Origin of the sequence: Marinomonas polaris DSM 16579, assembly GCF_900129155.1 — a bacterium.
Classification (GTDB): Bacteria; Pseudomonadota; Gammaproteobacteria; order Pseudomonadales; family Marinomonadaceae; genus Marinomonas; species Marinomonas polaris.
Genome location: NZ_FQVF01000002.1, coordinates 230,687 through 346,029, shown reverse-complemented (window position 1 = coordinate 346,029; position 115,343 = coordinate 230,687). Strand labels below are relative to the sequence as shown.

The following is a 115,343-nucleotide window of genomic DNA, read 5'->3' as shown; positions in this document are numbered from 1 at the left end:
GAAATGACCTATGATGAACTGGCTTCTAATATCGCTTTTGTGCCACAGGATCCTATCGTATTTACAGGAACTTTAGCTGATAATATTCGCATTGGTAAGCCAGATGCTTCAGATAAAGAAATCGAAGATATTGCGAGAAAATCTACACTCAGCTCTATAATTGATCGTTCACCTGATGGCATACATCAATCAATTGGCCAGCAAGGTAGCGCGTTATCAGGAGGTGAACGCCAACGTGTAGCATTGGCTCGCGCCCTAATCAAAAACGCTCCCATCTTAATATTAGACGAAGCAACAGCTGCGCTAGATGAGGCAACAGAACAGGAAATTATTAACGTAATTCATGATCTATCTGCGACCATCATTTTTGTAACTCATAGAGACCCATCTATTTGGCAACCCACACAGTCTATTTATTTAAATAGTTAATGCCATTTATTCCATGAAAAAGCACTAATACTTTTTAAAAAACGCCTCTTTCAAGTGAAGAATACTTCTCATGATATTACGCTTATCAGCTTTGTTTGTGATGCTATGTATAGCATCACTTATGATTGGAGCCCAGCAATTGATACGACTAAACTAATGATTTGAGTTTCATTGACCACACTTCCATGAAGCTAGTACCAGCAGTAAAATGATATTTACTATTGCTTTTTGCTTTGCTACAAGCCTCATCTTCATTACCATCATTAACCGTATTGAATTCAAAAACACCTTACTCATCCCTGTATTAAGCCTAATGTATGGCAGCATATTGAGCTCAATAGCTGAGTTTTATGCCTATAAAAATAATATCCTCCAAAGCATGCAAGGATGGTTATTAGGTGACCGCACCAAACTCACTAAACTCAAAGTTATCAGTCCCTAGAGCATTATTTTTTAGTGTTTTACTGCATAAAAGCAGCGAAAGATTAAAAAATAAATACAAATGATTATCAATAGTATAAAAAACCCATTCTCATCTATATAATAACGCGTTCTTTTTGGTCTACAGGATTTTAGACATGGTTCGCTTTATGACACACTTCAAACAGGTTTTAGCTCTTCTTTTTTTAAGTCTTATCTTAGCAAGTTGCGATCAATCACCTCCAGCCTTACCAGACAAATCACAATTAAAAATAGATCAGGTAGAAAAAAGCTCATCGGGTTGGCCAAGAACAATCATGACCCCTGAAGGTTCACTCACCCTCAATAAAAAACCAACCAGAATTGTGTCCACCAGCGTCACCTTGACGGGTACTTTACTCGCCATCAAGGCACCACTTGTTGGTTCTGGCGCCACCATGGCGAATACCAGCGTTGCATCTGAACAAGGGTTCATGCGCCAGTGGGCAGATATCGCAGAAACTCGAGGTATCATCCCCCTATATCAGACCGAACCCAATGCCGAAGCGATAATCAAAGCCAACCCAGATCTGATCATCATTTCTGCAACAGGTGGCGATTCTGCCATCAAGCTTTATGAGCAACTTAAAGATATCGCACCCACATTGGTCATTGCGTATGACGACAAAAGCTGGATGCAACTTGCGAATATTTTTGGTGACCTTCTAGGTTTAGAAGAACAAGCGCAAACCATGATCCAACGCTTCAAACAAGAAGTTGAACGCACCAAATCAACCATCAATTTACCGCCTCAACCGACTACGGCCATGGTCTACTACCAAGACGACACAGGTGCCAACATTTGGACCTCAGAATCTGCACAAGGTCGATTATTACAAGAGCTTGGTTTTACTCTTGCCGACGTACCTGAGAGCGTAAAAGGCAATATCAGTATGGGCATTCGCCATGACATTATTATTGCTACTGGAGAGCGATTTCCTGATGCGGTAACAGGTAATACCACACTGTTATTTTCTGCCAGCACAGACAGAGAAAAAGCTTTTATGAATAACACTTATTTACATGAAACAAGATCCGTACAAAACAAACAGGTATTCGCTGTTGGCGATGATACCTTTCGCTTGGACTATTACAGCACCACCAACTTATTAAAACGATTACAAATACTGTTTGGACGTGAAAAGTCATGACCAATAACACAATGTCTACGTCAAAGAGCAAGCGATATGCTTGGTTATTCGCATTGCTGCTATTTTTATTCATTATTATGATCGCCAGTTTATGCATTGGGGCTAAGCCGATTTCCATGGACATTCTGTGGAATATCTTCATGGGCAAAGAACATGGACTTACCAAAACCATTGTTATTGAAGGTCGTTTACCACGCACTTTAAATGGGCTTTTTGTCGGTATGGCGCTTGGAACGTCTGGCGCACTGATTCAGGCGATAACCCGAAATCCTTTGGCGGATCCCGGCATTCTTGGCGTTAACTTAGGCGCCAGTTTAGCCATAGCAATTGCCATCGTCTTTTTAGGCGCAACTCAGCTGACCCAATTTTTTGGCTACGCGGCTCTGGGCGCTTTTTTAGCCAGTTTATTAGTATATTTCGTTGGCAGCATTGGCGGCGGTAAAACCGACCCTCTGAAACTTACGCTAGCAGGGGTTGCCCTTGGCGCCGTATTTGGCGGTATTAGCTCTGGCCTTACTCTTTTTAATCCAAGTGCATTTGATCAGATGCGTTTTTGGGCAGTTGGTAGTCTAGATATTCGCTCGTTATCTGTCCCATTATTTATCGCCCCTATTGTCATCGGTGGCTGTTTATTAGCCATATCGATTACCCCAGCTCTTAATGCATTTGGATTAGGCGATTCTTTGGCCTCAGCACTGGGCAGCAAACCCGCTCGAATTCAGTTGTTAGGGCTAATAGCAGTTACATTGCTCTGTGGCGCTGCCACTGCGGCGGCTGGACCCATTGGTTTTGTCAGTCTTATGATGCCGCATATTGCTCGCTGGATGGTGGGCCCAGATCAACGTTGGATCATCCCCTTTTGCTTTATCCTAACGCCTATATTGCTATTAATTGCTGACATCATCGGGCGTGTATTAATTGTTGGGGAGTTACGGGTTTCTATTGTGACCGCGTTTATCGGCGCACCTATTCTGATTTATTTAGTGCGCAAAAAAGGAGCTTCTGGACTATGAAGATCTATCGTACCTACACACTGACAATAACCAATGTTATCAGCCACTACCCAAAGCAAATCATTTGTTCTTTTACTCTTGCGTTGATCATTGCCACACTTTTTTTTGGCCAACACATTGCCGAAAATACTCAAGATATTTGGCAACTTATCACAGGCCAAGCAGACCCATATCAATCCATTGTTGTGTGGCAATGGCGAGCATCTAGATTGTTTGCCGCCTTAGTAATCGGTGCGGCGCTAGGAATCAGCGGTGCCGTATTCCAATCATTGGTTCGTAACCCTTTGGGTAGCCCTGACATCACTGGCTTTAATGTGGGCGCCTTTACCGGGGTTTTGCTGTCTATTGCTTTGTTTGGCAATCTCTACTGGTTCAGTGTATTGGGCGCAATTCTGGGCGGTCTTTTTTCTGCCTTGCTCGTTTATATTTTTGCCTATAGAGATGGCCATTCCGGTTTTCGATTAATCATTGTAGGCATCGCGATTAGTGCCACCCTTTCTGCGTTTAACCAATGGCTGATACTCAGCGTTTCATTGGAAACAGCAATGACAGCAGCGCTATGGAGTGCAGGCACACTCAATGGTATGACCTGGGCGCGCATATTGCCAGCAGCGGTACTCATTACGGTCTTTATCCTTTGTGCTTTTTTGCTTAATACTCGTATGAAATTACTCGAAATGGGCGACGATACCGCGGCGGCGCTGGGCGTTTCAGTGAATAAAACCCGTCTCGCCCTAATGTTTGTTGGCGTTGCTCTAACCGCTGTAGCCACCGCCATCACAGGCCCAATAGCCTTCATTGCTCTGGCCGCGCCTCAGATAGCAAAACGTCTTGAAAACAGCGCGAGCACCTCATTAGGATCATCCGCTCTAGTCGGCGGCTTGTTATTACTTAGCGCAGATTTTATCGCGCAACATGGCTGGGAAGGCTCGACATTACCGGTAGGACTCATCACCGTGAGCTTGGGTGGTATTTATCTAGTGTTTTTAATTATTCGTGAGGGAAGAAAATGACAGCAACAGTCACAGAAATTCAGCAGAACAAATCAAACGATACAGACTATCAAGCTTTGCCAGAACTTTCTTTGTCGACCCAATCTGTTACCCTCGGTTACGATCAAACAATCATCGCCAACAATCTCTCGGTTGATATTCCTGAAGGTAAGTTCAGTATTATTGTTGGCCCAAATGGCTGTGGAAAATCCACTTTACTAAGAGCACTGAGTAGATTGCTGCCACCAACATCTGGCCAAGTACGACTAAATGGCCAAGACATTCATAGCTTACCAACCCGTGAGGTAGCAAAAATACTGGGGCTCTTACCACAAAGCGCAATTGCTCCAGATGGTATAAAAGTTGTTGATCTAGTGGCTCGCGGACGTTTTCCCCATCAAAAATGGTTTCAACCTTGGCGCGAACAAGACCAGATAGCCGTAGAGTCTGCAATGAAAGCAACGGGCATCATGGAGTTCGCTCAGCATCATGTTGATCAACTTTCTGGAGGGCAAAAACAACGTGTATGGGTAGCAATGGCATTGGCTCAAGAAACGCCATTACTGTTATTAGATGAGCCAACAACGTACTTAGATATCGCTCATCAAATTGAGCTGATGGATTTATTTCAAGACTTAAACCGCCTACAAGGTCATACCATGGTGGCGGTTCTGCATGACCTTAATCACGCTTGCCGATACGCTGACAATCTTATTGCTATGAAAGCAGGAAAAATCATTGCCTCTGGCGCCCCCAAAGACATAGTCACTGAAGCACTTATTGAAGACGTATTTGGCTTACCCTGTATGATTCTGGAAGATCCTGTTTCGGGTACACCATTAATCATTCCCAAAGGCCGACAAGTATAGTTGAACAGCAAGCTATAAATAAAAAAATGGCGATGTCCTGAGACATCGCCATTTTTTAGACTGCACAAGTAAAAGAGCGATTATGCCGTAGCATCTTTTGCTTGAAGAGTTTCTTTTTTAGCAACGTCATCATCAGGAAAGAGCGTCGTATCAATCAAGCTGACACTTCTTAACGAACGCACTCCTGCGCTTAATAATACAGTTGCTGCTGCACAACCAAAGCCAAGCGCGACCAAGCCCATGACTGGCGATAGCATTTTTACAATCACACCAATGCCTAATGCACCAGCAGAATCGCCTACCACATCTTGCGCTGTCCAGAAGCTACCAATTCGCCCTAACATATGATCGGGAGTATGACCTTGTACAATGGTGTATTGCAGCAAACCACCAATCGACCCTAGATAACCAAACACCGCCAAGGCAAGCAGCATTAACACTAAATGTCCCATAAACCCCAACGCAGAGACACACAAAAAGGAGAAAAACGCCGTGAACAGCATAACCATACCTGGCCTCTTCGCATGACGAACCCAACCGCTAGTAAGTGCTCCTAAGGTCGATCCTACAGGCACCGCGGCGTACATGAGCCCCACCTCAAACGCCCCGCCACCAAACGCGGTTGCCGCTAAAGCAGGAAATAAAATACGAATTGATTTGGTGACTGCTTCTAGCGTACCCAAGGCAACAACGGCACGAATAACTTTATGCGTAAATACAAAGCTAAATCCGTCCATTAAAGAGCGAATCGGATACTTTTTAGGTCCACCTTCTTGCGGCTTCATATTCGGCAAAGTAACCAAGGTAATTAACGTACAAAGCGTACCTATCGCAGCCAAGGTATAGTTCCATGTCACCCCAAATGACACAATTACCACACCGGCAATGGCGGGTGAAATGACGGAACCAATTCGCACAATCAACATGCTCAATGCACCCGCTGTTGGCAAGTTTTCTCGCCCTACTAAATGAGGAATAGACGCCAATAATGCCGTCATTCCAATGGCACTGAAAAAGCCATCCCAGAGAGAGATAGTATACACAGCCCAAAGGCTTGGCTCAGACAAATACGCATTGGCAGCGAGCAGAATAAAGCCCACACCACAAATAATGCGCGAAAATAGAATCAGCCATTTGCGATCCATTCTGTCAGCTAAAACACCACCCAGCATTAGACCGACAAACATCCCCATTCCATCTAACGCTACGGCAAAACCAACCTGTAAACTTGATCCCGTTAACTCATATATTTGTACCGGCACGGCAACATTTAGCATTCCAATACCTAACACTGACATTAATCGAGCAATAAAAATTGCACGAAAATTCCTGTTGGTTTTTAGTAAGCTAAAATCCAACATAATCTTTGATTTAGACATAACAACTCAGTTAATCCGCCATGTCAGCAGGAATCAAAAACAACAATCCCTTTATCAAGCCAGAGCGCCACGAGAGCCAATCATGGCCACCACAGAAGACCTCATATCGCACACAACCCCCTTTTCCTTTAATGGCTTGGCGAGTCTGCTCATTGTAAACACACATATCTTCTTCGCCCGTTCCAACACTTTGATAAACCTTTAAGTGCGAAACACTTACTCGGTCATTCAATATTTGCTCTGCAAGACTATCGGCTGGAATAGGTTTAGACGCGATAACATTATCAGGATCAACCATTCGGTCTTTGTCAGGCCACCAAAAAGACCCTGATAAGCTAATCACCTTCGAAAAGACATCTGAAAAAGTAATACCTGCGTACAAAGCAGAAAGCCCACCTAAACTCTGGCCTGCGACAAGAAAATCAGTAGCAGAGCAATCGTCTTTAGCAAGTATTGACGTTACTATTGGCAAAAGCTCATCTAACAAAGATTGCCAAAAAGGGTGATGACAACTCAGCTCTTTCCAGCGAGTTAGCCCATCAATTGAAGGCACCAAAAGATAATGAGCAGGTGCTATTTTAGAGGTATCTGTTAAATACTGGAGAACCGATAGCGTGCCACTTGGCGCTCCCCATTTTTGTCCATCAAGCAATATAACCAATGGTGCGTCACTCGTTGCAGTCGAGAAAAGCCAAGCTGTTCGCTGGTTACCCAGTTCTTTTGAAGACCAATCGATAGAATTAACACGACTCGCTGAAATAGCATTCAATTCTCCACGATCCCATTCTTGCCAACCCAATTCAGTTGCGGCTTTAGGAAGGTGAAGTGGTGAACTTATCCCCCAACCAGAGCTCAGTACAGGCAATGGATTTAAAGGATCAGGAATTTGGTTACCAGCAACAGACATCCACCAAGCGCGTTGAGCTTCTCTTGAGCTATCGCCCGCTTGTAGCACAAGATCTGGCAACTGGTTCTCTTCTATTGGAATGAAGGAGTAACTGCCTCTCCATTTAGAATCCACAGTTAACTGACCAAACCACACATCCGTACCACTTATTCGATGCAGGCAGACTGGTTCCCAACTGTGATGATCGGTGATTGAGTTCACATCCAACAATACGCTCGCTATTGAAGATTTCTCATCCGTTCCATGTGGATCCTGCCAAATAAATAGAACAACACTCGTTTGAGGGTTTTTAACTTTAATAAAAGGCGCTCCAATCGCGTGAACATCTTTCCACCACTTACTACTACCAATCTGACTTTTAGGTAAAAGAAAACTACACAACAGTTGTGGTAAACCCGTACTTTCGATCAATTCTATTTCCTCTACAAAAACATTCATGAATTAAGTATTTATAAGCCTTGTAAGACACATATGATAATGATTATCATATGTGTTAATTGAATCAATATCTACTTAAAGACATCATTTGCATTAGGAACTCTGATAATGACGCACAGAACTCAACGCCTTTCCCTCTGGGCTAGCCTACTTTCACTATGCATTTTAATGACAGCTTGTGATGATGCATCCAATAAAGACGTTAGCACTCAAAGTACCACGCAGCTAAAAATTGATGAGGTAAGTAAAGATGTATCAGGATGGCCAAGAACGCTTATGACGAGTCATGGCCCTGTCACCCTCACCAAGCAACCGACACGAATCGTCTCCACTAGTGTCACCATGACTGGAACATTGTTAGCCATTGATGCTCCCATTATTGGCTCAGGTGCAACAATTCCTAATACCAACATCTCTGATGACCAAGGTTTTTTCACTCAATGGAGTGAATGTGCCTCGAAGAAAGGCTTAAAGGTGCTTTATCAGACAGAACACAATGCGGAGGCGGTTATTCGAGAAAATCCTGATCTTATACTCATCTCCGCAACAGGTGGTGATTCAGCCCTTAAGCTCTACGATCAATTAAAAGACATCGCACCGACAGCAGTCATTAACTACGGAGATAAAAGCTGGATGCAACTTGCCAAGGTATTGGGCAACTTCATTGGTTTAGAAGAAAATGCAAACATACTGATCGATACGTTTAATCAGCAAATAGATCAGTTCAAAGAAGTGGCAACACTCCCACCTCAACCAACAACCGCACTGGTTTACTATCGAGACGGTACAGGGGGCAACATCTGGACATCCGAATCGGCTCAGGGTCAACTTTTAACCCAGTTAGGATTCACCTTGTCACCTATTCCAGATTCGATGCGCGGCGATTTAAGCATGGGAAAACGCAATGACATAGTCATCGCTAGTGGTGAGCGTTTCCCCGATGCGTTAACCGGAAACACATTGCTCTTGTTTGCTACAGAACCGCCTCAAGAAGCAATGGTAAAAAACAATGCTTACCTTGCTGAAACTCCAGCCATCCTTAATAACTCCATCTACGCAGTAGGAAATGATACTTTCAGGCTCGATTATTTTAGCTCAAGTAACATGATTCAGCGTTTAACAAACTTATTTAAAAAAGACAAACATGCACTGACTTCCAACCCTTAAACACTAATTGAAGACACTCGCCTATTCTAAGGTGAATTTAGACAAATCTATTTCACTTTAGAATGGGCGCCTTTTAATAAAGGTGCCATTATTAAAGTCAACACTATGCAGAAAATACAACCTATTAATCCTTTGTTCCATCATCAAGATGTAGGCTCTCATGAGTGGTGGCAGGATATTAAGCAAGCAGGGACACCTTTAATCGTAAAGGTCGATGAGAATAAAAGCCTTGTCTCCTTTATTTGGCGAGACCCAGATGGAAAGCGCTCTGATATCGATACCGTTTATATTGATATCTATTCGAAAACGCCTCATCCCACCCAGCAGCTGACAGGTTTCACCCGACTTAAAGGTAGTGATGTTTGGTTCTGGGAAACAGAACTTGAAAACGACTGGCTTGGTAGCTATTTTTTAATGCCAGCCACACACAATCAACGCCCACCACTACACAAAAATCATCAATATATTCGCCGATGGTGGATCCAATTAATGGGCTTAACTGCGCAGTCTGATCCATTAAACTTATTACCCGCCCATAGTAACGGAAACGGAATAACACTCTCAGCCCTTTGTCTAAGTGAAGATAAAAAAAACACGTTCAAATATTCAAATGTAGAAACACAGGGCATCCTAAAAGAATGCATATGGCAAAGTGAGCGACTCACTAATGAACGCCGCATTTGGCTCTACAGAACAAGTAATAACACTCAAGAATCACTGCCTGTCGTACTGTTATTCGATGGACAATATTGGGCAAATCACCTACCAATTTATGCAGAGCTAGACGGACTAACCTTATCTGGTCAGCTTCCGAAAGCCCAATATGTCTTCATCGATTCGATTAACACTTCTCATAGAAATATTGAGCTTGCTTGTAATACCGATTTCTGGATCGCCATCCAGAAAGAATTACTCCCATGGGTGAATGCTCAATACCCCATTACGGATAAACCTGAAAAAACGACCGTTGCAGGTCAAAGCCTTGGTGGCCTTTGCGCTATTTTTGGGGCTTTTCACTGGCCTGAATACTTTGCTACAGCCATCAGTCAATCGGGTTCATTTTGGTGGCCTGATGTCGACTCTCAACCAGGAGAAGGTAGGTTAATTCAAGAGATTTCAAATGCAGATTTAACCACAACCCCTCTAAATATTGTGATGGAGGCCGGATGCTATGAGAAAGACATGCTAGAGGTCAGCCAAATAATGGCAAAAGCACTCAAAAGCAATGGACATCATGTTCGCTATCGAGAATTTAGGGGGGGTCATGACTGGCTATGCTGGCGCCAAGGTCTCATTCACAGCCTATTACAGGCGCTTAATAGCTAATTATTAACAACTATATACCGCGTCATAAGGACCAAACACCTATGGACAATAACCAATACCTCAACCCATTCGACAATGAAAAACTGTCATTCCTTGTGCTTCTAAACCAACAGGGGCAGTACAGCTTATGGCCAGAATTCGCCTCACTCCCAAAAGGATGGGAAGTAGTGCTAGGTCCTGTACCTAGAAGTGAATGCGTAACGTACGTTGAACAGCATTGGAAAGCGATTAATCCATTTGATAATACAGTGACAGAAAGCCGATAAGGAACCCTATTATGCGATCTAAAAGACTCCCTCTTACCAATACACAACAAGGGATATGGCTGGCTGATCAGGTATCAGAAGATAAACACCTTTACACTATTTCGCACTGCTTAGAAATGAAAGGAAATATTCAAAGTGGATATTTAGAACAAGCCATCCGTTTAGCACTTGGTGAAGCCGATACAGTTCTCGCTCATTACGGAGATGGAAAACAAACACTTCTTGACCCGAAAGAAGCCAATAAAATTCACATAGAAAAAATCAACCTCACACGAAACAACGCAGGTCGCGAACAAGCGCTGGCAATCATGCAAGCAGACACAGAACAAGACCTTCCACTCACCAATGACGGCCAAAAGCCGCTACAGAAACAGATATTAATTTCCATCACAGAGAATGGTCATAGTGTCTGGCTTTGGTATCAGCGCTACCATCATATTATGTTAGACGGATTCAGCTTCACCGTTCTCACCAAACGAGTGGCCGAGATTTACAATCACTTGTTAAAAAAACAACCTATTTCCAATTCACCTTTTACTTCAGTCGCTCAGGTAATAGATGAAGAAAGTACATATCAGGAATCCGAAAGATATCAGAACGATAAAATATTCTGGACTGACTATTGCATTGACATGCCATCCCCTGCCAGCCTTTCAAATACACCCACTATAAACGACCTAGGTAAATCAAGCTTAATACGCCATATCACGCCAATAACACCTAATCAGCTAGAAAAGCTGAACGTACTGGCTGACTCAATTAAAAGCAGCAACGCTGAGCTATTAATGAGCCTTATAACCAGCTACCTATTCCGAGTAACAGGTCAAACTAGCCAAGTCATTGGAATGCCTTTTATGAGGCGCTTAGGCTCTGTATCTGTGTCATCCGTTGCGCCCATGGTCAATGTGCTGCCGATGAAAATAGACTTAGAACCCCACATGCAATGGCATGACATCACACAAGCATTTAAGCGCTCTTTAAAAACGATTCGTCGCCACCAAAACTACAGCGCAGAACAAATTCAGCGAGACATAGGTAAGGTAGGGTCATCTGGGCTTTATAACACGCTCATCAACTACAAACAGTTTGACTACGAACTCAATTTCGCAGGAATTGCAGGCATTACCCATCATTTGGCCACAGGCCCTGTGGATGATTTTGAGTTCAGCATTATTGTCGAAAAAGAAAAAACGTATTTCGAGCTAAGAGCAAATGCTCGTAAATATAATCGTGCTGCTCTAGAGCAGCACGGCCTACGCCTTTTTACCATGCTAACAAATTGGCTGAAAGCTCCCGAAACTCCATTAGCCCAACTATCCATTCTACCTGAAGAGGAACGCAAAGCTCTTATCGAATGGGGAAAAGGGCGCCAATTCGAACCCGAAAACGTATCCAATATTTTAGACGTTTTTTGGCAACAAGTAGTAGACAAACCAGAAGCGACAGCGCTTGTCTGCCGCCACCCAGACGAAGACATTGAAACACGTTTTACGTTTCTCGAACTAGGTCAAGCTATCAACCGCTTAAGTCATTTTTTACTAGCACACCCTAGTCTTCAAAAGACCGAAGGCAAAACTGTCATTGCCTGCGCCATGCCTCGTAGCGCTCAATCTGTTATCGCGATGATGTCTATTCTAAACACAGGAGCAACCTACTTACCGCTGGATTTAGATTACCCAAAAGAACGCATGGAAATGATGTGTGAAGATACAGATCCCGTTTTGCTATTGACCCATTCCAGTGTCTCGCTAGGGTTAAATATGCCTGTAATTAACCTAGACGATGAATCATTTGTCTCGTTACTCGCCACCCATCCAGACACCCACATTACAGAAGCAGATAGACCAACGCCCAGCAAGGACGACATCGCCTATGTAATCTTCACCTCAGGTAGCACAGGTAGACCAAAGGGTGTGATGAACACCCACGCCGCCATGCTGAACCTGCTACTTTCTCACCAAGAATCAATTTACCGTCCAGCCCAGAAAGTGGTTCAAGAACGTCACCCAGGGCGCGCTCTACGAGCGGCGCACACCCATTCATTTTCTTTCGACTCTTCATGGTTGCAGATTTTCTGGCTGATTCAAGGAGAAGAACTCTATGTGTTTGATGAAGAAACACGACGCGACGCCTATGCCATTGTAGAAGAGGTTCATAAGATCAAAATTGATGCCATGGACTTGCCGCCGTCTCTGTTAGCGCAACTACTTAACAATGGTCTGATGGCAGATCAATCAGGCACATCAAACCATCAACCAAGCCTAATATTGATTGGTGGCGAAGCATGCCCAGCAGCACTTTGGCAGCAACTGAGAAGCTACCCAAAACTAAAATCTCATAATCTTTATGGGCCAACAGAATACACAGTAGATACTCTGCGTGCCGACCTAACACAGCATAATATGCCTATCATTGGTCGCCCTATTGCAAACACACAAACTTATATTTTAGATACTCAGTTACAGCTTGCTCCCATCGGCGTCTTAGGTGAACTTTATATATCAGGCGCAGGCTTAGCCCACGGCTATTTGGCTCGAGCGGAACTCAGTGCTAGCCGTTTTATTGCTGACCCTTTTAGCGATCAAGCCGGCACCCGCATGTATCGAACCGGCGACATCGTACGCTGGAATCAAGAAGGCTACGTAGAGTTTATGGGGCGTGGAGACGATCAGGTTAAAATCCGTGGCTACCGAGTTGAAATAGGCGAAGTAGAGAATGCTCTCTCAAAATTAGAGCATGTCGAAAGCGCCATTATCATTGCTGAAGCGCTAAATAACAGCCACAGACTAATTGGCTATTGCGTGATACCAGGCTTATCAACAGAACAACAGCAAGACCACGGACAAATATTATTAGCAGAATTACGCAATAATCTACCTGATTACATGGTGCCATCCAGCCTTTGCGTCATGTCATCTTTTCCGCGTAATGTCAGCGGTAAAGTAGACAAAAAAGCTCTACCTAAAATAGACGTTCAAACTTCACTAGAGGCCAAGGCCTTACCTGAAAATGAAGATGAAATACGGCTCTGTGATTGTTTTTCAAAGGTATTAAAAATAGACAAAATTGGCACGACGGACGATTTTTTTGTTCTCGGTGGCGACAGTATTAGCGCCATTATGCTTTGCACAGAACTACGAAATACAGGCTATACATTGCGTCCGAGCCAAGTTTTCAAACTACGCACTCCCCGACAAATTGCCATCGAAATTACACCTATTTCAGACACATCGTCATCCGATAACATCAAGAAATGGGCGCTCTCACAAGATCAGCTAAGTACACTATCATTACATTATGAACCGATTGGCGACATTGCACCGTTACTGCCATTACAAAAAGGCATGCTATTTGAAACCATGATGGATACGGCTTCCGGTAATTACAACGCATATACGCGCCTAAACTTTACTGGTGAAATGGACCTCTCCACTTTACAGGATGCACTAAATGCCCTGCTAGTCCGCTACCCTCAATTAGCCGGTGCTTTTGATAGCGAACACTTAGCAGAACCTGTATTCATCATTCCCGATACTCAACAACAAACATGGCAATGGCCGCTGAGTACGCATGATATCAGCTTTTATCCTGACGATAAAAAATCAGCTGCATTAGAAGAGCTAGAACAAACATTGTTAAAAACACAACACAAGACAGATACATTCTGCAGTATGATCCACGCCGCTTATGTGGATTTAGGAAAAGATGAAACAACAGGAAAACCTAAATCGGCACTTATCCTAATTGTCCATCATCTTATTATCGATGGTTGGTCTACGCCCCTTTTATTACGCAGCCTACTTGATGCCTACCAGCAACAAACTAACTCTCTTAGCCCTATCCCCAATAGTTACACCGAGGTAATCAAGCAACTATACAATCGTGATCAACAGACGAGTTTAAAAAAATGGCAGGAAGTCATACATCAAGCACAACCTTGCCTGCTATTTGAGCAGCGCCAAGATGAAGTCAACGAATTTAAACTCTCTTTAAATCACACCACAAGCAAACAATTAATGTCTCAACTTAAAGAGCGTGGTGTGACCTTAAATGTCTTCATGCAAGCACTTTGGGCCCAAGCCTTAAACCTATTATCCGGTAAAGAAGATATCATTTTTGGTTCGCCCGTCTCTGGACGAAGCAGCAATATCCTCGGTATTGAAGACCAAGTTGGCTTATTTCTAAATACACTGCCAATTCGCGTGATGATAGACCCTACTTTATCGCTCTGGGAACAGTTGCCGATCATGCAAGAACGTCATATCGAACTCTTAGAACATGACGCAATTGGTCTTGCGGAAATACAAAACATAACGGGGAATCAAACCTTGTTTGATACTTTATTAGTGGTGGAAAACTACCCGGACAGCGGATATCTAGACACCAAATTACAAGGTAAAGACGGCAACCCACTGACGGTCAGCGACATTCATAACCGCGGTTATAGTCACTACCCATTGGCTTTATTAGTATTACCCGGTGAAGAAATTACTTTCCTTATCGAAAACCGTGGTGCATTAACGCATTTTGAAGTGGAAGCCTTAGCACATAGATTGCAGCAAACTATTGAAATCTGTCTTAAAGACCCTCGACGACCACTGTGCCGATACGAAAGTCTTAGCTCTCAGGAAGTTCGCTTCATTACCCGTATTAACGATACGAAGCAATCTGTTCCTGAATTAACCTTACAATCGGCATTAGCAATACAAGCACAAACTACGCCGGAGGCTCTCTGCCTTTCAGATCAACAACATCAGTTGAATTATCAAGAAGCTCGATATCAAGTGCAAGTCCTGGCATCAAAGCTGCGCAATGAAGGTGTTACTGAAGGTCATATTGTTGCCGTCGCCTTACCAAGAAGCTGTCACTTAAGCTTGGCCATTTGGGCCATTATTGAAGTGGGGGCGGCCTATTTACCTTTAGACCTTGGTTATCCTGATGATCGCCTCGCCTACATGCTCGACGATGCCTCACCTGTATTGTTAGTCACCCAGAGCTCTCAAAAAAACCGTTTTCTTAACATAAATACAAACATAAAACGCCTTGCCTTTGATGAGCTATTTGACCAGTCTTACGATAAAAACTCGGCACATCAATACAAAAACACCAAGCCAATAGCGGCCAGCGCGATTACAGGTGAACATCCTGCTTATTTAATTTATACGTCAGGTACCACAGGTCGTCCAAAGGGCGTATTGGTTTCCCATAAAGCAATAATCAACCGTATTTTATGGATGCAGCATGAATACCACCTCACCCCTGACGACGTCGTCTTACAAAAAACGCCCTGCAGTTTCGACGTTTCTGTTTGGGAGTTTTTTTGGGCGCCAATGGTTGGTGCATCTTTAGTCATGGCGGCCCCTGAAGCTCACCGCGATCCAGAACTACTCATGCAAACCATCGACCAATATGCTATCAGCACCTTGCATTTTGTTCCTTCTATGCTCGCTATTTTTACGGCAAGCATGCAAAGCAAGGACGATAATTCGCCTACTTGCAAATCACTTAAACAGGTATTCTGCAGCGGTGAAGCATTGCTAAAAACACAAGCCATTGCTTTCAAAGACTGCTCTAACGCTCAACTGCATAACCTTTATGGGCCAACCGAAGCCGCTGTTGATGTGACTTATAAACCCGCTTTTGAGGATTTGTCTTCACATGGCCAAGGCGTCGCGATTGGAAAACCCGTGTGGAACACAGAACTAAGGGTGCTAGATCAGTACTTACGGCCCGTCCCTATTGGTGCAACAGGAGAGCTTTATTTATGCGGTACTCAGTTAGCTATTGGCTATTTAGATCGCCCAGAACTCAATTGTGTTCGGTTTGTCGCTGACCCTTTTGGACAAGCCGGAGACAGAATGTACCGTACAGGCGATATCGTCCGCTGGTTAGAAAACGGGGATATTGAGTATTTAGGCAGAGCGGACAATCAAATCAAAATCCGTGGCCAACGCATTGAACTAGGAGAAATTGAAACGCTTCTTCTACAACAAAATACAATCGAACAAGCGGTCGTCGTAGCCCGTACATTGAATAATGAAACCGCCAACAAGACGGGACAAGATAATCGCCAGTTAGTGGCCTATCTCACATTAAATGCTTCAACAAACTATGATGAATCAGCAGTTAAACTTGCGCTCTCCGAAGAACTACCAAGTCATATGCTGCCTGTCGCTTATGTCATATTGGACAGCCTACCACTCAGTGCCAATGGCAAACTTGACCGAAATGCACTTCCAGAACCCAACATAGCAAAAAACACGCTCACGTCCAACGTGTCTAGAGCACCATCGATCGGACTAGAAAGTCAGCTGGCACGCCTGTTTACAACGCTTTTAGGAATAGAAAACATCAAAGCTGAAGATGATTTCTTTGCACTAGGAGGTCACTCTTTACTCGCCATGAGGCTAGCTGCGGATATACGTAGAGAAGTGAAACGACCTATTACAGTAGGACAAATAATGGTTACCTCTACGGTTGCCAAACTCGCCCGACTCTTAAGCAAAGACACAGAGCAACATAGCCGCGAAAAGCTGGAAGCCATGATGGATGGCAGCAATGCAATGACTGCCAGTAACGCAAATGGCTTTGACCATTTGATTTACCTTCGTGAAGGGCAAGGTGCGCCACTATTTTGCTTCTATCCTGGATCTGGCTTTGCTTGGCAATATAGTGTGTTATCCCGCTACTTAAAAGGTGAACACCCTATTATTGGCCTGCAATCTCCTAGACCCAACGGCATAATCGCTAGTAGCGCGACGATGGAAGAACTAATCGACCAACAACTTCATATCATTCGTCAAGAACAAGCATACGGCCCCTATTATTTATTGGGCTATTCCCTCGGAGGAACCGTTGCTTATGGCGTCGCGGCCAAACTTAGAGAAATAGGTGAAGACGTTAGATTCCTAGGTCTATTAGACACTTATCCAGCCGAAGTTCATGATTGGAATGCCCCTCAAGGAGAAGAGGCCGCTATGTACGCGGAGCGTGAACAAACACAACTTCTAAGCACTGCAATAACAGATGAAGATCCTAGTGAAATGACACTTTTTGTCAAACAAGAACAAAATCAGATGCTTGAGCAAATTCTTGCCAATTATAAAGATGCAGTTCGCTTACTGAAAAAAGCCACCACTCCGACCTATGATGCAAGAGTGAATATCTTTATTGCACAGAAATCGCTGCCTGATTACATCAATCCAACCATCGATTGGCCACCTTATGCAGATCAAGTGTGTTTTCACACTTTGGCTCATTGCAGCCACGAAGACATTTTATCTCCTGAGCATCTGAAAACATTGGGGCCATTGCTCAATCAGCTTATTCATGACGCAAAACAAGATCCATCATTAAATTTAAAAGATCGTTCTGATACATCATCAGAATTAGCTTAACCATTTCAAAAAGAGAGTGAATGTGAGCGATACCAAGAAAAAATCAATATTTGTGGATTTCAGTTTATTAGCAACCCACAGGAATTTTCGCAATATATTTATTGCCCGTACTATTTCTATACTCGGTTTAGGCATGCTTTCCGTGTCCATTCCTGTACAGGTGTATTCTTTAACCAACGACAGCTTGCATGTAGGCATCGTCATGGCACTAGAAGGAATAGGCCTGTTTATTGGCCTACTTCTAGGTGGTGTTTTAGCCGACATGTATGAACGTAAACGCATAATCCTTTTTGCGCGAACTATTTGTGGGTTAGGTTTTCTCGCTATGGCCATTAATGCATGGTTACCAGAACCCTCTTTATGGGCCATTTATATTCTCTCTATTTGGGACGGCTTCTTTGGTGCATTGGGTGTCACTGCATTAATGGCGTGCATGCCTTTTATTGTTGGCAGAGAAAATCTCATGCAAGCTCGCGCTATCAGCATGGTAAGTGTGCGTTTAGCAACAGTCATTTCACCAGCTATTGGCGGCGTTATTATTGCGGTTTCTGATGTAGCTTGGAACTATATGATCGCGGCTGTGGGCACAGGCATAACACTTTTGGCTCTTCTGTCTTTACCAACAATGCGACCAAAAGAGGTAAAAACTCACAATCCACTAAAATCATTATGGGACGGATTTACATATCTATGCACTAATAAAATTGTTGCCAGCGTGGTAATAATGGGAACCTTAGTCACCTTAACAACAGCGATACGCGTGCTCTTTCCAGCCCTTGCTGATAGCGTCTACGGCGGTGGCGCCTGGACAGTTGGCTTGATGTATTCTGCCGTTCCATTAGGTGCAACGATGGGCGCTATTATTAGTGGCTGGGCAAATCATGTAGCAAAACCAGGCTTGGTAATGATGCTTATCAGCCTTGCTGCTTTTCTCTGTTTAATGGGAATTGGCAGTACAACCTATTTTCCTCTTACCCTTATCCTTCTGGCAGCCTTTGGTTGCCTTGTGTCTATTACCTCATTACTGCAATACAGCTTTGTTCAAGGTCATACCCCTGACCATTATTTAGGTCGCATAAATGGCATATGGACGGCTCAAGATGCTTCTGGTGATTCTGTAGGAACACTTTCTATCGGAGCATTAGGAAAACTACTCTCGTCATTAGGTAGTATCTTTGCTTTTGGTACCGTCGCAATGGGACTTGGATTGATACTATTGGCCAGCTTAAAAACGCTAAGAAGTAGTACACTGAATGATCCAAACCTAATTAAAGAAAGTTAAGCCTATTTTCAACCCATGCTCCTAAGCCTCCCTATGCGGAGGCTTTTTCATACCTATAAAACCCACACATAAAAAAACGTACATGTTTTTAGCATGTACGTCTTTTCAACCAGTTCATAACACTTTAGAAGTTATAAGCTGCACTTACAAAGAAGTTACGACCAAGCTCATAAGTTGTATAACCCGTATCTTCTTCATCTAAACGAACATCTCCAATATTCTTAATACCAGCTCGAAGTGTTAAGTTTTCGGTAACGTCAGCGGTCAAACCTATATCCGTACGGTAATACGAAGGCAGCGTGCTATACACATTGCCTGCACCTGAGTACTGCATACCAGATATATAATTAACAGACAGGTAGGTTGCCAATGTGTCCGTCACTTGGTAATCGAATGACAAACTTGCTTGATGTTCCGGACGTCCAGTTAAAGAGGTTTTTAAACCATCAGAATCTTCAGCTTCCGTATCTAAATAAGTGTAATTTGCTTTCAATAAAAGATCATCTGTTAAAGGAGTTGAAGCACTCAATTCCAAACCTTGTGTCATCGCTGTAGCAACATTAACCCACTTAGCTGAATTAGCTTTGCCGCTACTATCATAACCGACCTCACGCTCTATCAAGTTATCAATATCATTACGGAAGACAGCAGCGGTAACATTTAAACTTCTGGTATGATAATCCACGCCAAATTCATAACTAATACTGGTTTCCGCTTCTAGATCAGGATTACCAGACAAAGTACAAGATCCTCCACAACTTACGGTACGATACTCTTCGCTTAATTTACTAACTTCTGGTGCTTTAAAAGCCTTGGTGACACCACCTTTTATAGTCCATGAATTACTGGCGTTGTATACAAGATAAGCTTTAGGAGAAAAATTATTTCCATAGATATCGTGATTATCTACACGTCCACCTAAAGTAAAAATGAGCTTATCTGTTAAAGCTATTTCATCTTGAGCAAACAAACCATACTGATCTATGTTATATTCACCAGAATCTAAAAGTGTATAGCTATTTTTTAGCTGCTCATTTTGGTAATCCACACCAGCCATAAGTGCATGCATACCAATTACTTTGTTAGCATAACCTTTTGCATAAGTGTTATTTGCTTCTAGGCCAGAGTGGGCTTTAGGCTCGCCATATTGAGAGTTATAGTCGTATATATCACTTTCTTCACGTTTAATATAAGCAGTAGTATTCGCCCAATCCCATCGCCCCTTATGAGTGATAGCCAAATCGGTACGAGTAATTTCTTGCTCGCGCGTAGCACCGCCTGTATTAAAAACTTGGTAAGGACGTTCATCGTGGTTATAACCAAAGTCAACATCGACCTCCTGATTATCCGCAACCTGCCAAGTCAAAGTAGAAACTAAGTTTTGTGCATTTTTCTTTTCACGCAATGGAGAAATGTCACTCTCATTAGCAAACCAAGCTTTTTGTCTTAAATCTTCAACGCTAACGGAAAGAGCTACTTTATCACTGATAGCCCCCATTCCAGACACACCTAAACGATATTGGTCACCACCTTCCCCAGATTCAATTTTGCGCATTTCTGCACTTGCAGTACCAGTCCAGCCAGCATCAGCAAGCGGCCTTTTAGTAATAATATTTACCACGCCACCAATAGCATCCGCACCATAAAGCACAGACATTGGCCCACGAATAATTTCAATTCTTTCTATAGAATTCAACGGTACACTATTGAAATCGGTATCACTGCCTTTATCAAAAGCACTTCCAGCAGAAACACGTTTGCCATTTACTAATAAAACTGTATATCCGCCATCCAAGCCGCGAATCTGAATCGAATCACGACCTGTTTCATCACTAAAATTATTAACACCTACTGTTTCTCTAAGTAAATCGGCCACACTGTTTACTGTAGATTTAGCGATATCATCCTTAGTTACTACTGTTGCAAAGGCAGGAATATCCTCAATCTTTTTAGCTTCCATTGTTGCTGTAACAACTAGCGTATCTAACTGCTCAGCATCTTCAGACAAATTAACTTCATTATCTTCACTTGCAGCAAAACTCATCATTGGGATAGCTGCCAGCATGCTGACTATTAGTTTTTTCTTGGAAAACATAAAGCTCCATCACTCCTCAAGTTATTAAACAATCAAAAAACACCAGTTAATAGTATTGCGAAGTATTATCATTATCAATAAGATTAACAAACTCTTTATCTAATTTATGCAAAAAGGAATAGCATGTCTCTCTTAAAGATAAATCCATCAGTTCAATTCCCAAGCAACCTATCTACCATCGCCCTAGCGGTCATTAGCATTAATGCGGCTTGTGTTTCATCAAATGCATTCGCGGAAGAGGTTAATGCATTACCAGCTTTGGTCGTTACTGGTGAAAAAATAGACAAAGACATTAAAGAAACAACAACAGCCGTTACCATTATTCATGGCAAAGATATTGCTAGTGGCGAAACTAAAGATGTAAAAGAACTAGCAACGCAGGCACCAAACGTCGTCACTTCTGCATTTGGTAATGTCGCGATACGAGGAATGAGTGGTAACGGAGCTGCTTCCGGTGGTTACGCCTTGATCACTGGCGCACGCTCTCGCGTTTCTACCGTAATAGATGGTGGTACCCAAGATTGGTCTGGCTATAATTTCACGCCAAGTGGTGTCTGGGACGCCCAGCAAGTGGAAGTCTTACGTGGCCCACAATCTACAACTCAAGGTACCAGTTCGATCGCAGGCGCAGTTGTAATAAAAACCAATGACCCAACGTTTACCAATGAATCCGCTATACGGACCGGACTCGAACATTACGAAAACGGAAATCTGAAATACAACTTAGGAGCGATGTCATCAGGTGCCTTAATTGACGATGAGCTGGCATATCGCATTACACTCGATGGCACTAAGGGCGAAGGTTGGATGAACTACGCTCAAGAAAACAATGAGCTAGACACTGGCCCCGACGTCAACGATGCAGAAAACTACAATGTACGCGGAAAATTGCTTTGGGAGCCTGCAAGTAATCCTAACTTAACTGCTAAATTAACCGTTGAACATCATAAGTATGAAGGAGAGTACTTAAGCTGGGCAAATGATGAAAAAAATAACTTTTCTGGACCACTGATGACTTTAGGAAGTGGTGGTCGCAATACACGTCTGCAAGATTCAACAACAGACGCAATTGCAATAGACATCGATTACGATCTAGGTGGTGGGATCAGTAACGCTTTATATATCGCCTATAGCAAAAGCAAAGTAAGCTTTGATGAATATCCTGGGACGACACTACTCGACATAACAAAAAATACCACAACGATTGAAAACCGTATCATCTTCAATCAACCTGACGCGACGCTAACAGGTGTCATTGGCTTATTCGTATCAAAAAAAGACACTGATACAGACATCACTTACCGTGGTCAAGATTGGTACACTGCCAACGACACCTCCACCACTACATTGGCATTCTACGGTGAAGGAAGCTATGCATTAACTGAGAAAACAAATTTGATTGGTGGTGCTAGAGTAGAAAGAGAAGAGGCAGACCGCTTTATTGTCAATGATGGCCGTACCGATGTTGATCACGACGATAGCGAAACAAACCTCCTACCAAAAATCGGTTTAACACATGCAATATCAAATACCACAACATTAGGCGCCAACATTCGTAAAGGCTACAGCCCTGGTGGTTCTGCTTATCAATGGGACTCAACACGCGAGTTTTACACTTATGAAAGTGAAGAGGTTATTGCTTACGAAGTGAGCAGTAAAAGTCAATTCAAAAATGGCACCACACTAAATACTTCTTTGTTCTATAACGACTACTCTAATTACCAAGCAATGTATAATGATCGCATCAACAATATTGACGCAGCACACACATACGGTTTAGAAGTGGAAGCCACCGCTTGGGCTACCGATGATCTTCAAGTACGCGGTTCTATTGGTTTGCTACGAAGCGAAATTGACAATTATGAATCCTCAAAAGGAAATGACCTTCCTAGCGCCCCTGAAACAAACTTAAGCCTAGGGTTCACTCAATATATTGGTGAAAACTGGTCCTTTGGAGCAGATGCAACCTATGTTGGCGAGTACTATTCTGACCTAGATAACACAAAAGACTACAAAGCTGGCGATTACGTCCGCACCGATGCTCGCATACAATACGTTAATGGCAGCCTAACTATCGATGGTTATGTTAAAAACCTAACCGACGAAACCATAATTTACGAAATCAATGGGGGAAGATCTGTACGTGCCTCTGTGGGCCAAACTCGCACTATCGGCTTAAGCGCTACCTACCGCATGTAATAATTAGGAATAACGCAAAAAACCAAAAAGGCGAATCAGAAATGATTCGCCTTTTTGGTTCTTCTATAAATAGTCCAATCAATTGTTATTCAATTATAAATTACGCATTTAACGTCGCACCACCATCCGCAACAATATCTTGCATGGTGATATGGTTCGACATATCAGAAGCAAAGAACAAGACCACTTGGGCGATATCGTTAGGTTGGGCAATTTTCCCCAAAGGTATGCCGAGTTTATATTGCTCTGGAAAGCCTTTGATGGTGTTTTGCTCGGCGTCATCACTTGTCCACAACATGCGTTGCATGTGTGTATCAGTAGAACCCGGACAAACCAGATTACAACGGACTCCATAAGGTGCTAGCTCTAGTCCAGCAGTATGACTGAGCGCCGATAACGCGGCTTTTGATGCACAATAAGCCGCCATATTCTGACGCGGTACTTTTGCGGCATTCGAGCTAATGGTTACTATCGCCCCATTTTTCTGACGCTTAAACGTCGGAGTCGTATGCTTAATCATTAAAAACGCACCACCAGCATTGACGTTAAAGCAGTGTTTGAAACCCTCAAAGCTGGTTTCTTCAAGGCTCCCTAAATGTAATATTCCTGCACCATTAACCAGCACATCTAAGCGTGGAAAATCTGACAATACGTTTTGAATCGTCTGTAAAACCGCACTTTCATCGCTAATATCAAGTATCACACAATCAAAATCATAAGACTGATTATCAAATGACAAGTCAAAGCCAATAACCTTTGCGCCAAATTGGGTAAATTGGTTCGCAACTTCTAACCCTATTCCTCTACCAGCACCGGTTACCCAAACTGTTTTCCCTGAAAAATCGAGCGGATTGATCATGCTGCACACTCTCTTTTGCTTTGAATAAGGTGCCACCAGCCATTTAGCGTTGCAGCACTGGCCAATTCCTGAAAAGAAACCTCAATTCCCTGCGCTTTCCATTTGGTAACCAATGACATGATTTGAATCGAATCAAGGCCATAATCCATCAACTCTTCATTGGCATCAAACTCCTGGATATCTTCGTCATCAAGGAAGGCAAAAACTTGCGCTTTTAACTGCTCATAGCGAAAGCCAGTATCCACAATATCGGTTGCAATCAACACCTCTTTTGTTGAAATCACTCGACCAGTTCTTCCACCTGTAAAGGTTAGTGCCTGTCTATGCTCTCCCTCACTAAAATCCGCCAATGCATCGCCTATCATGAAAGGCTGAATATCACGCATAAACGCATCAGCTGCCGTAATCATGCAGCCAATGTGTGCATAAACACCACCAATCAATAACTGGTCGCGTCCCCAGCTCTGCATAAGTTCTTGAAGGTTAGAGCGATGAAATGCGCTATAACGCCACTTCACCAAGACTGTATCGTGCTCATCTGGCGTTAACTCTTCGACAATTTTTTGCAATTCAGGGAAATTGTTTAATCCACTTCCCCACATATCATTCAGCAAGGCTCTATCTTCAGGCTTTTGATCATTGGGTTGCGCCGTATATACAACAGGAATGCCATTCGCTCGGCAGTATGCTTTTATGGCCGCAAGATTTTGTTTAAGGGTTTTAATTAGCTCGGAATCCGCATCATAAAAGCGCAAAAAATAAGCCTGCATATCATGGATTAAAAACACCGCACGCTTTGGCTCCAATACCCAATTTACTTTTTGATTTGGGAACGTATCAGATGTTGGCATAAGGTAAGAAGGTATCGTTGGAATGCTCATATAAAGTCCTTTTTATAGTGTTTTATCTAGTTGAGAAGTAAGTTGTAAGCGTTGACGTATCAACTCGCGCAATGCAACCTTGTTAGGCTTGCCAACAGGAGTAAGGGGAAGAGAGTCAATAAACTCAAAGCGATCAGGCACTTTATAATCCGCCACACCCAGCCCTCTTAAATATTTACGCAAAGTGAGACTTTTCATGCCGTGACTAGCGATTTTCGGCACAATAAAAGCACAGCTCTTTTCTCCCATCATGCTATCTGGCATAGAGACAAGGGCACTGTGCATAATCAGCTCATGCCTCAATAAAAAGTTTTCTATTTCTTCTGCAGCGATCTTTTCACCACCACGATTGATTTGATCTTTATCACGCCCGACAACCGTCAAATACCCTTTATCGTTACGACGCACCAAATCACCTGAATGATAAAAGCCCTCACTATCAAACACCTTGGTGTTATGTTCTGGCGCCTTGTAATAACCACGAATGGTATAAGGTCCACGAGTTGCCAATTCACCAATTTCACCCACAGTCACCTCCTCACCGGCCTCATTAATGACTTTTACTTCATCAAGCGAGCACATTGGTCGACCTTGTGTCGTGACTATTGTGTCAAGGTCATCGTCTAGTCTGGTATAGTTCACTAATCCTTCTGCCATACCAAGAATCTGTTGCAACTGACAACCCAATACATCAGGCACTTGTCTAGCAAGACTCTCACTTAGTTTCGCGCCACCAACCTGCACCAGCTGCAAAGACGATAAAGCGGTTTTATTAGTTGGTGCTGCTTGTAACCACAAAGCCAAAGCGGGAGGAACCAAAGCGGCAACCGTAACTTGATGACGTTCTATTAGCTTAAAACAAGTACTAGCATCAGGACTTGGCGACATGACAACACGTCCTCCAACATGAAAAATACCAAATGCACCAGGAGAACTCATTGGGAAATTATGTGCACAAGGCAGCGCACACAAATACGTTGTAGCAGATGTAAAGTGACAGATTTCAGTACTACGACGCACACTAAAAAAGTAATCGTTGTGGGTTCTTGGGATTAGCTTTGGCGTACCTGTACTGCCACCAGAAAGCTGAAAGAATGCCACCTCATCAGCCTTGCTTGGTGTTGCCGTTAACAATGTACTTGTCGATGAACCAAGTATATTTTCAAGGGTCTCAGCCCATTCTGATTTGCCAACAATCAAAGCGTGCTGTAGCTCTTTTGACAATGCGCTCAACGTATTGAAAAAAGCACCATCATGAAACAAGGCGTGTTCATCACTGGCAATAATAATCTTAGGTTCGATTTGTGTGGCGTAAGCAGTTAACTCCATTTTGTTATGACTAAACAATGCGTTAACAGGAGCAACACCAAGACGCATAAGCGCAAAGAACACCACATAAAACTCGGCAATATTAGGCAGCTGAACTAATGCGGTGTCTCCCTTTCGCAAACCTAATTCCTGTAGATAGATAGCCAATCGCTTAGATTGCAAACACAGGTCTCGATAACTAAACGACTTTTCACCACAAATAACTGCAATGTTCTCGTGTGGCGCGTTATCAATTAAGTCCAACAACGGTCGATCTGTCCAATAGCCTTTTTTGCGGTATTTTTGAGCAAATGATTCTGGCCATGGTGTATAGGCAATACTCATATTACATCTTCCTTTATTCCAAATGCATTTAGCATAGTGCGCATTTTCGCGCTAGTTTCTAACCACTCGCTTTCTGGGTTTGAGTCTGGCACAACACCAGCCCCAGCGAATAAGGTCACCTTGTTCTCCGACACTTCTGCACAACGTATCGCAATAGCCCACTCGCCATTGCCTTCTGCATCACACCAGCCAACTAAGCCACTAAAAAAGCCACGTTGGTGTGGCTCTAGAGCCTCAATATGACGCTGTGCTTGTAAGGTGGGTGTGCCACACATTGCAGGTGTTGGGTGTATTTGCTTTATAAGATCGAATACAGAGGGAGGGTTTACAGTAGGCAGCGTTGCTTCAATATCAGTTGATAAATGCCACATTGTTGGCGTTGAAATCAGGCTAGGCTCTTCCCGTACGTTAAGGCATTCAACAACAGGCAATAAAGAGGCTAGAATCGCGTCAACAACAAGCCGGTGCTCATAGTGGTCTTTCGCAGAATTAAAGAGGCTTTTCGCAGCTTGTCGATCAGCATCGGCATTACCAAAACGTTTAGCCGACCCTGCCAATGGATTGGAAAATATCTTATTACCTTGTTTTCTAATCAGTAATTCAGGACTAGCACCAATCAAAATACTGTTTTCAAGCGGAACACTAAAATGGTAAGCACTTGGATTTTGCGCCATGATATTGGCCAATAAACGAGGAACGTCTACATTTCTGTCTAAGGTTAATTTCAGTATTTTGGATAACACCACCTTTTTTAAAGGACCGCGTTCAAAAATAGACAGCACCTGCTCTATCATGTCTAAAAAATCAACATGGCTTGGAGCAAAACTATGCTCACACACATGATGAACAAAGTCCTTATCTACAAATGATGACAAGGTACGATCTAGAGGCTTTACTATCTCGAACCATTCTGGCACCACCAGTTGTGCAGCTTGATTCATATCGAATGGAATAGCTCCAACCAAAATTGGATTGCTCTTCCCTTGAGCTTTCTCTTTTTTAAAAACAGCTTGAACTTCTTTATGAAAGGTATTAGCAAGAACTGGAATGGTAAGTCGCTGACGAATGCCATTTGCACGTACGAGATTGAAATTGGAATTAAATAAAAACAAATCATCTTGAGATTGATTCAATGCTAAAGAACTAGCATAGTCTTGAATGGTAGCGTCCATAAAAACTCCTGTAATGATAACCATTAGCAACAAATATAAACGTAATGATAATCACTTGCAATTAATTAGAGGAGTGATTGACTTGTAAATTATCCGTAAGCGTACTATTAAGAGTAGGCAGAACCTTAAAAAGTTAATTCATTGTTAGTCCGTACAGAACACACAGAAACAAAAATCATTCTTAATAAAAGAGCCTTTTATGAATCGATCTACAATGCTTCTTCTTATGTTATGGATGTCTTTTTTTACTGAATCAGTCCAAGCAAAAATGACCGTCATTAATGACGTTTTAGGTCGAAAAGTGGAAGTGGATTTACCTGCACAAAAAGTAGTCTTAGGGTTCTACGCCGAAGATTACATGGCCATTGGCACTGAAACCGCCTTTGATAAAGTGGTCGGAATTTCTCGTGACACATGGAAAACCTGGCGCCCCGCAAATTGGAGTCTTTATACAAATTATCGCCCTTCATTAAAGGACATACCTGACGTTGGTGAAGTAGAGGCACAAACTTTTTCTATTGAAAAAGTCATCAGCCTTAAACCTAACGTGATTCTATTAGCCGACTGGCAATATAAAAGCTTAGGCACCGACATTAGCCGTTTAACAAACGCTAATATTCCAATAGTGGTCGTTGACTACAACGCACAGACATTGGACCGTCACATTAAAAGCACGAAGATTATTGGCCAACTTACAGGACAAAATGAACGAGCGAGAAAAATCGCAGACGAATATAAGCTGGCTATAGAAAACACCTTACAACGCATAAAAGAGGCGAACTTAGTAAAACCACGTACTTATGTAGAATACGGCAATAAAGGCCCAGGCAAATTCAGCTTCACATATGGAAAAAACATGTGGGGCGCAGTCGTAACCATGTTGGGAGGCAATAATATTGCTACGCCATTTGTTGAATGGTGGGGCACGATGAGTCCAGAGCAAGTATTAGCATCAAATCCCGAGGTAATTTTCCTTTCAGGCACCGAGTCTGGAGTAAAAGGAGATGCTATGGCTATGGGGCAAGGCATTGACCGAAAACTGGCTGAGTCTCGTTTAAAAGGCTTCACAAAACGTGCCAGCTGGGAGCAAATGCCAGCAATAAAAAACCAGCGAGTTTACGGAATATACCATGGAGCTGCTCGTACTATTTTAGGTGCGCCTATGGTTCGCTTTATAGCAAAGTCTATGTACCCAAATCTATTTGAAGACATCAACCCAGAGCAAGAATACCTAGATTTTTATAAACAATATTTACCTGTCACGCCAACAGGCACCTTTACCGCTCAAGTAGCAAAGTAAAATTTATCGCGAATTTTGCAGGAAATCGAAAACGAAGTCTCTTAAATATGAGTAAAAGATCCTCAACATTTTAACCTAATATAGCCCTATTTTTTACAACACATAGAAATGAATCTTAAATGTACCTTCTGTCTCAATAAAACCCTTGATTAATTCTCCTCTATCCGTAAGATGCCAAAAAACGAAAATCATTCTCAATAGAGAGACTTTTATGAATCGATGTGCTGTGTTTATTTTGATGTTAGGAATGTCCGTTTTTGCTGGATTAGCTCAGGCAAAAATGACTATCATTGATGACGTTTTAGGCCGAAAAGTGGAAGTTGACTTGCCAGCCCAGAGAGTAATTCTAGGGTTCTACGCCGAAGATTACATAGCAATAGGAACAGAAAGCGCATTAGATAATGTGGTAGGTATTTCTCGTGATACATGGGAAGGATGGCGTCCAGCAAGTTGGAACCTTTATACAAACTACCGCCCTTCATTAAAAGAAATTCCTGACGTTGGTGAGGTAGAAGCGCAAACGTTCTCTATTGAAAAAGTCATTAGTCTTAAGCCTAGCGTTATTTTGTTAGCCGATTGGCAATATCAAGGACTTGGTACCGATGTTGAACGCTTAGAGAGCGCAGGAATTCCAATAGTTGTTATCGATTACAACGCTCAAACATTAGAGCGTCATGTTAAAAGTACTCAAATTATTGGGGCATTAACTGGACAAGAAAAACGTGCTCAAGAAATAGCAGATGACTACCAACATACGATAGAATCGACCCTACAACGCATAAAAACCGCAAAATTACCAAAGCCACGCACTTATGTTGAATTTGGCAATAAAGGCCCAAGCCAATACAGCTTCACTTATGGAAAAAACATGTGGGGTGCTGTTATTAACATGTTGGGAGGCGATAACATTGCCACACCATTTGTTGAATGGTGGGGAACAATGAATCCTGAACAAGTGCTAGCCTCACGACCTGACGTTGTTTTCCTTGCAGGAACAGAATCTGGCATGACAGGTAATGCGATAGCAATGGGCCAAGGCGTAGATAGGAAGCTAGCTGAAGCTCGTTTAGCAGGTTATAAAAAACGTACTGGATGGGAACAAATGCCAGCAGTGAAAAATGGCCGAGTATATGGCATATACCAAGGTGCCTCTCGTACTATCTTAGATGCTTCCATGGTTCAATTCATGGCTAAATCTATGTACCCAAGTTTATTTGAAGACATAAACCCAGAACAAGAATATCTAGATTTCTACAAAAAATATTTACCTGTTGTACCGACAGGCACCTTTACCGCCCAAATAACGGAGTAATATTCATCGACCATGATGAATTCATACCTATGCAATCAGCCTTAATTTCTGATGCGGTTTCAAGCCAACGACGTAGCGAAAAGCGTCGTTGGTCAGTTATAAGCATCCTACTGATCATTCTTGTTTTTTCTTTTATTTTAGATGTCGCAACTGGCCCGTCTTTACTCAATGTAAAAGACGTCGCCAATGCCTTACTAAACCTTATTGGTTTCCCTGTAGAAGTCGATCCGACAACACAAGTCATTGTGTCCAGCTTGCGTCTACCTATTGCTATTATGGCCGTCGTTGTTGGTGGTGTATTAGGCGTCGGTGGCGCAGAAATGCAAACCCTACTCAATAACTCCATGGCAAGCCCGTACACTTTGGGGATGGCAGCCGCAGCGGGATTTGGTGCCGCTTTGATGCTGTATTTTGATTCATTGGGATTAAATACTAATATTGCGGTTCCGTTAGGAGCCTTTGTTTGTTGCATGTTGGCGGCGGCATTTTTATTCGCATTGGCAACCATGAGACACATCAGTTCAGGTCAGCTTATATTGGCGGGTATCGCGTTACTGTTCCTTTTTCAGTCTTTGCTGTCTCTCGTACAATTTGTGTCTTCACCAGAACTCAGCCAACAAATCCTATTTTGGCTCTTCGGCAGCTTATCAAAAGCCTCTTGGTCTAATCTTTCAATTATCATAAGTGTTACCGTTGTCTGCATGTTCTTTTTAATACGTGACGCATGGAAACTGACCGCATTACGCTTGGGAGAGGAGCGAGCCAAAAGTCTCGGAGTCAACATTACTCGACTGCGCTTGCGAACCTTGTTAATCGTTGCCGTTATGACCGCAACCGTAACCAGTTTTGTTGGCATTATTGGCTTTGTCGGCATAGTCGCACCCAATATTGCCAAGATTTTGGTTGGAGAAGATCAGCGTTTTTTCTTACCCTTGTCTTTCATCATTGGGGCATTTTTGCTTTCTAGTGCATCAGTGTTATCTAAAGTTATCGTTCCTGGTGCTCTCTTTCCAATAGGCATTGTCACCGCTATTATTGGTGTGCCTTTCTTCTTCTGGCTGATTCTGGGTAAAAGGCGCTAACTTATGCTACAAGTAAACAATCTCAATGTTGTTATAGATGATCTTGTTTTAGCAAAAGACATGTCATTTGCTCTAGAATCTGGCAAGGTCAACGTCATTATTGGGCCAAACGGCACAGGTAAAAGCACGTTATTAAAAACCTTGTTTGGCGATATTCACACCAAATCAGGTGAGATAACTTTTGCAAACGAAACCTTACAACGCAAACAATTATCACGCTGGCGTAAGCAATTTGGCTATATGCCTCAAGACATTCGTCTTGATGTAGAGTTAAGTGTTTTAGAAGTGGTTCTACTTGGTCAATTAAATGCTCTAGGTTTTCGATTAGACGATAGTGTTATTAAAGAAGCTTTATCTGCTCTTGATAAAATTGGTCTCTTGCATCTAGCGAATCGCCCAGTAAATAAGCTCAGTGGCGGCCAATGCCAAATGATTTTATTTGCTCAAGCCTTAATGAGAAAACCCCAAATACTCATGTTAGACGAACCAGTCAGCGCGTTGGATCTGCATTTTCAGCATGTCCTTCTTGATCATCTAGATGCTCAAACAAAGGAACAAGGTTGGATCACCATCATGGTGCTTCACGACTTAAATCTTGCTGCTCAATATGCCGATAATTTACTGGTTCTTAAAGATGGAAAGTTAATTGCCACCGGTCACCCAAACAACATACTCACACCATCGCTAGTAAAAAATGTTTATAACGTTGAGGCTGATATTACAAAAGACGCCGCAGGCATTCCTTTTGTTCGAACCATCCGAAACAATCGCGCAGCTACTTCAATCATCGAGAACAAAGAACCAAAAGAGCAAGCAATAAAAGTCGCAGAAGGTGCTTTCTAAACATCCTAGTCAAAGTGAATCACAACAACCAAACACTTGCTTAACATTATTATTTTATTAAGGCTTAAATCAACCACACCATGCTTTCGAAACATCTGATAAAAGATTGGCAATTACTCTCTCCTGCGGGACGAGTATTGGTGATAAACGGCTTCACTTTCAATCTTGGCTTTTACATGTTGCTGCCTTATCTAGCGGATCACCTACAGCATAACTTGGGTATCAGCGGTTGGTATGTTGGTTTAATTATTGGACTTAGAGTATTAAGCCAGCAAGGCATGTTTTTAGTAGGTGGTACTTTAGGTGACAGATTAGGCTACAAGCGCCTTATTCTATTGGGTTGTGCCGTTCGTATCATTGGGTTCACCTTATTAGGAGTTGGGCAGACTATTCCCATACTAATATTAGGAGCATTTTTTTCTGGTCTTGCTGGCGCACTTTTTACACCGAGCAGCCAAGCTTATTTGGCATCTGAATACCCAGAACAAAAAGCCAGAGATAAAGTTTTCGCCTTACAAAGCCTCACATCAGAAGCAGGAATGCTGCTAGGACCACTAGTAGGTTTGTCTCTACTCTACGTCGATTTTGCTTTAGTTGGTGTCGTTTCTGCAGGGTTATTTACTTTACTACTCATTATTCAGTGGCGTTTTCTACCTGAATTGGAATCACAAAAAAATACGACGCACGCTCATTCGAAATTCTGGAAGCAATGGGGACAAATGCTCAGCAACAAATCCTTTATGCGATTCATATTATGCGCTTCTGTGTATCAATTACTATTCCACCAACTATACATTGCCGTTCCACATGAAATCCGTGTAGTCACTCAGGACGTCAGTATCATTACTTGGGTTTTCGCGACATCTTCTATTATGGGCGTCTTAATGCAAATGCCCGTAAGCCGTTTCGTTGAGTCACACTTGGGAACGGCTCGAGGTATAGGATTAGGCATGGCGATTATGGGATCCAGCTACCTATGGCTCAACCTTAGCCTGCAGTGGCTACCAGCCTTATCTTTCATAATTTGTGCAGTCTTTTTTAGCCTCGGCTCGATGTTAGTGTTTCCACTGTTAGGTGCTTATGTCCCTAAATTTTGCTCTGCTAAGGAATTAGGTAGTCATTATGGTTTGTATTCTTGTGTAGGTGGTCTATACGCTTTTATAGGCAACATCAGCACAGGTTGGCTATTATCTTCGACAAATATAAATCATGGTTGGATTTGGTCAGGGCTAGCAGGCTTTGGAATCCTGTCAGGCGTACTGCTTTTTCTGCAAGTAACTAGTCACATCAAAAACAAAAATATTGCTTTTTCTAGTTGAGACTGCAATTTAAAAAATAAAAATACTTTTCAATTTATATATTCATATATATGTAAATTTTATTTAATAGACTTAATTATAAAATCAACTTATGTTAATTTAAGTAAATATTTAGGACATAATAATCACAGTTCTAACATGGATGACGTTTTTTGCAGGAGCAAACAAATGATTAAAAGTCATAATAATTGCTATGGTTCAAAAGAACCTATTTCTCAACAATCATTTGCAGTACCCCTTTCTACCGCCCAGCGTGGACAATGGATCGCCCAAAAACTAGCGCCTCAAGGTGCCGCCTTTAATATTGCCGAATACCTTGAAATAAAGGGGGCAATAGATGCAGTTCATTTTACTTCCGCTATTAAACAACTCATCAGTGAAGCTGATTGCATACGCAGCCGAATCGTCGAAGAAGACGATAAAATCCTCCAGATCATCTATCAAACAGATGAAGGCTATTTCTCTTTATCGGACGTTAGTTCTGCAGAAAGCCCGCATCAAACAGCAATAAAATGGATGACGGAGGACATGATGCGGCCACTCACCAAACCAGGGGATATTTTGTGGCGTAGTGCTTTGATTAAGCTCGGCGAAAACCATCATTACTGGTACCACCGTTGCCATCACGTTGCACTCGATGGTTTTGGAGGAAACTTGCTCACTCTAAGACTTGCTGAAATATACAGTGCATTACTAAACAATCTAGATGCAGGCCCTAATCCTTTTGGCTCTCTTGCTGCACTTGTCGAAAGTGAACATGCGTACAAATCTTCCAAACGCTATAAAAAAGATCGTCAGTACTGGCTAGAAAACCTTATCAACTTACCCGAAACCACGTCCCTTTCTCAGAGAATAGATCATTCTCAGAATAAAAAGCAGCTACGCAAACCTCTAACATTATCTCAAGAATTGACTAATAAACTCATTGCCATTGGGCAACAAGTAAACGCCAGCCTACCGCAAACTCTAATAGCTTTAGTGGCTGCGTATTTTTATCGTATGACAGGAGCGAATGATTTAGTTTTTGCAATGCCTGTTACTGCAAGAATCCAACGATTACAACGTGGTACACCTGGAATGATGGCAAACGCTGTGCCTATTCGCTTAAGTTTATCTACTGAAATCACATTGGAAAAGTTAATAACACAAGTATCTAAAGTAGTACTTAGAGCACTACGTCATCAGCAATATCGTTATGAAGACCTAAAGCGTGAGCTGGGGTTAATGTCTGCTGGTCAGCAAATTGCCTCGCTAGGAGTTAACATTGAACCTTTTAATTATGACTTAACATTCGGAAATTGCTCGACCTCGCTGCATAACCTAAGTAATGCCTTGATCGACGATCTTACCGTTTTTATCTTCGACAGACACGACAACAATGGTTTAAAAGTAGAGTTTGACGCTAACCCTACACGTTACACAGAACATGAACTAGAAAACCATTTAGCACAGTTTGAACGCCTGATAGACGCAATGGTATTGGCACCTGCCAACCCTATAAGTAAGGCAACATTATTGTCAGAAAGTGAGCGCTACAAAATTCTGCATGTATGGAACGATACGGCATGCTCTATTCCACAACAATCCGTAGTCGAAGCATTTAATGCTAAAGTAATCAGTACTCCAACAGCCATTGCAGTAGCCTCTGGACAAAACACTTTAAACTATTCAGAACTTAATGCACTTTCTAATGCTTGGGCAAATAAGCTGATACAAGAACAAGTTTGCCCAAGCGATTTAGTTGCTATTGCACTAACACGTAATACGGACATGCTAGTCGCTTTGTTGGGTACACTAAAAGCTGGAGCTGCGTATTTACCACTGGATCCTGACTTTCCAGTAGAGCGCCTTCGCAGCATAGTAGAGGATGCCAATCCCAAGTTAATACTCAGCTGCCATGGTGCTATTGGACAGTTACCCAAAGTTGATATGCCGATAATATTAATCGATGACGCACATTCAGATATTTCCTTAGACAAACATGTTTCTCATCCTACTGGCTTAACAATTCAAGGAAGCAATCCGGCCTATGTCCTCTATACTTCAGGCTCTACGGGTCGGCCTAAAGGTGTAGAAATTTCACATAAAGCCTTGATGAATTTCTTATACGCTATGCAAAAAGAGCTCAACCTTACTAGCGAAGATAAATTTCTGGCTGTTACGACCATTTCATTCGATATTTCTATCTTAGAGTTATTCCTGCCTATTACTGTTGGAGCATCTGTTCTGATTGCGGATAGAAAAACCGTTCGCGATCCACAAGCGTTAACAAAGCTAGCGGTCAAAGAAGGCGTAACTTTGCTTCAAGCTACGCCGTCTCTTTGGCAGGCATTATTACCGACATACAGCAATGAACTAAAAGGCATTCGGCCTTTGGTAGGAGGCGAAGCGTTATCAGGTCAACTGGCTCAAATCATGTCAAACTTGGGGCATCCTGTTGTAAACCTATATGGGCCAACAGAGACAACGATCTGGTCGAGTATTATGCCACTGGTTAAGCCAACAGACCTCCGCCACCCCCCTATTGGTAGACCTCTGCTAAACACTCAAATGTATGTTTTAGACCACGCAATGGAGCCTGTTCCGGTAGGCGTAACAGGAGACCTATATATTGCCGGTGATGGTTTAGCACTGGGTTATTACAATCGCCCTGAATTAACAAATGAGCGGTTTATCTCTAATCCATATGGCAAAAAAGGCAGCCGCCTATATATCACGGGAGATAAAGCACGCTGGCGCCAAGATGGGGTATTAGAATACCAAGGTCGAGACGATCATCAGATTAAAATTCGCGGCTTCCGTATCGAAATTGGTGACATTGAATCTGCATTATTAGCTTGTCGCGAAGTCATTCAAGCCATAGTCGTAGCTCAAACGTCGCCGAACGAAGATAAGCAACTGGTTGCCTATGTAATACCAATAGACAGCAACCTAGATACCAATGAACTTCGTCGTCAGCTAATCAATGTACTGCCTGATTACATGGTTCCAGCACACTTTATGCTGTTAAATGAAATGCCATTAACACCAAATGGAAAAGTAGACCGAAAAGCCTTACCTCTACCAACTTGGCACGCATCTAATAGTTATGAACCACCAAGAAATCAACTAGAAGAAATGCTCACTAGCCTTTGGGCTGAGACATTAGGTCTTACTCTAGTTGGTATCCGAGATAACTTTTTTGAAATTGGTGGCGATTCCATATCTGCAACAAGAATTCTGAATCATATTCAGAAGAACTTATTAATTGAAGTGCCATTAGGTGTCTTATTCAAAGCCTCCACCATTGCCGATCTTTCTGACTACTTAAGTCGAAGTGATGATTGGGATCCTATGATTTGCACGCTACCTATCAAATCTAGCGGTACGGATTCACCATTATTTTGTATTCATCCTGCACTTGGCCTCGCTTGGGGATACGCAGGACTACTACGTCACTTATCTAAATCAACGCCAGTATTTGGCCTCCAAGCAACGGGGCTGCGCCATGCAGCGCGCTTGCCAGAATCTATAGAAGAAATGGCAGAAGAGTATTTATTGCAAATTAAAAACGTGCAACCAAAAGGACCATACCGTCTTCTAGGCTGGTCATTTGGTGGTCTGGTTGCTCATGCTATTGCTGAGAAGCTACAAGCAGAAGATGAAACAGTGTCCTTTTTATGTATGTTAGACAGCTACCCATACAAACTCGATTACCAGCAGCCAAAAAACGAAGCAGATATTGTCAGAGCAGCCCTACTCTTTCTAGGTTATGATCTCAGCACACTGGAAAAGCTGCCTATTAACAAAGAAGAATTAGCGTCGTTGTTATGGCGAGATTATGATGATTCGTCCATGTCTGTGGTTCAAGATATCCAAAAAAGCCAAACAAATATTATGGACAGAGTTCAAACCATAATCGAAAACAACTTAGCACTGGCTGGTCGCTTCAAACCTAGAAAGGTGGATGCAGATTTACTGTTTTTTGTCGCTGAAGATAGTGTGAATGGCTCGATGGGTAATATTCTTGAGCACCAATCCAATGCCTGGGCCTCAAGAATCACAGGTGAAATAGAAACTCATAACATTTCATGTCGGCATCAAGACATGCTTGATTCTGAACCGCTAAATGCCATTGCTCCTATTATAAAAGAACGCCTTGAGCAATCTGCTGAAAAGCATAAAACCAAAGTAAATTAACGGTATCAGTCAAGACTAAAAAAATAACCCCGAGCGTCAAACGCAAGGGGTTATTTTTTATTACCAAAAACTGATCGCTAACTAACGAAAAAACCTAAAGTTGGAACTCACCAGCACGTTCAGGCTGATAGTCTACCTTCATAATAACTACCGACAGCACATCACCATTTGGCTTAGGCCAATCAATTTGATCACCTTCCTTTAGACCAAGTAACGCGCTGCCAACAGGTGCTAAAACTGAAACCGTGTCTTCAGCGCCATTAGCATCTTTTGGATATACTAAGGTTTTTGAAAATTCCTTTTCCGAAGACAAGACTTTAAATGTTACAGTCGAATTCATCGTCACAATATTGTCAGGCATATCTCGTGGCTCAACAATTTCGGCGCGATTAATCTCCTCCTGTAAATCATCTTTGTTGGGGAATTGCGAATAACTTAGTGAATCCAGTATCTTCTCAAGTCTCACAGCATCTAATGATGAAATGGTTATTTGTGGTCTTTGCATCATAATCTACCTATTCTTTATCTTGGTCTAACCTATTGCTTAAAATAGAAAAAAGCCGTAAGTAAACTCATTACCTACGACTTGCTTCAGAAATTTTTCCAGTGTGTAAAAAAGTATAACGGAAGGGGAATTTGCTCTAGCAGGAAACCTTCCTTGTTTTTATAACACTCACTCTTTCCAATTCGAGCGGTGGATTTGCACCACAACGGACCATCATAAGCGAGTTCGCACACAAAGTCAGCAAACAAAAAAAGAGCCTGTGCACATTAATCTCTGAAGTGACCCCCAATAGTTGGACAACCAACATTGGGGGTTCTTTTTATTAAGCTAACTATCAATCAATAACGTAGTTGCTCTAACCCACAGAATGGATCAATAGCAGCATTAGAATTAAAGCTTAACCGTCCTAACAAGCCTTCCACGACCGCCTTCTGAACCTCCAATAAAGGACTATAGGCATTAATGTATACTGGCACTTTAGGTGCGTCGTACAAAAGATAAGGATGACCAAAAGATACCATTACCGTCGGAATATCGACCCAAGGACGATACATGGCATTACCAAAACCATCGTGTAATGCCATCCAATCAATGTAAATGTGCGACTTTACCAACATAGATTCATCAGCGTTAAGATAGAGCAACAAATCATACTCTTTCACATTTAATGCCATACCTGTTTGAAACTCTGTCACTTCAAAGCCTTCATTTTTCAGCATGGTAGCCACACTCAATGGCGCAGGAATAGGACTAAAAACATGTCGAATACCAGTAGAAATAACCAACACGCGCTGATGACGTTCTAAACTGATTGGTAAAATATTATCGCGATTTTTTACCAAATGCACCGTGCGACGATTCAGCTCGGGGATTCGGTCCGCGTAATCTGATGCCAACATATCCTTAAATTTACTGGAACTAATCTCCTCTTGCTTTTCATGCAAGCCCAAAGCGGCTTTCATCGCTAAGATCCGCATAACAGATTGCTCTAAGCGTGTTTCAGATACTCTACCTTCACGCACGGCTTTAAGCATATAAGCGTAATCTTCAACCGGGTCCTTGCAAAACAACAGCATGTCACAACCGTTTTCAATGATCTCAGCAACCACGTTTTCACGTTTCGTCCAGCTACTCAAACCCGCCATCACAGTAGCATCTGAGACAATTAAGCCATTAAAGCCCAGCTCTCCACGCAAGAGTTGTTCATTGAGCAACTTACTAACACTTGCCGGACGCCACCACTCTGCCGGGTTGTCATTATGAGTCTTTACATATTCAGGTAAAGCGATGTGAGCCGACATTATCGACATCACGTTGCTATCGATAGCACTACGGTAAAGTCGTCCATAACGCTCCTCCCATTCGGACATAGTTAATGGATTTACTGTGGTGACTAGATGCTGATCTCGGTCGTCGAACCCCTCCCCCGGCCAATGCTTTGCCGTTGCTGCAATACCGTTTTTTTGGAAAGTAGTAATATTCGAGCGACTCATACTTTCGATAACATCAACATCGCTACCGTATGATCGTGTACCTACGACAGCACTACGAAACTTAGCGTTGATATCAACAACCGGAGTAAATGACCAGTTAATGCCAAGCAATTTAGCTTCTTGAGCAATCACTTGGGTACAATATTCCACCGCACTCTCATCTTTCAACCCAGCAAGACCAAGCTGGTTTGGTACTTGAGCACCGAAAGGAAAGCTCATGCCACCGCCTTCAAGGTCACCACTCACCAAAAGCGGAATGACAGAATGACTGCGCAGCTGATTCATCATCTTTACTTCGGTATCAAGATCTTGCCCGACAAACTTAGTCACCGCACCAGGCTGAATCGTATCAATAAGAGACAACTCTTCTGCGGAATTTGCTCTAACAATAAGATTAAACAGTTGCCCTACTTTTTGCTCTAACGTTAGCTCTGAATAGGTTTTATTCACCCAAGTAAGCTCGGTGTCACCCAGAAAAAACGGTGCATTACGGAATGATTCATTCATAATAAAACCTCAGTATTCTTTAATTTGCTCGGTTCGCTTCACGAGTCGCACGTAATTCAGATTGCATTGTGTCTTCTAACTCTCGCGTGATCGGATAAAAGTAAGCAATAACAACAATGCAGCCTGCGCCAAAAGCAGGAATCAGACTCATGAAAAGTAAAATCATCTGAGCAGACTCCGCAGTTTGCTCAACACCTGCTTGATAACCAGCAAAACTCAACCCAATACCGACTAAGGCGCCACTTAACCCCATACCAAATTTATGGGAGAAGGTCGCAGAACTGGTAGACAAACCAACCACACGGCGACCAGACTTCCACTCAACATAATCAGCAGTGTCAGCAACGAGCCCCCATAAAGAAGAAGCAGCAATCCCTTTCGACAACTGATTAAAAAAGATAATGGCGTAAATCACATAAACATCAGATGGATCAACCCAGTACAAATTACTAATCAAACACATACTCAACAGCGCACCCGCAATAACCAAGTTCCGCTTTGAATAACGCTTAACTAACTGAGACATCAGAGCAGAGCCTACAATCATGCCCAAACTAGCCACCGTAAAAAACATACCCGCTTTACTGGCATCGCCCACAATATAAGTAAAGTAATACATACCCACAGCAAACGGCATAATAGTAAAGGTAAACAGTGGAATGCCCATTAAAATAGTTACCCACCAAGCACGGTTTTTGATCACCACGGCAAAATCATCCTTCAAAGAAGAATGTTGTTTGATCATTGGAACACGCTCTTTAACACGAGAAAAACACAGCCAGAACATTACAATCATGACGGCACTTAGCAATATCATGGTGTACTGAAAGCCCTGCTGTTTATTACCGTCACCAAAAAATTCAACCAGAGGTAACGTACTCGCATTAACCAGCAAAGCACCGGTAAACGCCAATACCATGCGAAATGAAGCCATCTGGCCGCGCTCAACTGGGCTATCCGATATGGTTGCTGGTAAAGAGGAATATGGGATATTGATGGCTGTATAGAGTGTCATCAGTAGAATATAGGTCACAAATGCCCAAATGATCTTGCCGGATTCATCCATATCAGGCGTCGTAAAAGTGAGCACAGCGACAATAGCCAGAGGAATAGGTACATAGAGTAAATAAGGACGGAATTTACCAAATCGAGTTTGGGTTCTGTCACCTATCATGCCCATTATTGGATCGGATATGGCATCCCACATTCGCGTGACAAAAAATAATGTCCCGACAAGAGCCGCAGAAATCCCGAACACATCGGTATAAAAAAACATCAAATAGGTGCCAACCGCAGTAAACACCACATTACTGGCTAAGTCACCAAAGCCATAACTAACCTTATCGAAAAACGATAACTTCTTCATAATGAAACCTTATTTGTATTTATTGTTTTGCTTCATTATGGGAATTAATATCAAGTGTGCTATCCGATTTTTGACCTGCTCAGTAGCCGTTTTTTGACCTTGATAAAGTCACCTTTTACTAAAGATACAAAAATTGCCTATCCAACCACGGCATAATTCGTTGTTTCAAAAGTACTACGTCTACTCCTGCATAGGCTTGCCCCACACTCACTAAACTTACCGACTCCCGCTTAAGACGAAACTCCGTTGGCGTACAGTCATATTCTCGGCGAAACGCCATATTAAAGGCTTTTACAGAAGGAAAACCATGATCAAAAGCGATATCTGATACGGCTTTTTTAGGTTTCTGTGCCAAATCTGACAAGCTTTTTTCTAATCGATAAAGAGTCAAATAGCGTAGAAAAGTCTCGCCTACTTTGGCTTTAAAATACCGGCTTAAATAGGCTTCCGACAAACCTCGCTCCTCAGCTAACAAGGACAAAGAGAGATGCTCTTGGTAACGCAATGTAATCTGACGTAACAGGTCATTCATCAATAAAGTAGATTCAAGAGAGTCCGCTCTAATTGCATTAGTCGAAGGAAAGTAGCGAGCAAACAGCAAGCCAAGTTGGGCAAGTAAACTTGTTTGCGCCTGTTGCCAATGACCCGCCTTGTAGTAGTGCTCCCACCACAAATGCGCCATCAGCCGCTTAATCGTTGGCAGCATATTTTTCTGAACCAAACTCCATGCTTTCATTGGGCAAGTATCCAGAGCCACTCCAGCAAAGTTATGCTGTAGACAAAGCACTAAATTATCATCCTCGGTAGATTGAGTGGCGTGAGGCAATTCTTTATTAATAAATAAAACATCGCCTTCCTGCAAAAGCAGTATTTCATCCATTACCTGAACACGAATACGGCCTTTCACCACCCATAAGCATTCATGTGCATCGTGATGATGCAAATCACATTGAGTCACAGAATGAGCAAATATGCGGCTTTCTTCTTCTAATATTTCCGCTCTGTTCGATAAATACATAACAAACTAACATCCTTAATCATCCAACTAAAATCAACCACGAGCCGTTTCAACATTGATTTGAGTGAGCAGGAATCATAAAGAAGTAAGCGTATAAAGTCACAGACAAAAAAAAGCCCCGCATTCGCGAGGCTCTTTAAAATTCATTATAACCAGTAATTAAACAGAGGTATTTTTCACTGAGAACATTCCGTAAGCCGCTACAACCAAGAAGCAAACGGCAGGCACAACATATGAAAAAATCGCGCCGTACTCATCGATAGTCGCGCCTTAGTTCAATGGCACCCGTCCAACGCGAATCTGTAAATCATTGGGGACGTTGCTTGTCTATTGAAGTCTTCAAGAAACTAGAGATACAATGGCTCATGATGCCACTGAGTATTTTAGAGAATATACATCACGGAACCACACCAACAGGTTAGTTTTTGATCTGACCCCAAATTCATTATCGCAGCGAGGAAAAATATTGGGTAGGCGATTTACCCAGTGCTTTTTTGAACATAGTGATGAAGGCATTTACAGAATCATACCCCAGATTTCCCGCGACACTTTGCACCGATTTCCCCTCTGCCAACTGACTCAGTGCGATCATCAGATGCAGCTGCTGACGCCAGCGCCCGAAGCTCAATCCGGTAGCATTTTCCACCAGTCTAGCGAGCGATCGTTCACTGGTAGCAAGTCTGGCCGCCCACTGACGTAAAGTGGTACGGTCACTAGGGTCTGCAAAAAGTGCATCGGCAATGTGTCTAATTTTGGGGTGGTCTGATATGGGTAGATGCAGCTCTTTGAGCGGCGCATCAGAAAGCTGTTCGAGAAGCACTGCAACAAGACGGGCTGTTTTACCCTCTGAAGGGTAAGCGGGATCCTGCTCAGCAAGATGCAGAACCAACTCTCGTACAAGAGGCGTTATGGCAAGGGTGCAGCATGTGTCGGGCATCACTGCCGCACTAGGCTCAATAAACAAAAAGCAGGTGCTGGCGTTTTGGGTTATTCGGCAGCTGTGAGGGGTGCCGCTTGGGATCCAGACCGCGTGCTGAGGAGGCACAAGCCACAGTGCGTCTTGTACTTCACAGCTCACCGCACCGTGCAAAGACAAGATCAACTGCCCCTTGCGGTGGTGATGCGGTCTAACACCGGAATGCTTCAGGTCAGGTTCGATCTGTAAGGCAACGGCTGCCTGCATGAACTCATCGGAATCGAAGTCTTCCGGTGAGGAAACCGTCTTTTTAAAATCTGGCATAATTTAGATATCACCTGTCATATTGTCTATATTATACGCTCTTCTGATACTTTATAGTTCTTTTTTTTCTAAAGTAAAGAAGGTTAGAGAATATGTTAGACACTAAAAACAAGTGGAATACCATTGCACTTGTGGCGGGAATTCTTTTTATTGCGGTTAACCTGCGGCTTCCTTTTACCAGTATAGCGCCCGTTCTGCCGCTTATCCAAAGTGATTTCGGCTTAAGCTCCTCGGCCGTAGGTCTGCTTACTTCATTACCATTGCTGGCATTTGCTGCATTCTCACCACTGAGTGCACCTGTTGCCCGAAAGTTCGGACTAGAACGTACACTTTTTGCTGCATTGACAATCATTTCTTTAGGCATCTTGCTGCGTTCTACAGGAAGTGTGTGGGCCTTATATCTAGGTACAATACTAATAGGCACAGGGATCGCCTTGGGTAACGTACTGCTGCCTGGTCTAGTTAAACGCGACCTCTCAGCCAACGTTGCCTCCATGACAGGGGCGTATTCCATTACGATGGGGGCAGCGGGTGCGATAGGGTCTGCCATCATGATTCCTTTAACACAGGTTTGGGGCTGGAACATTGCGCTGACTTTATTAATTGCAGCCCCGCTGTTTGCGCTTATTGTGTGGTTGCCGCAGCTTAAAAAGCATGAGCCAGTGAGCCTGTCCAATCCGAAAAAATCAGCGACAGTAGCAGTCTGGAAATCGTCTCTAGCATGGCAGGTCACACTGTTTATGGGTTTCAATGCGATGCCTTTTTATGTCGCCGTAGGCTGGTTGCCGACTATTCTGATCGATCAAGGTATATCCGCCACTGAAGCAGGCTCCGTGCATGGGACACTTCAACTGGCCACAGCCATTCCGGGGTTAATACTGGCAGCCACGCTGCGCCGCCTAAAAGATCAGAAACTGGCGGCCGTAACAACCAGCCTGTTGGTTGCCTTATCGTTTATCGGGCTTATTTATGCGCCAGAGTTTGCCATCTTGTGGGCTGCGCTTCTGGGCTTTGGCTCTGGTGCCTGCATGATGCTAGGTTTGACTTTCGTTGTACTGCGTACGCAGAATGCTGGCGACGCGGCCGCTCTGTCAGGAATGGCACAGTGTGTAGGGTATCTCATGGCGGCAGCAGGCCCCTTATTGCTAGGTCAAGTGCACGACTGGACGGGCGGCTGGACTGCACCGCTGTTAATGACGGCAGCTATCGCTGTTGCTGGTGCGTGCACTGGCATGATGGCTGGGCGAAACGTCCATCTTGAACCGGCTCCATCGATGCGTTAAACCCATATTTATCAGATACGGGAGATAACTCTCTCCCGTATTAGCGAAATTACGGTTACACGGATAAATATGACACCGTCATCTTAGTACAGAAAAAGTGGTGTTTGCTCTTGTCGATCAGATGGACGAATTATCGTCACTGATAAGCTCGGTTGCCCAATCGGCAAATGCCCGTACGGCTGGCGATAGAAAACGTTGATGCGGATAGAGCAAATTAACCGGTACGGACGCAGGTTGCCAGTCCGCCAACACTTCAACGAGTCGGCCTTCTTCTAGGTGTTCAGATACCACCTTCTCAGCAAGCTGCACCAGCCCTAACCCTTCAAGACACATTTTTATGTAGAGCCCCGTCTCATTGGCGGCCACTGCCCCACTAACCGGGATTGACATTTTTTCAGAGCCGCTAACAAAGCTCATTTCATTCGCTCGCTTAGCATGCCCTGAAAAATAATGAACGGCTCGGTGGTCAGATAAATCTTCTGGCGTCTGTGGAATCCCTTTCTCTTCGAGATAGGCCGGAGAAGCGCATGTCACCCAGCGAAATCGACCAAGCGGTCGTGCAACGAGCGTAGAGTCATTAAGCTCACCAGTTCGAATGACACAATCTACGCCTTCCTGAACAAGATCTACCTGTCGGTCATTAACCCCTATCATCAGATAGATATCCGGATAGCGTCTGTAAAAGTCTTGCAGATTTGGCATGATGACAAAATGGGCAATACCGCCAGGCATATCAACTCGTAAACGCCCCTGAGGCCGTTTAACGGAATCGGTCAGGCTAGACTCTGTATGCTCAATTAATTTAAGTATTTCCAAACACTGAGCCAAATACTGCGCGCCCTCTGTGGTCAAGCTGACGCGCCGTGTTGTTCTGTTCAGCAGGCGCACCTGCAAATATTTTTCAAGACTTTTAACCGTACTACTCACCGTCGAGGCTGGTAAGGACAAGGTTTCCGCTGCATAGATAAAACTCCCAGCTTCCGCCACACGAACAAAAATCTGCATTGCTTGAATACGATCCATATGCTTTTTCCAAGAGCCACAATCGATGGCGTAATTGTTCGTAATTATTGAATAATAAAAACAGTTTAACTGTCTTTTTCCGAATAGTCACTTTGCGTACCCTTGCTTCACGAAATTTCAAAAAGGTGAATTAAAGATGACCGATTACGTAAGAAATATTGTTAATAATCAGACTACAACTCCCCCTAAAACCTTGATTCGTGGGGCAACGATTCTGAGCATGGATGAGAAGGTAGGTAATATTGAGTGTGGTGATATTCTTATTACTGGATCTACCATTACCGCTGTGGGACAGAATCTAGATGCAGAGGGCGCCCATGTCATTGATGCTACCAACATGATTGCCATGCCGGGAATGGTGGATTCTCATCGTCACTCATGGGAAGGCCAATTACGCCGCATCAACCCTAATGCCACCTGTTTGGAAGACTATAGTAACGCCACGCACTTCTCTTTCGCAAAATACTATCGTCCAGCGGATAATTATATCGGCAACTTGCTGACGGCTCTGGGCTGCATTGACGCAGGTATCACCACCGTCATTGATAATTCCCATAACAGCCGCACCGCTGAACATTCAGATGCCGCCGTTGAGGCCCTACTTGATTCGGGCATTCGCGCCATACATGCCTCGGGTGCGCCCGTTGCTGGTGAATGGGATAAAGCGCACTGGCCAGGTAACTGGCAACGCTTGCAGGAAAAATACTTTACGAATAACCCTGACAGCCTTGTTTCTCTTGGCGTCATGGCTCAGTTGGAGCCAGAGTTATGGGCCGAAGCTCGTCGATTAGGGTTACCTATTGTGACTGAGTTCTTTGGCTCTTTGATGGCGGATGAACTTGAACCACTGCATCAGCAAGGTCTTCTTGGTCCAGATAATATTTTCAATCACTGCACGTCACTGCCTGATGAAGGATGGAAAATCCTGCGTGAAGCGGGTGTTCGAGTAAACGTCTGCCCACGCTCTGATTCACACTATGGCATCGAAGACGGTATGTTCGCTATGCCAGCTGCGCAGCGTCATGGCATTAGCCCAGGACTAAGTGTCGATAATGAAACCTCTTACAGTACTGACATGTTTATGGAAATGCGTGTGGCATTTTATCTACAACGAGTCATGGGCATGCATCAGCAGAAGCACTGTGGTTCTGATCATGATCATATGCAGACAACGCTTCCAGCCGCTCAGCTTCTTAAATCCGCCACCGTTGATGGTGCCGCTTGTGCCGGTTTGCAGGACAAAATTGGCAGTTTGACGCCGGGGAAACAAGCAGACCTGATCTTGATTAACGCCAATGACATCAACCTTTACCCGTCCGGTAATGCTTTTGGCACCGTGGTGCATGCAACGGAACGTAGCAACATTGATACCGTGATGATCGCTGGGCGCATCGTCAAACAGAAGGGTCAAGTTTTAGGTGTCGACAGTGAGCGTCTTCGTGCTGCCATTGATGAATCCCTAGAGCATCTGTTTGCTGCGTCTGGCTATCAGCCTGATGTATTTGCTGACGTTTTTCTGCTGTTAGAGCAGGCTAACTAATGGGGAATACCGATGAGCATGATCTATTACTTAATTGCTTTTGCTGCCGGCCTTGGTATTACGTTGCAGACAACCTTGAACAGTCAGTTGGCAAAAGGGTTGGGTGGTGACTCTGTCACTGCTGCACTATTTTCTTTCTCGGCTGGAGCGTTCTGCCTTGGGATTTATTCACTGCTGCGAGGAGGCTTATTCTCCTCGCTTGCCGCCATTCCGTCGCAACCATTGTGGACTTTAGTGGGTGGTGTTATCGGCGCATGTGCATTATTTAGTTATGTCGTGCTGGCCCCAAAAATTGGTTTTTCAGCTTTGCTCGGGTTGGCTATTGTCGGGCAGCTGCTGTCATCACAGGTCATAGATCACTTTGGTTTGATGGGTTCCATCCGACGCCCCGTTTCGGGGCTGAAACTTGGCGGAATGCTGGTCATGTTGATCGGACTCGCCATTATGTTGTTCGGCGACAAGTTATCCGAACGTTTTCTACACGGATAGAAGTGAACGGCTTGTGGGTGTCTGCAAGCATCGGTTCACTATAATGTTGCCTCTGGAGAATTAAAATGTTTTCAATCGTTACAGATGTTAATAATGCATTGGGAGAATGTCCGCTCTGGTGTGAAAAAACACGCAGAGTCTTCTGGACAGATCTTGAGGGTAGCGAGCTGCTCGCCTTTGAAGAACAGAGCGGTATCGTCAAACGCTGGTCTTTGCCTGAACGCGCTGGGTCGTTTGCGCTAACTGGGAAAGCGGATGTTTTGCTGATAGGACTAGCCTCACAGCTCGCGTTTTATGACCTGAATACGGAGGTGTTAACCCCTGTAGCATCATCACCCGGTATGACGGGGACGCGTATCGGTGATGGACGGTGCGACCGCTCTGGCAACTTTGTCTTTAGCTCCATGCTTGACGGTGACTATGTTCAAAAATGCGGACAATTTCATCGACTGAACGCTGCTACTTTGGAAACAGAAACGCTGGCATTACCTGCCGTCGTCATTCCAAACAGTATCTGTTTCAGCCCAGACGGCGGCACCATGTACTACAGCGATTCTATGCAGGGTCAGATTTTCTGCTGTGACTATCCGTCTCTCGATAATCAGCGCATTTTTGTAAAAGTTGAAGGCGGTGGTGCACCAGATGGCTCCTGCATTGATGCGCAAGGTTATCTATGGAACGCCGAATGGGGCGGTAGCCGAGTGGTACGTTATACTGATACCGGAAACGTTGACCGAGTCATCCAGTCTCCCAGTGTTCAAACCACTTGCCCAGTGTTAGCGGGACCAAGTTATGAAACGCTTTATTGTACAAGTGCGAAGGTGGGCCTAGATAAACCGACAGACAGTGATGGCATGCTGATAAAAGCGGAGGAAATGTTCTCTGCAGGACTTCCTGAAGTTAGATTTGCAGGACCACTGAATAACTAGTTCATAAAGCTCTTTTGCAAACGGCTTTTACCTCTGCCTATTTTGCTTAGGTAAACCTAATTTAAAAGCGGATATGGATTTTCCATATCCGCTTTTAGCAATTAGCGTCCTAACTTTTAAATCAATACTTGTATGCTGTCTGATGCGAGTGCTAGAGGCCTTAATCTTATAAGACATTCAACTTTTAAGAGCGCTAACCATTTACTCAGTTGCTTACTAGCCAAGTATTCAAAAAAATGCAGGATGAAGTCACTCTATCGATCCTTGGTATCAAATCAGGGTGTGTATCCATGCAAATCCCTCGCTTTTCCAAGCCGAGCGGTGGTTTTGCACAACAATGGACCATAACAAACGAGTTGAAACACAAAGTCAGCAAACAAAAAAAGCCCCGCATTCGCGAGGCTCTTTAGAATTCATTATAACCAGTAATTAAACAGAGGTATTTTTCACTGAGAACATTCCGTAAGCCGCTACAACCAAGAAGCAAACGGCAGGCACAACATATGAAAAAATCGCGCCGTACTCATCGATAGTCGCGCCTTGGATCAATGGCATCACGGCACCACCCAAGATAGCCATGACCAAACCCGCAGAACCGAATTTAGTATCACTACCAAGACCATCCAACGCAATGCTGTAAATCGTTGGGAACATCAAAGATAAACAAGCGGAAATAGACACAATCGCCCAAACACCTGTTACATCTGGCACCATCACAGCGTATAGGCATAAAGCAGTCCCCAATAGAGCCAAGATACTTAGCAACACAGCAGGACGGAAAAAGCCCATCAACCAAGTCATCACAAAACGTGACACCAAGAAAATAATCAAGCTGTACTGCAAGTAATCAGAAGCACTAGCTTCGGTTCCACCTAGTGTTTCTTGCACATATTGAATAGTAAAAGTCCAAGTACAAGTTTGTGCGGCAACGTTGAAGAACTGTGCAAGTACACCCCAACGGTATTGTTTTCTAGCGAATAATCGGCCCAATGTCGCCATAAAGTCAATCGTCTGAACTTCATCAACATTTACTGTGTTAGCCGATTTAGGCACGCGCATAAAATAGATAAACGCCCAAATGATCATCAACACAAAAGCCATGCCGACATAAGGTGTCATCACGCTGTTTAGTTCATCTGCTCGAATGCTCAGCAGCATTTCTGGCGCCATGCTGGCTCTTTCTTCTGGAGATGCGGTATTTAGATTAGGAAGAATCAATGTCGCTGCAAGAAATACACCGATGTTGGTGCCAACTGGGTTAAAGGCTTGAGCCAAGTTTAAACGGCGTGCTGCACTGCCTTCTGGCCCCATAGTCATAACAAAAGGATTCGCTGAGGTTTCTAAAATAGACAAGCCTGCTGCCAAAATAAACAAGGCAGCTAAAAAGAAACCATACGTCATCGAAACACTGGCAGGATAAAAAGCCAAGGCACCTAAAATAGCCAAGCCTAAACCTGTCAACACCCCCGCTTTATAAGAGTAACGAGCGTTAATAAACGCCGCAGGAATCGCCAAACAGAAATACGCGCCATAATAAGCGAACTGTACTAAAGCGGATTCAAACGTGCTCATGGTAAAAATTTTACTAAACACTTTTACCAATGGATCTGTCATGTTGGCGGCAACGCCCCATGCAGCAAAGCAGGTAATTAACAAGATAAACGCAATTTTCATGTTCGGATAAACGAACGGAGCAGAAAGGGATTTTTCAGGAGCTGTATTTTGATTTTTCATAAAGCAAACAACATCTATTATTTTATAGTTGGATGATAGGACGTGCTTGCTATCCTCAAAGAGACAGACTAAAAGCACCTCGCCACCATCAGACATTGATATAGGCTAACCGCAGTTTGGACATTATTTTGGTTGATTTAAAACCACCAAAAAGTGCCTTTTCTACGACCAACATCAAACACAAGGTGCGAGATCCTACCACCAACTTTCTATAAAAATGCGCTTGTAAAATAAAACTTAGCTCTTTGTAAGCGGATTAATCTTTTCTTACCCATTTCATTAACATAAATGAAATATTCATGACTGGCGGTTCATTTTCAGCGACTTTATTAGGTAACAAAAGCCAAACAAACCTTCAATGTCTCACAACCTTTTCGAAAGCAGTCGCAAGGCATTCGCTGTAACCAATGCGGTCGCGCCAGAATCAGCCAATACCGCCAACCATAACCCAGTTATACCCAGCAAGGTCGTCACCAGAAACACCGCCTTCAAACCTAAAGCAATGGTGATATTCTGACGAATGTTGGCATTGGTCGCACGCGATAAGCGAATCATTTCAGCCAATCCTTGCAAGCGATTATGCGTCAAAGCCGCGTCCGCGGTTTCTAAAGCTACATCGGAGCCACTTCCCATGGCAATGCCAATAGTGGATGCTTTCATTGCTGGCGCATCATTGATGCCATCGCCCACCATGGCTGTCGCTTGCTGTTGATTCAACTCAGTGACAGCCATAACTTTGTCTTCTGGTAATAAATCCGCTCGATAATCTATATTCAACTCGGCTGCAATCGCAGCTGCGGCACGGGCATTATCACCCGTTAACATCACGCCATTAATTCCCAAAGCCGCTAAATCTTTAAGCGCCGCCTTAGCATCATCGCGTAGCCTATCCCGCAAAGCGATCAAGCCCGACAATTCACCTTTTTCGAAAACAACAACGACAGTTTTACCTTCTTGCTCAAGACGAATAACTTCCTGTTGTATAGAGTCATCTAACACTTGCTCTAACTTACTTGGCGAACTAATCTTGATTTTCCTACCTGCAAAATCCCCTTCCACACCAACACCAGCCAAGGTTTTGCGATTATCAGCATGCACTAATGCAATGCCTTGTTGTTCTGTGTAATCAACAATGGCTTTCGCCAATGGATGATGAGACCCCATTTCAACGGACGCTGCAGCAGCCAACAAATCATTAAAGTTAGAACCGTTTAAAGTAACTACATCCGTCACACTTGGTTTACCTTCTGTAAGCGTGCCGGTTTTATCAAAGGCGATGGTTTTTATTCGACCAAGTTGCTCTAACGCTAATCCGCCTTTAATCAAAGCACCACGACGAGTCGCCGCCGCCAAACCAGACGTAATCGCCGCTGGCGTCGAAATAACCAAGGCACAAGGACAACCAATCAACAACAAGGCTAAACCACGATAAATCCACGTATCCCAAGGTTGAGCAAAGGCCAAAGGCGGAATCAAGATCACCAAGACAGAAATCAGCATAATCACAGGCGTATAGATACGGCTGAATTTATCTAAGAAACGTTCAAGCGGTGCTCGGCGCTCCTCCGCTTCTTCAATAAGGTGTAGAATTCGATCAATGGCATTATTACCCGGTTGCGACACTACTTTGAGTCGCACAACTCGATCAGCTAACAAGCTCCCTGCTGGAACTTTTTCATCTCGTAATCGTTCAACAGGTACAGATTCCCCCGTCAACGCGCTTTCATCGAAACTTGCCATCTCGGACAAGAGCTCAGCATCGGCAGGCAAACGTTCACCCGGCGATACTTCAATTTCATCGCCTGGACGTAAATCCGCTATAGCGATTTTTTGACGCACACCATTTTTGATGATTAAGGCTTCTTCTGGTAACAAGGCCATCAAAGCGCTCACGCCTTTGCGCGCACGGTTCGCCGCAAACGATTCCAGGCATTCGCCAATCATAAAGAGCAACAACACCATGGCGGCTTCTGCGGTAGCACCAATAAATAATGCTCCTATCGCTGCAACACTCATCAAAGTTTCAATGGCAAAAGGCGAGCCACTGCGCATCATCCACCATGATTTTTTCATGATAGGCACTAAGCCAACCAAGGTAGTAACTATAAAAGCGGTTTCGCCAAAAATAGGATTAAATTGCCCGATGCCCCAACTCAGCAACATCAGCACCGCCAAAGCCGCAATAGGACCGTATTCGGTTAATTGCTGGAGTGAAAACCATGAAGTCGTGTTTTGATTTGAAATAGTTTGAGCTGAATTAGTGTTATTAGAAGCGCTTTTATCCAAAGAAGCCAAACTAAAACCTAGCCCTTTCACTGCTTCCTGAACCTTGACCGAGACATCAGCATCCGCAGAAACACGTAATTTTTCGGTAGAGAAAACCACATTGGCGCTAACCACACCATCCACGGAAGAAACCGCCTTCTCAATAGAACGCGCACAACTGGCGCAATCCATCCCGCTGACTCGCCAGCTATAATTTTGCTTATCGGTTGCTTGTGCTAAAGAGGTATCGTCATTCGTATCAGCGGACGCACAGCAACTGGCGTCGCCTTCGTCGTCGGAAGAACAGCAAGAATTTTCTTTTTTCCCACTATCTTCGCTTGCGCAGCAAGAGGAAACCTCACTCGATGTCGAGCAACAAGAACTGCTCGTCTCTTGATGTGAGTGTGATGAATGGTCTTTTGCTTGATGACACTGACATGAAGAATGAGATTGGCAATTTTCTTTATGTTGACCTGATGAATGATGCATATGGCTCTCCTGTTTTTAAGCTATAAGGAGAGTGTAGACCTTAGAGCACACTCCAAGGTCAAGCACCAGTTTCATATTATTTAAATAAAAAAGAGCCTTAGCTCTTGATCGAAACACCTTCTACTTCTAATACTGTTTTCGCATCTGTGCGTTCCATGATTTTCACCAAGGCGGATTGAATCACTTCGTCTTCACGTACATCACTTTGGCCCGCAAAACGCTGATCTTGTGGCTCAGCGCCTTCTTCTGCGGTAAAGGTGACAATCACTTCTGTGGCGATGTCTTCAGTATCGCCGAAGTAAGCAATGGAAAGTTGCGGATAACCTTTGAAACCCATTTTAACTTTCTTTGCGATACGTTTTTTAGATTTATCTATGTTCATGCTGCCTGCCTAAAGGGAAAGGTATTGAGTCTCAATGAAAAACTATTGCTGGATTAAACCACAAAGCAGACCGTTCAAGATAAATTAAATCGACATTGTTCGAAGCAAAGCTACTTGATTAAACTCAATGCCCCCTTAAACTCATCCGCCCGACAATCACCAATCAACTCAAACAAACACATTTCAAGACTAGTCACTTCTGCCCCTTTGCGAGCTAACTTGGCAAGCGCCATGTCTTTATTCTCTATAGCTCGTGACGACACACAATCGCTCACCAGTTCAACTTCATAACCCAAATCTAGCAAGCCCAACGCCGTTTGATAAACACAAATATGCGCTTCAATACCGCTCACTAACCAAGTATTCACCTTGGCTTTTTTAACCGCATCAACAAAAGCAGGTTCACCGCAGGCGCTAAACGAATACTTAGCAATTGGCTCAACCATATCCAGAACCTCTCGTAATTCTGGTACGGTTGCGCCCAGCTTTTCTGGATTTTGTTCCAACCAAATAATAGGCAAGCCCAATAGTTTTGCGGCTTTTACTAGCTTAACGAGATTAGCAATAAATGCCTCGCTGTCATGGACAATAGTTGCTAGCTTTCCTTGGACGTCGATCACGACTAAACCCGTTTTGTCTTTTCTTAGCATATCCATCTCCTGTTGTTTTTATTTTTATCTGCTATGTGTTTAAACTAACTTAATCCCTAACGACGTCAGCAAACTCACCGCTTCATAACGACAAAATATCGCGTTCTTAATGGTGTTCTTCTTCACATCAATATCGTAATTGGTTGCGCCGTTAAAATCTGCGCCAGTTAGATTGGTGTTCACAAACAAGCTATTGGTTAAATCGGTTCCAGAAAAACGTGCCCGAGAAAGCGTCGCTTCTCTAAAATCCACATCATGAGCACGGCACTCTTCGAAAACAATTCCCGATAATTTCAAGTCATAAAACGACGAGCCATTAACCATACATTCCTTAAAAAATAGCGGCGCGCCAAGCTCCAAGCCTCGCCAATAAGCTTTTGTCCAATCCACACCCAAGACTTTTGATTCATAAAACTGTACATCTGAGAACTTACTGTTTCTCACATTCACCGCGGTCAACTTGCACTTACGGAACTGACAATCCTTAAAAGTACAGGCATCAAAAAACGCTTCGCTGAAATCACACGATTCAAATACGCAAGACTCAAACACCTTACGGCTCACACTTTCCTGCACCATAGCTAAATCATTAAAGGTTTTTCCATAAAACGCCTCATCATTCGGCAATACATGTTCCATTACATTCTCCCTTCACTAGAAAAACTAAAGTAACAAGAGATGTCAGCGTGCTCAATCTAAAAAACGCTTAACCTCGAATCATGCCATTTAATCTCATCAAAAGTGCGTTAAAAAACTTTTTTGCACATATGTGCAAAATGTCATCGGTTTGTCATAGACGAAGATTATTGTTTAGAAAATTAAATGTTTTTCTAAGGAATAACCTATGACGACCTTGCTCACCGCAGCAGAGCAAAAGAAGCCAAATCTTTGGCGACGCGCAAGGCATTCATTTGCTGTTGCCAGACATGAACCCGCTAATTTGATTGGCCTTGTTCTGGCTATTTTCTTTGCTTATTTGATTCTTGCACCTGTGCTCTCGATTCTTGTAGATTCCTTTATTGTGCAATCCGGTGATGAAGCAAGAACCCATCAGGACGAAGGCAGTTTCACCTTTTACTATATTGTACGAACTCTGTATTCACGCATTTCTGAAATCCTATTATGGCAACCGCTGTACAACACCTTAGCCATTGCCGCTGGCACTATGGTGTTTTCAATGAGTATTGGCGTGGTGCTGGCATGGTTAGTAAATCGCACTAACATGGCGGGACGCGCTTGGTTCGCCACGGCGCTGATTGTGCCTTTTATGTTACCGACGTGGACGTTCGCCCTCGCTTGGACGACAATTTTTAAAAACCGCACCGTTGGTGGACAACCCGGCTGGCTAGAATCCTTAGGCATCACTACATCAAACAGTGTGGCTTACGGTTATGTTCCTATCGTTTTTATCTTGGTTTTGCATTACACGCCCTTGGTAATTTTGATTGTGGGCAATGCGTTACGTCGTCTTGATACACAAATGGAAGACAGCGCTCGTGTGCTCGGTGCGCCATCACGAGTCATCGCCTTCTCTATCGTATTACCCTTGATTCGCCCTGCATTAATGTCAGCGGCTTTATTGATATTTGCCGATTGTATTGGCGAGTTCGCGGTTCCGTATATTTTAGGTTTACCAGTACGATACGACACATTAGCAACCGGACTTTATCGCGCCTTAGACACTCGTCAAAACGGCGTGGCAGCGGTGATCGCTGCGGTTATTATGATCATCGGTGTGATTACTTTGCTGATCGATGTTCGCATGATGAAAGAAGCCCGCCGCTTTGTCACTGTCGGCGGTAAAGGCAACATGGACAGACTACGCAAACTGGGTCGCATGCGTTTGCCTGCTTCTGGATTTGCTGGGGCCTTTGTTTTAATCGGTGTGGTGCTTCCATTACTGACATTGTTTCTATCCACCATCATGATTTTGCCCGGTCGCTTTACGCTGGAAAACTTCACCTTTGATTATTGGATCGGCAGCAATTTAGACACGGTTGCCCTACGCAATGGCATCTTGCTGACACCAGAATTTTGGCAAGCCGCGTGGAACACTATTGTCATTGTCGGTTCGTCTTCGATGATATCTGGCGTCTTAGGGTTGTTAGTCGGTTATGCAGTATTACGTTGCTCATTCAAAGGTGTGGGTTCTTTCTTACGCCAAATTACCTTCTTGCCTTATTTGGTTCCCGGCATTGCCTTTGCGGCGGCGTTTTTATCTTTATTCGCCGTGACTCGCGGCCCAATTCCGGCGCTGTACGGAACACCGCTGATTCTCATCATCGCCCTCGTCGCAGAAAAAATGCCCTTTGCAAGCCGGTCAGGTATTGCAGCTATGACGCAACTGGGCAAAGAACCCGAAGAAGCGGCACGTATTGCTGGAGCCAACTGGTTTAGCCGCATGACTAAAATCATTATCCCAATACAAGCAGGGCCATTGGCAACGGGCATTCTGCTGCCTTTCATTTCCGGCATTAAAGGCGTCAGCCTGTTCATTATCTTGGCGATTCCATCCACCGATGTACTCACCACCTATTCACTGCGTTTACTCGATTACAACTACGACCAAGCCGCCAATGCGGTGGTCTTGATGATTGCGCTTATCGCTTGGCTTGGTACCGTATTGATCCAAAAGATCTCCGGTACGGGTTTGGCTCAAGGTCTGGAGAATTAATATGCCTACTATCACATTAACCAACCTCACAAAATGTTACGACGGCAATACTGAACCTTCCGTCAACAAGGTTTCACTGACGGTAGAAGATGGCGAATTTATGTGTTTGCTTGGCCCATCTGGCTGCGGCAAAACCACCATTTTGCGTATGATTGCCGGTATCGAACATTCCACCAGCGGTGAAATTGCCGTAGACGATTTAGTTGTCGATTCTGTGCATCAGTCCTGCTTTATTCCGCCTGAACAACGTCGTATTGGATTGGTATTTCAGAACTATGCTCTGTGGCCGCACATGACAGTAGAGCGCAATGTGGATTTTGGTTTGCGCTTACAAAAGGTGCCTGCCCATGAACGCAAAGAACGTTGTTTAGATGTGATGAGCAAGTTACGCATTCTTGAATACGCAGACCGTTATCCGTCTCAATTGTCTGGCGGTCAGCAACAACGCGTTGCCTTAGCGCGCATGCTGGCGGTGAATCCGGGGGTTTTGCTATTAGACGAGCCATTATCGAACCTTGATGCGACCCTTCGCCTCGAAATGCGCGCCGAGCTGCGCCGTTTACATCAAACCTTTGGCACAACCATTATTTTTGTCAGCCATGACCAATGGGAAGCCATGACGCTTGCCAATACCATTGCGGTCATGAACAAAGGTCAGCTGCAACAAATCGGCACGCCAGATGAAATTTACGCCGAACCAAGCAATCGCTTTGTGGCTGAATTTATCGGCAACCCGAAAATCAATCTGATCAAGCTAGAAGATTCTAATGCCGAGGCAATAAACATTGCGAAGCACATTCAAGCGAGACGACTCGAAGTCGACAACGCCAAAGTGTGTGCCATTCGTCCGGAAGAAATCATTCTGACCGACAGCGCCAACATTAATACCTTGCCCATGACCATTGAAAACATCATGCCCACTGGCGGCAGCTGGGTGATTGAACTTAGTTTCGGTGAAGACAGATTATTCCACTCCACTCAGTCTCGCCCGAGATGGCGTGAAGGCGATCAGGTAAACGCTTATTTGCCAACGCCATCACTGCACTTTTTTGATCATGATGAAAAGCGTCTTGTTCTGTCAGAAAGTCATCTTGATTACAGCAATTTACTGCCCAGCTCAGCATTACCTAATAAACAAAACGCTAATCAGATACACACGAATCAACCCTACGCTAAACAAGCATAAGCTAATCTTAAAAAGGAAACTGTTATGAACTTCCCGATGAAAAAAAGCCTTCTTGCACTGAGTGTTAGCTTAACAGCCCTCGGTTCTATTTCAGCTTCAGCCGCAGACTCGTTTGATCTTCAAGCATTAATCGCGGCCGCCAAACAAGAAGCACCGTTGACTGTGTACGATTCAACAGGAAAAATCGTTAAGCAAGCCGAGTCCTTTAGCAAAAAATACGGTATTCAGGCTACGGGCATCAAAGCCAAAGCGTCGCAAATTCTAGAAATCGTCAGCCGTGAAGCCAAAGCCGGTAACGTCAAAGCTGACGTAGCTATTCTGGCCGATGCACCTGCGGGCATGGAGCAGCTACTATCAAAAGGCTATGTCACCAGCTGGGTTCCTACGGACCTTGCCGTTAATATTCCAGCGACCTACCAAAACCCGCTTACAGTGGTCTTAGCGCCCAATATTTGGGCTTATAACACAGGCCTTTATGACACCTGCCCAGTAACAAATGTGTGGCAACTTACTAAACCTGAATGGCGTGGCAAAGTCGCCATGCAGGATCCTCTTGGCAAACCATCTTACACTGATTGGTTTAACCAGCTAGCCACACATCATGACAAAGCTATGGCCGATGCATATCAAGCTGAATTTGGCAAGCCACTAAAGACCAAAGAAAACAGTGCCACCGCGGCTTTCATAAAAGCCCTCGCAGAAAATCATCCACTAGTCACTAGTTCTGATACAGAAGCAGCTGATGCAGTGGGCGCACCAGATGTGAAAGACAGTTTTGTCGGCATGGTGAGCGCGGCGAAATTTCGTCAAAACGAAAATGGTATGAAGCTGGGTCTTTGTGCCGATATGGTGCCATTTAGCGGTTGGAGCTATCCAGGTTTAGGCTTTATTACCACGGGAACGAAAAGCCCGAACGCAGCAAAATTGTTCATTCATTACATGATGACAGCCGAAGGCATCGCGCCACAGGGTGTTGACGGTAAAATGTCGACCAACCAAACCGTTAAACTACCTGATAACGAGCCAGCAGGTATCGATAAAGTCCGCGACCAAATTATGGGGTACGATGCTTCTACGGCAAAATCTGACTGGGAAAGCCGTCAAGACTGGCAAGACCTATGGAGCTTAAGCTTTAAAAAGTAAGCTAGAGATAGCTTCATTAATAACTAAAAAAGAGATCAGTTAGGACAATAAAATATCTAGCTGATCTCAATCCAACATTTTAGAAAAGGATCCATCCTTGACACCCAACAACATCAAAAAAAGCGAACTAGAAAAACGCGAAGCCGCCCTGCACTCTATTACTCTAACCGCAGGAGCATTAGCACTAGAAAGCTATCGCGCCAGACAACCCGGCGATTTTACACTGAAGGGCCAGCAAGACTTTTTGACCGAAGCCGACGCACTGGTCGAAGAACACATTCGCCAAGCTATTTATAACCTTTTTCCTGAAGATGGATTACTTGGGGAAGAAACAGGAGGCTCAACATCAAACCCCTCGCTTTGGGTAGTTGACCCGATTGACGGCACCGCCAACTTCGCTCGAGGCATAGATCATTTTTGTATTTCCATCGCCTTTGTGCATAACGGCGATACGTTACTCGGCGCGATTTATAATCCAGCGACGAACGAAATGTACTTAGCTAGAAAAGACCAATACGTCACAAAAAATGGTCAAGCTCTACGTGTTTCTAGCATAAGGGATACTCATAGCTCATCCTTTGAATTAGGATGGTCTACACGTGTTCCCCAAGATATCTACTTGGCAATAGTTTCTTCTCTTCTGGAAAGCGGTACCAATATACGACGTGGTGCCTCTGGTGCATTGGCATTGGCTTGGGTAGCCGAAGGCAGAACCGACGGCTACGCAGAATCGCATATGAATGCATGGGATTGCTTGGCAGGTTTACTTATGGTGCGAGAGGCTGGTGGACGAACTGGTGTCTACCCTAAAACTCACGAGGAGATAGTGCATGGTGGACCGATTCTCGCTGTCGCTCCCGGTGTGGCAGAACAGTTTGCCAATGACACCATGATATCGCTTGCAGCTGAACATAATGACCAAAAAGAGACGAATAACCAACGCGCGACTGAGCTTGAACTTACAGCCTAACACCTTGGCTCATTTGTACTTTATAAAAGACAAGCGCAAAAAAGAGAACGAAAAACCATGACATCTGAAAAAGTAAAAAAGCACTATCCACGCCCACCGATTAGCTTAATCGAAAGCAATATCCCTGGCTGGGGCGTCGACATTTATATTGGCGGTTCCACCGGTGTAGCTGACGCGGAATTGCTTGAAAAACACAACATCAAAGTCGTGCTGAACTGTGCCGTAAACTTAGACATAGACCTTGTGCATTCAGAAGAGCCAAACACACCGGAACATCTGCTAAAGCATGGTTCAGCTCGTGTTCGTTATTATAAAATTGGCCTTATTGACGGCCCTGGTAACCCAGAATCTATGGTCTTGGCGGGTTATCATTTAATGCGTTCAGCACTGGATCAAGAGCTACCCGAGAAAGCCTCTTATAAAGTTCGCGAAAAAGGCAATATCTTAGTGAATTGTCGCGGTGGACGTAGCCGCTCCGTCACCATAGTTGCCTTATTTTTACATCTAGAATACCCAGATCGCTATCCTACGTTGGATGCAGCCATCGCGCACATTCGTAAAACACGAGAGCTTCATCCTGATGAATGGTTCGAAACCCCAAAACCGGCTTTGATTCACTTAGCAGAACGTGCCGCAAGCATGGAAAAATTATTGCGAGACGCTGGCTTTGGTCAGGACATGAAAAAAAAATGACACAGCAACGACCGAAAAACATCGCCAGCGCCGCAGAGGTTGCCAAACTAGCTGGCGTTTCTCGGTCTGCTGTTTCTCGCACTTTTACCCAAGGTGCGAGCGTTTCCAAAGACACTCGTGAACGTGTGCTGGCCGCGGCCGCAGAATTGAATTATCACGTCAATCATCTCGCCCGTGGCTTATCCAGTGAAAAAAGCCGACCTGTTTGTATTCTAGGCGCCAATCTTAATGCACCTTATCAAGCAAGCTTGCTCGATGCTCTCACCCAACGTCTGCAACTGGCTGGTCGAGCCGTGATGGTGATTAACACCTCAGGCGGTGAAGCCAGTGCCGATGCGGCGTTACGTCAAACGTTAAATTACCGAGCCTCGGCGACCATTGTTTTATCAGGCACACCACAAACCACTTTGATTGAAACTTGTGTACAAAGCGGACAACAAGTCATCCTTGTGAACCGTGCCGGACAATTTGAAGGCACAGACCACATCAGCATAGATTACCAATCTGCTATGGCTGACGCCCATCACATGCTGCTACGAGCAGGCTGCCAGAAGCTTGCGGTTGTGTCGTCGACAATTCAATCCCCAAGTTTGTTGACTCGTGAAAAACTGTTTATTCAAGCCGCCGAAGACGCCAAGCAAGCTTGTACCTTGTTACGAGCAGGACCAACGAGTTACCAAACTGGCGTAGACGCAGCACGACGTTTATTGGCCTCTCGGGATAGACCGGATGGCGTTTTTTGTGTCACTGATCTGATTGCTTGCGGCTTTATGGATGTGGCGAAAAATGAATTTGGTCTACGTATTCCAGAAGATATCTGCATTGTCGGTTTCGATGATATAGAACAAGCAAGTTGGCTTGGCTATCAACTAACTACGTTCTCTCAACCACTTGGTGCAATGGCAGATGCTATTTCAACATTACTGGAAAACGCCTCTGACAAAGAACGTAAAAAACAACATCTAATATTTCACGCTCCACCAGTGTGGAGACACACCGTACGTCCACGCGCTTCATAACTATTCAAATTCGCTGTTAGTAAAGTCGAGCGATTTTGTTATTTGCTTCTTGCTTAAAGAATCGTAATCTTTTGCGTTCGAACTTTTTAGAGGCAGTAACCATGCTCAACAAGACGCAAATAAAAGTACGCGGTTATCATCTTGATCTTTTTCAACACGTCAACAATGCTCGCTATTTGGAATTTATTGAAGAAGGTCGTTGGGCTTTTTTTGATGAGTTTTTCGATGACAACGATTGGATGCAGCAAGATCTCGTCTGGCCAGTGGTTAACATAAACATTAATTTTAAATCCGAAGCGAATTTCGGCGATGTTCTCGAAGTACAAACCCGCTACACTAAAATCGGCAATCGCAGCATCACCATGCAGCAGACCATCATCAAGGTTCCAACCAATGAGATCGTAGTTGAAGCCGATGTGACTTATGTGTGCTTCTCCAAAGCCGCCAAAGCTGCCATTCCCTTTCCAGATGACTTCAGACAAAGAGTTGAGTTGTCTATTGCCGCATTTGAATAAGCCTTAAGCTATTTTGTTTTTCAATGTTAACTGGATTTAACATAATGCAAAGGTCTCGTATAGATTATGGAAAGCCTTGATTTTCATTGAGAAAAATCGCTCTGCATCTTAATCTAAATGCTAACAAGGAGAAATTAGCATGAAAGCAGAACGGCTGAAAAACACCATCACTTTTCTCGTGATGATCTTAAGTATTCTCATCATATTAAGACTGTATTTACCCTATTGGGCACTTTATACAGTGAATCAAAAATTATCCGATATGGGAGATTATTCGGGACACATAGAAAACGTCGACATAGATCTTTATCGAGGTGCATATCAGCTACAGGAATTATCTGTTTCAAAGATAAAAGGTACGCACAAAGTGCCATTCATTCGCGCCGACAACATAGATATTGCATTAAGCTGGCGCGCATTGTTCAAAGGCGAAATTCTGGCTGATATCGCTCTGAACTCACCACAGGTAAACTTTGTCGATAGTGATAAAGCAGATAATGCCCAATCAGGCAAAGGTGGAGACTGGCAAGGTGTCGTCGAAGGACTTATTCCTATTACCATTAGTAAAATCAGTTTAAACAATGGCAGCATTGCCTTTCGTAATTTTGAATCCGAACCGCCTGTTAATGTACAGCTTACCGAACTCAATGCTGAAGTGTCTAACCTGACCAATATTGCCGGACAAGACGGTAAACGTGTGGCGAGCTTAAATCTAGACGCAAAACTTCTGAATTCAGCCTCTTTGGAAATGAATGCTGAGTTCGACCCTTTTGTCTCAAACGATTTTAATATCGCCTTAAAAACAGAATCCGTTTCACTGCCTTTACTCAATGATTTTGCCCAAGCCTATGCCGGATTTGATTTTCGAGCAGGTACAGGCGAAGTGGTCAGCGAACTAAAAGCCGCGGATGGAGAACTAAACGGTTACGTAAAACCCTTATTCAAAAAAGTCGATATTCTTGATTGGCAACAAGACGCCGTAGAAGATGGCGACGGACTCTTTCAATTGTCTTGGGAAGGGCTAAGTGGCGGATTAACAAGCTTATTTACCAACAGCGATACGGACAAAGCCGCTACCATCATCGAAATTACAGGTTCACTAAACGACCCTAAAGTTAGTGCGTTTGACGCTGTTTTAGAAGCATTGAAAAACGCCTTTATAGAAGCATTCGATAACAAATTTGAAGGACTTAAACCAAAGAGTGATGGTTGAATCTCCTAGAAAAAGACAATAAAAAAGGGCAAATCGCCCTTTTTTATTGTGGTAAAGATCGAGATATTACCAAGCCAAGGTTACTTTTTGCCCTGTTTCTAGTGATTTCTGTGCTGCATCAGCGAGCATTTGTGCACGACGTCCGTCTTCGAAGCTTGGAGATACAGGCTTCTTCGCAAGAACATTTTCAATAAAAGACGTTAGCTGCAAGTTGTAGGCATCCACATAACGATCGATAAAGAAGTTATAAAGCGGATCTTTTACTTGTGTCGTGTCTTTGGTGAAACGCGTTACAGAAGTTGGCGTTTGGTTATTCGATATCACCATGCCTTCTGAACCAAACGCTTCCACACGCTGGTCATAACCGTAAATTGCACGACGAGAGCCGTTAATGTGAATCAAGCGACCAGACTGGCTTTTCATGATGACCATCACACTATCAACATCACCAATTTCGGTAATCTTCTCATCCACCATGGCGCTACCAAAAGCTTGCAACTCGACAATCTCTTCACCTAATACAAAACGCGCCATATCGAAGTCATGAATCACCATGTCACGGAAAATGCCGCCAGATGATTTAAGGTATTCCACTGGCGCCATGCCCGGATCACGACTGGTAATGATGATCTGTTCTAACTTGCCGATACTGCCATCTTGCGCCGCTTTGACCACTGCAGCATGGCTTGGGTCGTAACGACGGTTAAAACCAATCTGAATCGGCACATGGCAATCTTTAATTTGTGCTAAGCAAGCGTTCACCGTAGCCGTGTCTAAATCAATTGGTTTTTCACATAAAATGGCTTTGCCCGCTTTGGCCGCTTTAATAATCAGCTCCACATGGGTATCCGTACTCGTAGCGATTAAAACCGCATCCACTTCAGGATCGGCCAAGGCCATCTCGACACTGTCAGCAACCTTTGCACCGGTTGCTTTTGCTACCGCTTCCGCCGCTGGCGCATAGACATCAAATACATATTTTAAATTCGATTGAGCAAACGCCTGAATATTTTGGGCGTGCATTTTTCCGATTCGACCAGCACCAAATAACGCAAAATTAAGCATAGTTTTATCCTTAGGTTTATTTTTTTTATACAAGGCGATTAGTAGACTTGTAGATATTGTTAAGTTGTTGAAAACACTTTCAAGCAAGTGACGTTACGAGTGCTGTCGTCGCTCAAAGGCTTAAACCTTTCTAAGCTTTTTTGTCTCGTTCAATAATCCACTCATGATCCGGATCATTATGAAAAATCCAATTCCGACTTGGTCCCGCCATGACATTCAAATAATAGGATTGATAACCATGGGGGACACCAACTGGATGGTAACCTTCTGGCACCATGACAAGATCACCGTCTTCCACGGCCATGGTTTCATCAATGCTGCGGTCATCCGTATAAACCCGTTGGAAGGCAAAGCCTTGTGGCGGATCAATCTTGTGGTAATAGGTTTCTTCCAGCTGAGTTTCAGCGGGAGCCGCATCGGTATCATGCTTATGCGGTGGATAGCTAGACCAGCCGCCACTTGGCGTGATGACTTCACAGACTAACAAGCTGTCAGCCGGTTCGTTGCCGAACAAGATATTACACACATGTCGAGTGTTGCTGGTAACGCCTCGCGTTTCGTATTGGCATTGCTCAGGCGTGATCAATTTCGCTTGAAATCCGCCTTTACCCGGTGCCTTACAAAACGCCACTTCCACATCGGTAATCGCTTCAATTCGAATCTCGTCTTGCGCTGGCGAGTAAACTGAATATGGTGCTTTTTGCTCGAATACACTCATACGATCACCAATGTCTTTCCACGCTTCCTGCTTGGTACTGGCATTCGCTTTGCCCGATAAGATCACCGCACACACTTCGTCCATACCTGTTTCAATAACAACAGATTCACCCGCTTTAAGCTGATGCGCTTCAAAGCCAACGTAACGCCAATTGGCACTTTTAGGTGTTACTAATTGAGTCTGTGACTGCCCTGCCTGCTGGCTTCTTTTACTTAAAAGATGTGACATATTAAAAACCTCGAAACTTATTATTTCATGGTTGGCATTGAAAACTCAGCGCCTGCGCGTAAACCCGTTGGCCAGCGCGCCGTAATGGTTTTCATGCGAGTGTAAAAACGTACACCATCTGGCCCATGCATGTGCAAAGGTCCAAACAAAGAACGCTTCCAACCACCAAAACTATGGAACGCCATTGGCACAGGGATAGGCACATTTACACCAACCATGCCGACTTGAACTTTCTCAGTAAACTGACGCGCCGTATCGCCATCTCGAGTAAAAATCGCCGTGCCGTTGCCATATTCATGCTTATTGATTAGCGCCAAACCTTCTTCATACGAATCCACTCGAACCACACACAAAACAGGGCCAAAGATCTCTTCGTCATAAATGCGCATGCCCGCTTTAACATGATCAAATAAGGTTGGTCCGACAAAATAACCTTGCTCGTGATTTTTACGCACAAAATCACGGCCATCAACGACCAAGGTAGCACCTTGTTCAACACCTGAAGTAATGTAATCTCTAACCTTTTGCGCATGTTCTTTGCTGATTAGCGGCCCCATGTGCGGCTCTTCTTCAATGCCAAATTGCTTGTACAAACCAGGCCCTATCGTCATGGTGGAAATTTCTGTTTTCAGCTTGCTAATCAAATTATCAGCGACGTCATCACCGACACATACAGCAACTGAAATCGCCATACAACGCTCACCTGCAGAACCATAAGCGGCGCCCATTAGTGAATTCACTACTTGACTAGGATCGGCATCAGGCATCACTAACATATGGTTTTTTGCACCACCTAGAGCCTGAACACGTTTGCCGTGAGCACTAGCCGTGGCGTAGATGTATTCTGCGATTGGCGTAGAGCCAACAAAGCTCACCGCTTGAATGCGTTCATCGGTCAGCAAGACATCAACCGATTCTTTATCGCCGTTAACCACGTTAAACACACCGTCAGGTAAACCCGCTTCTTTTAACAATTCTGCAAGGCGCATAATGGTACTTGGGTCTTTTTCAGACGGCTTCATTACGAAGGTATTTCCGCAAGCGATGGACACAGGGAACATCCACATTGGCACCATCGCGGGGAAATTGAATGGACTGATACCAGCACAAACGCCCAGCGGCTGCATCAAGCTATAACTGTCGATACCACGGCCAACATTTAAACTATGCTCACCTTTTTGTAGATGAGGAATACCACAGGCAAATTCGACCACTTCCAGACCACGGGTCAATTCGCCCATTGCGTCGGAATACACCTTGCCGTGTTCGCTGGAAATCAATTCCGCCAACTCATGGCTGTGTTCTTCTACCAAAGCTTTGAACTTAAACAGTACTCGAGCGCGATTTAATGGCGTCACCTGAGACCATGTCTCAAACGCGGTTTGTGCAGCAGCAATCGCACCTTGTGTTTCTTCAGCAGTGCTCAAGGAAACCTGCAATGACACATCACCTGTTGCAGGGTTAAAGACTTTTGCTTGGCGTGAAGAAGCACTTCCTACAATCTGGTTGTTGATGAAGTTACCCATGACGTTATTAGACATTTTATTCTCTCTTTTTCTTATCGCTTAAAGTACGTGAATGACAAGTACAAGACTAAAAATGAAAACCGGCCTTTTCTAAATTCGCCGACAAATACTCGTAGCCTTTTGTCGCATACGTTAATGGATGGGCAATCGCTGGATCTTGCTCCGCCTCCACCACAATCCAGCCGTGATAATCGGCTGCTTTCAGTACTTCAAAAATTGGAAAATAATCAATGCTGCCGTCACCGGGTACGGTATAAACCCCATCCAGAACCGCGTTCAAAAAAGCACTGTCGCGATTAAGGTTGTCTTGCAAAACCGCCGGGCGAATGTCTTTACAGTGCACATGTACAATACGTTTGGCGTGTTTTTTCGCCATCGCCAAAGCATCGCCTCCCGCAAAGGTTATGTGTCCGGTATCCAACAATAAACCCACATTGTCGCCCGTCATCTGCATAAGTTGATCGACTTCTTCCGCGGTTTCGATCACGGTTCCCATGTGATGGTGATAAGCCATTTTTACGCCTTCCGACGCCATATAGTCTGCGACTGCCGTCATGCGTTTTGTGTATTCCTCCCACTGACTTTGGGTCATACGTGGACGTTGTGACAAAGGCACTGATTGATCCCCATGAACACAACCACTCACCTCGGCAAATACCATGACGTTAGAACCCAAGGCTTTTAGTAGATTAAGATGATCCTGCATGGCGGCAATTTCTTCTTCCACGCTACGCTCTAACAAACGTGCGCTGTACCAACCGGATACCAATGATAAGTCGTGTTGCTTGAGGATTGGTCCAAGCACACTGGCATTACGGGGGAATTTATTGCCTAACTCAATACCGCTGTAACCTGCCTGACGCGCTTCGCTCAAACAAACTTCTAACGGTGTATCAGCACCTAACGATGGCAAATCATCATTGGTCCAAGTAAGGGGATTAATGCCAATTCTGATCTTTGATTCCGTTGTCGCATTATTATTTTTATTCGTGCTGTTCATGAAGTTGCTCCAAGATCTCTGTTCTATTTTCTTATTGAAAAATGAAAGTTAAAATTAATAAGGTTGTTGTTGTTTGGCTATTTTGTACTGACGCTCGGCATCGACCACTTGCTCACGATTCGACACTTCAGGTACCGCCACATCCCACCAAGCACCGCCTTCTTGTGTACTTGGTATTGGGTCAGTATCGATAGCGATCACATAGGTTTTATCGCTGGCTTTTGCTCGAGTCAGAGCTTGTTCTAAGTCGGCAAGACAAGACACTTGTTCGGAATTTGCACCTAAGGCTTTGGCATGAGCAGCAAAGTCGGTTTTTGGTGCACCTGCTTCTACGGTATGGCAGTGCTGCAATAAATTATTGAATGACTCTCCGCCACAGGCTTGTTGCAAGCGATTGATACAGGCGTAACCACGGTTATCCAAGACAACGATGATGAGCTTTAAACCTAACATCACCGACGTGGCGATTTCAGAATTCAGCATCAAATAACTACCATCCCCCACCATCACAATCACTTCACGCTCAGGCGTTGCCATTTTCACGCCAAGGCCACCCGCTAGCTCGTAACCCATACAGGAAAAACCGTATTCCACGTGATAACCAAGGTCTGACGAAGTACGCCACAATTTGTGCAATTCGCCAGGCAAACCACCCGCTGCTTGCACTAAAGTGCTGTTGGTGCTTGCTGCGCGATTAATCACACCAATCACATTTGCATCAGTTGGCAAATAGTTATGATCGATTGCTTGTTTTGGCAAGGCAGTAACTTGATCCACTGCAGTGAGCCAATCAAGATTCAAGGCTTTCACTTTTTTGCTCCAAGTCGCTGGCGTTTGATAACCTTCAACCTCAGCCAACAACTCTTGCAGCGTAACTTTTGCATCGCCGATTAAGGGCACGGCATTGTGTTTTTCTGCATCAAAAGACGTTACGTTGATGCTTAATAAAGTGTGATCTGGATTGGCAAACAAGGTACGCGACGCTGAGGTAAAATCTTGCAAACGTGTGCCAATAGCGATGATTAAATCCGCTTCTTGTGCCGCAGCATTCGCAGCACTAGAACCAGTTACACCTACCGAACCAAGATTAAATTCATGATCCCAAGGCAATGCGCCTTTGCCAGCTTGCGTTTCACAAGCGGGAATGTGGCATTGCTCAATCAAGGCAGTTGCCTCTTCAAGTGCCAAGCTATAATGCACACCGCCACCAAGCAAGATCAGTGGTTTTTTCGCCTGCTTGATCGCGGCAACCGCTGTCGCTAACTGATCCACATCGGCACGATTACGACGAAGTTTATGAACTTTTTTCGCAAAGAAACTAGCTGGATAATCAAACGCCATGGTTTGCACGTCTTGCGGCAATGCTAATGTAGCAGGTCCGCAAGTCGCTGGATCTAACATGGTATTGATCGCAACAGGCAAGCTGGTAATCAGCTGTTCTGGTCTATTGATTCGGTCAAAATAACGCGACACAGGACGAAAACAATCATTCACCGACAGGGTCGGATCATTAAAATGCTCAACCTGTTGTAATACAGGATCAGGCGTTCTCGTGGCAAAAACATCACCTGGCAAAAACAGCACAGGCAACCGATTCGCCATCGCCATGCCAGCAGCCGTCACCATGTTTAAGGCTCCCGGACCAATGGATGAAGTACAGGCCATAATACGTTGACGACGATATTGCTTCGCGTAGGCACAAGCCGCTAATGCCATACCTTGTTCATTGTGCGCTCGAAAGGTCGTGAACTCGTCTTTGACTTGAGCCAAGGCTTCGCCCATCCCAGCCACGTTACCATGACCAAAAATCGCCCAAGCCCCACCAAACAAAGGCACTTCCACACCATCCACCACAGTAAATTGCGCCTGCAAATGTTTGACCAAGGCTTGCGCCATTGTTAAACGTATTGTGTCCATTATGCCTCCTTCCTTTTCATCATCTGGCTGTCATTTCTCTGCTGCCACAATGCACTCATTTCTAAGTAGTTTTGTGTCACTCGTTCAACAAGCATGGCATCATCAATGTCTTTTCTTAACCAAGCTTTTACCGGTTCAGAGAATAGCGTTCGACCAATGGCAAAGCCCTTACAAATGTCTTGTCCTGCGGCCGCTTTGAAGCCTGCTTTTAGTGCATCCACTGGCGCATCTAAGCCTAACAAGACGACACCGCGACAATACGGCGCTCGCGCCTTGATCAAGTCGCTAATATTTTGCCAAGCGGCTTTACTTGGTGATGGCAGTTTCCACCAATCAGGAAATACGCCTAAGTTATAGAAACGTTCGATGGAGCGAGACAAAGTATCGTCTTTTACCTCCGATCCCACAGGCGGGATAATCTCCACCAACAACTCATGGCCAGTTGTGCAGCAAGCACGATACAGATCCATGACCTTTTGCTCTTGCTCATTACGCAAACTAACTTCATCATCTGGATGATAAAACACCAAGCATTTCACAATATGATTGGCTGGCCATGTTGCAATCGCTTGCCCTACGTTATTACCTAATTCAAAGCGCAACGGACGGCTGCTGGGTAATTCCACAGGTCGAGCGATCCAAAAATCTTTGCCGGTAATGTCATTCAAAACGTCTTGGGCAAAAGTGCCATCAGCCAAAATTCCCGTGCCACCGACTTTACCTTCTAAAACAGAAGCCCCTTGATAAGCCGCCTGTAGAATCAATTTCTTTGCTTTCGATATTTGTGACAAAGGCGCACCCGCTTCACGGCACATATCGACAAATTGACGTCGATGATCGAAAGCTAAAATACACATGTCTTGCCATTCTTTTGTTGGATCTTCACGCAACATTCGCTGAGTCGTGACACGATGCAAATAGTTCAACACTGGATCAAGGTCTGGTCTTGGAATGTCATTGCGATTAGCCAAGTAATAATCCAGTTCTTCAAGGCTTGGCATAGCAGGTGAACAGCCATGACGAGAAACCACAATCGCTCCGCAAGCATTGGCATAGTCACAAGCATTTTCTGTCGATTCGCCAGGAATCCAGCCACGTAAATAACCACTCATAAAGGCATCGCCAGCACCCAGCACATTCAGCACATCGACAGTGACACCGTAACGAGTAATGCCTTCGTCCAAGGTTTCAGGAATCTCTGCTTTAAAAACAGAACATCCCAAGGCACCGCGCTTCACCACAAATTCAGCGGATGACACTTTGCGAATACGTTTTAAACATTCAATGGTATCTTCACAGCCACCAGCAATATGAAACTCTTCTTCGGTTCCTACTACCAAATCGCACAAAGGCATAATTGACAGCAAATGCTGGGTGACAGAGTCATTCGATACAAAACGGTTTTCGCCCTCGCCTTTTCCTGTCAAACCCCACAATACAGGTCGATAATCGATGTCGACCACCACTTTTGTATTATTAGCTTTGGCGTATTTGATGGCTGCTCTAGCGGCTTGATCTGTGCCTTTGGTAGAAAAATGCGTTCCGGTAATCAGCAAGGCTTTTGCAGAAGCAATGTAGGCTTCATCAAAATCGCCTTCACTGATTGCCATGTCCGCGCAGTTTTCACGATAAAAGATCAATGGAAACGTATCTTTGTCTTTGATACCAAGCAACACCAAGCCGGTTAAGCGCTCTTTGTCCGTCACCACATGAGAGACATCCACACCAGCTCGCGCGAGCTCTTGGCGCACAAAACGCCCCATGTGTTCATCACCAACGCGGGTTAGCATGGCAGACTTCAATCCCATTCGAGAGGTTCCAAAGGCGATATTACAAGACGAACCTCCAAGGTATTTTTTAAAACTACTCACGTCTTCTAATGGCGCGCCTATTTGTTCCGAATATAGGTCAACCGCAGCGCGCCCTAAGCAAATAACATCCAAATTTTTATTATTCATCTGTGATCCCCATCGTATTGCTCCACCTCGACCCACGCTCTTTTATCAACGGATTCCACCACGCTGTCGAGAATGATATTTACCTGAGTCGCGGCTCGAAAATCTGGCCACAAAGGAGCGTTGTTAACAACACCTTGGAACAAGTCTCGAATTTCAACTGCTTTCATATCATTGAAGCCCAATCCATGACCCGCTGACACACAAAAAGCTTGATAATCAGGATGCTCCGGTCCCACTAAAATACGTTTAAAACCTTGGGTTTGAGGATTACCTTCAGCAATATACAAAGACAATTCTGACAAGGTTTCTTGGTCGAAGATTAAACTTCCTTTGGTTCCTGTAATTTCGAACGACAAACCATTTTTGCGGCCCCACGCGATGCGTGATGCTTCTAATGTACCTTGAGCACCATTGGCAAAGCGCACCATCATATGAGCTTGGTCGTCGTTTTCGACTTCGCCAACACCCGATTTCGAATCATCTGACGTTTGAGACAATGGACGTTGTTGATGAACAATTTTTAAATCGGCACACAATGACGTGATCGGTGCGACAAGATGAATGGCCAATTGCACAAGGTGTGAGGCTAAGTCATTCAGCGCTCCCGTTCCCGCAAATTGCTTTTGTAAACGCCAACTAAACGGTAAGTTCGCGTCGGCAAGATAATCTTCATTAAACACACCCCGAAAATGCACCACGTCGCCGATATCTCCACGAGCGATTAATTGCTTGGCAAATTGCACAGTTGGATTCTTAATATAATTAAAGCCAACCAGTGTTTTCACCCCAGCCTTTTCTGCCGCCTCAGTCATTTCTTTGGCATCATCAGCGTTTAGCGCTAAGGGTTTTTCACTGTAAACATGCTTGCCTGCGGCAATGGCAGCGAGAGCAATTTCTTTATGCAAAAAATTCGGCGCGCATATATCAACCACATCGATATCAGCGTCGTTAATTAAGCTTTTCCAATCACCTGTTGAGCGGTTAAAACCTAATTCCAAGGCTTTCGTTTTAGCTAACTCAGGCGTTGCATCGGCTAACATTTCACAGTGCAATTGACCTTGGGGAATGGCAAAAGCCGCCATCGCATTTCGGTAAGCAATCGCATGAGCTTTGCCCATGTATCCAGAGCCAACCAAACCAACACGCATTTGTTTATTTGTCATGATGTCGTTCCTTATGCGGTAGCATCCAAGCGACTAAATTCTTCTAACTCAGCAGTAAGTTCATCTAGCTCCTGACCGCCAGCCATCATTTCCAATACATCTTCACGGCTAACTTCGGATTTCATAAAGGAACCTAGACTCTGACCACGATTCAATAAAGTGAAACGATCGGCAATCGGATAAGCGTGATGAACGTTATGAGTAATCAGAATCACCGCCAAGCCTCGGGCTTTGGCTTTCGCAACGACTTTTAAAACATTGGCAGATTGCTTCACACCAAGTGCAGCGGTTGGTTCATCAAGTATCAATACCTTGGCACCAAAATGAATCGCTCGGGCAATTGCCAAACACTGTCTTTCACCGCCTGACATTGTGCCGATAGCTTGGGAAGGATCACGGACATTAATGCCCATTTCGGCCATGCCTTTTTGAGCAATTTGGTTAGCGGTTTCAATATCAAAACGCTTAAAAATTCCACGCCCTTTGGTAATCTCACGTCCCATAAAAAAGTTACGTGTCACACTCATTAAAGGCACTAATGCCAGATCTTGATAAACCGTGGCAATGCCCGCATCAAGAGCTTCGACTGGCGAGTTAAAAACCACCGGTTTGCCTTCTAACAAATACTGCCCATCGCTTGGCGCGTGAACGCCTGCTAGGGTTTTTATCAAGGTGGATTTACCAGCGCCGTTATCACCTAACAAACAGTGAACTTCGCCCAGCTTTACCTTCATATCGATGTCTTTAATAGCAATAACCGAACCGAAGTAGCGGCTCACTTTTTTCAATTCAATAATAAATTCGCTCATTTTGTTCTCCTAAATTCTTTTTCTAAAAAGTAAACTCGAATCTGGGCTCGCCACTAATGTCGGGCCTCTGTCACCTTTTTACGAATGTAGTTATTGAACAAAACCGCGATTAACAACATGGCACCTAAAAACACACGGAACCAATCTGAATCGATACCTGTGAAGAATATGCCCATTTGCACGACACCAAAGATCAAGGCACCAAAACACGCACCAATCACCGAGCCATACCCACCGGTCAGTAACGCACCGCCGATGACCACTGCAATAATGGCTTCAAACTCTTTTAAGACGCCTCGGTCAGCGGATGCGGAACCAAACTCAAATACCTGACAAGCCGCGTAAACCGTAGCGGTGAATGCAGTAAACATAAACAAAGAAATTTTAACTTTATCAACTGGTACACCGACGTTACGAGCGGCTTTATCATCGCCACCGGTGGCAAAAATCCAGTTGCCGTATTTCGTACGTAATAGAACCCAACTTGCAACGACTGCTAGGAATACACACCAAACAATCACCATAGGAATACCTTCAACCACTGGGGTGCCATCGTCATAAGAACTAATCAAGCCAATGTTGGCAAACCAGACAAAAAGGCTTTTGCCTATCACTCCACCAAACAAGGCTGCGAGCCAATCTCCATCAGCGTATTTGTCGATACCACCAACTATGGTGCGATTAGTGAATAGAATAGACAGAGCAATGGTCAAACCACGCAACATGAAAAGGAAAGCAAGACTAACAATAAAGGAAGGCAAACCAGTTTTAACAACAATATAGCCATTCAAAAAACCGATAAACAATGCCCCAGCAAAAGCAAAGAGGATAGCCCCCCAGATAGGCCAGCCCCAATAAACTGCGGGGATCGTCATCATCATGCCAGCGAAACCAATCATCGAACCAATCGACAAATCGAACTCACCCGCAATCATCAATAGACAGGCACTGATAGCAATCAAGCCTAATTGTGCTGATACGGTTGTCCAGTTCATGATGCCATCTGAGGCAAACATGCCGGAGTCTCCAGCGGTGATAAAAAAGAAAACAAATACCAATACTGTGCCAGAAATCGCCCCAAACTCAGGCCGATGCAACAATCGCTTCCAAGCGGGAACCTTACGAACCCTTTCATCTCCAGCCGATTTTCCTTCTGTTGAGTTATCTTCTGCCATTTTAGATAAATCAACCGATTGAGTTTGATCAGTCATAGCGTCACACCTTACTTTTTTATATTTATTTTTTGTGATTTCTAACCGTGTACTAGTGAACTGTCGTATTTGCCTAACAACTCGTTACGCCTCTGACTCTCGCACAAGTTGCTTTTTATAGCGCACTCAGTAACACGATAGAGCTTAATGTCTTTTCATTTCAACAATAGAATCATAATAGAATATTTGTTTCATTTTATTCAATAGGCAAAATAAAAATTTACATTAAATACAAAAAAATATGCCTTAAAAACCTAGATAAACTGTCAAAAAATAACAATAAAGTCTTTAAAAACAAATAAATATAAGAAAATCACCATTCCAGAATAAAAAATTTCAAAATATTGCAATTATGAAATATTCATTCTAATATCACTTCAATTCTGATTAAAAATAGATCAGAAGTCGTGTTTGCTAAATCCAAAAATAAGTAATAACAAAAATAATTAAACGAAACGGAGATAGTGGTAATGAAAAACTTTCTGAAGAAAAGTACAGCCATATTAGTCGCAGGTGCTGCGACCATAGGCGTTATGTCAATGTCCACCGCGGCACACGCTGAAGGTGAACGTTATGTGTTCATTTCCCACGCACCAGATTCTGACTCATGGTGGAACGTGATTAAGAACGCGGTAAAACAAGCCGCTTCCGATATGAATGTCACCGTAGAATACCGTAACCCACCAACCGGCGATTTAGCCGATATGGCACGAATCGTTGAACAAGCAGTGGCCACTAACCCTGATGGCATTGTGCTTTCTATTGCTGACTTTGATACATTAGAAGGACCATTAGAAAAAGCCTCTAAAAAAGGTATTCCATTCATTACCATGAACTCTGGAACACAAGAACAATCCAAAGCATTAGGTGCGTTATTGCATGTTGGACAACCTGAATTTGCAGCAGGTTTTGGTGCTGGCGAGCGTGCGAAGAAGCAAGGAGTGAAATCCTTCTTATGTGTTAACCACTATATTACCAACCCAGCGTCTGTAGAGCGCTGCATGGGCTTTGCCAAAGGTTTAGGTATTGAACTTGGTAGTCAGATGATTGACTCTGGATCGGATCCGACCGATGTAGAAACCAAAGTATCTGCTTACCTTCGTAAGAACCCAAATACTGAAGCGATCTTAACCTTAGGGCCGACCTCAGCTCATCCGACTTTGCGAGCGTTGGAAAAAAACCGCAATCTTAAAGACATTTACTTCGGTACTTTTGATTTAAGCGGGGAAATTTCGGCTGCTATTAAAGATGGTCGAATTAACTTTGCTATCGACCAACAACCCTACTTACAAGGTTACTTACCTATCAGCTTCTTGACGCTTTACACTCGTTACGGTTTGATTCCAAGTAACGACGTGAACTCTGGTCCTGGCTTCATCACCAAAGACAACATCGCACTTGTTGAAAAATACGCGGGGGAATTCCGTTAATTCAATTTATTAATAAAAGCTGAGGTCATGAACGACCTCAGCATCACCTCTCAGCAAGTATTTATAATAAAAAATCGCTATAATATTCGTCTTTCTACCGATAGTTTTATGACAACTTAGGAGCCACTTTTTGGGCGCGCCAACTACTCTTGACCAACTACAACAAGCCATTAGTCGAAACTATGACGACTTAAGTAAACGCTTACAACAAGTGGCGCGTTTTATATTAGAACATCCCAATACTGTTGCCCTAGAAACTGTAGCTAGTCTTGCTGAACAATGTGATGTTCCTCCTTCGACATTGGTTCGTTTTGCGGCTGCTTTTGAATACAATGGCTTTAGCGAAATGCAGAACCTGTTTCGACAAGCGCTCGTTGAACAAACATCCAGCTACAGCGAGCGTGTAAAGTTAAGCAAAAGCACTGTCAATACCACGATTGATGCATCGCATATTCTAGAAGAGTTCAGCAGCAGTAATGCGTTTTCTATGAATCACATGAACCATCATTTTTCTCAAGAGATGCTCAACAAAGCGGTCGATCTACTCGAAAATGCACAAAATATTTATCTCATTGGTTTACGTCGTGCATTTCCTATTTCGAGCTATTTTGCATACAGCTTGAGGCACCTAAATAAAACGACTCACCTTATTGATGGCGGTGGCGGTATGCTAATAGAGCAAGCCAGTAATATTCGTGAAAACGACGTTATCATAGCAACGGCATTCAGTCCTTATGCCAAAGAAACAGTGAATGTCAGCGAATATGCCTTTCAAGCAGGTGCTCAAGTCATTGCCATTACCGATAGTAAAATCAGCCCATTGGCGGCACTTTCAGACGTTTGTTTTGATATAAAAGAAGCAGAAGTATTGGGATTTCGCTCCCTCACCTCCTCTATGACATTGGCTCAAACCCTACTCGTCGCTTTGGCATATCGACTAAACAGCGACGGTAAGATGGGCGATACCAAACAAATAGAATGGAAACATTAGTTATCGTGTTCTAAGCGCTTGCCTAAACTAACAACCTGATCCTGACCATAACCAATCGCATTGTAAAATGCGATTACAGCTTGATTCGTATTACGGACTTGCAAATTAATTTTAGGACAACCTTTGGCCATAATTAATCCTTCAACCGCTTTCATAATCGCTTGCCCGTAACCTTTTCTTTGATGATCTGGGCTAACTGCCAAATAATTAATCCAGCCACGATGACCTTCATAACCTCCCATTACTGTGGCAACCACATCACTGCCGACAACTCCAACGAGAAACAAATCGGCATCCACTTTCAGTTTTCGGTCGATGTCTTTATGCGGATCATTCTGAGGAGCAAGCAAACCACACTGATTCCATAGAGCAATCACTACTTTTCTGTCTTTTTCTTCGTAGGGACGAATATTCATAAAACTTAAATCTCTCCTATTTGGTGGTCATCAATAGCGCTTTTTCACCACGCTTAAGTACCCAATACAAGTAAGCAACAACCATCAAGTTAAACAAGAGTACTGAAAAGTTAACTAAGTTGGGGGTTTGGTAAATAGCATAGAGCTCAAAGGGAATATAAAGTGAACCACTGATGAAAGCGAACCATTCCGTCCAGCGTAGTTTATGCCATAAACCATATGCTATAACAAAGCGAAAGCAGGCATACATCAGAGAAATAGAGATAACTAATATATGATCTTGCTGAGTGGCTTTCTCGACAAAGGTTAACAGCAAATTAACATAATAATTGTTTGGTGAAATTGGCCAGTTTTGCATTACCTGAGCGGCAAGCTGATGAAGATCTTGCTTAGCGATTGAATTGACACTCAGCGCCAAGCATAAAGCCAGCAAACCTTTTACGCCATCAACTATAGCAATTGCTTTTAAACCTTCAAACTTCATAGACGCAACTTCTTTTTAAAAAAGTCAGCATACACGAATTATATGAAAAAAAAGTGATGGTGATATTTTTTGTATTGATTCTGCCTGATGCTTTTTTGTTAACCAATAGAACAAAAAAAGCGAACCAGACTCAAAAGCCTAGCTCGCTTTTATAAAGCTTAGAAAAATCTACACTTTAAATTTATCTAATGATCTCGCTTGTTCTACGGTAATTTCAACCATAGTTTCACAAAGCACAGATTGACCTTGTGCCGCATCCGAAACTGACTGGCTAATATCACGAATATTCGTAGTATTGCGGTTAATTTCATTGGATGTTGCACTTTGCTCTTCTGCTGCGGCAGCAATCTGCACTGTCATATCATTAATTTCATTAATACTTAAACGAATCGCTTCCAAAGATTGCTTGGCTTTATCGGCAATTTGTTGCGTTACGTTGGCGCCCTCTCTGCTTTCAAGAATAGCTTTTTCTGCTCCTCTTACGCCAGTTTGCAACTGCTGAATCATCTTCTTAATTTGTTCCGTCGACTCTTGAGTTTTTGACGCTAATGTTCGAACTTCATCGGCAACAACAGCAAAACCTCGGCCTTGCTCACCCGCTCTTGCCGCTTCAATAGCAGCGTTCAAGGCTAATAAATTAGTCTGGTCGGCAATGTCGGTGATAACGGTAAGAATCGATTCTATATTATCGCTGTATTTCACTAAATCATTAATGGTAGTAACTACATCGCCCATTTTATGAGTCAATTCAGCAATCGAAGTGGTCGTGCGATCAACAATAGCCTCACCTTCTTTTGCTGCATTATCAGCTTGATTCGCTCGGCTTGCTGCTGTTTGAGCATTGTCTGCCACATCATGCGCAGTCGCTGACATTTCATGCATCGCAGTAGCTAGCTGATCCAATTCATTAAGCTGCGTATACAACTGCTTAGAGGACTCTACAGAAGATGCTGCCGTCTTATCAGTATTCTCACGTATATGGCGAGATTGACTTTTCACTTCGCCAATTAATCGCTGTAAATAATCAATAAACTTATTAAATTCACCCGATACATGACCAAATTCATCGTCACTGGTAATCGCAAGACGTTTGGTTAAATCACCTTCTCCGCCATTGATATCTTTTAGCGATTCATGCAAAGCACGAAGTGGTTGTAGCAAACCTGTCACGACAAAATACAGCACAATAGAAACAAGTAAGGCTGCAATTAACGTCCCCCAAAAAGCGACCCAACCAAATTCTCGGACACTGGCGAACAATTTATCTTCATCCAACACCACACCAACATACCAATCTGAACCGTATAAATTAGGCAATGGGCTAAAAGATACATATACCTGAGTACCATCAGCCAACTGTTTTTCAACCAGGTCTTTACTTAGCTCTGACACACCACCTTGAAGCAAATTAGAGACAGATTTACCGTTTAAATCGGCATTTGGGTGACTGATTATATTTCCATTTTTACTTAATAAGAACGCATAACCGGTATTATTAAAATTCAAAGCATTGACAGCCTCGGAGACAGTTTTAAGGCTTAAATCACCACCAAAGCTGCCTTTAAACTGACCATGATCAGAAAAATCTGCAATCACAGAAATCAGAATATCGCCCTCAGTAGAGACATACGGCTCTGTTAAAGCCGCTTGCTTATGCTGCTTGCCCATATCATACCAAGGACGTTTACGAGCATCCCAACCTGGTGGATTCCAATTAGGGTCATTGGTGATCCGGCTACCGTTAATATCTAAGCCACCAAATAGCAAAATAAATTCATCTTTATAAATAGGTAAATCAAAGGCTTTTTGAATGGTTTCTGTACTAAAATCCGCATCAACCGTTTGCGAAATGACTTCAATCAAATCCATTTTGTTTTTAAGCCAATTATTAACCTGTAAAGCTAATGCTTTACTACTTTCTTGAGTGCTGGTTGTTGTTTTCTCAAACAATGCGCTTCTAAGGCTGCTGTATTGCAACCATGAATACAATGAGAATGCTAAAACAACAACGACGGATGCACACAAGACAACCTTATGGGAGACCTTCATTTTTTCACTACCTATTTAATAAAATTAAAACAGCGTTACCGCTTCCATGCAAATTCAATACTAAACTTAATAGCATCAAATTATTTAAAAATAACGACTTCCGGTGAATTTATAACAGCCGCTTATTAATCACCACCTTTAAACAGTTGTTTTTTGTAGCAACTAAAGTTTTAGCAGACAATCGATAATTATTCATATAAAAAAACCCCGCGTTCCTCACGGAAGCGGGGTTGGGTGTTGGCAACGCTAGGAAATCACGCTAGATCGAATCGATCCAATTCCATTACCTTGGTCCATGCAGCAATAAAGTCTTTCACAAAACGTTCTTGTGAATCAGAGCATGCATAGACTTCTGCAATAGCACGAAGCTGAGAATTAGAACCAAATACTAAGTCCGCACGTGTTGCTGTCCATTTGATCTTACCAGTTATACGGTCACGACCTTGGAACTCTTCCTCTTCTTCAGAAGTAGCAAACCATTTGGTTCCCATATCCAATAAATTCACAAAGAAATCATTGCTTAACACTTCTGGCTGCGTCGTCAGAACACCATGCTGAGATTGATCAACGTTGGCGTTCAATACTCGCAAACCACCTAACAATACCGTCATTTCTGGTGCAGAAAGCGTTAACAATTGCGCTCTATCTACCAACATTTCTTCGGCAGAAACGGTAAACTTGCCTTTCAAGTAGTTACGGAAACCATCCGCAGCTGGCTCAAGGAAAGCAAAAGAGTCCACATCTGTTTGCTCTTGAGACGCATCCGCACGGCCTGCAGTAAATGGCACAGTCACATCATGACCTGCTGCTTTTGCAGCTTGCTCAACGCCTACCGAACCAGCTAAAACGATCAAGTCAGCAAGGGAAACCTGTTTAGTAACATCTTTGCCATTAAACTCCGCTTGAATGCCTTCTAAAACAGACAATACTTTAGCCAGTTGCTCTGGCTGATTTACGGCCCAATCTTTTTGTGGTGCTAAACGAATACGAGCACCATTTGCACCACCACGCATATCTGAACCGCGGTAGGTCGATGCAGAAGCCCAAGCAGTTGACACAAGCTGCGCAACCGTCAAACCAGAAGCCTGAACTTTTGCTTTAAGATCGACAATATCTTGATCATTCACGGTTACGTAAGTCACCGCTGGAATCGGATCCTGCCATACTAACTCTTCTTTTGGTACCAATGGCCCAAGATAACGAGCAACTGGCCCCATGTCACGGTGAGTCAATTTGTACCAAGCACGAGCAAACGCATCGGCAAGTTGATCTGGATTCTCATAAAAACGTTTAGAAATCGATGCGTATATCGGATCATCACGCAATGCTAAATCCGATGTAAACATAATTGGCGCATGGCGTTTAGATGAGTCATGAGCATCTGGAACAGAATTAGCTGCCACACCATCTTTAGGAGTCCATTGCCAAGCGCCTGCTGGGCTCTTAGTCAATTCCCAATCGTATTCAAATAAGTTTTCGAAGTAACCATTGTCCCAAGCTATTGGGCTTTTCGTCCAAGCGCCTTCAAGACCACTAGAAATAGTGTCGACACCTTTGCCCGTGCCCATACTATTGCTCCAGCCAAAACCTTGTTCGGCCATACCAGCCGCTTCTGGATCAACGCCAACTTGAGCGGCATCACCAGCGCCATGGGCTTTACCAAAAGTATGACCACCAGCAATCAAGGCTACGGTTTCTTCGTCATTCATCGCCATACGTTCAAAGGTATCGCGAATATCGCGAGCTGAAGCCAGCGTATCAGGCTTACCTTCTGGCCCTTCTGGATTAACATAAATTAGGCCCATTTGTACGGCAGCCAACGGATCTTCCAATTCACGGTCGCCAGAGTAACGTGGCGCATCACCTAGCCAAGTTTTCTCAGTTCCCCAATAAATGTCTTCTTCTGGTTGCCATACGTCAACACGACCACCAGCAAAACCAAAAGTTTTGAATCCCATGGACTCCAATGCACAGTTACCCGTTAAGATCATCAAATCTGCCCAAGAGATCTTACTGCCGTATTTTTGTTTAATAGGCCAAAGCAATCGACGTGCCTTGTCTAAGTTAACGTTATCTGGCCAGCTGTTTAATGGTGCGAAACGTTGAGTACCTGACATCGCGCCGCCACGGCCATCTGCAGTACGATAAGTACCCGCACTGTGCCAAGCCATACGGATGAAAAATGGACCATAATGACCGTAATCGGCAGGCCACCAATCTTGAGAGTCTGTCATCAGGGCGAACAAATCTTGGCGAAGCGCTTCAAGATCCAAGCTATTAAACTCTTTGGCATAATCAAAATCTTCACCCATCGGGTTAGATTTCGGTGAATGCTGATGAAGAATATTTAAGTTCAACTGGTTCGGCCACCAGTCTTTGTTTGACGTACCGCGGCCCGATGATTGATTTGCACCTGCGGCACCATGATTAAAAGGACACTTACCTTCGTTTGACATTTTTTCTTTAGACATAGCGGTCTCTCCTGCTTGCTGCTTAGAACATTTTATTTTTCAATAACGCTTCATTAACTATAGTTATAAACTTAAAAAGAGTGAGTAACTAATAAATAAAAACTAAGAAGATAATAGCCTAAGCCAGCCACCCTACTATTTCATTGCTATTAAATAGTGCACTCAACATAGAAGAAGATATGCATTTAGGGCTCAGTAAAATCAGGAATTGTATAAAGTGCCTAATCATTTATTACTATTCTTAGTCATCTCGCCATAAACTCATCAGAGAAATAGTATTAATCCAAAACTGGTTCGCAAGTTGCTTATATACCGAAGGAAACCAAAAATAAGCGACTTTGACTTAATCATCATGGGAAACGACTATGACGCAATCAGATTATCCATTAATTGAAGTACCTCAAAATAAACGCCGAGGGCTACTCCCCATGGCAGTGATTCTGCTTGGGTTCACTTTTTTCACCGCAACCATGTGGGCCGGGGGTACATTAGGAACGGCATTTTCATTTTCAGAATTGCTCTTCGTTATTCTAATCGGTAATTTGCTTCTTGGCCTTTATGCTTCTTGTTTAGCATTCATTGCCTATAAAAGTGGCCTAAACAGCGTACTAATGGGGAGGTTTTGCTTTGGTGAAATTGGCAGCAAGTTGGCAGACTTCATCCTTGGCTTCACTCAAATTGGCTGGTACGCATGGGGAACAGCAACGCTTGCTATTGTGTTAGTCAAAATTACGGACATACCAGAAGCATGGCAAACGCCCCTAATGATTATCTTCGGCATGGCTTTTTGTATTACCGCCATGATTGGTTTTCGAGGCATGGATATTTTATCCAGAGTAGCTGTTCCTGCCATGCTCGTTTTTATTTTAATTAGCCTTTACACAGGATTAGTCGATGTTGGTGGTATATCCGCCTTGTTTGACATTGAGCCAACACAAAGTTTGAGTTTCACCGCTGCCATCACCCTAGTTATTGGTACTTTCGTAAGCGGTGCGACTCAGGCAACGAATTGGAGTCGCTTTGCTAATAGCGGAAAAGTCGCTGTTTGGGCAACTATGGGGGCATTCTTTATAGGCAATGGTTTGATGGTATTAACTGGTGCGCTTGGTACGTTAATTTATCAACAAGCCGACATTGTCGACGTCATGCTAGCGCAAGGTTTTATGGTGCTGGCTGTACTTATGTTGTTTCTCAATATTTGGACAACTCAAGACAACACTATTTACAACTTTGCCGTCGCAGGTTGTAACCTTCTTCGAACTGATAAACGTCGAATTGTGACCGTCGCTGGCGCAGCCATTGGCACAGTCATGGCGGTATTTGGAATGTACAACTTCCTCATTCCTTTTCTGGTTTTGTTGGGAACATTTATTCCGCCTATTGGTGGTGTAATCATGGCTGACTTTTTGTTGCGCCATAAAGGCCAATACCCATTGCTAGCCAATGCTAAGCTACCCGCTTTTAATTGGATTGGACTTGGCTCTTATGTCATTGCGTCTGCTGCAGCCTATGCGTCTCCGGTGATGCCACCTATTATTGGGGTCTTTGTGGCAATTGTTACTTATGGCATATTATCTTTTCTATCCCATAGACAAGCAGTAACCGTATTAGGAAATCAATGAGTATTTGTTGCGTAGACATACCTCGTTTACCCGGCCTCGAAAGCATTATCTTTCGAGCCGGTTTAACTGGCGGCCAACGCATTGTTCGTTGGCCTTATGTAGCAGAAAATGATTCGATTCAACCTTGGGTAAGTGGCGGTGAACTGGTTTTTGTGACCGGAATTAACCACCGCCGCACTGAAAGAAATCTCTGCCAGATGGTAAAAGAAGCGGTAAATAGCAATGTCGCTGGACTGGTTATTTTGACTGGTCCAGAATTTATCCAGCAAATTCCTAACAGTGTATTGGAGCTTGCGAATCAGCATCAGCTTCCCATATTAGAACAGCCTTATAGTCTAAAAATGGTGCTGGTTACAGAAGTCATCAGTAATGCTATTGTTCAAGACAACCTACTAGGGAAGTCAGTTCGGCTATTTTTGACCAAGTTAATAAATGGGTTTGATCAAGCACCAGAGTTAATCCATTTACGCGCTGGGGATTTAGGCATCAGTGACAACTGCCCTTTTGCAACATTGGCATTAAGAATTAGTCATATTAATCCCAAAACAGACGACCCGAATTATCAGTTACTCCACTTCAACCATGAACTAGAACAACACCTAGGCAGCATTTTAAAACGCAGACAAATTGACTGGCCGGTTCTAAATTATGAAAAAGACCTACTGGCTATTTGGCCTGTCACTGAAAACGATACCTCTGAGCTTTATGATGAATTGGAGCAAGTACTAAGCTTGTTGCAAAAGCGCTTTCCACAACTCGTGCTATGTATTGGTGTGAGCGAACGTAAAACAGGCTTAGATAAGTTAGCCGAAGCAACAGAACAAGCTCGGCAAGCATTACAATTCGCAATCAAACATCAGCACCAGCGTATTTTTTTCTACGAACAGCTAGGCATTGCTCGTTTATATGCAGCCATTCCAAATCGCGGTCTACTAGCAGATTTTTGCAAGCAACATTTAGGCGAATTATGCTTTGCTCGTGACGATGCAACTCTTGAAATGAAAAGCACACTAAATCACTACTTCAACCACTTTGGGCATTTGCAACAAACAGCCGACGCAATGAGTGTCCACAGAAATACACTAAATTATCGCCTTAATAAAATAGAACAACGTTTAGGCTACTCTCTACAAGACCCATTTTTACGACTCAATTTACAAAATGCACTACTTATTGAACAAGTATTATTTCACCATCACAACATTGAAGAACAGGCTAGCACGCCTGCTCTGCACCACGATTGAGGTTTTTTATGCACGTTATCAACGCCCATTTACGCCAACGTCCAGAACTATTTTCCATCCACATTGACGAAGGACGTTTCAGTAAAATTGAAGCACAAGAAAGCACGTTAGCAGCAACTGACAATGCAATTGATGCCAACGGTAAATTAGTTTGTGCGCCTTTTGTCGAGCCACATATTCACCTTGATGCAGCCTTAACGGCAGGCGAACCCGAATGGAATCAAAGCGGTACACTTTTCGAAGGCATTGAGCGCTGGAGTCAGCGCAAGCCAATGTTAAATGAAGCCGACATCCGCCGTCGTGCATTGTCCACAATAGAACTACTGGTGCAAAACGGTGTACAAGCAATTCGAACTCATGCGGATACAACAGACCCGACTTTAATCGGCGTTCGCACACTTTGTGCTCTTCGCGATGAGCTAAAAGACAAAATCGATTTACAAGTAGTTGCCTTTCCGCAAGACGGCATGCTGTCTTATCCAAATGGCTTAAAGCTGATGGAAGAAGCCTTGGAAATTGGCGCTGATGTGGTCGGCGGAATTCCACACTTTGAATACACACGTGAATTGGGTGAAAAATCCGTCAAATTAATAATAGAGCTAGCAAAAAAATACGACCGATTAGTGGATGTTCATTGTGACGAAATCGATGATCCAAATTCTCGTTTTTTAGAATTTCTTGCCTGTGAAGCTTTATTTCATGACATGGGATCTAAAGTAACTGCAAGCCACACCACAGCCATGCATTCTTATGACAACGCCTATTGCTCAAAACTGTTTCGTCTATTAAAGAACTCCGGCATTAACTTTATATCCTGCCCAACCGAAAGCATTCACTTACAAGGTCGTTTTGACACTTACCCTAAGCGTCGTGGAGTGACGAGAGTCAAAGAGCTTCGAGAAGCCAACATCAACATCTGTTTGGGTCAGGACTCAATCTTCGACCCTTGGTACTCACTCGGGAATGGCAAGCTACTGCGCACATTGGATTACGCCATGCACATCTGCCAAATGATGGGTTACCAAGACTACGCCAGCGCTCTAGATATGATCACCGACAACAGTGCTCGCACTATGTGTTTGCAGGGATATGGGATAGAAGTGGGCAACGCGGCCAACTTTATTTTACTGGAAGGACATGATGACTACAGTGTCCTGCGTCAGCAAGGGGAAGTATTACTGTCTGTACGTCACGGTGAAATTATTATGCAGCGCCAACCGTCTCAGGTGATAACTCAACCTTGGATTACACAAGCGATAAAATAATCAATAATTCAATAACCCGTTCAAAAAAGGTGAGCGATCTAGTTCTCTCATCTTTTTTGAACGTCCAACTTTTATTAAGTACAAAATAAGTAGTCATTAATAAAACAAAAGATTAGATCAAAATTTGATGATTTTTTTGCGCTTACAAACATCCTTTCCTAGACTGTAAATAACTTACAAAATGATAAAGGATTATATATGCGCGTCCATTCAATTCGAATCAAGATGATGCTTCCAATCATCTTTCTTTCGCTTATTTTAATCTCTCTTTTTGCCTTTATGATGCTAATGAGCAACATACAAAAGAATAATATGAAGTTACAGGCTGAACATTATTTCGAAGCCATTTCAGAAGTGTTAAATGCTGACCGCGACATATATCAAGCACGACTTGCACAAGAGAAAATGCTCGATGGACAAGGGCCAAAAAATGGCAATGAAGCCGATTTTAGGGAAAACGCCCAACAAGTTTTTGATCGTTTTCAACTTTATAGACAATACCTTGCGGACGAACCAAAAGATCTTCTCGCGCCTTTTGACTCTTTTAATACGCTTTATAACGAATGGCTAAAATCAAGTGAGAGTCTCATTGACACCTCAAAAGGCAGCGTTCAGTTTTCTGAAACAATGATAGCTTTAGATAATAAGTTCCAAGTCATTCGCAATATGCTTGATCAAGCCGGGGAAAAACTACGAAAGCACACTCATGATATACAAAACCAAATAAATTCCGCTGCGGAACTTAATAACTATGTAGAAGCAATTACAGAAGTATTGAATGCGGATAGAGATTTGTACCAAGCACGTTTAGCACAACAAAGAATAATTAATGGCATTGGCGATCGTACTGATAATAAAGAAGACTTCAAACTAAATTCTGCGCAAGCATTGGAAAGGTTTAGAGCATATCGAGGCTATCTTATTCATGAAACTGACCTAACAAAACCTTATAGTGAATTCGATGTACTTTTCAATGAATGGTTTGAAGGGAGTCTACTTCATTTTGAGTCTCCTGAGGCCCAAACGTCTAATCAACTTCCACAAGAAATAATAAATGCTGATGAAAAATTTGCGGCTATTCGTTCACTCTTGGACAAAGCTGGTGAAACAGTTAGAAAACATTCCAGAGAAATAGAAGAGATAACCAAACAGAATATTGCCCGCAACCAAGAAATAGCCATGATAGTGACAGCAATAGCCTTTGTTATTGCTCTTATTTTTGGCTATCTCATTCCTCTAAAGATTACTCGAAATGTAGAAAGCATGGGGCGTCGTATTCGAGAGATAGCCGAAGGTGATGGTGATTTAACACAACGAATCAACTCAAGTGCTAAAGATGAACTTGGCGATCTAGCTAAAGAATTTGACGGCTTTGTTGAACAACTAAGATCAATCATTAGCAATATACATAAACAATCATCAGCTCTTGGCAGCATGACAACTGAATTAAAAAGCGCTTCTGAAACCACAAACAATATTACTCATGCTCTAGTGAATGCTTCAACAGCAATGATTAGTGCCGGACAGGAAATGAACGTATCAAATCAACAAATGTCGGAAGTAGCAAAAGATACGGCAACAGAAGCAACCACTTCGAGCCAATTAACTGAACAAGGTATTCTAGCGGTAAATACATCACATAAAGCTATTTCGAGCTTAATCAGCAATATCGAAGAGTCATTAAAGCGAGCTGAAGAGTTAGAAAAAAGCTCAGAGAATATCTCGTCTGTGCTTGAAGTCATTAGAAATATTGCCGAGCAAACCAATTTACTCGCTCTAAACGCAGCCATAGAAGCCGCCCGTGCTGGTGAGCAAGGGCGAGGATTTGCCGTCGTCGCTGATGAAGTGAGAACCTTAGCAACTCGAACTCAAAAGAGTACGGATGAAATAGAGACGATCATCGAACAACTTAAGCTGAATGTTAAAGAGTCCTCTATCTCCACTCAAAACAGCCGCGATAATGCCGACAATACCGCATCAAATTTTGATAACGTCATCAACATCTTTGACGCGCTCAATCATTCCTTTGAAAAAGTACAACAAATGGCTTCAAAAACAGCCCAAGCTACAATCGAACAAGCGACTTTGTCTGACGACATAAATCAAAGCCTTATGTTATTGAAAGAGCAAACTGATGGTGTGAAGGATGTCTCAATTCTAATAAACAAACAGTCCACACAAATAACAGATTTGTATAAAACACTAAATAATGAAGTAGGAAACTTTAAAGTCTAGAGATACTGAATAACGAAAAAAGTGCGATTAAAGTTGCATATTGCTCTTTAACAATAGCCGTTAAAGAGCAATACAATAAATTACTACTTCGTGATTGGACAGTTTTCCATACCAACACGATACGTTGAAACCATTCCTGTACCACCGTATTTATGAAATGCGGTGAAAGCACTATAACTCGGCTTATAAGTCACTGTGTAATTCATGCTGATTTGTGAGCCATAATTACCACAGCAGTTCGCGCTTACTGATGCATCTTGATTAATAATTTGAAAATCCTCAAGATTGTACTTTTCTGCGAAAGCAATGAGCTGCTCGGTTTTGGCTTGATAAATCGCCCCTACATCAACGTCACTATTAGGCTGAAGGTTTTCCATATAAGACACTGAGGTCATGTCTTTGGCTTCACAAATAGACGCTTCAGTGGTTTCTTCAGCAACTAGCAAACTGGAGGATAAAGCTGCAGGCACAGCAATGAACAACGCAGTCAAAAGAGTTTTCATAATAAACATCCTATGTGATTTGAAATATATCCATTAATGCAATGACATTCATTACACGGATTAATTAAAAGACTTTTACCCAAGAAATGTTAACACGAATTAACGGAGCTAATAGCAACATTAACTCTGTTCTAATTTATGGGTTAATAACCAAGTTTTCCGCTTTACCATTGGCGAAAGCCAGGACATTTTCAAAAGCAATTTTGAAATAAAGCTCATAGCTGGCTTTTTCAACGTAACCAATATGCGGTGTACAAAGTACATTTGACAGAGACAACAAAGGCTCATTATTAGTATTCGCAGGTTCTGTTTCGAATACATCAACGGCAGCACGTTTACTTGGATTTGAAGACATCTCACGATACAAAGCACCATTTTCGACTAGCTCAGCACGACTGGTGTTCACTAACAAAGAGTCAGATTTCATCAAAGCCAAATCAGCTTGCGTCACAATAGCTTTGGTTACGTCATTGAGTCGCAAATGCAAAGTTATAATATCTGCAGTTTGAAAGAATTCTGCCTTTGATGGTGCGGCTAAAAACCCATGTTCTTGCGCCAACATTCTAGAGCTTTCACTTCCCCAAACCAGTACCTTCATGCCGAAAGCTTTCGCGTATTGTGCGATACGTTGGCCGATTTTACCGTATCCCCAAATTCCCAAAACAGATCCGCTTAAGACTCGACCTAATCCTAAGGAACCTGACTGCTGCCAGTAACCTTGTGAAAATTGTGCTACATACTCGGGAATATGTCGACTCGCCGCCATAATCAAACCCCAACATAACTCTGATGGTGCAACCGGAGAACCAACACCTTCCGCCACAGCCACACCATATTTATGGCAAAGCTTGGCATCAATGTGATTACTAATTTTTCCTGTTTGGCTAATAAGTTTTAAATTAGGCAAGTTAGCAAGCAATTCTTCCGAAATAACCGTACGTTCGCGTATCAAAACAAGCGCATCAAAACCCTTTAGATTGGTGACTAAATCTTCAGCATTTGTAAAACTCTCATTAAATACATGTACATCATGGCCTTGTAAAACATTGAAGCATGCAAGGTCTTTAACACTATTTTGATAGTCATCTAATATTGCTATTTTCACGAAACAATCCTCGTTTACTCATCTGATATCGCTTGGTTAGTGTTGCTTATCATCGACCAAGATAGTACAAAACACCAGAGCAAAAAAAGCCCCGCACATGGCGGGGCTAAAGACAGAGATTACAATTTGCTGTTCTAGAGCAAGGAGGCACACAACTTCATGTACTTAGTTCAATATTACTTAAACGCGCTCGAATACCGTCGCTATACCCTGCCCCATACCAATACACATGGTTGCTAGGCCAACGGTCGCGTCTTTTTCACGCATCACGTTTAGCAAGGTCGTTGAAATGCGAGTACCAGAGCAACCAAGCGGATGACCAAGGGCAATCGCGCCACCGTTTAAGTTCACTTTATCATCGACAAGATCCAGCAAACCAAGATCTTTAAGTACTGGAATAGACTGGGCAGCGAAGGCTTCGTTTAGCTCGACAATATCAATATCGGCAATCGTCAAACCCGCGCGTTTTAGCGCTTTTTTCGTTGCTGGAACTGGACCATAACCCATAATCGCTGGATCACAACCCGCCACTGCCATGCTGCGTACTTTAGCAATTGGCGTTAGACCAAGCTCTTCGGCTTTTTTCGCAGACATCATCAACATAGCTGATGCACCGTCAGACAAAGCAGAAGATGTACCCGCGGTCACAGTACCTACTTTCGGCATAAATACAGGAGCCAAACTTGCTAAAGATTCCATAGAAGTTTCTGGACGAATGACTTCATCTACTTCCACTAGGATCTTGTTGCCATCAGCATCATGACCTTCAATAGAAACGATTTCGTTATTGAAACGACCTTGCAAAGTGGCTTCGTGAGCAAGACGATGTGAACGTACCGCAAAGGCGTCTTGCGCTTCACGACTAACACCGTGCATTTTACCCAACATTTCCGCCGTCACACCCATCATCATGGATGCTTTCGCCATGTGTTTTGATAACGCTGGGTTTACATCTACCCCATGCATCATGCCAACGTGACCCATGTGCTCTACGCCACCAACGACAAACACATCGCCTTGTCCTGTCATAATAGCTTGAGCCGCCGTATGAATAGCTGACATAGATGAACCACAAAGGCGATTCACGGTTTGTGCCGCACACGTAATAGGCAAGCCAGCCAACAAAGACACAGCACGCGCCATGTTAAAACCTTGCTCTAGAGTTTGGTTTACACAACCCCAGATTAAATCTTCAACGTCTTTTTGATCGACATTTGGATTACGTTTGAACAATTCTTTTACTAGCGCTGCAGATAAGTTTTCTGCTCGTACATTACGGAATACGCCATTTTTCGTTTTACCCATTGGTGAGCGAACAGCGTCGATAATGACGACATCATTTGGATTCAGTTTCATGGAAATTCTCCTCTAGCCTATGGGAAATTATGCGCCGTAATAAGTGTCGTTGTTCTTCGCCATGTCACGCATTTTTGCGGTTGGCTCGTACAACTTACCTAAGTGGCTGTATTTGTCTGCAAGGTCACAAAAGGCCTGCAGTCCCATTTGGTCTAAGTAGTGCAAAGCACCGCCAAGGTATGGAGGGAAACCAATACCGTAAATCAATCCCATGTCCGCTTCTGCCGCCGATGCCACGATATTTTCTTCAAGGCAACGTACTGTTTCAATACAAAGTGGAATCATCATGCGTGCCACTATGTCGTCTTCGCTCAACTCAGATTTCGACACAACTATGGAAGAAAGCAAAACATCGATTTCTTCATTAAAGATTTTCTTCGGTTTGCCTTTACGATCTGGCTCGTAGGTATAAAAACCCTTACCGTTTTTCTGACCAAAACGCTCCAACTCGAATAAACAATCTACTGCGTTTGTGCCTTCATGCTTCATACGATCTGGGAAGCCTTCTGCCATGACCTGATCCGCATGATAAGCCGTGTCGATACCAACCACATCAAGTAAATAAGCTGGCCCCATTGGCCAACCGAATTTCTCCATGGTTTTATCAACCACTTGGAAATCCGCGCCTTCTTGCATCATCAAGGAGAAACCAGCGAAGTAAGGGAACAACACACGGTTAACAAGGAACCCTGGGCAGTCATTTACCACAACAGGTGTTTTACCCATGGCTTGAGCATAAGCAACCGTTTTGGCGATTGCAGCATCGCTGGTTTTTTCACCGCGGATAACTTCTACCAACGGCATACGATGCACTGGGTTAAAGAAGTGCATACCACAGAAGTTTTCTGGGCGTTTAAGATCTTTTGCCAATTCAGTAATGGAAATAGTGGACGTGTTCGATGTCAAAATAGCGTCGTCAGCTATCTTAGTTTCTACTTCAGCCAAAACCGATTTTTTGATTTTGACGTTTTCAACAACCGCTTCGACTACTAGATCAACATGTTCAAATTCGCCATAGCTCAAAGCAGGAACAATTGCGTTCATGGCTTTAAAGGCTTTTTCGGTTGTTAAACGTCCGCGCTCTACTTGACCATTGAATAGCTTATTCGCTTCGCTCAAACCTAACTCTAAGGCTTCAGGACGAATATCTTTCATGATAATCGGCGTGCCTTTTGACGCAGACTGATAGGCAACACCGCCGCCCATAATACCTGCGCCCAATACCGCTGCTTGCTTAACAGGCGTCGCATTTTTCGCGTATTTGCCTGCCGTTTTCTTGATCTGTTGATCACTTAAGAACAAGTTCACCAAGGATTTAGCAACAGGGCCTTTAGCAAGTTTAATAAAGCCTTTGATTTCGGTATCAAGGGCTTTTTCCATATCTTGGCTAATGCCTTTTTCAATGGTTTTAATCGCTGCCATTGGTGCAGGATAATGTTTGCCCGCTTTCGCACCAACTACACCACGAACAGATTCAAAAACCATCATTTTTTCAATTGGAGTAAATTCCATTGGAGCGCGTAATTCATCGCGACGAGCATGATAATTCAACTTGCCATCAAGCACCTGCTGAATAAGATGACGAGCGGATTCATTGACTTTCGCAGCAGGCACAACGGCATCAACCGCACCATCTTTAAAGGCATCTTCACTGCGTTTTTGAGCACCACCACAAATCCATTCACAAGCATTATCGGCACCGATCAGACGAGGTAAACGAACAGTACCGCCCCAACCAGGGTAAATACCCAATTGCGTTTCCGGCAAACCAATTTTCGCTGTACTCGCCATGATGCGATAATCACACGCCAACGCCAATTCCATACCGCCACCAAGCGCAACACCATTGATGGCTGCTACGGTTGGGCAGCATAGGTTTGAAATATCATTAAAAATACTGTGTGCGTGACGCAATTTATCAGCTAAATCATCGTCCTCAAGTTTGAACCAAGAAGTAAATTCAGTGATGTCCGCTCCTACTACAAAAACATCTTTTGCGCTGGCAAATATAACACCTTGTAGATCGTCAATGTGTTTTAGCGCAGTAACGGCTTCGGCCAATTCATTCAAGGTAAGACTATTGAATTTATTGACCGATTCACCGACCAAATCCAGAGTGACGGTTGCCACGCCGGCATCATCGACTGCAACCTTGACTGCTTGTCCTTCGAAAATCATGCTGGTCTCCAATTATTTTTATTTTGATAGCGGTGAAACTATCTTTCACCGCTATCCGGTATTTAAAAGCTGTTTAAGCCTTGTCAAAAGCTTAAACAGGCGACGTTCTATTAAAAAATTACAGGCTTTTTTCTAGCTCTGGCACGGCATCAAACAAATCGGCTACCAAACCATAATCTGCTACTTGGAAAATAGGTGCGTCTTCGTCTTTGTTGATGGCAACAATCACCTTGGAGTCTTTCATACCAGCTAAATGCTGGATCGCACCAGAAATACCGACCGCGATATACAGATCCGGCGCAACGGTTTTACCCGTTTGACCGACTTGTAAATCGTTCGGTACAAAACCAGCATCCACAGCGGCACGGGAAGCACCAATAGCAGCACCTAGTTTGTCTGCGACACCTTCCAATAATTTGAAGTTCTCGCCATTGCCCATGCCTCGACCACCAGAAATAATTACACTGGCAGCGGTCAATTCAGGACGATCAGACTCGGCTAATTGCTCTTTCAAAAAACGACTACGATCTGAAGCAATAACTTGAGAAAGCACTTGTCGCTCAGCATTTCCGCCGGTGCTAGCTGCGGCATCAAAACCAGTTGTACGAATAGTTAGTACTTTTACCGCATCGGTTGTTTTGACGGTAGCAATGGCATTGCCTGCATAGATTGGGCGTACAAAGGTGTCCGCTGCTTCGACTTTGATCACATCGGACAACTGAGCCACATTCAATAGTGCAGCCACACGCGGCAAGGTATTTTTACCTGTCGTCGTTGCTGGGGCTAAAATGTGTTCGTAGTCGCTAGAGACTTCAACCACCAATTTAGAAACATTTTCTGCCAACTGATGCTCATAAGCGGCATTGTCAGCGACCAATACCTTGGTGACGCCAGCCACTTGTGAAGCCTGCTCGACGACGGTTTGGCATTCAAAACCGACAACCAAGACATGAACATCAGCATCAATTTGTGTTGCTGCGGTCACTGTGTTTAAGGTCGCAGGCTTTAGAGATTTGTTATCGTGTTCTGCAATGATTAAAACGCTCATGACACCACCTTCGCTTCATTTTTAAGTTTGTCTACTAACTCAGCAACAGAGCCAACTTTAATACCACCAGCGCGTTGTGGCGGCGGCGTAACAGATACGATGCTGACATTAGACCCAACTTCTACACCTAGATCGGCAGGTGTTTTTACATCCAATGGTTTTTTCTTCGCTTTCATAATATTAGGCAGAGAAGCAAAGCGTGGCTCGTTTAGACGAAGGTCTGTGGTAACAACCGCTGGCAGCGTAATAGCCAAGGTTTGCAAACCACCATCAATTTCACGAGTAACTTGCGCTTCACCATTTTCAATAGCAACCTCAGATGCAAATGTCGCTTGAGGATAATCCAATAAAGCAGCAACCATCTGGCCGGTCTGGTTATTATCAGAATCGATCGCTTGCTTACCCATAATCACCAAATCAGCGGCTTCATCTTGAGCAACTTTGGCGATGAGTTTAGCGACAGATAAAGAATCTAAACCATCTTCTGTTTCAACTTGAATAGCACGGTCTGCGCCCAGCGCCATTGCTGTACGCAAGGTTTCTTGGCAAGACTTTGAACCAACAGATACCACCACGACTTCAGAAGCAACACCTTTCTCTTTTAAGCGAATAGCTTCTTCCACGGCGATTTCACAGAAAGGATTCATGGACATTTTGACATTGGTAAGATCGACCGCTGTATGGTCGGATTTGACTCGAACTTTGACGTTGTAGTCTATGACTCGCTTTACAGATACTAAGATTTTCATAAGCCCCTCGTATTTATTATTAAGTTCTGTTTTAAGCATTCAACCTTAGTTTTCACTAGATTGATTGCATATTAATATTCCCTATCAATAGAACTCTTCACTTACCCTCTATAGTAGTTTGGGAATGGTTTTCATCAATAACAAAAAAGCGCCAGTTAACTGACAAAAATATTCAAGCTTCGTTCAGAAGCGCGCATTATCTGCTAAAAAGGTTCCGAACCCTTTTAACCCAATTAGTCTAGCCTTAATAACAAAAAAGCCCCACTGATAAGTGAGGCTTTACAGAAATCATTAAAAGACATTACTTATTACGCGACAAAAACGCAGTAAAAGCTTGATGTGCCTCTGTTGAACGTAGACGATCTTTAAAAATTCGACCTTCTCGCATCAAGGCCATTTGAACATCATCCTGCGCTCGATATTTCAATAGATCCTTACTTAAAGCTACAGCTTCAACAGGCAGCGCTGCTGTTTTCTCAGCATAAAACAATGCCATTTTATAGGCTTCGCCCTCTTCACATAAGTGATTAATTAGCCCCAACTCGTAGGCTTGCGTCGCATCAACAACGTCACCCAACACAAGTATCTCAAAGGCTTTTTGATGACCTACTAAATGAGGAAGCAAATGACTCGACGCCGCTTCTGGCACCAAGCCTAGTTGTACAAATGGAAACTGTAAACGCGCCCCTCGAGAAGCAAGAACCAAATCACAATGAAGCAACATGGTTGCGCCAACACCAACAGCTCGGCCTTCAACACCCGCTACTAGTGGTTTTTTATAGCTAGTTAAGACTTGCAAGAAAGCCATGATAGCTTCCATTTTTTCTGGCGTTTGGGCAATCTGAACAAATTCATTAATATCATTTCCCGAAGAAAAATCATTCCCCGCGCCATGCATTAAGGTCACCTTTACTTCAGGATTAAGCTCTGCACGACGTAGTGCATTAGTTAGTGCCTGATACATGTCCAATGTAATCGCGTTTTTCTTTTCAACTCGATCTAAGCACAAAATCTGCACACCAGACTCAATGCTTTCAGTAACAAAATCACTCATTACTGACTCTCCTGTGATGGTAACTTAAGTACCTGTTCATCGACCAATTTACGAACCATTGGACCGTCTTCAGACCAACCATGACAACTATTAATTAACTTAGTCACAGCTGATGAAACTTGATCTGGATACTTTTCTCCCAGAGGTCCCCACATAGTTTGAAACGCCGTTGTAGCGACGACAGGGAAAAGCTCTAATACATGAGTACACCCGACTTTTCCGCTAAAGGTTTCTTTTAACCAACGACTCCAACCGGGTCCAATACGAGTCCCCTTTAGAATCGAAAAACTAGGTGCTGCGCCACCACAGTTAGGAAAAGGATAGGAATCCATAGTCACCGACACCTCTTTGATTAAAAAGGTATCGTCTAACGTCAAACAAGCGCGAATATCATGAAAAGGACTGCCTTCCGGCACCAAGCTGTCATCAAATTCACGCTTTACATTATAGGACTTAAGATCCTGCATACTTGCTTCAATATCCCATAGACCGTCTTCGCGTAAAAAACCATAGGACTCTATGCAACGTCGATGCATTAGCTTACGTTTAACCTGTGCCACTATTGCTCTCCCAATCACTTCAAAAGGCGTTAAACGTAAGCGTTAAGCCTGCTCTTGTTCGCGCAAGGCACGACGCAAAACTTTACCCACGTTGGTCTTTGGTAACTCTTTGCGAATTTCAACAAATTTAGGAACCTTATAAGCAGCAAGATTTTCTTTGCAGTATATGCGCAAGGCCTTTTCATCAAGTGTTTCAACATTCGCCCTTAAAACAACAAAAGCTTTTACGGACTCACCCGTTTTATCGTCTGGCACACCAATAGCGGCGGATTCCAGAATCGACGGATGAGAAGAAAGACAATCTTCCACTTCAGTTGGGTACACATTGAAGCCAGATACGATGATCATATCTTTCGCACGATCGACGATTTGTAAGTAACCATCAGGGTGCTGCATAGCAATATCGCCTGTGATTAAAAAACCATCTTCTGTCATGACTTCTCGGGTCGCCTCTTCACGGTTCCAATAGCCTTTCATCACCTGAGGTCCACGTACGCACAACATACCCGATTCCCCTTGTGGCAAGGTTTCACCATCACGCCCTTGAATCTTAATATCCGTCTCAGAAACAGGTAGGCCGATCGTACCAATACGCTCCTTACCAATAGGATTAAAAGACACAACTGGTGACGTTTCAGTTAAGCCATAACCTTCTACTATTTTGCAGCCAGTGATTCTCTCCCACTCATCCGCAGCTGCATGAGTTAGAGGCATGCCTCCAGAGCAGGTTAGCTTAAGAGTTGAAAAATCGAGTGCTTTGAATTCCGCTTTATTGCATAGCCCTACAAACAAGGTATTCAAACCAACAAAGCCGGTAAATGGCCATTTTTTAAGCTCTTTAACAAAGCCCGGTAAATCTCGAGGGTTAGGAATCAAAACACTATGAGCACCACGCTCTAAAAGTGTCAGACCATGAATTAGGAAAGCATAGATATGATAAAGCGGCAGCGGAGCAATATAGACTTCGTTTGTATCAGCTATGATAGAACTCAATCTAGAACTTAACTGATACATATTGGCAATCAAGTTAGCATGAGTCAGCATCGCCCCTTTCGCAACACCCGTTGTCCCACCAGTGTATTGCAATACCGCAATGTTCTCCGGATTGCACTCTACTTTTTCGACTGGTTTACCCTTACCTTTCGACAACACATCATTAAGCGTTAAAGCGCTGGAAATATGATACTCAGGTACCATTTTCTTCACATACTTAACAACGGAGTTCACTAGCAAGCGTTTTAAAGGAGGATGAAAATCAGCAATTTCTGTAATAATGACGTGTTTTATTGAGGTTTTTGCTAATATTTTTTCAACGTTATGCGCCATATTGGCAAACACCACCAAAGCTTTTACGCCAGCATCATTAAACTGATGCTCAAGCTCTTTTGGCGTGTAAAGTGGGTTGGTGTTGACAATAATTAAGCCTGCTTTCATCGCGCCAAACAGCACCACAGGATATTGAATAATATTAGGCAATTGAACAGCGATTCGATCACCAGGCATTAAATCCGTTTCATGCTGAAGGTACGCTGCAAATGCATCGGACTTTTCACCTAATTCACGATAGGTCAAAGTACGGCCAACACTGGTAAAAGCAGGTCGATCGGCAAATTTTTTCGTTGCTAACGCTAAGACATCATTTAATGACTGATAAGCATGTGGGTTTAGCGATGAGGGTAAGTAGCTGCCCGGCGCTTTTCTAGTATTTGCGTTGCTAAGAAAAGAAGTATCCATTGTCATAATAAGCTCCATTTGTTTTTTTTATTTAGGAGAATATGAGGCTCTTTCATGATGTCACGAGCCAAGCCATAAAAAGGCAAAAACAGACAAAAAAGCAGAATTTATAAGTGATAAATAAGCATTTTCAGTCTCTTTTTAACAAAGTTTTGACGAACACCGTAATCATGTAAGGTCTCAGTACAAAAGCTCAACTACACAAAGGTAGTTGAGCTTTAGAGCTATAAAATTGCTAAAAGATCCCTTACTGAGGGAAAATTTGAGTCAATTTAGTCGCCAGCATAATATCTCCATCGGCACGGATTTTTCCCTGCATAAAAGCAGCCATACCATCTAACTCACCACTCATAACATCTTTCAAGGTATTTAAATCCATACTAAGAGTCACGGTTGGGTCATCATGCTCCCCTTCTCCCATATCACATTTTCCATCCGTGATACTTAAGTAATAACTGTCCGCATCATCTAAGTCAAATTGAAACACAGCTTCCATGTCATCAGCTTCATCTGCGTCGAAACGATTTAACATGGATTCAAAAACGGCTCTTGCTTCACTCATAATATAAACCTCTTTAACCTAGCAAAAATTTTATTGCCTGTGTGACAATGTTACACAGGTGTTTATTCGTTGTGTTACTTATGCGTTTAGGAATAAGAAATTATCTTCATCCATCGCCAATAAATTATCAGCACCTGACAACATAGCTTCTACATGGCCACGAGTACGTGGTAACAATCGCTCATAGTAGAAAGTTGCTGTTTGCAGTTTGGCCGTATAAAAACCGACTTCATCAGTGCCTTCGTCTAGTTTTGTTTGTGCCGTCACAGCCATGCGAGCCCAGAAATAAGCCAACACCACATAACCAGAGAACATCAAATAATCCACAGACGCTGCGCCTACTTCATCTTTGTTGCGCATAGCTTTCATGCCGATTTTCATCGTAACATCGCCCCACTCACCGTTCAGTTTATCTAGTGCAGTGATATAAGATTTTAAGCGTTTATCGCCTTTGTGCTCTTTGCAAAATTTATGAATAATTTTTGTAAAACGACGTAGTGTAGCACCTTGAGTCATTAGTACTTTTCGACCCAATAGATCCAACGCCTGAATACCTGTTGTACCTTCGTACAACATAGAGATACGGCAATCACGTACGTTTTGTTCCATGCCCCATTCAGCGATAAAGCCATGACCACCAAACACTTGCAAACCATGGTTAGCTGATTCAAAACCAGTTTCAGTTAGAAATGCTTTAGCAATTGGGGTAAGTAAGGACATCAGTTCGTCAGCTTCTGCTTTCTCGTCAGCAGTACCTTTTTTCATTATGTCTACCAACATAGAGCAATAATGAATCAAAGCACGACCGCCTTCGGCAAATGCTTTTTGCGTTAGCAACATACGACGTACATCTGGGTGAACAATAATTGGGTCTGCTGCTTTTTCTGGCGCTTTTGGACCAGACAAAGAACGCATTTGCAAACGGTCTTTCGCGTAAGCAACAGAGTTCTGCAACGCCCACTCAGCATGCGCTAAGCCTTGTAAAGCAGTACCAAGACGCGCAGTATTCATGAAGGTAAACATGCAATTCAAGCCGCGGTTTGCTTCACCAATAAGAAAGCCTTTCGCGCCATCAAAGTTCATTACACAAGTCGCGTTACCATGAATACCCATTTTGTGTTCAATTGAACCACAAGACACTTGGTTACGATCTGCCATTTCACCAGAGCCATCGACGTTATGCTTTGGCACAATAAACAATGAAATGCCTTTTGTACCAGCAGGTGCATCAGGTAGACGAGCCAATACGATATGGACAATGTTGTCAGCCATATCATGCTCACCGGCAGAGATGAAAATCTTAGTGCCTGTAATAGCATAACTGCCATCAGCTTGGGGCTCGGCCTTGGTTTTCAACATGCCAAGGTCAGTACCACAGTGAGGCTCAGTCAGACACATGGTACCGGTCCATTCACCAGACACAAGTTTTGTTAGATAGGTTTGTTTTTGCTCATCAGTGCCATGCAATTCAATGGTGTTCATGGCTCCGTGGCTTAAGCCTGGGTACATACCCCAAGACCAGTTTGAAGTGGCGATCATTTCCGTCACCATCATGCCAAGGGAGTCTGGTAAGCCCTGTCCACCCACTTCTTCAGGATGAGACAGCGATGGCCAGCCACCTTCAACATATTGCTGATAAGCTTCTTTGAAGCCTTCGGGTGTTGTGACTACACCATCTTTAAATTGACAACCTTGTTGATCACCAACACGGTTTAGAGGAGAAAGAACACGCTCAGCAAACTTGGCGCCCTCTTCCAGAATCGCCGCCACCATATCAGGCGTCGCTTCTTCGGCACCAGGCAACTTAGCGTAGTGTCCATGAAAATCGAGAACTTCTTCAGTGACGAATTTGATGTCGCGCAGCGGCGCTTTATATTCAGGCATAGCCTATGACCTCTTATTGTTTTTATTCCATCCGTTCCAATAGGAACCTCTTATGCTAGAAAGGTTCCTCTATCGGAGGCTTTCTCTCAATAACAAAAGGTGCCAAAGTTAATGACAAAATAGACCAAGCATCGGATTTTGTCAGTTAAACAAAGAGAATCTACAAAATTGAAGTAAATACAAAGCTAGCAAATATAATCAGTGAAACCTTAATTAAAGCAACTTTACACAATAATCTTGGCAAATTTCCAACCAATCACCTTCGATTCCACCTATTATTTCTAAGCGACTACCTCCCTGCCAAGGTGATGTTGTTATTACAACTTCGCCTCGCGCGACATTCACAAAAAGAGCTTCACTTGAGTTGATAACAAACACTCCTTTGATACGGTAAACACCATTAGGCTTAGACATATCTTGAATAATTGACGTCATGTTCTCTTTATCAAAACAATCAAAATCAGGCCAACGCCAGCCGACCACCTGCATTGCACCTTGTTGTTTATGATAGCTCCAGCGCTCATTTTGAATCGGTATTTCTACATCACTACCACCTTCATGATAACGATGGTGGTGGTGGTGGGAAGAGTGATTCGAATCACTTTCTGGAGTAATAGAAATACTTAATGAATTCATTAAGCCGATATCCAACGAATCCGCACTTAAGGCCATAGGCTCAGACATGTAAAGAACGGGAGTTGATGCCTTTGAAGTAAGCGCGCCAAATCGAGACTCTAATAAATCAATATCTTCCTGCTGATAACGATCAACATGACTCAATACAATGCCGTCAGCAGACTCTATTTGATCATTGAAAATATCATGCTTTGTGTAACGCTCGTCTTTTAGGTTACGTGCATCTAATACACAAAATGCCCCAGTCAAAAACAACACATCTTGATAAGAAGCACTGCGTAGCTTTTGCATAATCTGTTTTGGATGACCAAGGCCCGATGGCTCAATAAAAATGCGATCGGGATTATATTGACGAATTAATTGGTTCAATCCTTGTTGAAAGGCGGCGGACGTCGTGCAGCAAACACAGCCACCAGGAACTTCACGGATCGCTACGCCTAAATCCGCATAAAAAGCACCGTCAAGTCCAATATCACCGAACTCATTAACCAATACCGCCCAACGCTCATTAGGAGGCGATTGCGCAAGTAAGTGGCGAATAAGAGTTGTTTTACCCGCTCCTAAAAAACCCGTCACCAAAGTGACTTTTATACCCTGATAGCGCATAACGAAAACATCTCAAAATGTATAAGCAAAAATGATACTTGTTGTGCCATCTGTGTTCTTTTTATCATCCAACACTTGGCTATTATGAGTAAGACTATAAGAGGCTTTCATACTAAGGTCATCCCTCAGTTTTACACTAACGGAAGTTTCTGACTTCGAACGAGTATTTTTATCACTCTGCAATGCAGCTTCGGTGCTAAGTGCTTGCTGAAACGTGGCATTAGGACTAATTTTGTACTCATATTGCAATTCGACATGCATTATTGCTGTTTCATCTTCATCGCCCTTATCCGTTTTAGTAAAAGAATAACCAGGGCCGATACTGTAATCTAAAAAAGAGCTATCACTAGCAAACAAACGCGCAGAGTAACCAACAGACACGGTATTCTGATATTCATAACCACTAAATCGATCGTCGGTATAGGAACCATAGATAAATACAGAAGTATTTTCACTGCTTAATTTATAGTCACTCTGTGCGGATAAAAATAATTTTTGTGCCGTTGTTCTTGTGTCAGTTTCGCCCTCATTTTTACCTCTTTTGTAAAGTGTATCTATCTGATACTTCGCTTTCCAAGCTTCAAAGTCCTGTTTAATAGTCGCTTTTGCTTTCACCGCTGTACTCTCTGTATTACCAGTAATTGCAATAACTCCCAACTCCAATTCAGCGCTCAAGGGCTCTAAAGGAGTAAAGGGGGTGTCAGCAGCATAAATAACTGGGACATAACAAGCTAATGCAGCAAGCACGACTCGTTTTATAGGCTCCATTTGTATGCGTTCCTTCTATCTCATCAAACAGGTTCCATGATGGCTAAAAGGAAGTAATGGACAGCAAGATGGTACTCAAAAACAGAAAAATAGAACACCTGCCGTCTTCCTAATATAGCCATTAGGTTTAAGAGACATTTTTGCATTGATACAGACTTATCACAGTCAAAATTCTGCTAACTATATGCAAAGTAATAGATAAGAAAGCAACATCCCCTTACACTCAGGCGCCTTACTTTCAAGCATTAGGTCGGACTTTAACATTATTATTGACGTCTTTACTTTGGCGAATCAGCTCGTCCCCTGCAAAGGCTCGAGCAGACTTTGCTAAGCGATCATAAAGCAGCACATTCACCGATGCGGCTAGATTCATACAACCAACAGTAGGAACAAAGACAACAAAATCGGCTCTATCGACAATTTTTTGGCCTATCGTGCCGTCTTCTGGCCCAAAAATATACAAGGCTTTTTCAGGATGATTAAAGGCTGGTAACGGTGTCGCACCTTGGATCAAATCGACGCACACAATCTTGGTATCGGTGTCTACTGCCTCAATCAAATTGTCTACACCAAGGCTTTCTATATTGATCAAAGGAATGGATGAAGTTGCTTTTTTGGTGTCTGTCGACATCTTAGCTGCACGATCATAACGACTGCCAGAATATAAAACTTGATCCACTTGATAACACCCTGCAGCCCTCATTACAGAACCGACATTTGAAGTGCTTTTAGGGTTCGTTAACCCTATAGAGACAAACTCTTTTCCCATCGAAAACCCACACACTCGAATAAATAAGAACGAGGATAATACCACTTTTACTAATTATGCTTGCCATTCTTTATGAGAGTATTAGTAGGATAAAACCTACTTATTCCGTAGCAAAAAATGAGAAAAAAGCAGTACAACTTTCATCAACCTCTTCCGCTCATCATTGAGATAGGTAAACTGAAAGTCATAATAGATCAACAAAACCATTTAGGTATCTCATGAATCTTCTCAAAAAATTTGGCTTAACCTTACTTGCTGCTGCTACATTTCAAACCCAAGCAGCTTCTGTCTGGAAAGTAACGTCAGGCACCAATACGCTCTATATTGGTGGTACCATTCACTTACTCACTGCACAAGATTACCCTTTACCAAAAGCCTACGAGAAAGCCTACCAAGCTGCCGATAAAGTTATTTTTGAAACCAACATGGAAACCTTAAGTAACCCAGCATTCAAACAACAAATGCAAGCCGAGTTGTCTTATTCTGATGGCACGACCATAGATCAAGTGATCTCAGCGGAAACCTATCAGTCACTCAAAATCTATTTAAACGCTAGACAAATACCTTTTACAGCTATTCAAAACCTAAAGCCCAGTGCACTGGCGATTTCCCTAAGTATGATTGAGCTGAAACATCTGGGCTTTACCAGTGAAGGTGTCGATCAGTTTTATGCACAAAAAGCCCAACAAGATCAAAAGCCCAAAGGCTGGCTTGAAGAGCCTGAAGCACAAGTAGAAATGCTCAGCAATATCAATGATCAAGACAGTAATGATGTGATTAATTATACCTTGTCAGATATCAAAGACATGCCAAAGACCATGAATGACCTAAGGGAAAGCTGGAGAAAAGGCGATATGGAAACCATGGCAGATATTGAGTTAACAGATTTTAGACAAGATTACCCTGAAGTATATCAATCGCTTTTAGTCGATCGAAACAATCTTTGGATAGCGCAAATTGAAAATATGCTAAAGAACGATGAAGTCGAATTCATCATGGTTGGAGCAATGCACCTTGCTGGGCCAGACAGTTTACTTGCAAAACTTAAAGCCAGCGGTTATCAAGTATCTAAATTATAAATACCCGCTAACTGTCTTTTAACGGTCAGAAAACACAGGATAAACAGTAAAAACTCACACAACTAGTGAGTTTTTACTATTTATCCCCATTCCATCGATTATTTCTTACAATTTATCTCCCCAAACCATCTCGAATTTTTTATACTTGCCGCCGAAATTATTTACTGACCAAATGATCAGTTACTAAACTTGTCTCGGCATATTTTATTGAGAGCAAATCTGCATAAGTAATCTCTCAATAAAATAATCGCCGTCGTCTACTAGCAAAAGGTCCCCCTCATGCTCGAACGTTATTTTCAACTTAAAGCGCACAACACCACAGTACGTAATGAAGTTATCGGAGGTATTACCACCTTCTTGACGATGGCTTACATCATTTTCGTTAACCCTTCTATTCTTGCTCAAGCAGGAATGGATCAAGGTGCTGTATTTGTAGCAACCTGTCTTGCAGCTGCAATTGGTTGCTTGATTATGGGTCTGTATGCAAACTACCCAATCGCTTTAGCACCGGGCATGGGATTAAACGCCTTTTTTACCTACGGTGTAGTCTTAGGCATGGGCTACACATGGGAGCAAGCACTTGGCGCTGTTTTCTTATCCGGTATTCTTTTCATTTTCATCAGTATTTTTCGAATTCGTGAATGGGTTATTAATGCCATTCCGTCTTCATTGAAGCTGGGGATTGCGGCAGGTATCGGTCTTTTCTTAGCCATGATTGCACTGCAAAACTCAGGCATTATTGTAAAAAATCCAGCGACAATGGTGTCCTTAGGCGACCTATCTTCGCCATCTGCGATTTATGGCTTGCTTGGCTTTTTTGTTATCTGTGCTTTGGCGTATTTGAATATCACAGGCGCAGTAATGATCGGCATACTTTTTGTGACGGTTTTGTCGATTCTATTTGGTCAAAATGAATTCGGCGGATTAGTTTCTATGCCTCCTTCCGTTGCGCCTACTTTCTTAGCAATGGACATAGAAGGTGCTTTCCAAATCAGTATGCTAAGCGTTATTTTCGCATTTTTCTTTGTTGATTTATTTGATACATCAGGCACGTTAATTGGCGTTGGCCAACGTGGTGGCTTATTAGATAAAGAAGGCAAACTGCCGCGTCTTAAAAAAGCCTTGTTAGCAGACTCTAGCGCTACTGTGGTTGGTGCTGCACTAGGCACATCTTCTACAACAAGTTATATCGAAAGCGCTTCAGGCGTTGCCGCTGGTGGACGTACTGGCTTAACAGCCGTAGTTGTTGCGTTATTATTTTTACTAAGCCTGTTCTTTGCGCCATTGGCTGGATCTATCCCTGCTTATGCAACAGCTGGCGCGTTAATGTACGTTGCTGTATTAATGACAAGCAGCCTAGCGCATGTAGATTGGGATGATATTACCGAAGCGGCACCAGTCCTGATTGCGGCTTTCACCATGCCACTAACCTACTCAATCGCAGATGGTATTGCTTTGTCCTTCATCAGCTACGCTGTGATCAAGCTATTATCAGGTCAAGGCAAGCAAGTAGGCATTGCGGTATACCTTTTAGCTGCCTTATTTATCGCTAAATTCTTTATCTTTGTCTAATTAAGATAACGAAACTCCAATAAAAAAACAGGAACAAAGTCGCTCTTTGTTCCTGTTTTTTTGCTTCGCAAAAAGTGCGATCTACTATATTATTCGCCATCAAATTTTATCCCCTCCAAGTGAAGAAAACATGTCTGACAACGCGCTCTATACGGACTTATCCGGCTATTACGATCTAATGTGTGCCGATATTAATTATCAAGCCCAAAGCAACAGCGCGCATAGACTTCATCAGATTTTCGGCAATGGCGGGAAACAGCATTTAGATTTGGCTTGTGGTACTGGTCCACATATCAGCTATCTTAGCCAAGAAGGCTATCAATCAAGCGGCTTGGATATCAATCAACCAATGCTGGATATAGCACAACAACGATGCCCTAACGCTTACTTCGAATTAGGTAATATGTGTGCATTTGATGCAGCTGAGCCTTATGACTTGATCACCTGTTTTTTATACTCAGTCCATTACAGTGGCGATATTAAAAACCTAACAAGTTGCATTCAAAGCGTGCACAAAGCTCTCAATACTGGCGGTGTTTTTTGCTTCAATTCGGTCGATAAAAACCATATAGATAATACCCTATCTGCCAAGCACAGTGTGATGCACGATAACAGCGAGTTTTCGTTTGGTTCTTCTTGGTATTACTGTGGTGAGGGAGAAAAGCAAACACTAAAGCTGAGCATTGAAAAAACAAGTGCGCAACACACTCAGCTCTGGACAGACGAGCACCCTATGGTGGCACTAAGCTTTAATGAACTACAAGCGCTATTAATGCCATATTTTGACGTTCATGTTTTTGAACACGAGCACGACAAAATCATACCTTGGGAGAAGCTATCTGGTAACGCAATCTTTTTGTGTGTCAAAAAATAAAGAAGACTTAACGGTTTGAACTTAAGATTCTGTCATTGAACGGTACTTTAGAATCAAAGAGATAATTTCATGATCGCTAACGGAAGAAGATAAAGACTCATTAATAGAACGTCTCTGCGGTAAACGGATATTGAATTTACTTTTTAATAATCCAACCACTTGCGAGTCGGAGTTAGGGTCGAATGTCTGGCTTGCAAAGATGCAAATTCGCTGTAGTACAAATTCTTTGGCTGTATTTATCATGTATTACCTATGGTTTTAGAGAAAAACGACAAGGCTTCTCTCTTTTCTTGTTTTTAAAAACGAGTCTAAACAAATAGACCAGGCGCTTATTAGCAAATTTCTTATTCAAATAAAGTATAAAAAAGGCAAGGTGCGAGAGAGAAATACTCTCTGCGTTACTCAGTACTTTTAGGGAAAGCGATTAACCGAATGCATAATAAGAACGATGAGGTTCTAATATGAGCTGAATTAATCGCTTTGTCTACTAATGCTTTCGTAAAAACAAAGATAATACTTTCCTAAAAAAAAATTAAAGAAGCACTATGGTTCTTCTTGCAGCGGCAAAGTCACTTCCACCAGCAACCCGCCCAGTTCACTTCGAGCAGCTCTGATCATACCATTATGTTGACGAACCGCATTTTCGGCGATAGCTAAACCCAACCCTGCGCCGCCACTGTGGCGATCACGTGCTGTTGAAACCCGATAAAAAGGCCTAAAAATAGAATCAAACTCATCCTCAGGCACACCATCACCATCGTCTTCCACTCGGATAGATAACGTATCTGAATCAACGTCCAATGAAACCTGAATTTGGTTTTTACCATAATGAATGGCATTACGGACAATGTTTTCTAAAGCACTCATTAACAATTGAGGATGACAGTTAATCATTCGATTAGGGACAGCCGACAAAAGCAAAGTCTTACCCATGTGTTCAGCTTCAAACTGACTGTCAGCTAACAAAGCATCAAAAAGACTCGATAGCGGTTGAATTTCTCGATTCAAATGACTATCCACTTGCACGCTAGACAATTCAAGCAACTTGCCTATCATTTGCTCAAGACGTTGAGCTTCCGTATCAATGCGCATTAAATCCGTACTATCGCCTAACTTTCGTTTTGCCAAAGCTTGCGCCATTCTTAGGCGAGTCAATGGTGAGCGTAGCTCATGAGAGATGTCCGATAACAAACGCTGTTGCCGAGTAATCATCAAGTTTACGGCCGTCACCATTTGGTTAAAACTGGCGCCCGCTTGGCGAAACTCTGAGGTACCTTTTTCAAGCTCAGGATCAATTTCAAACACGCCTTGTGACACACGCTGCGCCGCTCTTTCAAGACGACGGGCAGGCTGACTCAACGCCCATGCCAACCACAATAATAAAGGTGTACTAACCAACATTACTGCCAACAACAAACGAAAAGGATGATCAAAGAGTTGTAATAAAAAATGCGGAGGCTCACTCCAGCGAGTTCCGATATAAAGAAAATAATCGTTCTTGGCCAACCGAATAGGAAGAGGACCAGAAATCATCGTCTTGCCGTACAGTTTTTGCTGGGGTTCCTGAGGGTTATCAATAGAAGTCACAAAATTGCGCAATGCCTTATAACTAAAATCAGGGCGGCGATCAGTAGTAATCACATTACCATCAAGGTCAGTAATAAAAAGGCGCAGTTTATTATCGTCTGGTCCATGGCGAGACCAACCTTCTAGATTATGTAGAACCTGAGCTAAATCCGGAGCAGAAGCAAAAGTCCGCTCAACTTGGTCACGTATTTGCAGCATCCGATCATAATGAGGAGGAGGAATATTCCGTGGTTTACGAGGATCAAAATGCGGCAAAGCCAACACAGCCAAAATCACCAAAAACATGGTAAACCAAAAAATAGCGAAAATACGACCGTACAAACTAGTGATCTTTGGTAAACGCATCAGTCGCCCTCCACCAGCAAATAACCGCGTCCACGCAAGGTTTTAATACGAGGCTTGCCATTCGGCCAGTCTGGCAGTTTTTTACGTAAATTCGAGACATGCATATCAATCGCTCGATCAAAAGCCGCCAAACGTTTACCTAACACATCTAAACTTAGGTCTTCTTTGGTTAAAACGTTGCCGGGATGAAGTAAAAAATAATGCAAAAGCGCAAACTCAGTACTGGTCAAATCCAACAAATCACCATTGCAATACGCTTCAAGGCGACCTGGATAAAGTTTGATGTCTCGATATGTCACAAAATCATTTTGTTGCTGACCTTTGCTTGCCTGAGTCCTGCGTAAAATGGCACGAATTCTTGCCAACAACTCGCGCTCACTAAATGGCTTTGGCAAATAATCATCAGCACCTAGCTCAAGACCAACCACACGATCAATCTCTTCACCTTTCGCCGTTAACATCAAAACAGGCACATCCCATTTTTCACGCAACTGCTTCAGAGTTTCAAAACCGTTTAGCTTAGGCATCATGACATCAAGCAATATCAAATCCACACTATCATCCATCGCTGCCAAACCCGCTTCACCATCATAGGCAGCAGAAACAGCACAATTCTCAAAAGATAAAACTTCTTTGAGCAAATCACTCAATTCAACATCATCATCGATTATTAAAATATGTGGCATCAATAGTTCCTAAAACGGTTTGGATTAATCTGTAGCTAGCGAATAAAACTCTTGCTGATGGGTAACATTTTACGTCGAAATACTAAGCGCGGTGCAGCCTTTACGATACTTTACCTAGCTAATACGCCACTTTACCTTACAACCTCTATTCTACTCCCATGCGTTCAGAACGCAGTACTTATCAATAATCTGATCCCCTAAAGTATATAAGGAAGAAAATATGAAAATGGCAAAAAAACTTATTCTAGCCTCTGTTGTTTTACCACTAGTATTGAGCACTAGCGCATTTGCATTTGGCGGGAAAGATCACAAAGGCCCACAGGAAGAATGTCGTCCAGGCCTAGACCGAGGCATGATGAAAGAATTGAATCTAACAGACAGCCAGAAAGAGCAATTCAAAACGCTTCGTCAAGCTAACAAAGAAGAAATGAAAGAGCGCTTCAATGACAAAAAAGAGCAAGGCGAAAAAGCTCGTATGGCTCATTTCGATAAAGTAAATAGCCTACTGATGGCTGATAAATTTGATCCAGCTAAAGCTACTGAACTAGCACAAGAAATGTCAGACAAACAAGTTAAGCGTCAAGTTGACATGCTAAGCAAACAGCACAAAATGCTCAGTATCTTAACTCCAGAACAAAAAACTAAATTCATCGAGCTACAAAAAGAGCGCATGGAAGATTGTGATGACATGCCTCGTCATCACGGCAAAGATCGTAAATAACTATCACTACAGATAGCAGACAACAAACAGCGACCCTAGGCTAGGGTCGCTGTTTTCGTATTCTGCACACTATAAAACGATCTAATTAGCTACGTTTCCAAATTCTTGCCACTGCACGATCACTACCTAACAAGCCTACAATTTCGCATACTAAGCCCATTAGAAAAAACACCATGATAGGTATAATACCGGCCGCTTCACCTGTCATCAGCGTCATCACCAAAGAAACAGATCCGATCAAAAAACAAAGTAAGCCCAACACGATCAATATCGTTCGATGGGATGACTTATAGTCAAAATCCCCCTCGCCAGATTCGAACATTCCCAATACTGGAGAACAGATCTTTCTCAAAACATCTTTCATAGACAACTTCCTTCACCCATAACTAAAAACCAATATCGTCAAATACCGTAAAGTTACCGTAAAATACGTCAGATTGACAAAAAAACCGCCCTGTTCCACTAAACTAATCTCTACACCCGCCGCAGACTAAAGGGGGAAAGAATCGTTCCAACGCCTTATGTGACAGATTTCCCATAAATCAAAACAAAGGATATGAACATGAAAAACATAATACTATCTAGCTTAACAGCCACAGCATGTGCTTTATCAGCAGGTGCTCAAGCAGGTCCATTTGATTATATAGATTACGGATTTGGCAAAATTGACCCAGACTCATCTTCATCATCCGATGACTATTCATCACTTTCTGGCGCCGTTGAAACATCTGCAGGCCCTTTTGTTGCACTTGAAAGCACAGAATACGGCGAACTCGATGTATTGGCTATTGGTGCAGGTGTCTATGCGCCAGTTGGAGGTCAGTCCAATGTATTCGGCATACTGCAATACATAAAAGCGGACTATGGTAACAACGACGAAACAGGTTTTAGAATCTCTTTGGGGGTACGAACCACTTTATCAAACCGTGTCGAGTTAGAAGGTAAAATTAAACACGACGATGTTTACTCACAAACCGATACCAGCTTTGCCGCTGCCCTTAGATACTATGTCACGCCAAACTTTTCCGTGGCAGCTAACTACGACACCGCAGAAACCAATGGCAACGACCTAAACGCCATGTTTGCGTCACTAAGACTCAATTTCTAAACCGATTCAAACACCATAAAAAACGGGCTGACACTCAACATGTCAGCCCGTTTTTTTTACAGCTTAAAACAGCTTTAACTTAGCAAACTTTGGTTAGCCAATTGTGCTTGTCTTCCGCTTTACCCCACTGAATATCATTCAATGCTTGGCGAAGTTTTAGCGCGATAGGACCTGGTTCACCAGTACCTACTTTGTACTCTTTATCATTATGGATAAAGGTACCAACAGACGTTAATACTGCCGCTGTACCAGACAAAACAGCTTCCACTTCAGGCTTAGCGGCACGTTCTAGCAATTCCGCAACCGTCAAATCACGTTCAGTTACCGTCATACCCAAATCTGCAGCAAGCGTTAGGATAGAAGAACGAGTCACGCCATGTAGGAAAGAAGAATCTAAGCCTTTAGTAATGATTTCATTACCATCGATCAACAAGAAGTTTGCCGCGCCAGTTTCTTGTACGTCGCCATTTGGGCAGAACAAAATTTGGTCTGCTTGCACTTCTGCTTTCGCTCTAGAAATAGGACCTAAAGCACTCGCGTAGTTACCACCGCTTTTGATCATGCCCATATGAGGCGCGCAACGCATACCTGTTTCATCCAACAAAAGACGAAGTGCTTTAGCGCCGCCAGTAAAATAATCACCTACAGGAGACAACAAAACATACAACATAGACGTAGCTGTTGGCGCAGCTGCTTTACCCACTGCCGCTTCCGTACCAATGTGAGTTGGGCGAATGTACATAGACCCTGGTGGCTCAGGCACATCAGTAGCAAACTCAGCAACAGCATCAACAATCATTTTAGAAACTTGCGCTTCATCAATTGTAGGCAAAGACAATAAACGGCTACTTTGAGCTAAACGCTTAATATTTTGGTCCATACGAAACACATGTACACTGCCATCAGCATGACGAAACGCCTTCAAACCTTCAAAACAAGTACTTGAGTAATGCAATACGTGGGCACCAGGATGCAACTGAATGCTGTCCGATGCGACAATACTTGCATCACTCCATTGATTATTTTCGAATGTCGCCAACGCCATCTTAGGCATAAACACGCTACCAAAAGCCGCCATTATTGTTTCCTATAAAGTTAAATGATTACAAACAACACCAGTGATTGACACTGATATTATGTGGACTCTAGACTTTGCTTCTCGCCCAATCCCCCGATAGTAAAACGGAAACAAGCACGAAGAAAGCAAATCGTAAACCACGGATCAAACAGAATGTGTATTTCCAGTATATTTGCTAATTTGAACCAGAAAATAGACTGACAGAAGAGTGATGAGACGTGACAAGGATATTACCTTCTCGATAAGAAGGGCTCAATAACCCAAACTAAAAATCCCTAAGAAGCCGCCAAAATAACCTTATCGCCACCATTATTTTTTGCTTGGTACATAGCATGATCAGCGGACTGCACCAAATCCAACGGCTCTTTACCGTTTTCAGGGTAACTGGCAATACCAATGCTGGCAGAAACAGACAATGTAGAGCCGTCAACAACAAAAACTTCAGATAAAGCAGCCCGGATTTTTTCAGCAACCAAGGCGGCACCTTCCGTATTATTCACTTTATTTAAAATAATTAAAAACTCATCGCCGCCCAGACGTCCAACAGTGTCTGACTTACGAACACAAGCACCTAGCCTTTTAGCTATTTGTTGTAACAACAAATCGCCCACTGCATGGCCATAGCCATCATTAATATCTTTAAAACCATCAATATCAATAAACAAAACCGATAAACCGACTTGC

General features: G+C 43.3%; 91 protein-coding genes (2 of these 91 running past the window's edge). 40 read left to right on the top strand and 51 right to left on the bottom strand.

Features of this window, described 5'->3' with window-relative positions; all coding sequences use genetic code 11:
• From BUA59_RS01535 to BUA59_RS01515, 5 genes are all read left to right on the top strand, one after another.
• A protein-coding gene (locus tag BUA59_RS01535) for an ATP-binding cassette domain-containing protein (RefSeq protein ID WP_072837951.1) crosses the window boundary here: on the top strand, positions 1–429 show its final stretch. It extends 1,173 nt beyond the left edge of the window; 429 of the gene's 1,602 nt are visible here — the last part of the coding sequence; its start codon lies off the left edge, out of view; the stop codon is at positions 427–429.
• Positions 430–1,019: 590 nt separating this feature from the next.
• A complete protein-coding gene (gene fepB / locus BUA59_RS01530) occupies positions 1,020–2,039 on the top strand; it encodes a Fe2+-enterobactin ABC transporter substrate-binding protein (protein ID WP_100187382.1) in 1,020 nt (339 codons plus the stop codon).
• Positions 2,036–3,052: a Fe(3+)-siderophore ABC transporter permease gene (gene fepD / locus BUA59_RS01525; protein ID WP_245813070.1), complete on the top strand. Its 1,017-nt coding sequence runs from the start codon at positions 2,036–2,038 to the stop codon at positions 3,050–3,052. The genes fepB (BUA59_RS01530) and fepD overlap by 4 nt, the downstream gene beginning before the upstream one ends.
• Positions 3,049–4,065: a FecCD family ABC transporter permease gene (locus tag BUA59_RS01520; protein WP_084122077.1), complete on the top strand. Its 1,017-nt coding sequence runs from the start codon at positions 3,049–3,051 to the stop codon at positions 4,063–4,065. Before fepD ends, BUA59_RS01520 begins: the two co-directional genes overlap by 4 nt.
• Entirely contained in the window at positions 4,062–4,913 is an 852-nt protein-coding gene (locus tag BUA59_RS01515; protein ID WP_084122076.1) for an ABC transporter ATP-binding protein, read from the top strand. Before BUA59_RS01520 ends, BUA59_RS01515 begins: the two co-directional genes overlap by 4 nt.
• Before the next feature lie 80 nt (positions 4,914–4,993).
• On the opposite strand, the gene entS (BUA59_RS01510) is transcribed toward BUA59_RS01515, so the two are convergent.
• A complete protein-coding gene (gene entS / locus BUA59_RS01510) occupies positions 4,994–6,292 on the bottom strand; it encodes an enterobactin transporter EntS (protein ID WP_072837949.1) in 1,299 nt (432 codons plus the stop codon).
• A 10-nt stretch (positions 6,293–6,302) separates the two neighbouring features.
• On the bottom strand, positions 6,303–7,610 hold the full coding sequence (fes, locus tag BUA59_RS01505) for an enterochelin esterase (protein ID WP_157789897.1): 1,308 nt from the start codon (positions 7,608–7,610) through the stop codon (positions 6,303–6,305).
• 135 nt (positions 7,611–7,745) lie between these two features.
• On the opposite strand from fes (BUA59_RS01505), the gene fepB (BUA59_RS01500) reads away from it, so the two are divergent.
• From fepB (BUA59_RS01500) to entS (BUA59_RS01480), 5 genes are all read left to right on the top strand, one after another.
• Positions 7,746–8,804 carry a Fe2+-enterobactin ABC transporter substrate-binding protein gene (gene fepB / locus BUA59_RS01500; protein ID WP_072837947.1) on the top strand — a complete coding sequence of 353 codons (1,059 nt, stop codon included), beginning with the start codon at positions 7,746–7,748 and terminating at the stop codon, positions 8,802–8,804.
• 105 nt (positions 8,805–8,909) lie between these two features.
• Positions 8,910–10,130, top strand: coding sequence for an enterochelin esterase (fes, locus tag BUA59_RS01495; RefSeq protein WP_072837946.1), 1,221 nt, complete (start codon positions 8,910–8,912; stop codon positions 10,128–10,130).
• A 41-nt stretch (positions 10,131–10,171) separates the two neighbouring features.
• The gene (locus BUA59_RS01490) at positions 10,172–10,396 is read left to right on the top strand and encodes an MbtH family protein (RefSeq protein ID WP_072837945.1); all 225 of its coding nucleotides are present in this window, start codon (positions 10,172–10,174) and stop codon (positions 10,394–10,396) included.
• An 11-nt stretch (positions 10,397–10,407) separates the two neighbouring features.
• Positions 10,408–17,793, top strand: a complete 7,386-nt coding sequence (locus tag BUA59_RS01485; protein ID WP_072837944.1) for a non-ribosomal peptide synthetase — start codon at positions 10,408–10,410, stop codon at positions 17,791–17,793.
• A 22-nt stretch (positions 17,794–17,815) separates the two neighbouring features.
• Positions 17,816–19,075 carry an enterobactin transporter EntS gene (gene entS, locus BUA59_RS01480; protein WP_072837943.1) on the top strand — a complete coding sequence of 420 codons (1,260 nt, stop codon included), beginning with the start codon at positions 17,816–17,818 and terminating at the stop codon, positions 19,073–19,075.
• Between the two features lie 124 nt (positions 19,076–19,199).
• Here entS (BUA59_RS01480) and BUA59_RS01475 read toward each other — a convergent pair whose 3' ends face one another.
• A complete protein-coding gene (locus BUA59_RS01475) occupies positions 19,200–21,170 on the bottom strand; it encodes a TonB-dependent receptor plug domain-containing protein (protein WP_072837942.1) in 1,971 nt (656 codons plus the stop codon).
• Between the two features lie 123 nt (positions 21,171–21,293).
• Here BUA59_RS01475 and BUA59_RS01470 point away from each other — a divergent pair, with 123 nt between their 5' ends.
• Complete coding sequence (locus BUA59_RS01470) at positions 21,294–23,369, top strand: TonB-dependent receptor (RefSeq protein WP_072837941.1); 2,076 nt, start codon at positions 21,294–21,296, stop codon at positions 23,367–23,369.
• A gap of 100 nt (positions 23,370–23,469) precedes the next feature.
• Here BUA59_RS01470 and dhbA read toward each other — a convergent pair whose 3' ends face one another.
• From dhbA to BUA59_RS01450, 4 genes are read right to left on the bottom strand one after another with little or no spacing between them, the layout of a single operon-like run.
• A complete protein-coding gene (gene dhbA, locus BUA59_RS01465; RefSeq protein WP_072837940.1) occupies positions 23,470–24,228 on the bottom strand; it encodes a 2,3-dihydro-2,3-dihydroxybenzoate dehydrogenase in 759 nt (252 codons plus the stop codon).
• The gene (locus BUA59_RS01460; protein ID WP_072837939.1) at positions 24,225–25,109 is read right to left on the bottom strand and encodes an isochorismatase family protein; all 885 of its coding nucleotides are present in this window, start codon (positions 25,107–25,109) and stop codon (positions 24,225–24,227) included. The genes dhbA and BUA59_RS01460 overlap by 4 nt, the downstream gene beginning before the upstream one ends.
• A 12-nt stretch (positions 25,110–25,121) precedes the next feature.
• Positions 25,122–26,762 (bottom strand): (2,3-dihydroxybenzoyl)adenylate synthase, encoded by a 1,641-nt coding sequence (locus BUA59_RS01455; RefSeq protein ID WP_072837938.1) that lies wholly within the window; start codon positions 26,760–26,762, stop codon positions 25,122–25,124.
• The gene (locus BUA59_RS01450) at positions 26,759–27,934 is read right to left on the bottom strand and encodes an isochorismate synthase (protein ID WP_072837937.1); all 1,176 of its coding nucleotides are present in this window, start codon (positions 27,932–27,934) and stop codon (positions 26,759–26,761) included. The genes BUA59_RS01455 and BUA59_RS01450 overlap by 4 nt, the downstream gene beginning before the upstream one ends.
• Positions 27,935–28,133: 199 nt before the next feature.
• On the opposite strand from BUA59_RS01450, the gene BUA59_RS01445 reads away from it, so the two are divergent.
• From BUA59_RS01445 to BUA59_RS01420, 6 genes are all read left to right on the top strand, one after another.
• On the top strand, positions 28,134–29,234 hold the full coding sequence (locus tag BUA59_RS01445) for an ABC transporter substrate-binding protein (protein ID WP_072837936.1): 1,101 nt from the start codon (positions 28,134–28,136) through the stop codon (positions 29,232–29,234).
• Between the two features lie 211 nt (positions 29,235–29,445).
• The gene (locus BUA59_RS01440) at positions 29,446–30,546 is read left to right on the top strand and encodes an ABC transporter substrate-binding protein (protein WP_072837935.1); all 1,101 of its coding nucleotides are present in this window, start codon (positions 29,446–29,448) and stop codon (positions 30,544–30,546) included.
• Between the two features lie 29 nt (positions 30,547–30,575).
• Positions 30,576–31,628, top strand: coding sequence for a FecCD family ABC transporter permease (locus BUA59_RS01435; protein WP_072837934.1), 1,053 nt, complete (start codon positions 30,576–30,578; stop codon positions 31,626–31,628).
• Between the two features lie 3 nt (positions 31,629–31,631).
• Positions 31,632–32,471, top strand: coding sequence for an ABC transporter ATP-binding protein (locus BUA59_RS01430; protein ID WP_072837933.1), 840 nt, complete (start codon positions 31,632–31,634; stop codon positions 32,469–32,471).
• A gap of 80 nt (positions 32,472–32,551) precedes the next feature.
• Complete coding sequence (locus BUA59_RS01425; protein WP_072837932.1) at positions 32,552–33,790, top strand: MDR family MFS transporter; 1,239 nt, start codon at positions 32,552–32,554, stop codon at positions 33,788–33,790.
• Positions 33,791–33,958: 168 nt separating this feature from the next.
• Positions 33,959–37,969, top strand: a complete 4,011-nt coding sequence (locus BUA59_RS01420; protein WP_175550733.1) for a non-ribosomal peptide synthetase — start codon at positions 33,959–33,961, stop codon at positions 37,967–37,969.
• A gap of 94 nt (positions 37,970–38,063) precedes the next feature.
• Here the strand turns inward: BUA59_RS01420 and rnk are convergent, their stop codons facing one another.
• From rnk to BUA59_RS01395, 5 genes are all read right to left on the bottom strand, one after another.
• Positions 38,064–38,477, bottom strand: a complete 414-nt coding sequence (gene rnk, locus BUA59_RS01415; protein ID WP_012069327.1) for a nucleoside diphosphate kinase regulator — start codon at positions 38,475–38,477, stop codon at positions 38,064–38,066.
• A gap of 335 nt (positions 38,478–38,812) precedes the next feature.
• Positions 38,813–40,474, bottom strand: coding sequence for a glycoside hydrolase family 3 N-terminal domain-containing protein (locus BUA59_RS01410; protein WP_175550732.1), 1,662 nt, complete (start codon positions 40,472–40,474; stop codon positions 38,813–38,815).
• Between the two features lie 19 nt (positions 40,475–40,493).
• Complete coding sequence (locus tag BUA59_RS01405; RefSeq protein WP_072837930.1) at positions 40,494–41,840, bottom strand: MFS transporter; 1,347 nt, start codon at positions 41,838–41,840, stop codon at positions 40,494–40,496.
• Positions 41,841–41,958: 118 nt separating this feature from the next.
• Complete coding sequence (locus BUA59_RS01400) at positions 41,959–42,858, bottom strand: helix-turn-helix transcriptional regulator (RefSeq protein WP_072837929.1); 900 nt, start codon at positions 42,856–42,858, stop codon at positions 41,959–41,961.
• A 445-nt stretch (positions 42,859–43,303) separates the two neighbouring features.
• Positions 43,304–44,098, bottom strand: coding sequence for an AraC family transcriptional regulator (locus BUA59_RS01395; protein ID WP_072837928.1), 795 nt, complete (start codon positions 44,096–44,098; stop codon positions 43,304–43,306).
• A 92-nt stretch (positions 44,099–44,190) separates the two neighbouring features.
• On the opposite strand from BUA59_RS01395, the gene BUA59_RS01390 reads away from it, so the two are divergent.
• Positions 44,191–45,381 carry a CynX/NimT family MFS transporter gene (locus tag BUA59_RS01390; RefSeq protein WP_072837927.1) on the top strand — a complete coding sequence of 397 codons (1,191 nt, stop codon included), beginning with the start codon at positions 44,191–44,193 and terminating at the stop codon, positions 45,379–45,381.
• Positions 45,382–45,498: 117 nt separating this feature from the next.
• On the opposite strand, the gene BUA59_RS01385 is transcribed toward BUA59_RS01390, so the two are convergent.
• Positions 45,499–46,386 carry a LysR family transcriptional regulator gene (locus BUA59_RS01385; RefSeq protein WP_245813075.1) on the bottom strand — a complete coding sequence of 296 codons (888 nt, stop codon included), beginning with the start codon at positions 46,384–46,386 and terminating at the stop codon, positions 45,499–45,501.
• Between the two features lie 154 nt (positions 46,387–46,540).
• Here BUA59_RS01385 and BUA59_RS01380 point away from each other — a divergent pair, with 154 nt between their 5' ends.
• The 3 genes from BUA59_RS01380 (at position 46,541) to BUA59_RS01370 (ending at position 49,362) form a co-directional block, all read left to right on the top strand.
• Positions 46,541–47,944, top strand: a complete 1,404-nt coding sequence (locus tag BUA59_RS01380; RefSeq protein WP_072837925.1) for an amidohydrolase family protein — start codon at positions 46,541–46,543, stop codon at positions 47,942–47,944.
• A 12-nt stretch (positions 47,945–47,956) separates the two neighbouring features.
• Positions 47,957–48,433 (top strand): DMT family transporter, encoded by a 477-nt coding sequence (locus tag BUA59_RS01375; protein ID WP_072837924.1) that lies wholly within the window; start codon positions 47,957–47,959, stop codon positions 48,431–48,433.
• A 65-nt stretch (positions 48,434–48,498) separates the two neighbouring features.
• On the top strand, positions 48,499–49,362 hold the full coding sequence (locus BUA59_RS01370) for an SMP-30/gluconolactonase/LRE family protein (RefSeq protein ID WP_072837923.1): 864 nt from the start codon (positions 48,499–48,501) through the stop codon (positions 49,360–49,362).
• Positions 49,363–49,791: 429 nt separating this feature from the next.
• Here the strand turns inward: BUA59_RS01370 and fucP are convergent, their stop codons facing one another.
• From fucP to BUA59_RS01345, 5 genes are all read right to left on the bottom strand, one after another.
• Complete coding sequence (fucP, locus tag BUA59_RS01365; RefSeq protein WP_072837922.1) at positions 49,792–51,096, bottom strand: L-fucose:H+ symporter permease; 1,305 nt, start codon at positions 51,094–51,096, stop codon at positions 49,792–49,794.
• Positions 51,097–51,459: 363 nt separating this feature from the next.
• Entirely contained in the window at positions 51,460–53,850 is a 2,391-nt protein-coding gene (locus BUA59_RS01360) for a zinc/cadmium/mercury/lead-transporting ATPase (RefSeq protein WP_072837921.1), read from the bottom strand.
• 97 nt (positions 53,851–53,947) lie between these two features.
• A complete protein-coding gene (locus BUA59_RS01355; RefSeq protein ID WP_012069321.1) occupies positions 53,948–54,232 on the bottom strand; it encodes a hypothetical protein in 285 nt (94 codons plus the stop codon).
• 110 nt (positions 54,233–54,342) lie between these two features.
• On the bottom strand, positions 54,343–54,882 hold the full coding sequence (locus BUA59_RS01350; protein ID WP_072837920.1) for a hydrolase: 540 nt from the start codon (positions 54,880–54,882) through the stop codon (positions 54,343–54,345).
• 39 nt (positions 54,883–54,921) lie between these two features.
• On the bottom strand, positions 54,922–55,521 hold the full coding sequence (locus BUA59_RS01345) for a pentapeptide repeat-containing protein (protein ID WP_072837919.1): 600 nt from the start codon (positions 55,519–55,521) through the stop codon (positions 54,922–54,924).
• A 205-nt stretch (positions 55,522–55,726) separates the two neighbouring features.
• On the opposite strand from BUA59_RS01345, the gene BUA59_RS01340 reads away from it, so the two are divergent.
• The 8 genes from BUA59_RS01340 (at position 55,727) to BUA59_RS01305 (ending at position 64,295) form a co-directional block, all read left to right on the top strand.
• On the top strand, positions 55,727–57,556 hold the full coding sequence (locus tag BUA59_RS01340) for an ABC transporter permease (RefSeq protein WP_072837918.1): 1,830 nt from the start codon (positions 55,727–55,729) through the stop codon (positions 57,554–57,556).
• Position 57,557: 1 nt separating this feature from the next.
• Entirely contained in the window at positions 57,558–58,742 is a 1,185-nt protein-coding gene (locus BUA59_RS01335; protein WP_072837917.1) for an ABC transporter ATP-binding protein, read from the top strand.
• Between the two features lie 24 nt (positions 58,743–58,766).
• Positions 58,767–59,885, top strand: a complete 1,119-nt coding sequence (locus BUA59_RS01330; RefSeq protein WP_084122071.1) for an ABC transporter substrate-binding protein — start codon at positions 58,767–58,769, stop codon at positions 59,883–59,885.
• Positions 59,886–59,982: 97 nt separating this feature from the next.
• Positions 59,983–60,855, top strand: a complete 873-nt coding sequence (locus BUA59_RS01325; protein ID WP_084122069.1) for an inositol monophosphatase family protein — start codon at positions 59,983–59,985, stop codon at positions 60,853–60,855.
• 57 nt (positions 60,856–60,912) lie between these two features.
• Positions 60,913–61,548: a dual specificity protein phosphatase family protein gene (locus BUA59_RS01320; protein ID WP_072837916.1), complete on the top strand. Its 636-nt coding sequence runs from the start codon at positions 60,913–60,915 to the stop codon at positions 61,546–61,548.
• Positions 61,545–62,567 (top strand): LacI family DNA-binding transcriptional regulator, encoded by a 1,023-nt coding sequence (locus BUA59_RS01315; protein ID WP_072837915.1) that lies wholly within the window; start codon positions 61,545–61,547, stop codon positions 62,565–62,567. The genes BUA59_RS01320 and BUA59_RS01315 overlap by 4 nt, the downstream gene beginning before the upstream one ends.
• Before the next feature lie 101 nt (positions 62,568–62,668).
• On the top strand, positions 62,669–63,082 hold the full coding sequence (locus tag BUA59_RS01310) for an acyl-CoA thioesterase (protein WP_072838075.1): 414 nt from the start codon (positions 62,669–62,671) through the stop codon (positions 63,080–63,082).
• 139 nt (positions 63,083–63,221) lie between these two features.
• On the top strand, positions 63,222–64,295 hold the full coding sequence (locus BUA59_RS01305; RefSeq protein ID WP_072837914.1) for a DUF748 domain-containing protein: 1,074 nt from the start codon (positions 63,222–63,224) through the stop codon (positions 64,293–64,295).
• A gap of 66 nt (positions 64,296–64,361) precedes the next feature.
• Here BUA59_RS01305 and iolG read toward each other — a convergent pair whose 3' ends face one another.
• From iolG to BUA59_RS01260, 9 genes are all read right to left on the bottom strand, one after another.
• The gene (iolG, locus tag BUA59_RS01300; protein ID WP_072837913.1) at positions 64,362–65,360 is read right to left on the bottom strand and encodes an inositol 2-dehydrogenase; all 999 of its coding nucleotides are present in this window, start codon (positions 65,358–65,360) and stop codon (positions 64,362–64,364) included.
• Between the two features lie 130 nt (positions 65,361–65,490).
• A complete protein-coding gene (gene iolB, locus BUA59_RS01295; RefSeq protein ID WP_072837912.1) occupies positions 65,491–66,306 on the bottom strand; it encodes a 5-deoxy-glucuronate isomerase in 816 nt (271 codons plus the stop codon).
• A 20-nt stretch (positions 66,307–66,326) separates the two neighbouring features.
• Positions 66,327–67,847 carry a CoA-acylating methylmalonate-semialdehyde dehydrogenase gene (locus BUA59_RS01290; RefSeq protein WP_072837911.1) on the bottom strand — a complete coding sequence of 507 codons (1,521 nt, stop codon included), beginning with the start codon at positions 67,845–67,847 and terminating at the stop codon, positions 66,327–66,329.
• A 52-nt stretch (positions 67,848–67,899) separates the two neighbouring features.
• Positions 67,900–68,832 (bottom strand): myo-inosose-2 dehydratase, encoded by a 933-nt coding sequence (gene iolE, locus BUA59_RS01285; RefSeq protein WP_072837910.1) that lies wholly within the window; start codon positions 68,830–68,832, stop codon positions 67,900–67,902.
• Between the two features lie 54 nt (positions 68,833–68,886).
• The gene (iolD, locus tag BUA59_RS01280; RefSeq protein ID WP_072837909.1) at positions 68,887–70,749 is read right to left on the bottom strand and encodes a 3D-(3,5/4)-trihydroxycyclohexane-1,2-dione acylhydrolase (decyclizing); all 1,863 of its coding nucleotides are present in this window, start codon (positions 70,747–70,749) and stop codon (positions 68,887–68,889) included.
• On the bottom strand, positions 70,749–72,707 hold the full coding sequence (locus BUA59_RS01275; protein ID WP_072837908.1) for a bifunctional 5-dehydro-2-deoxygluconokinase/5-dehydro-2-deoxyphosphogluconate aldolase: 1,959 nt from the start codon (positions 72,705–72,707) through the stop codon (positions 70,749–70,751). The genes iolD and BUA59_RS01275 overlap by 1 nt, the downstream gene beginning before the upstream one ends.
• Positions 72,704–73,870, bottom strand: a complete 1,167-nt coding sequence (locus BUA59_RS01270; protein ID WP_072837907.1) for a Gfo/Idh/MocA family protein — start codon at positions 73,868–73,870, stop codon at positions 72,704–72,706. Before BUA59_RS01270 ends, BUA59_RS01275 begins: the two co-directional genes overlap by 4 nt.
• Before the next feature lie 11 nt (positions 73,871–73,881).
• The gene (locus tag BUA59_RS01265) at positions 73,882–74,679 is read right to left on the bottom strand and encodes an ATP-binding cassette domain-containing protein (RefSeq protein WP_072837906.1); all 798 of its coding nucleotides are present in this window, start codon (positions 74,677–74,679) and stop codon (positions 73,882–73,884) included.
• Between the two features lie 53 nt (positions 74,680–74,732).
• Entirely contained in the window at positions 74,733–75,890 is a 1,158-nt protein-coding gene (locus BUA59_RS01260; RefSeq protein ID WP_084122067.1) for an ABC transporter permease, read from the bottom strand.
• A 470-nt stretch (positions 75,891–76,360) separates the two neighbouring features.
• Between BUA59_RS01260 and BUA59_RS01255 the strand changes: the two genes are divergently transcribed.
• The gene (locus BUA59_RS01255) at positions 76,361–77,320 is read left to right on the top strand and encodes a sugar ABC transporter substrate-binding protein (RefSeq protein WP_175550731.1); all 960 of its coding nucleotides are present in this window, start codon (positions 76,361–76,363) and stop codon (positions 77,318–77,320) included.
• Between the two features lie 130 nt (positions 77,321–77,450).
• A complete protein-coding gene (locus BUA59_RS01250; RefSeq protein WP_072837905.1) occupies positions 77,451–78,311 on the top strand; it encodes a MurR/RpiR family transcriptional regulator in 861 nt (286 codons plus the stop codon).
• On the opposite strand, the gene BUA59_RS01245 is transcribed toward BUA59_RS01250, so the two are convergent.
• The 4 genes from BUA59_RS01245 to katG all read right to left on the bottom strand — a co-directional run bounded on the left by BUA59_RS01245 (position 78,308) and on the right by katG (position 83,731).
• Positions 78,308–78,727, bottom strand: a complete 420-nt coding sequence (locus BUA59_RS01245; RefSeq protein WP_072837904.1) for a GNAT family acetyltransferase — start codon at positions 78,725–78,727, stop codon at positions 78,308–78,310. The two genes, BUA59_RS01250 and BUA59_RS01245, sit on opposite strands and share 4 nt — an antisense overlap.
• 16 nt (positions 78,728–78,743) lie before the next feature.
• Positions 78,744–79,211, bottom strand: a complete 468-nt coding sequence (locus BUA59_RS01240) for a DUF2127 domain-containing protein (RefSeq protein ID WP_072837903.1) — start codon at positions 79,209–79,211, stop codon at positions 78,744–78,746.
• Between the two features lie 168 nt (positions 79,212–79,379).
• Positions 79,380–81,260 (bottom strand): methyl-accepting chemotaxis protein, encoded by a 1,881-nt coding sequence (locus BUA59_RS01235; RefSeq protein WP_072837902.1) that lies wholly within the window; start codon positions 81,258–81,260, stop codon positions 79,380–79,382.
• A 254-nt stretch (positions 81,261–81,514) separates the two neighbouring features.
• A complete protein-coding gene (gene katG / locus BUA59_RS01230; protein ID WP_217653711.1) occupies positions 81,515–83,731 on the bottom strand; it encodes a catalase/peroxidase HPI in 2,217 nt (738 codons plus the stop codon).
• Positions 83,732–84,096: 365 nt separating this feature from the next.
• On the opposite strand from katG, the gene codB reads away from it, so the two are divergent.
• The 4 genes from codB (at position 84,097) to BUA59_RS01210 (ending at position 90,097) form a co-directional block, all read left to right on the top strand.
• Entirely contained in the window at positions 84,097–85,353 is a 1,257-nt protein-coding gene (codB, locus tag BUA59_RS01225; protein ID WP_072837901.1) for a cytosine permease, read from the top strand.
• Positions 85,350–86,597 (top strand): PucR family transcriptional regulator, encoded by a 1,248-nt coding sequence (locus BUA59_RS01220; RefSeq protein WP_072837900.1) that lies wholly within the window; start codon positions 85,350–85,352, stop codon positions 86,595–86,597. The genes codB and BUA59_RS01220 overlap by 4 nt, the downstream gene beginning before the upstream one ends.
• A gap of 8 nt (positions 86,598–86,605) precedes the next feature.
• Entirely contained in the window at positions 86,606–87,862 is a 1,257-nt protein-coding gene (gene codA, locus BUA59_RS01215) for a cytosine deaminase (RefSeq protein WP_072837899.1), read from the top strand.
• A 198-nt stretch (positions 87,863–88,060) separates the two neighbouring features.
• Positions 88,061–90,097 (top strand): methyl-accepting chemotaxis protein, encoded by a 2,037-nt coding sequence (locus BUA59_RS01210; protein ID WP_084122065.1) that lies wholly within the window; start codon positions 88,061–88,063, stop codon positions 90,095–90,097.
• A gap of 83 nt (positions 90,098–90,180) precedes the next feature.
• Here the strand turns inward: BUA59_RS01210 and BUA59_RS01205 are convergent, their stop codons facing one another.
• The 14 genes from BUA59_RS01205 to BUA59_RS01140 all read right to left on the bottom strand — a co-directional run bounded on the left by BUA59_RS01205 (position 90,181) and on the right by BUA59_RS01140 (position 105,609).
• Entirely contained in the window at positions 90,181–90,600 is a 420-nt protein-coding gene (locus BUA59_RS01205) for a hypothetical protein (RefSeq protein WP_072837898.1), read from the bottom strand.
• Between the two features lie 136 nt (positions 90,601–90,736).
• The gene (locus BUA59_RS01200; RefSeq protein ID WP_072837897.1) at positions 90,737–91,705 is read right to left on the bottom strand and encodes a D-2-hydroxyacid dehydrogenase family protein; all 969 of its coding nucleotides are present in this window, start codon (positions 91,703–91,705) and stop codon (positions 90,737–90,739) included.
• 180 nt (positions 91,706–91,885) lie between these two features.
• Positions 91,886–93,061, bottom strand: a complete 1,176-nt coding sequence (fadA, locus tag BUA59_RS01195; RefSeq protein WP_072837896.1) for an acetyl-CoA C-acyltransferase FadA — start codon at positions 93,059–93,061, stop codon at positions 91,886–91,888.
• 27 nt (positions 93,062–93,088) lie between these two features.
• Positions 93,089–95,239 (bottom strand): fatty acid oxidation complex subunit alpha FadB, encoded by a 2,151-nt coding sequence (gene fadB, locus BUA59_RS01190; protein ID WP_072837895.1) that lies wholly within the window; start codon positions 95,237–95,239, stop codon positions 93,089–93,091.
• 118 nt (positions 95,240–95,357) lie between these two features.
• Complete coding sequence (locus BUA59_RS01185; RefSeq protein WP_072837894.1) at positions 95,358–96,287, bottom strand: electron transfer flavoprotein subunit alpha/FixB family protein; 930 nt, start codon at positions 96,285–96,287, stop codon at positions 95,358–95,360.
• Complete coding sequence (locus BUA59_RS01180; protein ID WP_072837893.1) at positions 96,284–97,036, bottom strand: electron transfer flavoprotein subunit beta/FixA family protein; 753 nt, start codon at positions 97,034–97,036, stop codon at positions 96,284–96,286. Before BUA59_RS01180 ends, BUA59_RS01185 begins: the two co-directional genes overlap by 4 nt.
• Before the next feature lie 301 nt (positions 97,037–97,337).
• On the bottom strand, positions 97,338–98,090 hold the full coding sequence (locus tag BUA59_RS01175; RefSeq protein WP_072837892.1) for an enoyl-CoA hydratase-related protein: 753 nt from the start codon (positions 98,088–98,090) through the stop codon (positions 97,338–97,340).
• Positions 98,090–98,650, bottom strand: a complete 561-nt coding sequence (locus BUA59_RS01170) for a DUF2889 domain-containing protein (protein ID WP_072837891.1) — start codon at positions 98,648–98,650, stop codon at positions 98,090–98,092. The genes BUA59_RS01175 and BUA59_RS01170 overlap by 1 nt, the downstream gene beginning before the upstream one ends.
• Before the next feature lie 42 nt (positions 98,651–98,692).
• A complete protein-coding gene (locus BUA59_RS01165) occupies positions 98,693–100,390 on the bottom strand; it encodes an AMP-binding protein (protein WP_072837890.1) in 1,698 nt (565 codons plus the stop codon).
• A gap of 241 nt (positions 100,391–100,631) precedes the next feature.
• Positions 100,632–100,946, bottom strand: a complete 315-nt coding sequence (locus tag BUA59_RS01160; protein WP_072837889.1) for an SCP2 sterol-binding domain-containing protein — start codon at positions 100,944–100,946, stop codon at positions 100,632–100,634.
• 78 nt (positions 100,947–101,024) lie between these two features.
• Positions 101,025–102,830, bottom strand: coding sequence for an acyl-CoA dehydrogenase C-terminal domain-containing protein (locus BUA59_RS01155; protein WP_072837888.1), 1,806 nt, complete (start codon positions 102,828–102,830; stop codon positions 101,025–101,027).
• Positions 102,831–103,043: 213 nt separating this feature from the next.
• Positions 103,044–104,072, bottom strand: coding sequence for a CobW family GTP-binding protein (locus tag BUA59_RS01150; protein ID WP_072837887.1), 1,029 nt, complete (start codon positions 104,070–104,072; stop codon positions 103,044–103,046).
• Positions 104,073–104,084: 12 nt separating this feature from the next.
• Positions 104,085–104,840: a DUF481 domain-containing protein gene (locus tag BUA59_RS01145; RefSeq protein WP_072837886.1), complete on the bottom strand. Its 756-nt coding sequence runs from the start codon at positions 104,838–104,840 to the stop codon at positions 104,085–104,087.
• Positions 104,841–105,078: 238 nt separating this feature from the next.
• Positions 105,079–105,609, bottom strand: a complete 531-nt coding sequence (locus BUA59_RS01140) for an RNA methyltransferase (protein WP_072837885.1) — start codon at positions 105,607–105,609, stop codon at positions 105,079–105,081.
• 218 nt (positions 105,610–105,827) lie between these two features.
• Between BUA59_RS01140 and BUA59_RS01135 the strand changes: the two genes are divergently transcribed.
• The 3 genes from BUA59_RS01135 (at position 105,828) to BUA59_RS01125 (ending at position 109,134) form a co-directional block, all read left to right on the top strand.
• Positions 105,828–106,688, top strand: a complete 861-nt coding sequence (locus tag BUA59_RS01135; RefSeq protein WP_072837884.1) for a TraB/GumN family protein — start codon at positions 105,828–105,830, stop codon at positions 106,686–106,688.
• A gap of 279 nt (positions 106,689–106,967) precedes the next feature.
• Entirely contained in the window at positions 106,968–108,260 is a 1,293-nt protein-coding gene (locus BUA59_RS01130; protein ID WP_072837883.1) for an NCS2 family permease, read from the top strand.
• Between the two features lie 130 nt (positions 108,261–108,390).
• Complete coding sequence (locus BUA59_RS01125; RefSeq protein WP_072838070.1) at positions 108,391–109,134, top strand: class I SAM-dependent DNA methyltransferase; 744 nt, start codon at positions 108,391–108,393, stop codon at positions 109,132–109,134.
• A gap of 21 nt (positions 109,135–109,155) precedes the next feature.
• On the opposite strand, the gene BUA59_RS01120 is transcribed toward BUA59_RS01125, so the two are convergent.
• The 3 genes from BUA59_RS01120 to BUA59_RS01110 form a co-directional block, all read right to left on the bottom strand.
• Positions 109,156–109,377 (bottom strand): hypothetical protein, encoded by a 222-nt coding sequence (locus tag BUA59_RS01120; RefSeq protein WP_012069275.1) that lies wholly within the window; start codon positions 109,375–109,377, stop codon positions 109,156–109,158.
• 300 nt (positions 109,378–109,677) lie between these two features.
• Positions 109,678–111,066 carry an envelope stress sensor histidine kinase CpxA gene (gene cpxA, locus BUA59_RS01115; protein WP_072837882.1) on the bottom strand — a complete coding sequence of 463 codons (1,389 nt, stop codon included), beginning with the start codon at positions 111,064–111,066 and terminating at the stop codon, positions 109,678–109,680.
• On the bottom strand, positions 111,066–111,752 hold the full coding sequence (locus BUA59_RS01110) for a response regulator (RefSeq protein ID WP_072837881.1): 687 nt from the start codon (positions 111,750–111,752) through the stop codon (positions 111,066–111,068). The genes cpxA and BUA59_RS01110 overlap by 1 nt, the downstream gene beginning before the upstream one ends.
• A 220-nt stretch (positions 111,753–111,972) precedes the next feature.
• Between BUA59_RS01110 and BUA59_RS01105 the strand changes: the two genes are divergently transcribed.
• Complete coding sequence (locus BUA59_RS01105; protein ID WP_072837880.1) at positions 111,973–112,473, top strand: CpxP family protein; 501 nt, start codon at positions 111,973–111,975, stop codon at positions 112,471–112,473.
• A gap of 85 nt (positions 112,474–112,558) precedes the next feature.
• Here BUA59_RS01105 and BUA59_RS01100 read toward each other — a convergent pair whose 3' ends face one another.
• Entirely contained in the window at positions 112,559–112,837 is a 279-nt protein-coding gene (locus tag BUA59_RS01100; protein ID WP_072837879.1) for a hypothetical protein, read from the bottom strand.
• A 198-nt stretch (positions 112,838–113,035) separates the two neighbouring features.
• Between BUA59_RS01100 and BUA59_RS01095 the strand changes: the two genes are divergently transcribed.
• On the top strand, positions 113,036–113,581 hold the full coding sequence (locus tag BUA59_RS01095; protein WP_072837878.1) for a hypothetical protein: 546 nt from the start codon (positions 113,036–113,038) through the stop codon (positions 113,579–113,581).
• 79 nt (positions 113,582–113,660) lie between these two features.
• On the opposite strand, the gene BUA59_RS01090 is transcribed toward BUA59_RS01095, so the two are convergent.
• On the bottom strand, positions 113,661–114,659 hold the full coding sequence (locus tag BUA59_RS01090) for a branched-chain amino acid aminotransferase (protein ID WP_072837877.1): 999 nt from the start codon (positions 114,657–114,659) through the stop codon (positions 113,661–113,663).
• A gap of 275 nt (positions 114,660–114,934) precedes the next feature.
• On the bottom strand, positions 114,935–115,343 hold the final stretch of the coding sequence (locus BUA59_RS24250; protein WP_072837876.1) for a diguanylate cyclase domain-containing protein. The gene runs 470 nt beyond the window's last position; 409 of the gene's 879 nt are visible here — the last part of the coding sequence; the start codon falls outside the window, past its right edge; the stop codon is at positions 114,935–114,937.

What these genes read in the sequence shown, in the direction of transcription:
- BUA59_RS01105 (WP_072837880.1), top strand. Translation starts at nt 111,973, where the DNA reads ATGAAAATGGCAAAAAAACTTATTCTAGCCTCTGTTGTTTTACCACTA.
- rnk (WP_012069327.1), bottom strand. Translation starts at nt 38,477, where the DNA reads ATGATGCAAAGACCACAAATAACCATTTCATCATTAGATGCTGTGAGA.
- BUA59_RS01110 (WP_072837881.1), bottom strand. Translation starts at nt 111,752, where the DNA reads ATGCCACATATTTTAATAATCGATGATGATGTTGAATTGAGTGATTTG.
- BUA59_RS01165 (WP_072837890.1), bottom strand. Translation starts at nt 100,390, where the DNA reads ATGACAATGGATACTTCTTTTCTTAGCAACGCAAATACTAGAAAAGCG.
- BUA59_RS01490 (WP_072837945.1), top strand. Translation starts at nt 10,172, where the DNA reads ATGGACAATAACCAATACCTCAACCCATTCGACAATGAAAAACTGTCA.
- BUA59_RS01345 (WP_072837919.1), bottom strand. Translation starts at nt 55,521, where the DNA reads ATGGAACATGTATTGCCGAATGATGAGGCGTTTTATGGAAAAACCTTT.
- BUA59_RS01145 (WP_072837886.1), bottom strand. Translation starts at nt 104,840, where the DNA reads ATGGAGCCTATAAAACGAGTCGTGCTTGCTGCATTAGCTTGTTATGTC.
- BUA59_RS01410 (WP_175550732.1), bottom strand. Translation starts at nt 40,474, where the DNA reads ATGAATGAATCATTCCGTAATGCACCGTTTTTTCTGGGTGACACCGAG.
- fepB (WP_100187382.1), top strand. Translation starts at nt 1,020, where the DNA reads ATGACACACTTCAAACAGGTTTTAGCTCTTCTTTTTTTAAGTCTTATC.
- iolE (WP_072837910.1), bottom strand. Translation starts at nt 68,832, where the DNA reads ATGAACAGCACGAATAAAAATAATAATGCGACAACGGAATCAAAGATC.
- iolB (WP_072837912.1), bottom strand. Translation starts at nt 66,306, where the DNA reads ATGTCACATCTTTTAAGTAAAAGAAGCCAGCAGGCAGGGCAGTCACAG.
- BUA59_RS01185 (WP_072837894.1), bottom strand. Translation starts at nt 96,287, where the DNA reads ATGAGCGTTTTAATCATTGCAGAACACGATAACAAATCTCTAAAGCCT.
- BUA59_RS01180 (WP_072837893.1), bottom strand. Translation starts at nt 97,036, where the DNA reads ATGAAAATCTTAGTATCTGTAAAGCGAGTCATAGACTACAACGTCAAA.
- BUA59_RS01135 (WP_072837884.1), top strand. Translation starts at nt 105,828, where the DNA reads ATGAATCTTCTCAAAAAATTTGGCTTAACCTTACTTGCTGCTGCTACA.
- BUA59_RS01320 (WP_072837916.1), top strand. Translation starts at nt 60,913, where the DNA reads ATGACATCTGAAAAAGTAAAAAAGCACTATCCACGCCCACCGATTAGC.
- BUA59_RS01350 (WP_072837920.1), bottom strand. Translation starts at nt 54,882, where the DNA reads ATGCTAAGAAAAGACAAAACGGGTTTAGTCGTGATCGACGTCCAAGGA.
- BUA59_RS01240 (WP_072837903.1), bottom strand. Translation starts at nt 79,211, where the DNA reads ATGAAGTTTGAAGGTTTAAAAGCAATTGCTATAGTTGATGGCGTAAAA.
- BUA59_RS01255 (WP_175550731.1), top strand. Translation starts at nt 76,361, where the DNA reads ATGAAAAACTTTCTGAAGAAAAGTACAGCCATATTAGTCGCAGGTGCT.
- BUA59_RS01245 (WP_072837904.1), bottom strand. Translation starts at nt 78,727, where the DNA reads ATGAATATTCGTCCCTACGAAGAAAAAGACAGAAAAGTAGTGATTGCT.
- BUA59_RS01515 (WP_084122076.1), top strand. Translation starts at nt 4,062, where the DNA reads ATGACAGCAACAGTCACAGAAATTCAGCAGAACAAATCAAACGATACA.
- BUA59_RS01385 (WP_245813075.1), bottom strand. Translation starts at nt 46,386, where the DNA reads ATGCAGATTTTTGTTCGTGTGGCGGAAGCTGGGAGTTTTATCTATGCA.
- iolG (WP_072837913.1), bottom strand. Translation starts at nt 65,360, where the DNA reads ATGCTTAATTTTGCGTTATTTGGTGCTGGTCGAATCGGAAAAATGCAC.
- BUA59_RS01125 (WP_072838070.1), top strand. Translation starts at nt 108,391, where the DNA reads ATGTCTGACAACGCGCTCTATACGGACTTATCCGGCTATTACGATCTA.
- BUA59_RS01205 (WP_072837898.1), bottom strand. Translation starts at nt 90,600, where the DNA reads ATGAAAACTCTTTTGACTGCGTTGTTCATTGCTGTGCCTGCAGCTTTA.
- BUA59_RS01335 (WP_072837917.1), top strand. Translation starts at nt 57,558, where the DNA reads ATGCCTACTATCACATTAACCAACCTCACAAAATGTTACGACGGCAAT.
- BUA59_RS01100 (WP_072837879.1), bottom strand. Translation starts at nt 112,837, where the DNA reads ATGAAAGATGTTTTGAGAAAGATCTGTTCTCCAGTATTGGGAATGTTC.
- fes (WP_072837946.1), top strand. Translation starts at nt 8,910, where the DNA reads ATGCAGAAAATACAACCTATTAATCCTTTGTTCCATCATCAAGATGTA.
- codA (WP_072837899.1), top strand. Translation starts at nt 86,606, where the DNA reads ATGCACGTTATCAACGCCCATTTACGCCAACGTCCAGAACTATTTTCC.
- fadA (WP_072837896.1), bottom strand. Translation starts at nt 93,061, where the DNA reads ATGAAACTGAATCCAAATGATGTCGTCATTATCGACGCTGTTCGCTCA.
- BUA59_RS01210 (WP_084122065.1), top strand. Translation starts at nt 88,061, where the DNA reads ATGCGCGTCCATTCAATTCGAATCAAGATGATGCTTCCAATCATCTTT.
- BUA59_RS01460 (WP_072837939.1), bottom strand. Translation starts at nt 25,109, where the DNA reads ATGAGCATTCCAACGATACCTTCTTACCTTATGCCAACATCTGATACG.
- iolD (WP_072837909.1), bottom strand. Translation starts at nt 70,749, where the DNA reads ATGGACACAATACGTTTAACAATGGCGCAAGCCTTGGTCAAACATTTG.
- BUA59_RS01455 (WP_072837938.1), bottom strand. Translation starts at nt 26,762, where the DNA reads ATGAGTATTGCCTATACACCATGGCCAGAATCATTTGCTCAAAAATAC.
- BUA59_RS01265 (WP_072837906.1), bottom strand. Translation starts at nt 74,679, where the DNA reads ATGAGCGAATTTATTATTGAATTGAAAAAAGTGAGCCGCTACTTCGGT.
- BUA59_RS01155 (WP_072837888.1), bottom strand. Translation starts at nt 102,830, where the DNA reads ATGCCTGAATATAAAGCGCCGCTGCGCGACATCAAATTCGTCACTGAA.
- BUA59_RS01370 (WP_072837923.1), top strand. Translation starts at nt 48,499, where the DNA reads ATGTTTTCAATCGTTACAGATGTTAATAATGCATTGGGAGAATGTCCG.
- BUA59_RS01520 (WP_084122077.1), top strand. Translation starts at nt 3,049, where the DNA reads ATGAAGATCTATCGTACCTACACACTGACAATAACCAATGTTATCAGC.
- BUA59_RS01340 (WP_072837918.1), top strand. Translation starts at nt 55,727, where the DNA reads ATGACGACCTTGCTCACCGCAGCAGAGCAAAAGAAGCCAAATCTTTGG.
- codB (WP_072837901.1), top strand. Translation starts at nt 84,097, where the DNA reads ATGACGCAATCAGATTATCCATTAATTGAAGTACCTCAAAATAAACGC.
- BUA59_RS01470 (WP_072837941.1), top strand. Translation starts at nt 21,294, where the DNA reads ATGTCTCTCTTAAAGATAAATCCATCAGTTCAATTCCCAAGCAACCTA.
- BUA59_RS01090 (WP_072837877.1), bottom strand. Translation starts at nt 114,659, where the DNA reads ATGGCGGCTTTTGGTAGCGTGTTTATGCCTAAGATGGCGTTGGCGACA.
- BUA59_RS01130 (WP_072837883.1), top strand. Translation starts at nt 106,968, where the DNA reads ATGCTCGAACGTTATTTTCAACTTAAAGCGCACAACACCACAGTACGT.
- BUA59_RS01120 (WP_012069275.1), bottom strand. Translation starts at nt 109,377, where the DNA reads ATGATAAATACAGCCAAAGAATTTGTACTACAGCGAATTTGCATCTTT.
- fepB (WP_072837947.1), top strand. Translation starts at nt 7,746, where the DNA reads ATGACGCACAGAACTCAACGCCTTTCCCTCTGGGCTAGCCTACTTTCA.
- BUA59_RS01150 (WP_072837887.1), bottom strand. Translation starts at nt 104,072, where the DNA reads ATGCGCTATCAGGGTATAAAAGTCACTTTGGTGACGGGTTTTTTAGGA.
- BUA59_RS01235 (WP_072837902.1), bottom strand. Translation starts at nt 81,260, where the DNA reads ATGAAGGTCTCCCATAAGGTTGTCTTGTGTGCATCCGTCGTTGTTGTT.
- fadB (WP_072837895.1), bottom strand. Translation starts at nt 95,239, where the DNA reads ATGATTTTCGAAGGACAAGCAGTCAAGGTTGCAGTCGATGATGCCGGC.
- BUA59_RS01260 (WP_084122067.1), bottom strand. Translation starts at nt 75,890, where the DNA reads ATGACTGATCAAACTCAATCGGTTGATTTATCTAAAATGGCAGAAGAT.
- BUA59_RS01375 (WP_072837924.1), top strand. Translation starts at nt 47,957, where the DNA reads ATGAGCATGATCTATTACTTAATTGCTTTTGCTGCCGGCCTTGGTATT.
- BUA59_RS01450 (WP_072837937.1), bottom strand. Translation starts at nt 27,934, where the DNA reads ATGGACGCTACCATTCAAGACTATGCTAGTTCTTTAGCATTGAATCAA.
- BUA59_RS01445 (WP_072837936.1), top strand. Translation starts at nt 28,134, where the DNA reads ATGAATCGATCTACAATGCTTCTTCTTATGTTATGGATGTCTTTTTTT.
- BUA59_RS01405 (WP_072837930.1), bottom strand. Translation starts at nt 41,840, where the DNA reads ATGAAGAAGTTATCGTTTTTCGATAAGGTTAGTTATGGCTTTGGTGAC.
- BUA59_RS01160 (WP_072837889.1), bottom strand. Translation starts at nt 100,946, where the DNA reads ATGAGTGAAGCAAGAGCCGTTTTTGAATCCATGTTAAATCGTTTCGAC.
- entS (WP_072837949.1), bottom strand. Translation starts at nt 6,292, where the DNA reads ATGTCTAAATCAAAGATTATGTTGGATTTTAGCTTACTAAAAACCAAC.
- katG (WP_217653711.1), bottom strand. Translation starts at nt 83,731, where the DNA reads ATGTCTAAAGAAAAAATGTCAAACGAAGGTAAGTGTCCTTTTAATCAT.
- BUA59_RS01425 (WP_072837932.1), top strand. Translation starts at nt 32,552, where the DNA reads ATGCTTTCGAAACATCTGATAAAAGATTGGCAATTACTCTCTCCTGCG.
- BUA59_RS01140 (WP_072837885.1), bottom strand. Translation starts at nt 105,609, where the DNA reads ATGGGAAAAGAGTTTGTCTCTATAGGGTTAACGAACCCTAAAAGCACT.
- fepD (WP_245813070.1), top strand. Translation starts at nt 2,036, where the DNA reads ATGACCAATAACACAATGTCTACGTCAAAGAGCAAGCGATATGCTTGG.
- dhbA (WP_072837940.1), bottom strand. Translation starts at nt 24,228, where the DNA reads ATGATCAATCCGCTCGATTTTTCAGGGAAAACAGTTTGGGTAACCGGT.
- BUA59_RS01360 (WP_072837921.1), bottom strand. Translation starts at nt 53,850, where the DNA reads ATGCATCATTCATCAGGTCAACATAAAGAAAATTGCCAATCTCATTCT.
- BUA59_RS01175 (WP_072837892.1), bottom strand. Translation starts at nt 98,090, where the DNA reads ATGAGTGATTTTGTTACTGAAAGCATTGAGTCTGGTGTGCAGATTTTG.
- BUA59_RS01315 (WP_072837915.1), top strand. Translation starts at nt 61,545, where the DNA reads ATGACACAGCAACGACCGAAAAACATCGCCAGCGCCGCAGAGGTTGCC.
- BUA59_RS01305 (WP_072837914.1), top strand. Translation starts at nt 63,222, where the DNA reads ATGAAAGCAGAACGGCTGAAAAACACCATCACTTTTCTCGTGATGATC.
- BUA59_RS01395 (WP_072837928.1), bottom strand. Translation starts at nt 44,098, where the DNA reads ATGCCAGATTTTAAAAAGACGGTTTCCTCACCGGAAGACTTCGATTCC.
- BUA59_RS01435 (WP_072837934.1), top strand. Translation starts at nt 30,576, where the DNA reads ATGCAATCAGCCTTAATTTCTGATGCGGTTTCAAGCCAACGACGTAGC.
- BUA59_RS01390 (WP_072837927.1), top strand. Translation starts at nt 44,191, where the DNA reads ATGTTAGACACTAAAAACAAGTGGAATACCATTGCACTTGTGGCGGGA.
- cpxA (WP_072837882.1), bottom strand. Translation starts at nt 111,066, where the DNA reads ATGCGTTTACCAAAGATCACTAGTTTGTACGGTCGTATTTTCGCTATT.
- fucP (WP_072837922.1), bottom strand. Translation starts at nt 51,096, where the DNA reads ATGAAAAATCAAAATACAGCTCCTGAAAAATCCCTTTCTGCTCCGTTC.
- BUA59_RS01270 (WP_072837907.1), bottom strand. Translation starts at nt 73,870, where the DNA reads ATGACAAATAAACAAATGCGTGTTGGTTTGGTTGGCTCTGGATACATG.
- BUA59_RS01355 (WP_012069321.1), bottom strand. Translation starts at nt 54,232, where the DNA reads ATGAACATAGATAAATCTAAAAAACGTATCGCAAAGAAAGTTAAAATG.
- BUA59_RS01430 (WP_072837933.1), top strand. Translation starts at nt 31,632, where the DNA reads ATGCTACAAGTAAACAATCTCAATGTTGTTATAGATGATCTTGTTTTA.
- BUA59_RS01290 (WP_072837911.1), bottom strand. Translation starts at nt 67,847, where the DNA reads ATGTCTAATAACGTCATGGGTAACTTCATCAACAACCAGATTGTAGGA.
- BUA59_RS01420 (WP_175550733.1), top strand. Translation starts at nt 33,959, where the DNA reads ATGATTAAAAGTCATAATAATTGCTATGGTTCAAAAGAACCTATTTCT.
- BUA59_RS01440 (WP_072837935.1), top strand. Translation starts at nt 29,446, where the DNA reads ATGAATCGATGTGCTGTGTTTATTTTGATGTTAGGAATGTCCGTTTTT.
- BUA59_RS01485 (WP_072837944.1), top strand. Translation starts at nt 10,408, where the DNA reads ATGCGATCTAAAAGACTCCCTCTTACCAATACACAACAAGGGATATGG.
- BUA59_RS01380 (WP_072837925.1), top strand. Translation starts at nt 46,541, where the DNA reads ATGACCGATTACGTAAGAAATATTGTTAATAATCAGACTACAACTCCC.
- BUA59_RS01475 (WP_072837942.1), bottom strand. Translation starts at nt 21,170, where the DNA reads ATGTTTTCCAAGAAAAAACTAATAGTCAGCATGCTGGCAGCTATCCCA.
- BUA59_RS01220 (WP_072837900.1), top strand. Translation starts at nt 85,350, where the DNA reads ATGAGTATTTGTTGCGTAGACATACCTCGTTTACCCGGCCTCGAAAGC.
- BUA59_RS01310 (WP_072838075.1), top strand. Translation starts at nt 62,669, where the DNA reads ATGCTCAACAAGACGCAAATAAAAGTACGCGGTTATCATCTTGATCTT.
- BUA59_RS01400 (WP_072837929.1), bottom strand. Translation starts at nt 42,858, where the DNA reads ATGTATTTATCGAACAGAGCGGAAATATTAGAAGAAGAAAGCCGCATA.
- BUA59_RS01095 (WP_072837878.1), top strand. Translation starts at nt 113,036, where the DNA reads ATGAAAAACATAATACTATCTAGCTTAACAGCCACAGCATGTGCTTTA.
- BUA59_RS01330 (WP_084122071.1), top strand. Translation starts at nt 58,767, where the DNA reads ATGAACTTCCCGATGAAAAAAAGCCTTCTTGCACTGAGTGTTAGCTTA.
- BUA59_RS01275 (WP_072837908.1), bottom strand. Translation starts at nt 72,707, where the DNA reads ATGAATAATAAAAATTTGGATGTTATTTGCTTAGGGCGCGCTGCGGTT.